Genomic DNA, 112,225 nt, shown 5'->3' with positions numbered 1-112,225 from the left:
CGTCGTCCAACCACGAGAGCAAGTCGTCCAGGACGGAGAGCCGTGCACCGGTTCCGGCGAGGACGAGCGCTTCGGGTTCGAAATCACGTTCGAGGACCAGATGCATCACGACGGCACCGCCGAGCGAGTTACCGACGAAGGTCTTGGCGTCTGTCGCCTCTGCAACCGCCAATACGTCGCCAGCGTATGCGGAGAGAGTACCCCAACCGGGATCGGAATCGACGTCCTCGGAGCCGCCGTGGCCGCTCAAATCGAGCGCGACGACGGGGAACTCGGACGCGAGCCGAGCGAGTTGTGCCTTCCAAATCTCGTGTGTTCCCCCACTGCCGTGAACGAACAGAACCGGATTTCCGTCGCCACCTCGGTCTACGACGCGGTATGCAATCTCCCGACCCTGATGCGTGACTGACTCCATACGATTCGTTCTCGCGCACGAAGTATAAAGTTCGATGTCGAAGTCGCGTGTTCGATGCCAGAGACAGGTCCGATGCCGGAGTTGCGTTCGAGTATGGACGGGTCGGATCGGAAGCAAAATGGGGATAAAAATATGTGGACCACATTTGTACCTCCAAACGAGAATCGCAGTACTGCAAGGCCGTAATCAGCGAAAGTTATTTATATCTGTGTGCCTAACCAAAGGTTAGCCAAAGATGACTCTCGAACACATATCACAGCAGGAAGATAGTATCGCCCGTCGCTACGACTACGACGACGGCGAGCTCATCGCCGCGGATTTCGGCACGGCCGACGTATCTGTGGACGTGCTGGGAGACGTGGCAATCGTCGTCGTGGAGCGCGACGGCGAGAGTTTCCAGACCGAGATAGAGCTGTCGGCCGATGACGCGCAAGCGTTTATCAACAATGGTGTCCTCACTATCGAGGTGGGACAATGAAACTGACAGTCAAGCCGCTCAAGCAAAAGGACGCGGGTCGTGGACTCGCGGCGGTTGACCGACGCTCCATGGACGAGTTGGGCGTCGAGAATGGCGACTACATTGTCATCGAGGGGCGTGGGCAAGGTCGCGCAGTCGCGCGTGTATGGCCCGGCTACCCCGAGGACGAGGGTCGCGGAATCATCCGCATCGACGGGAAACTTCGGCAGGAGGCCGGCGTCGGCATCGACGACAAGGTCAGCATCGAGAAGGCCGACGTAAGCCCCGCGAACCGGGTGACGATCGCGCTCCCGCAGAACCTCCAGATTCGCGGGAACATCGCGCCGCACATCCGTGACAAGTTGAGCGGCCAAGCGATCACGCAGGGCCAAGCGATCCCGTTCGGCTTCGGCCTGATGGGCATGGGCTCCGGTCAATCCATCCCGCTCAAAGTCGCCGAGACCGATCCCGACGGAACGGTCGTCGTCACCGATTCGACGAACATCCAGATCAGCGAACGGCCAGCCGAGGAGATCGCGGCGAGCGGCGGTGCGGACGGTCAAGCCCGACCCGACGTGACCTACGAGGACATCGGCGGTCTGGAGCGCGAACTCGAACAGGTTCGCGAGATGATCGAACTCCCGATGCGCCACCCGGAGCTGTTCAGCCGCCTCGGCATCGACCCGCCGAAGGGCGTTCTGCTCCACGGCCCACCGGGGACCGGGAAGACGCTAATGGCGAAGGCCGTCGCCAACGAGATCGACGCCTACTTCCGCACGATTTCCGGCCCGGAGATCATGTCGAAGTACTACGGCGAATCCGAAGAGCAACTGCGCGAGGTGTTCGAGGAGGCCGAACAGAACGCCCCCGCGATCATCTTCATCGACGAACTCGACTCCATCGCACCCAAGCGCGAGGAGGCGGGCGGAGACGTGGAACGCCGCGTCGTCGCACAACTGCTCTCGCTGATGGATGGGTTGGAGGAACGCGGCGAAGTCACGGTCATCGCGGCGACCAACCGCGTGGACGCCGTCGATCCCGCGCTCCGCCGTGGCGGTCGCTTCGACCGCGAGATCGAGATCGGTGTGCCGGACCGCGACGGACGGCTCGAAATCCTGCAGGTTCACACCCGCGGAATGCCGCTCGCGGACGGCGTGGACTTGGAGGAGTACGCGGACAACACCCACGGGTTCGTCGGTGCCGACCTCGAATCGTTGGCCCGTGAAGCCGCGATGAACGCGCTCCGACGCGTCCGTCCGGAACTCGACCTCGATTCGGACGAGATTCCGGCGGACGTTCTGGAGTCACTGAAGGTGACGGAGGCGGACTTCAAGGAGTCGCTGAAGGGAATCGAACCCTCGGCGCTCCGCGAGGTGTTCGTCGAAGTCCCCGACGTCACGTGGCAGGACGTGGGTGGCTTGGAGAACACCAAGGAACGCCTCCGCGAGACCATCCAGTGGCCACTCGACTACCCCGAGGTGTTCCAGGCGCTCGACATGCAGGCCGCGAAAGGCGTCCTGATGTACGGGCCGCCGGGAACCGGGAAGACCCTGATGGCGAAGGCCGTCGCCAACGAGAGCGACAGCAACTTCATCTCGATCAAGGGTCCCGAACTGCTGTCGAAGTGGGTCGGTGAGTCCGAGAAGGGCGTGCGTGAAGTGTTCAGCAAGGCCCGCGAGAACGCCCCGACCGTGGTGTTCTTCGACGAGATCGACTCCATCGCGACGGAGCGCGGCCGCGACGGCGGCGGCGGTGGCACGCAGGTCAGCGAGCGCGTCGTCTCGCAACTGCTGACCGAACTCGACGGCCTCGAAGAGTTGGAGGACGTCGTCGTCATCGCCACCTCGAACCGCCCCGACCTCATCGACTCGGCACTCCTGCGCCCGGGCCGCTTGGACCGCCACGTCCACGTGCCGGTGCCGGACGAGGAGGCTCGCCACGCCATCTTCGAGGTCCACACGCGGGACAAACCGCTCGCCGACGACGTGGACTTGGAGGAACTCGCCACCCAGACCGAGGGCTACGTCGGTGCCGACATCGAAGCCGTCTGCCGCGAGGCCGCGATGGCCGCGAGCCGCGAGTTCATCGCGACCGTCTCGCCCGAGGACATCGGCGAGAGCGTCGGCAACGTCCGCATCACGGCCGAGCACTTCGAGGACGCGCTGGGTGAAGTGACCCCGAGCGTCACCGAGGAGACCCGTGAACGCTACGAAGAGATCGAAGAGCGCTTCGACACCGCGGAACCCGAAACGGAAGAGCAGTTGGGTCGGACGTTCCAATAGCACCTTTTGCTGCGGGAGCGCGGCGTTGCCGCGCTCCCTGGCAAAATCTGCACCAAAAGCGCTCCTCACCCCCTCCGGAAGACCGGAGGTCTTCCGTGCCCTGCTTCACTTCGTTCAGCAGGACTCCGGGGGTTCGTCGGCCCGGAAAATCTGAGATTTTCCGGCGAGACGCTAGCGACTGGCGGTTGTGTCACCGGCCGATTTTGGAAAATTGTGTCGTTTTTCGTTCTGGCGGTTGTGTCGGTTGCTGATTCCGGCGGTTGTGAAAATGCGAATTTTGGCGGTTGTGTCGATGGCCTATCGCGGTGCTGTCAGTGCAGTGTGTGGACAGCCTCGGCATCGGGGAACTGTTGGTCCAGCGAGAGCTCACGCGCCCGGAACGACGTGCGTCACCCCAACCGTCTCCAACACCATCCAAACGAGAAATAGACAGTAGAACGCGAGCAGTCCCCACGATTCCGTTTTCGAGAGCGTAAGCTCGGTGCGGAGGAAGCCGAAGACGATGACGGTGGCGAACGTGAGAAACCCCATCAGCGGGACGGCGACGGAGAAATCGATATCCGCCGACCCGGCCACGAGCACGCCTGCAGGAACCGCGATGAGCAGGTCGAAGACGTTGCTCCCGAGAACGTTGGCGAGGCTGGTCACGCCGTCGTTCTCCTTCGCGGCGCGGACGCTCACGAGCGTATCTGGGAGGCTCGTCCCGGCGGCGACCACGGTAAGTCCCCAGAGGAAATCCGGCGTGTCGAACAACCCACCGAACCCGAGGGCGGCTTGAACCAACCACTCGACCGCGACGGCGATGAGGACGAGGCTGGCGAGGAGCGACGCCCACTCCCGAAGCGGTGAAATGCCGTCGGTCGATGCCTCCGCATCGTAATCCTGTGTGTCCTGCCACTGCGTGAAGATGTAGACCACATATAGCCCGACGGGGAGGAGCGCGAGCGGTCGCGTGACCGTCCCGCCGAGGCGCATGTCGGCGACGGGGTGATAGATGACCGCCAGCGAGAACGTGATCATCACTACCGAGACGGCGATCATGTAGAACTGTGCTTCCTTGTAGACGACCGAGCGGTCGGCCTCGACGCCGTCCGCGAAGATGCCAGCCAACGCCGGGATGACGAGCAGGTTGAAGATCGCCGATCCGACGATGGCGCTCACGCCCAGATCGAACGCGCCGTGGACGTACGTCGAGACGACCGTACTCGAAAGCTCCGGAAAACTCGACCCGACGGCGACGACGATGGCCCCTTGGACGACCGGTGGGAGGCCGTAGTACGCCGAAAGCCGCTTGCTCGCCCGTTCCAGCATGTCGCTCGCCTTCCAGACGACCGCCGTCCCGACCAGCGCGAGCAGGACGAACCACCCGAATCCGGAGACCATACGCTCCGTTTTGCGTGAGACCTCTTAAAATCGAACAGTCGAAGGAGGAACCGAATTCAGTCGAGTTTTTCGGCCGCGTCGCGCTCGATGAGCGGCCCGGCGTTCTGGGTCGGGAGCGCGACCACGTCCTCGCTCGAAAGGTCGTATTCGCGCTCGTCGACGCCGAGAATCGAGCCGACGTCCTGCGTGATGCGGACCATGGTCCGGTCGTCCGAGAGGTCGGGTTCCGATTCCTCTGCAGGTTCCGGTTCGGATCTCGACTCCGGTTCGGATGCGCTCGTTTCCGGTGCATTCGAGGGATTATCGGGGCGTGCATCCGCGCTATCCGGCGCGACCGTTGCGCTACCGTCGGCTTCCGTCGCCGTCGGTTCGGGTTCCCGAGCGCTCGGTGCGGGCGACGCCGGTTCGGACTCACCCGATTCGTCGTCGCCCGTGATCGCGGCCGCTTCTGCGTTCGGACGGTCGTCGGAAGCCGATTCTGGGTCCGATTCCGACGTCGGTTCGGAGTCCACTGGGGACGCACGTTGATTTTGGGTCTGGGTTCCGGATTCGGTCGTCGACGGTTCGGTAGACGCGGATCCCTCGCCCGACAGGACGTCGAGGACGGTCGTCTTGTTCGACTCGATCCGTCCCACGAGATCCGAAAACAACACCTGCTCCTCGCTGGTCAGTCCTTCCTCGTCGGCCGGAATCCCGGCCGCGGCGAGGCTCGCACGTTTGACGACCTTGCCGACGCGGCGTTCGTACACCGCCTCGACGACCTCCTCGGCGGTCTGTATTTCGTCGGTCAACCGATTGACTTCGTCGGAATCGAACGGGTCACTCGCCCGTTCGGCGGCCCGCTCGCGCTCCTCGCGAAGGCCGCGGATGTACTCGCCGACGTCGCTGTAAAACGACTCGCGCAGATGCTGTAAGCTATCCTTCGAACGCTCCTTACTCTGCACACTGCGGAGTTCGTCGAGATTCATTCTTTCCCCTTTTCTGCCCGGTCACGCACCATAAGAAAGATGGCGACGTATTCGGGAATCGATATATTGCCCGCCGGGAGCCTAAAGCTTTCGCCCCGGAGCGAAAGTTGTGTCTCCGACGGCAGTTCGACCATCACCTCGTCGGCCGTGAACGTCTCCGGAATCGCGTCCCGAAGCGGATCGAAGTCCGTCAGTTCGTCGCGGGGAATTCGTTTGACCGCCAAGCCACTGCCGCCGTGGAGGCTTCCCGGCAGGCGAATGAGTCGGTGGGTGTCGGTCGTGACGGGTTCGTCCACCGCCGCACTTTCGGCCGCGAACACCTCGTCCGCGAGGATTCTCGCCAACTGGTAGAAGGCGGGGTGAACGTCCACGTTGCCGCGCTCGATCTCACGGCGGTTGTTCTTCGCGGCGTTGTACGCGCCCCGTGCCTTTCCGGACCCGATGCCGTCGTACTCCTGTAATCGGTCGAGCGCATCGGCTTCGTCCATCGAGAGGAGTTCGTCGACGAACGTACAGACGTGTTCGTGAACCCGGCCACCCCATCCGCCCTCGGTCGGGAGGGTTCGCTTTTGGGTCGGGTTTTTCAGGCCGAGTCCGGCGACCGTTTCGGTCTGCACCAACGATTCGAACTCGATTTCGTTCGCCATCACGTAATCGACAACCTCGCGCCGTCCCTCGCGATCCAATCCTTTGACGTGCTCGTCCCGGACGTGAACGTGATATCCCCGACCACCGGAGAAGACGACCGTCAGGTCCTCGAAGCCGAAGTCCCCTTCGAGGATGTCGAGCAGGTCGAGCAGTTCGTCCTTACACCGCGCGAGCATCTCGGCGTAGGACGTTTCCTCGGTGACGCCCGGCAGGTGGTCGGCGTCCAAGTCGAAGACGAGGTCCGCACTCCGCCAACGCTTTGCCTCCATCGTCCCCGCGCCGGGGTCGTGATAGCGCCCGGCGGAGAAATAGACGTGGCGCGGACGTTCGCGTTCGAGAAAGCCGCCGAGGGTGCCCAAATCGAGCAGGGAGTTGTGCCGAACCATGGTCGTGCCGGACCCGGCAGTCCATGGAATGTAGCCCCACTCGCGTTCGTCGGCATCCGGCGGGAGTTCCGGCGCTACCGCTCGGTAGTGATCACGGAACCGGCCTCGCAGATACGCTCGCGTCCGCTCTTCCATCGTACGTTCATGAAACACCCACCCGATTAAAGCGTTGTTTCTTTGGATGGAGCAGTTGCTTTTGGATGGTGTTCGACGATCCGTATTCGTTACAACGCGCGGCCGCTAGTTACGCATGAAATCCGAGAGACGCTTGGCGATACTCTCCTCCTCTCCCAAGCGGAGGTAGTAGGCGTCGCCGCCGTCCTCATAATAGTTGTCAATACGGCGCTCGACGGCGAAGCCGAGGTGGCGGTAGAAGTCGAGCGCGTTCTCGTTCGTCGTTCGTGCGTGGCAAGTGACGGACGCGTGGTTGTCCGCGACTTTGGCGACGAGTCGCTGGCCGAATCCCTCGCCCCGGAACTCGGGTTCGACCGCGAGAAAGAGTATGTAGCCGTCGCGTCGCGCCGCCGCAAACCCGACCAACTGGTCGCCCTCGTCGCCCTCGGTGACGTAACAGTAAACGGTCGAGCGTCGATACGCGTCCGTGAAAAACCCACGTCGTTGCTTCAGCACGCCCTCCTCCTGCCGGATTCGTTCCTTCAGCTGCCACGCCTCCCCGACGTAGCGATTGTCGCCCGGCCCGACGACGCGCGTGTCGATATTCACACTCACTCTGTGGCAGTAATAGGCAAACAAATATAATTCCACCGGCATACAAATCCAGCGGGCGTGCGGAGTGACAACGCTGAAACTGACAGCGACCGAAGGGTACACGATGGGCTACGAACTCCGCGATCACACCGCAGATGTCGGCGTCGAAGCGACCGGTGCCACGCTTTCGGCCGCCTTCGCGGCCACCGCGGACGGCATGGCGGCCGCCATGCTGGACGAGGACGAAATTCCAGCGATGGGAGAGCGGTTCGATATCGAGGTACGCGCCGAAAACCGGGAAGCACTCCTCTTCGATTACCTGGACGAACTCATCTACCAGCGCGACGTTCGGGAGGTTCTCCCGGTCGATAACGATGTCACCTTCGGTGGCGACGGAAACGGAAAGTGGGAACTCACCGGCAGCGCACGCGGCGTCCCGCTCGCCGGACTCGGCGCACGGGAGATCAAAGCCGTCACCTACTCCGAAATGGCGATCGAGGAGACCGACGACGGCTGGCACGCCTACGTCGTCTTCGACGTGTAGCGGGGGTCGGTTTCGTGTTCGAACGCGGGATGGTAGGGTTCGGTAATTGCTCTCCCGGAAAACCCGGATATCCCTCTTCGTAACGAGCGGGTGAGATTCTTCCAAACCCCACTCCGGAAGTCACACCCACCGAGACGAACCGGAATGCCAACTCACGATCGATGTCCCCACCACGGTCCCCGAAATAGCTTCGGCGGTCGCTCCCGAACATCCTACGTATGAAAACGTACACCGCGGGGGAAATCACGCTCGAACAGGTGGAAGAGTACGTTTGGGAGATTCCACAGGGGAAAGGGATGGGGACGCCCGCTCGCGTCCTCGCCAGCGAGGAACTGCTCGCCGAGATAGCGGAGGACAAGACGCTCCAGCAGTTGCAGAACGCGACCAGTCTACCGGGAGTGGTGAAGTACGCGGTCTGCATGCCGGACGGACACCAAGGGTACGGCTTTCCGGTGGGTGGTGTCGCCGGAATCGACGCGGAAAACGGCTGTATCTCGCCGGGGGCGGTCGGCTACGACATCAACTGCGGTGTCAGGATGATGCGGACGAACCTGACGGCCGAGGACGTGCGCGGCCACGAGGAGGAACTCGTGGGGGAACTGTTCGACGCGATTCCGTCCGGATTGGGCGGCGGTGGTGTCGTGGAGGCAGGAATCGACACGGTCAACGAGGTGCTGGACCGCGGCCTGGCGTGGGCGCTGGAGGAGGGCTACGCGACGGACGCCGACCTCGCACACTGCGAGGACGAGGGGGTTCGAGAGGAGAGCGACCCGGCAGCCGTCTCTGAGAAGGCGAAAAATCGCGGGAAAAACCAGTTGGGTAGTCTGGGCAGCGGCAACCACTTCCTCGAAGTCCAGCGCGTGGCGGACGTGTTCCGCGACGACGTTGCGGAGGCGTACGGACTGTCCGAAGGGCAAATCGTCGTTCTCATCCACTGCGGCAGTCGGGGGTTGGGTCACCAGGTCTGTACGGATTACCTGCGAAAGATCGAGCGAACGCACTCCGACCTGCTGTCGCGGCTTCCGGACAAGGAACTCGCCGCGGCACCGGCCGGAAGCCGACTCGCCGAGGAGTACTACGCGGCCATGGGTGCGGCCATCAACTTCGCGTGGGTGAACCGCCAACTGGTCATGCATCGGACGCGGGAGGTGTTCGAGGACGTGTTCGACCGCCCGTGGCAAGCGATGGACATGGAATTGCTGTACGACGTGGCCCACAACATCGCCAAGAAGGAGACACACGTCGTGGGGGTTGGGCCGGAGGGCCGACCAGTGGGAGACGACGAAGCCGTCGACCGCGAGGAGCGAGAACTGTTCGTCCACCGGAAGGGCGCGACTCGGGCGTTTCCGGCGGGACATCCCGAGGTACCGGGCGCGTATCTCGATGTCGGCCAACCCGTCATCATCCCCGGCAGCATGGGGACGGGAAGTTACGTGCTTCGCGGCGGCGAAGCGTCGATGGAGCGTAGTTTCGGCTCGACCGCACACGGTGCGGGTCGTGTGATGAGTCGCACACAGGCCAAGCGGGAGTACTGGGGCGAAGACGTTCGGGAGGAATTGGCGGGAGAGCAAATCTTCGTCAAAGCCCAGAGTGGTGCGACGGTCGCCGAGGAAGCACCGGGCGTCTACAAGGACGTGAACGAAGTCGTTCGGGTGTCCGACGCGCTCGGAATCGGCGACAAAGTCGCACGGACCGTGCCAGTCTGCAACATCAAGGGGTGACTCGACCGGTATAATGCCACCCATCGAGTGGTAGGTTCAATACTCCATTCACCAATCAAAAGATATTGATACACAGGAAGACAATAGTGTTGACATATGCGACGACGAGCGTTGCTGAGCACGTTGGGGACGAGTGTGACGGCAGGCTGTTTGGGGAATATTCTCCACGATACACGGGGGGAATCCCGATTTACGATCGACAATGACTCCGTTCCCGAGAACCTCCCTGCCACGCTCTCGGCGGATCTACGCTCCGAATCCACGGCGGAACATCCGGCACGAATCCGAGTTCGGTTCGAATACACGGGCGACGAGCCCCGGTCGTTTCGGTTCAGCTACCCCGCCCCGTTCGCGGACACCCTCGGCATCGCGGCCGACGGCTCGAAACTCGTTCTCAAATACGAGGCCGATCCGGGGGACCATCACGACGGGTGTTGGTGGTCGAAGCTGTCCTACGGTGGGACTGCAACCGAGAATCGCCGGTTCGACCCCGGCGAGGGGGCACACGTCGAGTGGTCGGTGTTGACCCACGAAGCGATGGAGTCCTGTTATCCGTCTGGAAGCTATCGGTTCGAGGACGAGTACACCGTCGCCGGGAGGACGTACGAGTGGGGGTTTCACCTCAACGTGCACGAGTGAGAACGGGATCCGTGTCCACTACGTCCGAAAGTCGAAGTTCGGAGCGTCTTCGGGGCGGAGCGGCACCTGTGGTTCGAGTTCCTCCCCGTTTTCGTATCGGATGAAGTTGAGGTAGTACAGTTCGCCACAGCCATCGTCGTCGGTTTCGCTCGCTCCACAGACGATTTCGACGCCGTCCGCGTCCTCGAAGTCGTCGTAGGCGTTGGCGTACGTCCATCCGTCCAGCGGGTCGGCAGTCACCGATTTGTCGGCCAGATTGGCTCGGCGTTCGAGCGTCGCAATCGCACCGCAGTGGGGGCAGTAGTATCGAACGGGAACGGTCATGGGAATCGGTTAGCGTCCGGCGAATGTAAACCGTTCGCCCAATTTAGTTGTCAACTTCGACCCTGGTGAAATCGAACGTCGTTGTGGGCGGGCGGAACCCCCTCCAAACGTCATCACTGCCGACTCGGGACGATCGTCAAACCGAGGTCGGGAACGACCATCGACCGCAGACCCGGAACGACCGCCAACCGCAGACCCAGAACAATCTTGTAGCCCGACGAACTTCGTTAGGTCATGATAGACGAGACAGTCGAGGAGATACAGGAGATGCAGACACACAGCTCCTCGACCGTCGCGGTCAAGGCAGCGAGGGCGCTCTCGGACCTCAACGACCGCGATTTCGAGACGGTCGAGGAGTTCGAGCGTGCGCTCGACCACAACAGCAGCGTGCTCCGCCGGGCGAACCCCTCCCACGCGTCGCTCGTCACGACCCAACGTGCAATCGTGACGATGGTCACGGAGTCGGACAACGAGTCGGTCGAACAGGCAAAGGAGAACATGCAAGCGGCCATCGACAGCGTCGTCGAACAGGTCATGACCGCCAAGCGCCGTGCCGCCGAGAACGCCGCGCCGCTGTTCAAGGACGGCATGACGCTGCTGACGCACGATTACTCCTCCACCGTGCTGGAAGCCGTCGAAACCGCCGTAGCGAACGGTGCGTACCTCGACGTGTACGTCATGGAAGCCCGTCCACGCTATCTCGGACGGAAGACCGCCCGCGTGCTCGGCGAAGTCGACCAAGTGGACGTGACACTCATCATCGACAGCGCCGCCGGTCACTACCTACCGGAGTGTGACCGCGTGTTCACCGGCATGGACTGCATCGTGGACGAAACCCTTTACAACCGCGTCGGGACCTTCCCGCTCGTCGCCACCGCGAACGAAGTCGGAGTCCCGGTCACTTCCGTCGGGTCCAGCGCGAAAATCGTCGGCGAGGCGTTCCGCTTCGAGAACGACTTTCGCTCCGGCAGCGAGGTCATCCGGGAACCGGCCGAGGGCTTCACGGTCGCCAACCCGGCCTACGACGCTACCCCGACCAACCTCCTTAGCTCCGTCGTCACCGACGAGGGAACGTGGGAGTACTGAACTAGAAAACGAATCCTATTCGACGGCGACCCACTCGCCGCTCTCGTCACTTCGCTCGATAGCGTCCAGCACCTTCTGAATCTCCAGCCCATCGTCGAAGTTCGGACGGTACTCCTCTCCTGATTCCACTGCTGTGAGGAACTCGTAGTCCTCGTGGACGAACGTGTGTTCCCACCCGATGACGTGGCCCGGCGGCCACCAGTGGTCGATATACGGGTCGGACTCGTCGGTCACGAGAACCGTCTCGTAGCCGCGGTCGTCGCCGCGTAGGACCTCCAGTTCGTTGAGCCGTTCGAGCGAGAACTTCAGGCTGCCCTCCGAGCCGTGAATCTCGATGGAGTGGTCGTTCTTGTGCCCGTCGGCGAACCGCGAGGCCTCGAACGTCGCCATGACGTTTCCTTCTAGTTCGGCCTGCGCGGAGTAGGCGTCGTCCACCGTGACGGGTTTGGTCTCGCTTCCGTCTTCGGTGGGACGCTCGTCAACGAACGTCCGGAGGTGGCCGGACACGCGTTCCACGTCGCCGACGAGGAAACGCGCGAGGTCGATGGTATGCGCGCCGAGGTCGCCGAGCGCGCCGCTCCCCGCCAGTTCCTCGTCGTTGCGCCACGACCACGGCGCGTCGGGGTCCACCAGCCAATCCTGTAGGTAGCGGCCGCGGAACTGGTGAATCTCGCCGAGTTCGCCGTCCTCGATGAGGTTCTTTGCGTACTGAATCGCCGGGATGTACCGATAGTTGAACGCCGTCGCGGTCGGCACGCCCGCCGCTTCCGCGGCGTCGGCCATCCGCTCCGCGTTCGCGAGGTCCGCCGCGAGCGGCTTCTCACAGAGGACGGGAACGCCCGCCTCCAGCGCCGCGATGGACGGTTCCGCGTGAACGAAGTTCGGCCCGAGGTTGTAGAACACGTCCACCTCGTCGATTACCTCCTCCCAATCCGTACTGGTGTGTTCGAATCCCAATCGCTCGGCGGCCTCCGCGAGTGCCTCCTCGTTCCGGCCGATGAGCGTGTGGCGTTCGATATCCGGCGCGTCCGGGAAAAACATTGGCAGTCGGGCCATGGCGTTGGCGTGAGCCTTCCCCATGAATCGATACCCCAACACACCGATTTTCAGTGTCATGATCGGGTTTCAATTCTGCGGGAAGGGGCTTAGTGTTTGATGGCTAGGGCAAGGATGGACGGGAATGGGACAAGCGGCAATTCGGGGAGACGAGTTGGACTCGATGAGGGACTGAGAGATACTATTTCGAACTGAATTGTACTGAAAAGAGCTACCGAGGAGAGAGATATATCGGAACCGCTGTTTTGCTTCGTCTGTGAGTGCAGTTCCTGAGAAGCAGACCACCTCGAAAGCCCCCGCCACGCTCGCGGTCGCTCAGCGACATCTCGGTTTCGCTCGTTTCACTCGCTTCACCGAGAGCGGTCACTGAGACGACCACGCGGTGCGCGAACGGGCGGGGGCTTTCTGGATCCTGTTCGTAGTTGCTGCAATCACAAAACCATCAAAAACTCGTTGGAGCGAAATTGACGAGACAGAGCCCTCGGGTTTCGATAGACTCACCATGTAGCCAACACTCGTACCGAATCCCATGCCCGAACGACACATCCGCGTCTCGGCGCGCGGTCTGATTCACCGAAAAAACCGCCACGACGAAAACTCTCACCTCGAAGAACTCCTCGTCGCACGCGACTGCCACCCGAACGGTGATCCGTTTTACTACCCGCTCGGCGGCGGCGTCGAGTTCGGCGAACACAGCGAGGACGCCCTCCACCGCGAGTTCGACGAGGAGTTGGGCGTCTCGCTCTCGAACGTTCGGGAGTTCGGAACGTACGAAGAGGTGTTCACGACCGACGGACAGAAACAGCACGAAGTGTGGCGCGTCTACGAAGCAGAAATCGCGGAGTCGTGGCCGTACGAGGAGGACGAGTTCTCGGGCTACGAAGCAGAATTGGACGAAGAAATCGAGTGCGTCTGGAAACAGCCGACTGCATTTTCCGAGGGAGGGGAGACGCTGTATCCCGAACCGCTCGTCGAGGTGTTGTGAGTTATTCCGCCCAGTAGGCGTCGCCGGGCGTGGTGCGGAAGACGGCACGCTGGAGCAACTCGACGGCCTTCTCCAACCCTTCGCGCGAACTGGTGAGCGAGTCCTCGTGTTCGATGGAGAGCGCGCCGTCGTACTCCACGAGGCGGAGGGCACTCACGATGTCCTTCCAGTGGCCCTCGCCGTGGCCGTAGCCGACCGAGCGGAACAGCCACGAGCGGTCCGCTTCGTCGGTGTACGGTGTGGTGTCGAGGACGCCCTTGTAGCGGGCTTGGGACTCGTACACCTTCGTGTCCTTGGCGTGGAAGTGGTGGATGGCGTCGTGTTCGCCGAGCAGGCGGATGGCCTCGGGAACGTCGATGCCCTGCCAGTAGAGATGGCTAGGGTCGAAGTTCGCGCCGACGCGCTCGCCCGTCGCCTGGCGAAGTTCGAGCATTCCGGCGGGTTCGTGGACGAGCATGTTCGGGTGCATCTCGATTGCGAGGTCGACGTCGTGGTCATCGGCGAACGCCTCCAGTTCCTGCCAGTACGGAATCGCCACGTCCTCCCACTGGTATTCGAGCGCCTCGGCGTGCTCCGGGGGCCACGGCGCAGTGATCCAGTTCGGGTACTCGTCGTTCGGGCCGCCCGCGGGCAGGCCGGAGAAGCAGGTGACGGTGCCGACGTCCAACTGGTCGGCGAGTTCGATGGCCTCGCGGAGTTCCGTGTCCGCCTCCTCGGCCGTCTCGTCGTCCGGGTGTATCGGGTTGTTGTGCGTCGCCAGCGCGCTGATGCGCATGTCGTGCTCGGCGAGCAGGTCGTGGAGTTCCGCCTGTGCGTCCTCGTCGCCCAGATACTCGTCGCGCGGAAGGTGCGTGTCGCCGGGGAAGCCGCCGACGCCGGGTTCGATGGCGTCCACGCCGATGTCGTTCAGATATTCGAGCGCGTCTTCGAGCGATTCGCCGTACAGTGGTGGTGTGTGAACGCCGATGTCCATGTTATGAACGATTACCCCGTTCGAGAATAAAATTTTGGTGGCAACGCTTACACTCCGAGTCTCCAATCGTTTCCCATATGAGTCTCGCCGAGGAGTTCGAGTGGTTCGCGGACTGGTGTGTCGGAACGTCGCCCCTGTACGAGAAACTGGCGCGTGGCGTCGCCGACGACCCGTATCTGCTTTCGCTCGCCGAGGAAATCCCGCCGAAGCGCGGCACGCCGAACATCCTGTTCGCCGCGGTTCACTGGCACCTGCTCGGCGGCGTCTCCCACCCGCTGGCCGACTTCTATCCGAGCGTCACGGACGACCCCAAAACTGCCGACCCGTTCCCCGCGTTCCGAGAGTTTTGCGCCGAACACGAGGACGAACTGCTTCCTCTCTTGCGAAATCGTAGAACGCAGACGAACGCGGTTCGGCGCTGTACCGCACTCTTTCCGGCGTTTTCTCACATCGCGAATCGAGTCGGCGGCGAACCGCTCGCACTGATCGAACTCGGGCCCAGCGGCGGCCTCAACCTCTGTTGGGACCGGTACGTCTACGATTACGGTGACGCCGGGCGGTACGGCACCGGCGAGTGCGTCCTCGACACGGAAATCAGGAGCGAACGGTCCCCACCGCTCCCGGACGAGTTTCCACGAGTCGCCTCCCGCATCGGCATCGACCTGAACCCGCTCGACGTGCGGGACGAAACGGACGCTCGTTGGCTTCGAGCGCTCGTCTGGCCGGAACACGAGGACCGTCATCGACTCCTCCGGGGGGCCACGAACGTCGCGCGTCAGCATCCGCCCGAATTTCGGCAGGGAGACGCGGTCGAGGAACTCCCCGACGTTCTCGCGGGGATTCCGTCGGACGTGCCGGTCTGCGTGTTCGACACGCAGATGCGGTATCAACTCCCGGAAACGGCACAGGACCGACTCCGGGTGCGTATCGAAGCGGCCGCGGAAGGACGACCGCTCCACTGGTTGTCCGGCCACGAATCCGCCGACGAGTGGGAGGGTGCCTTCGCGCTCAACTGGTTCGACGGCGAGGAGTACCGACGGCTACTCGCCTACGAACAACACGGAAAATGGCTTCGATGGGTTCGATAACTCAGTCCAACTGGACTGCTTTCTCGTCCTGTGACGAGCGGTAGACGGCGTCGATGACGCGCTGGACCGTGAGAGCCTGTTCGATGGTGTTCATCTTCGGTGCGACGTTGTCCCGAACCGCTTCGAAGAAGACGCGCTGTTCGGCTTTGTGGGCGTCCTCCTGCCGGGTTTTGACGTTGGTGTCCGAGAAGTGGTCGGACCCGACCATGCTCGTCTCGTAGATGGTGAGCGAGTCGTCGTGCTTGTCGAAGCTCGCGCCCGCGTCGGTGCCGCGGACGAAGTACTCCTCGCTCGACGAGCGGTTCGCGGCCCACGCGACTTCGAGCGAGATGGTCTTGCCGCCCTCACAACGGATGAACGCGGTCACGGAGTCATCGACGGTAAACGCGCCCGAGTCCGTGTCGTCGCCCCACATTTCCAGGTACGTGTAGTCGTCTCGGTCACCGAACTGCGAGCGTACCTCGCCGCTGACTTCCTTCACGTTCGGGAAGTCGTGGAGGTGAAGCGCGAGGTCGATGGCGTGAACGCCGATGTCGATGAGGGCACCGCCGCCTGCGACGTCGCGGTTCGTGAACCACGAACCACGGCCGGGGATGCCACGGCGTCGGATGTAGTTGGCTTCGACGTGGCGCGTCTTCCCGAAGCGACCCTCGTCCTGATAGCCTTTGATGACCTCGACGGGGGTCCGGAAGCGGTTGTGGAAGCCGACCATACAGAACCCCTCAGCGTTGCGGGCCGCCTCCGCGATGCGCTCCGCGCTCTCCAGCGTGTGAGCGAGCGGCTTTTCCAAAAGCACGTCGAGCCCCGAGTCGAGCGCGGAGATGGCGTACTCCTCGTGGAATTTGTTCGGCGTCGTGACGACGACGGCGTCGATGTCCGACTCGTACAGTTCCTCGTAGCTCTCGAACGAGCGGGTGTCGTATTTCTCGGCGAATCGGGCGCGCGCGTCGGGGTTGATATCGACACCACCGACGATTTCGTGGCGTAAGTCAGTGACGCGGTCGGCGTGATAATGTCCAATATTTCCGAGACCGACGAACCCAACTCGAACCGGCTCACTGGCACTCATAGTTACCGCTCACCGGTGAGACGGTGTTATTCTTTTCCTTTCGTCGTGCCACTCCGCCGTGACGGAGAGGTTCTTCGGCAGTTTTTGCCGTGGTCGAGACGAACTCGGGTGGGTAAACGGGCGCACGTCAATACAACTGCTGTTTCTTTTCTTCGCGTTCGCGCTCACGCTCTTCCTCCGCTTTTCTGTCTTTCCGGTCCGCGAGCAGTCCTCGAATACCGGGAATGATCTTGTTCTTCACGTCGAAGACGAACGACGCGATGCCGTACGCCCAGAAGAAGAACAGGAACGTACCCGCGCCCAGGTAGAACCAACCGAGTTCCGTCACCATCTCAGTCGTCCCCCTCCGCTTCCGTGCCGGTGGCCCCCGTTCCGACCGAGGCGAACTCCAGTCCGTGTGCGATGGCGTCGCCGGTCTCCGTATCGAACAGATGGATACGTTCCCGGTCAAGGACGACCTCCACTTCCTGGTCTGTTTCGATGTCCTTGTCGGGGTCTACGCTCATCAGGAGCTGGTGGGAATCGTCCGCTTCGGCGTCCATTCCCTCCGAACTCGCGCCACCCGTCAGCAAGTAGACGAAGATCTCGTCGCCCATCGGTTCGAGCACGTCCGTCCGGGCCGAGATGGTATCCGTGGGGTTCGCCACGTCGTCAGCATCGTCGAGGAGGTGCACGTCTTCGGGACGGACCCCCATCGTCACCTCGTCGTCCGGCGCGACACCGCTGAGTTGGCCGGGGTCGAACTGGACGTGGTAATCCTCCGTCGCCAACCCGTTCGCGTCGATCGTTCCCTCCACGAAGTTCATGCTCGGCGAGCCGATGAACCCAGCGACGAACAGGTTCTTCGGTTCGTTGTAACAGACGAGCGGGGGATCGAACTGCTGGAGTTCCCCCTGATTGATAACCGCGACGCGGTCGGACATCGTCATCGCCTCCGCCTGGTCGTGCGTGACGTAGATGATGGTTGCGTCGAGTTCCTTCTGAAGCCGCTGGAGTTCGGTCCGCATGTGAACGCGCAGTTTGGCGTCGAGGTTCGCCAGCGGCTCGTCCATCAGGAACACTTCCGGATCACGGACGATGGCGCGCGCGATGGCGACACGCTGCCGTTGGCCGCCGGACATCTCGTCCGGCATCCGGTCGAGCATGCCTTCGAGTTGGACGATTTCGGCCGCCCGGTCCACCCGGCGGTCCACCTCGTCCGTATCGTACTTCCGGAGCCGAAGCCCGAAGCTGATGTTGTCGTACACGTCCATGTGCGGGAACAACGCGATGTTCTGGAACACCATGGCGATGCCACGGTCCTTCGGCGGGAGGGTCGTTACCTCCCGTCCGGCGATGGAAATCGTCCCATCCGTCGGAATCGTGAGACCGGCGATGGTCTCTAGGGTCGTGGATTTTCCACAGCCCGACGGGCCGACGAGCGTGATGAACTCGCCGTCCTTGATCTCCAGATTCATGTCGTCGACTGCCGTTACATCATCGTACTGTTTCGAAACGTGTTCTAAGTTAACTTCACCCATTGTGTATCACTCCTTCAGTGCGCCAGAGGTGAGTCCACTGACGATTTTCTCCTGCGCGATGACGACGAGGATTGCGATGGGCAGGATGCCCACGATGCTCGCCGCCGCCATGAGGTTGTAGAACGATGCGTACTGGCCCTGGTAGCCCAGAATGCCCCACAGAAGTGGTGCCCAGTGTTTCGCCTGTCCGTCCGTCATCAGGTACGAGAAGAAGAACTCGTTGTACACGTTGATAAACGTTAGCACGCCCGCCGTGGCGACGCCGGGTGCCGACAGCGGGATGATGACGCGGAACAGCGCGCCCAGTCGCGTGGTGCCCTCGATTCGCGCGGCGTCCTCCAACCCGTCCGGAATTTGGGCGTAGAACGTCGTCAGGATGAATATCGAGAGCGGCATGAACAGGGCGCTGAAGGGGAGCAACAGCGCTCCCGGCGTGTTGTAGAGCATCGGCGGGCTCAGCCCGAGAATGCTCACGTTCCCCGTGAACAGTTGGAACAGCGGGATGAGGAACGCCGCCGGTGGGAAGTACGAGATCGCGAGGATGAGCAACATCAGCGGCCCACGGCCGGGGAAGTCGAGTCGCCCGAACACGTAGCCCGCGAGGCTCGCGAGCACCAACACGATGATCGTCGTCACCAGCGCGAGCACGAAGCTGTTGAACATGAAGACATGGAACGGTAAGCGCTGGAATATCTCCACGAACACGTGCAGATTGAACCCCTTCGGAGCCAATCCCATGTCGGAGATCTGATTGCTCGGCGTCAGCGCGATGACGAGCAACCAGTAGAGCGGGAACAGCGTGGTGAACAGGAAGAACACCATGACGAGGTAGAACAACCCGCGGTAGGTCTTGTCCGGATTCTGCATCGACCCTTGCGCCCACCGGTTGATCAGCCCCGATGGCTGGTCCCCATCGGCCGTCGTTTCATCGGCTTGCGCCATTCTAGATCCCTCCTGCGCTCTCGCGGAATTTCACGATGTACACGGTCACGACGATGCCGATGATGGCCGCCGTGACGAACGCGATCGCGGACGCCGTCCCGTACCGCCGGACGCTGAACGTCGTGACGACGAGACAGGACAGCGAGGGGACGGTCGTACACCCGGACATGGTCTGGATGAGCCCGTAAATCCGCATCGCCGCGATGGTGCGGAACAACATCGCGACCATCACGGTCGGGAAGACGAGCGGCAGGGTGATCATCCGGAACTGCTGCCACCTCGACGCGCCAGCGACCTTCGCCACGTCGTAGAGGCTCCGGTCGATACTCTGGAGTCCGGCGAGGATGAGCAGGGCCATGAACGCCGTCGTCTTCCACACGTCGGCCACGATGATGATCGACAACGCCTCGGGACTGTTGACCAGCGGCGTCGTCGAGTAGCCCAACAAGTTGTGGAGGATGTCCGCCCCGAACCCGATTCCCGGTTGGAAGAGCAGGTAGAAGATCATTCCTTGGATGACGATGGGAACCGCCCACGGGAGGATGATCGCCACCCGAACCCAGCGCCGTCCACGGAAATCCTGGTCCAACACGAGCGCTTGCCCGAAACCGATGATGGTCTCGAAGATGACGCTCACGATGGTGAAGATGAACGTGACGATAAGGGCGCTTTTGAACGGTGAACTGAGGTCGATGAACGGTTGCGGTAAGGCGACCGTATCGAGTTTCCCCGTCAGCAGGTTCACGTAGTTTTCGAATCCGACGAACCCGCCGAGTTGGGACGCACCGCGAATGCTGTCTGCATGCAATGACATCTCGAACGTACGCAGGAGCGGCCAGAACGCGATGACGGCGAGCAACAGCAACGCGGGAATCAAGAGGAGGTAGGCGAACTGCGTCTCGCTCAAGCTCTCTATCCAGCGAACTGCGCTCGCATACGCACCGGATCGTGGCTGCTCCCGCAATCCGTGTTCCGTTGGTTCTTCAGTTGCCATGATTACTTGTTGTAGTTTTCAATTTGGCTCAACTGGCTTTTCAGGGTGGACATCGCGGATTCCGGCGAGGCCTCGTTGGCGTACGCCGCGTGCACCTGCTGAGCGATCTTTCCTGATTCCTGTGGCCAGACCGCCGTGACCGGTCGTGGAACCGCGTTCTGCCCGGCGACACGGAGTTGATTCACGTATCTGCCGATGACCGGAACCTGCTTCGCCTGCTTCGATTTGAGCAGTTGCGGTTCCGGCGGGATCCACCCGAGGATCTGGAACAGCTTCAGTTTGACCGACGGTTGCATCATCGCCCGAATGACCTCGAAGGTCTGCTTTCGCTTCGGGGTGTTCGGATTGACAACCATATGCCATCCACCGAGAGCGGCAGCGGGGCCGCCAGTTCCCTTGTACTTCGCCTCGTTTGGCTTGACGCCGTACGGAATCGGCATAACGCCGAGGTCCTTGCCGAACACGTCGTCTGCCCCGTTGATGACGATGGAGTACGGCCAGTTGCGGTGTGCGACCGCTTGCTTGTTGGTGAACGGCGCACGCGAGGTCTCCTCGGACCACGAAAGCACGGCGGTCGGTGAAATACCGCCTTCGTATCCCTGCAGGGTGCCCGATGCATTCGACCCGTGAATGAACGTCCGAATCATCTTGATGGACTTGATGACGGGGTCTTCGGCGACCGTCACGGGGCGTTTACCGATAGGGCCGAACAGGTTGTCGTGGGGGCCGAAAAACGCGCCGCCCCACGAGGTCATGAACTCGTTGAAGTCACAGCAGGAAAGCCCTTCGTATAGGTCCGCTTGGAAGGTAAATCCGTATTTCAGATCGTTCTGCTCTTTGACCTTCTTGACGACCTTGGAAAACTTCTTCCACGAAACCGAGTTCGTCGCCCACTTCTCCTTGTCGGGGCTGAACCCTGCCTTCTTCACGAGGTCCTTTCGATACTGCATCGTCGGGAAATCGGGGAAGATCGGTATCGCGTACAGGTCGTCGTCGTTGGATTTCGCCGTTTGGACGCTGGCCTGGAAGTAGTCCTTGTTCACCTTCTTGGTCAAGTTCTCCGGAAGGTTTTCCGAGAGGTTCATCACTTGCCTCCGAGCGATAAACGTCAGCGCCCAACCGCTGTCCATCATCAACATGTCCGGTTCGGCCAGATCCGCCGAGAGCCACCGTTGATACTGGGCCTGACGGACGTCGGTATTGCTCGAACCGGGAAGGATCTCGACGTGGATATCCTTCGATAGACCCGCCTTGTGGAGCGCATCGTTTATTGGCTTTTGCTGATCGGCCGCGTCCGAATCGGCGGCCCATTTGACGACGTTGGAGTTGGCCGACTGTCCGCGACTGGTACAGCCAGCGAGACCGGCGGCGGTTCCGGAGACTCCGACGGCCTTTACGAAAGTCCGCCGGGAGACGCCGTCCCGCCGGCGATCTCTATCATGGTCGTTAACACCCACCATACTTTTGTAAGACGGAACTGCCCCATTTATAACTTTGGTGCGATTGACTACAGCCGTTGTTAGATTTTTTATACACGATGTATCACGTTCGTGTTGCTTGTATCTCGAATGACTAAAACCATTTATGGCCGATAATCATCATATATCGGCGAAATCACGTGAAAAAGGGGGACGGTAGGCGGTTCGAATGCCTTCGAAACGTAACACGAGCGGTGGCGCTCCCCCCGCCTTTATATTCCGATCGTGGTGTTCTTTGACCATTTCGTGACGGTCACGACTGACTTTCGACCGGTAAAACGGAATCCCATCGGATTTCGATAGAGGAAGTATCAGATATTGGCGATCTCGCGGGACCACACCGGCGATTTCGGTGATTCGAGTCGCTCCAGTTCCTCGTCCGAGAGCGAAACGTCGAGTGACTCGATGTTCTCGACCAAGTGGTCTTCCGTTCGTGGACCGATGATGGGCGAATCCACGACGGGCTTGTGGAGCAACCACGCGAGACTGACCTGCGCGGCCGAGACGCCTTTTTCCTCGGCGATGGCCCGTACCTCGCCCAACACGGCCCAGTTCTCGTCGGTGAACCGCTCCTCGGTGTACTCGTCGCTCGTCGCTCGTCCTTCGGTAACGTCCTCGTCACGGTGGTACTTCCCGGTCAGGAACCCGCCACCAAGCGGCGACCACGGGATGACGCCGACGCCTTCCGCGTCACACACGGGCAGGAGGTTCTCCTCCTCGTGGCGGTCCACGAGGTTGTACTCCGGTTGCATGCAGGTAAAGCGCTCGTAGTCCTCGATGTCGCTTCGGTACAGGGCTTTCGTGAACTGCCACCCCGCCATCGTGCTCGCACCGATGTAGCGGACTTTCCCCGTCTCGACGAGGTGGTCGAGCGCCGAGAGCGTCTCATCGATCGGCGTGGTCTCGTCCCAGCGGTGGATCTGATACAGGTCGATGTAGTCCGTCCCGAGTCGGTCGAGGCTGGCCTCCGCTTGGTCGAGGATATGCTTCCGAGAGAGTCCCTGCCCGTTCGGGTACTCTCCCATCCCGCCGAACACCTTCGTGGCGATCACGAGTTCGTCGCGGTTGCGCCCCTCGATGGCCTTGCCGACGATCTCCTCGCTTTCGCCGTGGGAATAGACGTTCGCGGTGTCGAGGAAGTTGATGCCCATCTCCAGCGCCCGGTCGATGAGATCGAGGCTGGCCGCCTCGTCGTTCATCATCCACTCGTATTCGCTCCCGAAGTTCATACAGCCCAGACAGAGCCGCGACACTTCGAGACCCGTGCTCCCCAGTTTCGTGTACTGCATCTCGGTCATCGCTAGCTTTCTACTCCGACTTCGGGTAAAGAACTGTGGGCGAAATACGTCGGGGTCGATTCCCGACTCACCTCCCGAACCTTCAAACGCCCCGCGTTCGAATCCCTCGCCAATGTTGGACGAACTTCGAAAGCCGGAGTACACGGGTGAGAATCGGTGTTGGCCGTGTACCGTGCTCAATGCTATCATTCTCCTTTCCGCGTGCGCGGGCGTGATCAAGTTTTATCCCGGAAAGCGAACACGCCGCCTCGGTGTCGCCTCGGCCGTCGGCATCGTCGGCGGAGCGGCGATCGCCCTCCGAGGCTATTTGGTCCCCGGAACGCCACAAATCGCGCCGAAGCTAGCCGCCCGACTCTCGCCGAAGCCACAGCCACCGGCTGAGACGGGGTCGCTGGCCGGTGAAACCGACGAAGACGTCGGCGAACGTGCGCTCTCCGCGCTCCTCGATGCGGGCATCGTTCACGCCGTCGGCGAGAGTCTCCATCTGGACGAAGGGTTCCGCACCGACTGGCGCGACGAGATGACGACCCTCCGGTCCGGAAACCTCGGGACGGCCGTCCGAAACGCGTCGCCGTCGCTCGTCACGACCGAAAGCGTCAACGACGACGAATACATCGTCGTCACGACCGACGGGGACGAGATAGAGAACGAACGGTGGCTCTCCCGTCCGGTCGCGATTGCGGAGGTCGCGGCGACGCGGGCGCTCGACGAGTACGACATCGACCCGGACGTTCGGGTGCAATCGGCCTCGGCACTCCGCGCGTTCCTGAACGACTGTCCGGTGTGTGACGCACCGCTCGAAGTAACGAGCGCAGACAACTGCTGTGGCAGCGGAACTTCGAGCCCCCTCGCCCCGCCGGACGAGGTGTTGGCCTGTCCGGACTGCGACCAGCGCGTGTTTACGTTCTAACGTTCGTACTCCGGCGGTTCGTCCGTCCCGATCCGGATTTCGTGTGCCTCGATGTCCTCGAGCGCGGCGACCTGCCCACCCACGGTGACGACACCGCTCTCCGTCTCGACGGACATCCCGGCGACGCGCTCGCCGCCTTCGAAGGAGAGACCGACAACTTTTCCGCGGACGACACGGTCGTGACCGGATTCGATGTCCCGCCCCTTGATCGTCGCGTAAAAGTCGCCTTCCAATCCCTGAATCTCCTTGACGCACCGACGGATGGACGCATAGCGTCGCGGGAACGTGCGACTCTCGGCGTCCTCCGAGAGGGTCCGTTCGGCCGTCGTCCAGAGGACCGTGCCGAAGAACCCGGACACGAGGAATCCCAGCGCCGAGCGGTTGAAGATGACGCCGTAGCGGTCGCGGTCGTCGCGCAGGGCGTCCTGCGTGGCGTACATCGAGTACTCCCCGTCGGCGACCGCGATGACGGGCGTCGTGATACCGCGACGGGCACGAGCGGTCGTCGCCACGGCACTGTAGTCGTATTCCTCCGGGTCGCGCGCTTCGGACGCGGGCGTGATGAGCAACTCGATGCTCACCCCGTCGTCGATTTCGGCTTTCAGGTCGTCCTCGAACCGGTCGAGGAGGTCGGGCGTCAGCGACAGCGCGAGTTCGTACTCCGCGGATTCGATGACGTCTTCGAGGTAGCGAAGGATGGTCGAACGCGATTTGACCAGCGAGACGGCTTCGGTGTCCCGCGCCGGTGCCGTGTAGCGGTCTTCGAGTTCGGTTATCATGTCGCTGAGCGACGATTGGACGTCGGAGAAGGCTTCCTCGGGGTCGATGGCGATGACCTTCATCGGCCGGGATTCACGAAGTTCGACCAGTCCCCGGTCGCTCAAACTTCGGACGGTGTCGTACACCCGCGGTTGCGGGATGTCGGTGTGTTCCGCGATTTCGCTCGCGGTCAGTCGTCCGTGTTCGAGTACCGTGAGGTACGCATCGATTTCGTACTCCCCCAAGCTGAACCGTTCTCCGACTCGTTCGAGGGTCAGATAGAGGTCGTCGGAGCTCATTATGAAACGAAAAACTACGGAGGATTATAGAACCCACCTTTTCGATTCCACCTTTTGCTGCGGGAGCGCGGCGTTACCGCACTTCCTGGCAAAATCTGGACCAAAAGCGCTCCTCCTTCATGGTTCGAGAGAGCAAAGCTCTCTCGTCATCACGAAAATCTTCGATTTTCGAACGATTTCGTTTCAGTCGTCGGCCCGGAAAATCGGAGATTTTCCGGAACTGATGCTGGTCTCCACGGTTGTGTCACCGGCTGATTTGGGCGATTGTGCCGGTGGTCGCTTGTCCAACTTTCATCGCCAGCGAAGCGATAGGCTGGCCCGTCCATTCCAAGCGCAAGCGTTCTCTCCGCTCGCTCTGCGAGCGGGCCAAGGAACCCCCGACGGAGCGGGGACGGCGAGTTTTACTCGCCATTTCCTGCGACGGAAGCGGGGTGACGCCGTGCTTTTGGTCCAGATTTTTATCGAGGGTCGCTGCGCGACCCTCGCAATAAAAAGGTGGGTCTACATATACATCCGGTCGTCCGGGCGTTCGGCCTCGCCTGCCGACTCGACGCGTTCGGCGAGTTCGGCGTAGTACTCGCCGACTTCGTCCGCGAAGGATTCGAGCGGTTCGGTATCGACCGAGAGGTCGTACACGTCGCTGACGGCGTCGATGAGGCGAAGGGCGGCTTCCACGTCCGGGGTTTGGGCGTGGACGGGCGTCACGAACACGCCGGTCGCGAGCGTCGAATCGAGGCCGCGGGCGACGAGCGTGGCCTTGACGCCGTCGAGGAAGCCACGACCCATGCCGGGGAGCCCCGTGCCTTCGAGGTGTTCGGCGTGGTAATCCGGGGTGGCGATGTAGAAGACGCGGTGCTCGTCGGGACCGTGAGGGACCGGGATGCCGGAGAGGATGCCTATCTCCTCGACGTCGTTTTCCGCGGTCCAGTCGAGGATCGCGCTGGCGAACGGATCGGCGGCCCAGACCGGGACGAACAGTTCGCCGACGAGGATGGTCACGTCGAGGTCGGGACGGGAGAACAGGCGCGTGTGGTGTCGGGGACGGCCGTTCTCGAACGGCGTGATCGCGGGCAACTGTTCGGCGGTGACGTGACCCGTCTCTTCGAGGTCGAGTTGCTCGACGAGATAGTTCGCGGCGGTCAGTCCGGCGAGGCCGAACTCGGAAAAACCGGCGAGGAGCGTGCCGCTCGGTTCTTCGTGGTGGCTTATTTCGAACGAGGCGCGTGGCCGACGTGATTCGGTAGTCATACATCAGAATTGTCGTGGCGTGACTTAGTTTTCGCCGCTATCACTCCCGGTCTCGACACGTGTGACAGGAAAATGAGGGGGTTTTACTTAGTCGGGTGAGACGGGAGCATCATGCCGACGTTCGGAAAGGTGGTGAACGATGTATCCGACTTGCTCGGAAAGGTCGGTGCGCACGAAGTTGCAACGAACGTCTCCGTCAACAACGTCGTTCTCGCCATCCTGTTCCTCCTGCTCGGGTGGTACGTCTCACAGTTGGTCGTCAGCCTCGTCGGCCGACAGGTTGCCCGCCGCTTCCGCAGGCCGAGTATCACGAAGACGGTCCTCCTTGTAATCCGTGGGATCATCCTGTTCCTCGCGGTCGGCACCGCCGCGGCGCAGGTCGGGTTGGGTGCGTCGAACATCCTGCTCTCGGTGACGGTGTTCTCCGCCACAGTGGGTCTCGTCCTCGCGCCGATCATCGGGAGCGTCATCAACGGGTTGTTCCTGCTGGCCGACCAGCCGTACGAAATCGGCGACCTCATCGAACTGGTCGATACCAACACGCCGGAAGGGGGAACCCGTGGCTACGTCGAGGACATCACGCTCCGATACACGAAGATATTCACGCTCGAAAACACGTTCCTCGTCATCCCGAACGCGACGATGCGCGAGCGCGACGTGGTGAACTACTCCGCCGAGGACACCCGCTCCCGGCTATCGCTCCAACTCCAAGTCACCTACGAGGGGGACCTCGACGAGGCGCGGGCCATCATGGAACGGGCGGCCCGCGATACGCCGGAAGTGGTGGCGTCGGGCCCCGACATCCGCATCGGAAGCGCGCGCTATCCGAGCGACCCCGTCGCACAGGTACGGGACTTTGCGAATCACGGCGTCCTGCTCGAACTCCGCTACTGGGTGAAAGACCCGTACAACATGCTCCGGGTTCGGTCACACATCATGGAACGAATCTGGGAGGAACTCAAGGACGCCGACGTGGAAATCGCCTACCCCCACTCGCATCTCGTCTTCGACGACACGAGCGGCGTCGCCCGCGTCTCGATGGAACCCGATCGGGAACGAACCGAAACGCCGTCACCCGTCGAATTCGACGAACGCTGACTTAGCCGACCGTAATCAGTTCGCAATCCACCTTTTCGCGGAGGAAGGTCTCGATGTTCGGATCGTCCACCAGTCGACGGATCGCCCGCCGCCAGCGTCCGACCTGTTTGCGGCCGATGACGACGATGTCAGCACGTGTCGCGGCGATCTCGTCAAGAATCGTCTCCTCCACCAGAAACCCGTCCCGAACGACGTATCTCGCGTTGGTGACGCGACCGAACGCCTTTTCGACGGTTCGTTTCAAATCGGTTCGCGTCACGTCGCTTCCGCGGTGATAGAGGTTGACGTGTAAGACGGTGAGGTCCGCACCGTATTCCTCGGCCACACGAAGCGCCTCCGAGAGCGTTCGACGCGAGTGTTCCGTCAGCGGGTATCGGACTGGAACGAGGACGCGGGTCATGTGGTGTCGAAAGCGACCCACCGGGGAGAAGTTTACTATCCGTTCGTGACGGTCCCTTGGCCGGGGTCTATCGACGCGCGATACGACCCTCGATCTTCGGTTCAATGCCGAACCGGCGGGCGTAGTCGGCCAACACTTCGTACTGTAGCTTTCCGGTTTCGGTGCGGTGTTCCTCCCGAAGCGCCGGAAATTCCCGGTCGCTCTGGAGGAGGTACTCGGTCGTTGCGAGGGTGTAGGTGACATCCTCCAGCAGCGTCTCCCCGCCGATGGTCGCCGATTCGACCGCCCGCTCGGCCTGGTTCCAGACGAGTTCGACCCCGCTGAGATGGCCGTGCCACCAGTCGTGTTCGGCGAAACCGATGGTCGGGTCGTAGGCCTGTCGAAGCACGTCGAGGAGCTCCGCTCCCGTGAGTTCCGCGACAGCCACCCGTTCCTGAAACGGGAGCACGCTCACGAGGTCGCCGACCGTTACCTCACCCGAAAGGGGTTCGCCTTCGCGGATGCCGCCGCTGTTTTGCAGGCCGACCGCCGCGTCGGTCGCCCAGCGGTACGCGTCGGCGACGAAGTTTCCGATCCTGCTCTCGCCCCGGAACGTCGTGGTTTCGGTTCGCTCGATGGGGGTGGAGACGGTGGCGACGACGGAATCGAGTCCGGAGCCCCCCTTCTGTTCTTCCATCATCGTGGCCACGTCCTCGTCTCGGGGGGCGTCCGCAACGCGGTGGCGGTTGACGGACGGTTCGTCGTCCAGTTCGATGGAGAAGAGGACGTGGCCGTTGACACCGGGACGGGTGACGAGCGTTCCGTTCACCTGTTCGATTCGTTCGGAGTGAACGTGCCCCCCGAGAATCACGTCCACGTCGACGGCGGCGGCGAGTTCCTCGTCGTAGCGCCCGAGGTGGGAGAGTGCGACGACGTAATCGACGCCCTCGTCACGGAGATGGGAGACGGTCGCTTCCGCGGCCTCGATCGGGTCGGTGAACTCCAATCCCTCCGTATTCGGATTGATCGAGGGCGTCTCGGGCGTCGTCACGCCAAAGAATCCGACCCGCGTTCCGTCGATTTCCCGAACGGCGTACTGCGCAGTTCCGGCACCGGCGGCGAATCGATTGTCGCCTTCGCGTATGTTGGCGGTGAGCCACGTCTGGGGGGACCGCCAAACGAGTTCACGCGTTCGGTCGATCCCGTAATCGAAGTCGTGGTTGCCGAACGTCTCGAAATCGGGCGAGATAGCGTCGAAGAACGAGAGTGCCTGTTTCCCCTCGGTGACGAGGGAGAGAACGCCAGGTGCGGTGTTGTCTCCGGTCCCGACGACGAGCGTCCGTTGGTCCCGATTCGCGTTGATACACCCCGCGAGTCGACCAGTCCGGTCCGGGTCATCGTAGACGTTCTCGATGTCCGAGTAGTGGAGGATACGGAGAGCCATTGGCGAGGTGTTCCAGGGAGAAGACAAGATTCCTTCGATATGTTCAACACCCCTAAATCGCTGGACCCACAAAGGGTGTATGATGAATACAGCGACGACCAGAGACGACGAAACCGTCTACATCAACGAATCGGATGGGACTCGCGGATCGAAGGGACCCTTCTTCGTCGTCTATCGCTCGCCCGATTTCGACCGCCGATACGGCTACTTCTGTGGGAACTGTGAGACGCTCGACAACGCGATGGATTCGATGGGTCGAATCGAGTGCAATCGGTGTGGCAACCTCCGAAAAGCGACCGAGTGGGACGCGGCGCACGAATAGATCGGCCGGATTCTTTAGGGGCCATGCGGCGTGAGCGTTAGTATGGCTTCGACTGACGAGGAACTGGTCGAGGAGTTGGAAAGCCAGCGCCAAACCATCATGCTGGACGGGGCGTTGCGGTTGGTCGAGGAACATCACTGGGACACCGATGCGGGCGTCGAGCGCGAACTGTTCGAGGAGTATTTGGACACGATGACGTTTCGATACGAGGGCTTTTCCTCCTCGGTGGACGAGGCGCTGGTCAGCGAGGATTCCTGGCACGGGGGCGGCCACATTTACGAACTCCCGGGGAATCGAATCAGCTACTATCCGCCACGATGGCACGACGAACTCAGTGAAAGGTCCGACCTGCGCGAGTACCTCCGAGTGATGGAGACGGACGCGATGGAGACCGAAGGCGGCGACCGCGAAGCCGTCACGGACGACGGCGTGCTGATGGACATGCTGTTGGATGCGGCGGTCGCCATCGGGGGCATGGACCGGGAAGACGCACGCAGCCAAATCGAGACCCTCAAAACCGACGGTGAGGTACGTGTCTATCCCGAACAACACGCAAACCCGTGGGTTCAACGAATCTAGTGGCCATTCGTTTCGATATTTTGAACGAATCCTTACAGTTGTTCGAATCCGCAAGAACATTTATTACGGTCCCTGCGGTAGGTCTATACGGATGGCCCCTGTTAGCACACCACCGACCAAGGAGGCCAGGTCGATTTTCAACCGCCTCGGATACGAGGTTCTGGACGACGGAGACGAATTTCGCGCCAGACGAAAGTGGCGCGAAGTACGCGTTTCCGCCCTCGCAGATTCCGGGGAGATGCCGACATATGGGACGCTTCGATGTTTCGTGACGTGGGCAGAGAACGCGACACGACTGCGCAAACGTATTCGGGATTCGAATCCCGATTACGAGTGGGCAGTCATCGCGGTAGACGAGAGCGGGGACTACGAAGTCGCCCGGGCACCGCCGAGCAAAGCGGTGGTGGCTCAGTAGGGGTATCGGATTGAAACGGCCCGTCGCGGGCACGATTTTGTCTTTTTCGTGGGTCAGTAGCCACAGTAAACACGATGGAGCCCCAACGACGGATCACGGATGGACGAGCACACGCACGACCCGACCGCGGCACCGCCGTTGCCAGGCGAGTCACCGACCGGATGGCTCGCCGAGCGGAACCGGTGGGAGCACGGTACCCTCCGCACGGCGGTGATTCACGGTGTTCGACTGTTCAACACCGGGGAGTTCCACGCGAGCCACGACAGTTTCGAGGACGAGTGGTACAACTACGGCAACGGGTCGGTCGAGAGCGCGTTCCTCCACGGAATGGTGCAGGTCGCGGCGGGCGCGTACAAACACTTCGACTTCGAGAATAACGAGGGCATGCGTTCGCTCTTCGAGACAGCGTTACAGTACCTCCACGGCGTGCCGGATGACTTCTACGGCGTGGACGTGGCCGACGTGCGCGCGACGATGAACGAGGCGCTCTCGGACCCGAGCGTTCTTCACGGGTGGAGAATCAGGTTGGACGGCGAGCGACCGACGGTGGACGAGGATGATCACGGCGAGACGGACCGTTTCGAATGAGCTTCACCCACGGGAAATCTACTCGTACACGGAAATCCAGCCGTCGCTTTTGACCGTGACGCGGTAGTCCCCAAACGTGAACTCGACGGTGCCGAGACCGGCGCGACTCTGCCCCGAGACGTCGGGTCCGAAGAAGGCGTCCTCCAAGGCGGCCACATCGACGCAGTCGTACAGGACAGGGTCATTCAACTCCATCGGCGACACTCCCTTGGCTTCCGCGATGGCACCGACGATGGTCGCCGTGAGGTCGTAACTACCTCCCTGTTCGTATCGTGCCTGCTGAACGAGCGTCCAGTGTCCGTCGTCGTCGCCACCATCGACGTCGGCACGGTCGTCGCTCTCACTCGTTCGTGTCATCCATCTCCCTCCGAGCGTGGGCTTCCTGCCGAGCGTCGAGGCTTGCACCTGCGCCCGCTAGCGCGGCTACCACCTGTTCGGCATTGGGTCCAGGCCGGATGATTTCGTTCGCTTCATCGAACGCGAGCACTCCTTCGTCCACCAGTTTCGGAACGTGTGCGTGATAGAGCGAGGCGTACGTTCGTTCGATGTCCTCCTCCGGCAGGTCCCCTTCCGGAATATCGGTCTCCCACGACGCTACTTTGACCGCTATTTCGGTCAACTCCCATTCGGTTTGGGATTTCAGCGTGTAGACGAGATATCGTCGTCGTGATTCCGCGAGCGCTTGGAACACGTGATCCAACTCCAGAACGTCCTCCGAGAAGTCCTCCGTCGAAACACGCTCTGAAGGGACACCCGAGCGTGTTTCGACGTCGGATGGATTTTCATCGTCCATACTTGGGGGGTTGTGTGCCCAAGGATATCATTGTTTGTGCGTGTCTTGCAATGAATCTGTGGCTAAATCACGGGGTTCATCGTCAAATACTTTGATCGAAATGGAGGATGACAACGGACGCTTCAGCGTCCGCTCTGACATCTTCTTTTGCCGCAAAAATCCGAGTGTAAAGCGCTTTCAAGCTTCGACACTTGACTTCGGTAAATGCGAATCGAGCAGTTAGGTGAAGGGACGCCGGAAGTCGCAATCGTCGCCGGGATTCATGGCGACGAGCCGTGCGGTCCGAGGGCGGTCGAGCGGTTGTTGACTGAGAACCCGGACGTGGAGCGAGCGGTGAAAGTCGTCGTGGCGAACGAGCGCGCGCTCGAACGGGGTGTCCGATACATCAACGAGGATTTGAATCGGGTCTTTCCGGGTGACCCCGACGCGGAGACGTACGAACAGCGGTTGGCCCACGAACTGGTCACGGAGTTGCGGGACTGTACCGTTCTCTCCTTGCACTCGACGCAGTCGTACGCCCAACCGTTCGCGCTCGTGGACCGTGTGAACGCCGTTGCGCGGTCGATCTGTCCGTACCTGCCGGTTTCCGAACTGGTCGAGACGGACGTGTTCACCAAGGGAAAACTCATCTCGCACCCGCACACGCTGGAAGTCGAGTGCGGCCTCCAAGGATCGGACGAAGCGGCCCGGAACGCCTACGACCTCGTGCGGGGATTCCTCGCGGGAACGGGCGCTCTTCCGTTACCCGAGGGGGAGAATCCGGTGAACGCGGGAACCCGCGACGAAGTCGAGGTCTTCCGCATGGATCAGCCGGTGCTGAAAAACGGCGGGTCGGAGTTCGAAGTGTTGGTGGACAACTTCCAACGAGTCGGAGAAGGGGAGGCGTTCGCGACTTCGGACGGGGCGGAACTGGTCGCGGACGAACCGTTCGTCCCCGTGTTGATGTCGGCGTACGGCTACGAGGACATCTTCGGCTACACGGCCGAATACGTCGGCGCGCTCGGAAACTGATTACCGCAGAAGAACGGACTATTTCTCCTTCGAGTCGAACTCGACCAGCGTCAAATCGCGGTCCAACATGCAGTAGTCGTGCGGCGGGTCGCCGACGATTTTCGAGATTCGGTACTCCTCGTCGAACTCGGCACCGGCCGGTTCACAGAACTCGTGACTCGGACAACCGACGTGTGGGCACGGTCCTTCGAGGCTCGCCTTGCTCCCGGCGTAGGCGTTTCGCGCGGAGACGTTGGCGCGGACGGTCGTCGGTTCGACTTCGACGGCGGTCACGCCGTCGTCGTGGACGCCACAGGGGAGCGTCTGTGCGCCTTCCCGAACGTCGGTGATTCGATATTTGATCCCTTCGGAGAGATTGAGACACTGATTTCTGTAGGGACAGCCTTCACAGGCGCTGGCTTCGCCCTGGTAGACGAATTCCTGACCGGCATCCGCGAGACGGGTGCCAACGAGGGTGATAGTGGACATACGCGAGCGTATGTGTGGGCCTCGGTTAAGCCTCTCGCCCCGTCAATTCGTCCAACTTGTCGAGGTATCTCTCGCGGGGGACTTGATAGCACGAACGGTAGTCGACCTCGCCTCGGTCGAACTCCGCGGCGAGCGAGACGGCGGCCGTAATTGCTTCTTCGCGCGCGGGAAACTGCGGTGTCCCCGGAAGCGTGACTTCGGGTTCGAGGAAGAACTCGAAATACCACGAATCGGTCGCCCGCCGTTCCTGGGGTGGTCGATTCGGCGTCCCCTGCGTGACGTACAGCGTCGGCATGCACGCGGAGGGAAACTGCTGGGTGTCGAAAACGTCCGGACGGTAGGCGAGGATACACCGTCCGTTCGGTTCCTCGTGCCAGACGACCCACGACTCGGGAAGGTTCTCGATGGACACAGCGGCGGTTGGTGACGGACGTGGGTAAGGCTTCCCTGTCCACGATATCGACCAGTATATAAATGGAGTTTATACGGTGGTTTTTCACACTATCGAATTTCACCGCTACAAGCCCACTATTTCCTAACTTTGGGCTTTAAAGGTCCTTAATCTATATCAAAAGAGCCTTGTGTATGGACAACAGTTATATATGCCCTCGTCCTATCTATTAAACAGTATCGGGTGGTAGCAGTCCGCACGGTACACGGTCTCGAACCATACGCTTCCGTGACGAACGGATGTCGAAACGAGTTGACTGGTTTCCGAAGCGATGGATGGCACGCATAGCATATGATCCCGCGATTGACGCAGGAGTTACTGCGGGCGCGCACGCCGTCGCCCGACAAGCCCCGCCGGAGAGCGATCGCGGTGGTTCGACCGACACAACTTTGTGATTGCATGCCGACTACGTACTTCCCACCGGTATCGGGCCGCCCGGTCGGTCTCTCTCTCCCTTGGTCCAAACGAAGCTCCAAACAATGCGTGATACAATGAAAGGTGACATCGAAACGCTGGACGACCTCAGCCGCAGTTACCAGGAATCGATGCCGGAAGACCTCCGTGAAACGAAGTCCTTCGACTGGTACCTTCGGGAGGTATACGAAGACCCGAAGGTAGCCCGAAACGCCCACCAGCGAGTCGCGGACATGTTCGACTACTACGGCACGGAGTACGACGAGGACTCCGGCGTCGTCGAGTACCGATTAGCATCCGAAGACCCCCTGTTCGACGGGGAAAACACGTTCTACGGACGCGAGATACACCGCGCGATTCACGAGTTCGTGAACAAGGTAAAAAGCGGTGCGCGTGGGCTCGGTCCCGAAAAACGCATCAAGCTACTACTCGGCCCGGTCGGGTCGGGGAAGTCCGACTTCGACCGACAGGTCCGCAAGTATTTCGAGGACTACACCCTCCAAGACGACGGCCGCCTGTACACGTTCCGGTGGACGAACCTCTGTGACGTGATTCCCGACCAGGACCCGTCCGACGACGTGATTCGGTCCCCAATGAACCAGGATCCGCTCGTCCTGTTGCCGCTCGAACAGCGCCAGCGCGTCATCGACGACATCAACGAAGCGTTGGACGCGCCGTACACCATCAAGAACGAACAGGCGCTCGACCCCGCCAGCGAGTTCTACATGGACTCGCTGCTGGCCTACTACGACGACGACATCAAGCAGGTGCTCGAAAACCACATCGAGATCTTCCGCCTCGTCGCCGACGAGAACAAGCGCCAGTCCGTCGAGACGTTCGAACCGAAGGACAAGAAGAACCAGGACGAGACCGAACTCACGGGCGACGTCAACTACTCGAAGATCGCCATCTACGGCGAATCCGACCCCCGGGCGTTCGACTACTCCGGCGCGTTCTGTAACGCGAACCGGGGTATCTTCAGCGGTGAGGAACTGCTCAAACTCCAGCGGGAGTTCCTCTACGACTTCCTGCACGCCACCCAGGAACAGACCATCAAGCCGAAGAACAACCCGCGGATCGACATCGACCAGGTCATCGTCGGCCGGACGAACATGCCCGAGTACCGGGACAAGAAGGGCGACGAGAAGATGGAGGCGTTCAACGACCGGACGAAGCGCATCGACTTCCCGTACGTCCTCGAGTACGAGTCGGAGGCCGACATCTACCGGAAGATGCTCCGGAACGCCGACGTTCCCGACGTGCACATCGAACCGCACACCCTGGAGATGGCTGGGCTGTTCGGCGTGTTGACCCGGATCGAGGAACCGGACACCGAGATGGTGGACCTTCTCCAGAAGGCCAAATCCTACAACGGTGAAATCGAGGACACCGATGACGTGGACGTGAAGAAGCTCCGCGAGGAGGCCGAGGAGAAGGCCGACATCGGTGAAGGGATGGAAGGCGTCTCGGCGCGGTTCATCGGCGACGAGATCGCGGAAGCCATCATGAACTCCACGCACCGGAGCCGTGGCTTCCTGAGTCCGCTCTCGGTGTTCAACCACTTCGAGGAGAACCTCGAAAATCACGGCTCCATCCCCGAGGAGAACTTCGAGACCTACTACCGCTACCTCGAAACGGTCCGCGGTGAGTACCGCGAACGCGCGATCGAAGACGTGCGCCACGCGCTCGCCTACGACCTCGACGAGATCCAACGGCAGGGCGAGAAGTACATGGACCACGTGATGGCCTACATCGACAACTCGACCGTCGAGGACGAACTGACCGGGCGTGAACAGGAGCCCGACGAGAGCTTCCTGCGCGCCGTCGAGGAGAAACTCGAAGTCCCCCGTGACCGCAAGGACGACTTCCGACAGGAGACCTCGAACTGGGTGTCGCGACGTGCCCGCGAGGGACAAGCGTTCGACCCGCAGGACAACGACCGCCTGCGCCGCGCCCTGGAGCGGAAACTCTGGGAGGACAAGAAACACAACATCAACTTCTCGGCGTTGGTGTCGGCGAACGAAATGGACAACGACGAACAGAACGCGTGGGTGGACGCACTGATAGAACAGGGCTACTCACGCGAGGGTGCCAAGGAGGTGCTCGAATTCGCCGGGGCGGAAGTCGCCCGCGCCGAAATGGAGGAGTAACCAGTGACCGAAGGCAGCGACTACATCGACGACGCGAACCGTGAACTCCGGGAGACCTACGAGGAGCCGATGAGCCTCGCGGAGTACGTAGACGCGGCGTTCGAAAACCCGACCATCGCCTCACACGCGAGCAAGTACCTCCTCGAAGCCATCGAGTCGATGGGGCGGCGAACGGTGGTCGAGGAGGGCGAGGAGAAGGAACGCTACAGTTTCTTCGACGACCCGCACAACGACGGCGAGCACGCCATCCTCGGCAACACCGAGGTGCTGAACGCGTTCGTGGACGACCTGCGTTCCATCGCAGCGCGTCGCGGCAAGGAGGAGAAGATAATCTGGTTCGCCGGACCGACGGCGACCGGAAAGTCCGAACTCAAACGCTGTCTCGTCAACGGGCTACGCGAATATTCGAAAACGCCCGAAGGGCGGCGTTACACCGTCGAGTGGAACATCGCCACCGCGACGGAAGCGCCGGGACTGACCTACGGCGACGACGCCGTCGCGACGAGCGAGGAGAACTGGTACGCCAGTCCCGTTCAGTCACACCCGCTGCTCGTCTTCCCGCCGAAGGTCCGTGAAGGGTTGCTCGACACGCTGAACGCCGAACTCGACGACAACCTCGACGTGCTGGTCGACGGCAAACTCGACCCGTTCAGCCGTGAGGCGTACGACTATCTGGAGGAGCAGTACCGCAGGGAGGGCGAGGAGGAGCTTTTCTCCGCCATCACCGACCCGGCACATCTCCGCGTGAAAAACTACGTCGTGGACATCGGCGACGGCATCGGCGTCCTCCACTCGGAGGACAGCGGCCGCCCGAAACAGCGCCTCGTCGGCAGTTGGATGCAGGGGATGTTGCAGGAACTCGACTCGCGCGGGCGGAAGAATCCGCAGGCGTTCAGCTACGACGGTGTCCTCTCGCAGGGCAACGGTCTGCTGACCATCGTGGAGGACGCGGCCCAACACGCGGACCTCCTGCAAAAGCTGCTCAACGTACCCGACGAGAAGGCGGTCAAGCTGGACAAGGGTATCCAGATGGACATCGACACCCAGCTCGTCATCATCTCGAATCCGGACCTCGAAGCGCAGTTGAACCAGCACGCCGATGCTGGAGGGGCGGACCCACTTCGTGCGCTGAAACGGCGGCTCGACCGCCGCGAGTTCCGCTACCTGACGAACCTCAGTCTGGAAGCCGAACTCATCAGGCGCGAACTCACGAACGAGACGTCGGTGTGGCGGGCCGACGTGTACGACGAACTCGAAGCCCGAATTCGGGAACCCATCGGCGTTCGAGTTCGGGACGGCGACGACATCAACGAGCGTGAAATCGCACCCCACGCCATCGAATCGGCGGCGTTGTACAGCGTCGTCTCCCGACTCGACGGGAGCGACGTGCCCGCCGGACTCGACCTCGTTGACAAAGCCATCCTCTTCGACCGCGGCTACCTGTTGGACGGCGACGAGCGCATCGAGAAGGACGATTTCGACTTCGACGACGACGCGTCGGACGGGGCGGGCGGCATTCCGGTCACGTACACCCGCGATACCATCGCCGGACTGCTCAACGATATCCGTGACCGCCACCACCCCGACTACGCTGTCGAACAGGTCATCATGCCACGCGACGTGCTCAACGCGATGGCCGAGGGAATCGGGGATGCCCCCGTCTTCTCGACGGCCGAACGCACCGAGTACGAGAACCGCCTCGTGCCCGTGAAGAACTACATCTTCCAACAGCAGGAGAGCGACGTGCTCGACGCCATCATGCGCGACCGCCGGGTGGACGAGGAGACCGTCGCCGAATACATCGAACACGTCTACGCGTGGGCGACCGGCGAGGTCGTCGAAAACGACCGCGGCGAAGAGATCGAGCCGGATGCGCTGAAGATGAAGGTGTTCGAAACCGAGCACCTCGGTCGGTTCAGTCCGGACGCCTACGAGGTGAACCACGAACCGAGTCCGGCCGTGGCCGAGTTCCGCCGGAACAAGGTCATCACCGCGCTGAATCGCCACGCGTGGGAGAGCCGAAACGAGGAGTTCGAAGTCGGCGATATCGACCCGAAGGAGGTCCCGATCATCAAAACAGTACTCGCAAACAACGACTGGGACGACGTGCACCGTGTCTACGAGGATTTCAACCCGAGCCAGTGGGAGAACCCGCCACGGAACACCGAGACGGCCGAGGTAAAAGAGAAGACGATACGGAACCTACAGGAACTGTTCGGCTACTCCCCCGCCTCGGCCGAGCTGACGAGCCAACACGTCATGAATCAGGTGAGCTACAAATGGGATTGAGAGACGACCTCGAACGATACCGTGAAGTCGGCGAGGACCGCCGTGAGGACCTCGCCGAGTTCATCCAATACGGTGACCTCGGCCAGAGTCTCCCCGATGAGATTCACATCCCCATCAAAATCGTGGACCTCCCGGAGTTCCGCTACGACCAACGCGACCGGGGTGGTGTCGGCCAAGGACAACCCGACGTGGGCGACCCCGTCGGTCAACCACAGCCACAACCCGGCGACGATGGTGAGGAGGAGGGTGACCCCGGCGACGAGTCGGACGAACACGGCTACTACGAGATGGACCCGGAGGAGTTCGCCGAGGAGTTGGACGACGAACTCGGCCTCGAACTCGAACCGAAAGGGAAGGAGGTCATCGAGGAGACCGAGGGCGATTTCACCGACGTGACGAAGACCGGCCCCGACAGCACGCTCGACTTCGAGCGCATGTTCAAGGAAGGTCTGAAGCGCAAGCTGGCGATGGACTTCGATCCCGACTACATCCGCGAAGCGATGGGCGTCGAAGGCTGGGGTCCGGACGAGGTGTTCCGGTGGGCACGCGGAAACAACCTCACCGTCTCCAAACGCTGGGTCGAGGAGAACTACGAGGCCCTGTCCGCCGACGAGCGCACGAAGTGGTCGAGCATCGAGGAGATGGAGTCGAAGGTCGAACCGACCAGCACGGCCCAGAAAATCCGCGACCACGGCGTCAAGAACATCCCGTTCCGTCGAGAGGACGAACGGTACCGCTACCCGGAGATCATCGAGGAGCGCGAGAAGAACGTCGTCGTCGTCAACATCCGCGACGTGTCCGGGTCGATGCGCGAGAAGAAACGCGAACTCGTGGAGCGGACGTTCACGCCGCTGGACTGGTATCTCACCGGGAAGTACGACACCGCCGAGTTCGTCTACATCGCCCACGACGCGGAGGCGTGGCGGGTCGAACGCGACGAGTTCTTCGGCATCCGGTCGGGCGGCGGGACGAAGATTTCGTCCGCCTACGAACTCGCGGGACGCATCCTCGAAGAGGAGTACCCGTGGGCCGACTGGAACCGCTACGTGTTCGCGGCGGGTGACAGCGAGAACAGCCGGAACGACACCGAGGAGAACGTCATCCCCCGGATGGAGGAGATTCCAGCGAACCTGCACGCCTACGTCGAAACGCAACCCGAAGGCAAAGCCATCAACGCGACCCACGCCGAGGAAGTCGAGCGCCATTTCGGTGACTCGGAAAACGTCGCCGTCAGCTACGTCAACGGTCCGGAGGACGTGACGACCGCGATTTACGAAATCCTGAGCACGGAGGCATCATGAACGAGCGAATCGAAACCCAACGGAAGGCCGAAGAGTTGCAGGAGCCAGTCGTGGAAGCCCGAAACCTCGCGCGGAAACTCGGTCTCGACCCGTATCCGGTCAAGTACTGGATCGTCGACTACGACGAGATGAACGAACTCATCGCCTACGACGGGTTTCAGGAGCGGTACCCGCACTGGCGCTGGGGGATGAAGTACGACCGCCAGCAGAAACAGGGCCAGTACGGCGGCGGCAAGGCGTTCGAGATCGTCATCAACGACGACCCGGCCCACGCCTTCCTCCAACAGTCCAACAGCCTGTCCGACCAGAAGGCAGTCATCACGCACGTCGAGGCCCACTCGGACTTCTTCGCCAACAACCGCTGGTATCGGATGTTCGCGGACGAACTCGACGCGGCGGCGCTCCTCTCGCGCCACGCCGACAGGGTTCGGCGTATCATGGCCGACCCGGAAATCGACCGCGAGGAGGTCGAAAAGTGGATCGACAACGTGCTCTGTCTGCAGGACAACATCGATCAGCATCAGGCGTTCAAGCACCAGCATCGGGTTCAGGAGGACGAGGAGCACGAAACCGACGAGATCTCCGACCAACTCGCCGAGATGAACCTCAGCGACGAGGTTCGTCAGGAAGTGTTCGACGACGAATGGCTCGAAGCCCAGCAGGAAAAACAAGCGGGAGCGCTCGAAGAACCCGAAAAGGACCTGCTCGCGTATCTCCGAGACCACGGAAGTGCTTACGACCCCGAGGAGGGCAAAGCCGTCGAGATGGAGGAGTGGCAACGGGAAATCCTGGAGATGCTCCGCACCGAATCGTACTACTTCGCCGCCCAGAAGACGACGAAGGTGATGAACGAAGGTTGGGCCGCGTACTGGGAGTCGATGATGATGGGCGAGGAGGGCTTTGCGGGGTCCGACGAGTTCATCGAATACGCGGACCATCAAGCGCGCGTTCTCGGGTCGCCGGGATTGAACCCGTACAAGCTCGGAAAACAGCTGTGGGAGTACATCGAGAACACCGAAAACCGTCGCGAAGTCGTGCGTAAACTCCTCCGCGTGAAGGGCATCACGTGGCGGAACTTCCACGACGTAGTTGACTTCGAGCAGGTCAACGAACTGATCGAACCCGACCCGGCGCTGGAAACGGTGACGTCCGAGACGCTGTCGGACCTCGAATCGCTCCCGGCGGAAAAGATCGACACCGAAGCGCTGGAGCAGGCGAAAGCTGGCGATATCGACGTCGATGCCCATCCGTGGAAGGTGCTCTCGTACGAGGGGTTGGCGGAACGCCACTTCTCGCTCTGTAAGCTCCAGAATAGGGGGTTCCTCGAAGCCATTCCACAGGCGGACTTGGAACAGTACGCCCGGTACATGATGGACGACGAGCGGTACGGGAGCACCGAGGAAGCGCTGGCAGACGTGGAGTACACCGTCGGTTGGGACCGGATGTACGAGGTGCGGTCGAGTCACAACGACGTGACGTTCCTGGACGGCTTCCTGACGAAGGAGTTCGTCACCGACAACGAGTACTTCACTTACGAGTTCAGCCGAACAACCGGCGATTACCGGGTGACGAGCACGGAATACGAGGACGTGAAGAAGAAGCTGATGCTCCAGTTCACGAACTTCGGCAAGCCGACGATGGCCGTCTACGACGGTAACTTCGACAACAAGAGCGAACTCCTGCTCGGCCACCACTACAACGGCGTCATGCTCGACCTCGAACAGGCCACGCGGACGCTCGAACGGATCTACGAACTCTGGGGCCACCCGGTGAACCTCAAGACCATCGTGAAGGAGATCGACGAGCGCGACGCCGAAATCGCACGACGGCGTGACCGCGAGCCGGAACCGGAAGAGCAGGGAAAACTCATCCGCTACGACGGAGACGAGTTCGAGATGCGCGACCTGCCGTGGAGTGCGGTCGAGGACATCGCGGCGACTGAGGTCGATTACAACACGAAACCGGACGAGTGGCTAGCGTGAGTCGTACAGTTTGATCTCACCGCTATCGACCACCACCTCGTATCCTTCGTACTGAAACGTCGCGTAGACGGAGATATCCTCGTGCTCGGCGAGCCGTTGGAGCGCATCGATGTCGATGACGTCCGAGAGGATCGGTTGTAATTCCGTCGGTGGGACGTCCCGCACGTTCGCCAACGCTCGAGCGAGCGTCACGACGATAGAATCGGGTGCGGTGCCGTACACCGTCCAGTACGCTTCGTCGGATTCGTCTTCGGGTGGATCGTTCGTTCGGATTCGCTCACTGTCGGAGAGGCTCGGGAACAGTTCAGTGGACGAGTCGTCCGTCGTCAGTTGCACGTATCGTTCGAGCACGTCCCGATCGATGGCCGAGGAGACGACGTTCCCATCGAGTTGGAGAACACCGACCTCGGCTAACTCCGGCAGATGGACGTGCCACAACGTGATGTGGACGCGTTCGTATTCGTTCTCGCTCGGGACCCCAGACCCTTCCCACATCGCTATCTGTCGTGCGATTCCGGAGACGGTCGCCGAGTCGCTGACCTCACAGAGGTATCGGCAGACGTGCCGTCGGCGAGGGGAACCGAGGAGCGCGAGGAGGACGTCGGCCGAGACCGCCGGTTCGGTCTCTTCGTAGCCGTGCACGACATCGAACAGCGAACGGAGCATGGCGACGGTCGAACCGTCATGCGCGTCCGGGACGATATGGAAATGTGCCACGACGTCGAGATGCCGAAGCTGGTCGGTTAAGGTCGCGAGGAACCGAAACGCGGTCGTTCGGTCGACGTGGCGAAGGAGCGTCGAGACGGAGTCAAAACAGAGTACCGTCGGATGGTCGTTCGCCGACCATTCGTCGAGATACAGTCGAATCGTGGTTTCGAGTCGACCGAGACTCGCGGGGTTCGACAGCGAGACGGAGTTCTGATCGCCGTGTGGTTCGAGTCGGTGTGTTCCGGTTCGTGCGTTGCCACCACCGATGGCGATGATTCCGAGTTCCGTCGGTTCGTCGCCGATTCGCGATTGCCACTGCTGTAACACGACTTCCGGTGACCGATTGTAGGTCACGATGAGGACGTTTCGTTCGCGCGCCCCATCGCCGGACAATCGATGCACACAGTCGATATCGCCCTCCCTCCCCATCGCGGCGGTCGAGAGAAGCGTGCTTCCCGCGTCGAATGATGAATCACCTGCTGTGGTCATGTCGATTTATATCTACCACATATTTCAGTCCCCCATACAGAGAACGTATCGTCTGACTGTGTCAACCAAAGGCACCCCACGGTAATAAAGATATCCGCTAGTTCTGTTGAACTATCGAGAGTTGCCATCTCGTTTCCACCCGTCTCTGCACTATTTTCACTCGTTTGAACGGTTAGGCATTATTGATGGATATGTGGTAAATCTCCCTGAAATGTCTGTTTAGTGGGAACGGCCGGAATGGCGGCAGGCTTCGAAATAATTCGGATAGTGTTGAAGATTATGAATATGAATCGATCCACTGAATTTCATTCTCGTGGTAGATACTGCCTGCTCGAATCCCCATCCGATCGAAAACACACCGACGCATCGCTTCTCGGTCTGTTGTTCCTGAGAGATCAATCAGACCATCGCCAATGTTGACAGTACGACAATGACTTCAATGATGAAACTGGACACCTCCGGAAGTCTTGCCCAAACGACAATCTGAACGAAACTACATATGTATGTCCATACTATTAAGACAATCAAGATAGTATTACATTATATGGATCTTACATTATCGGGAGAGGATATACTCGAATCGATCTATGTACTAATCATATTAATTACATGTGTCGCGATCCTCTCACCGACGATCGCAGACATTCAACTGGCAACTCTCACTGCGGTCGGGTTGTTGGTTGCATTTTCACCGGGGGTGCTTGTTGTGGCGGCGATTAGCCGACTGGGATAGGCTATCCGCGTCGATCCACGCCAACCAGAGCCAAACGACAGGTATCGCAAACGAGGCGTTGCCGATTCCATGACCGAACACAGCAGTAACAAGTGCGGCGGCAATTACACGATATTCGAACGTCCAGTTCCACGGAGAAAAATCGTAGTCGTGCATCCGTGCGAGTTGAACATATGCACCACCGAAGACAACCCCGACGATCGCCAATCCAGGGATCCCCAGCTCGGCGACAATTCGTCCCACCAAGGTTTTGAGCGATATCGTGCCACCGGAGTTGTGCGCCAAACTGGCGAGCGATTTCGTCGGTAGGAGTTGAGTCGTATGCGCGGCTGTGCCACCTAGTCCGTACCCGACGAACCCGTGAATTGACGAGAAGGCCGCGAACACCGGTCCAATCGTCGAGAAGAATCGGGTATTAATCGAGTGTCGCCATCCACCCGTGACGAGGAAGGTTAGTTGCTTTGCCATATACGTGTGTGGTAGTAATATCACAAAGACAGCAATACCAAGCATAACGAGCCCGATACCGAGTGCCGCAAACTTCCAGCGCCCCGAGAGAAGTGTGAGCGCTGCGACGAATATGACGAGTAAAAGCATTCCTGTCGTCGAAAGGGTTGTTAAAAGGATGATGAGTAGGCCTCCGCAGACAATGGCAACACGTCGCCAGTCGTCAGCATAGTGTAGAAGCGCCGCCGGAAGAAGAGTTGTGACGATCAGAAACGCGAAGTGAGATGGCTCGCTCGCAAACCCAGTCGTTCGCCATAATCCTTCGAACCCCGTCGGTGCAAAACCACGGACCAAACGGGGAACGATGGCAAGGGCATCAAATCCCGTGACCATCCACGCGATGGAGAAGTACGCAGGGATAACGGACAGCAACCCTCCAAGGAGAAGGTATTGAGTACGTTCGTCAGTTGAGACGTCGCGCAAAGTCACACGGAGGACGAAGAAGACAGCAACGCCTACCGAGAGTGCGACAACTTGTTCGATCCACCATTTTGCTCGCAAAAATCCGGATGAGACAGTCGCATAATCGATAGCGAGGAAGACGAGCGAGTGGATCAGTGCATAGCCAAAGAGAATCCCTACGGCATAGCCGAGCGGTGAGCGGTCATAGTTGCCAAAGTGCCAGTAGACGACTGGGAGAAGTATGAGTGCGCCGAGGCTTGTAGCAGGTGCGATATAGATCGGAATTGGCAGCGGAATTGTCTCAATTGTAATCACAGCCAGTAAAAGAGCACTCACGAGAGTGCCCGCATTCCTATCGGCAGATAATCCAGAATTGAATTGATTTTCCAATGACATTGGATGTGTATCCATTCGTTGTGTTTGGAGTATAAAGTTTCTCGTATTGGTGAAAATCAACCGGTGACAGTGACCCGCGAGAGCCGTCTTTGATCGCGAGTGGCGATTCGGGAAAACCGCACGCATCCATCGAACTCGTCAACGACATCAAAGAAGGTCGTCCTCGTCACGAAATACAATACCAGAGACGAAGGAGTAGTCATTTTGGTTTGACAGATGGATCGAATCGCTACACTACGGCGACTTCCGTAGTTCCGATTTTCTTTATTGGTTTCAGGCATGGACGTACACGTATACCTGAGCAAGTAGAAAACCGAAAGAAGGCGCACCGTTGGAATGCTCGGTCAGGGATTTGAACTCGTCGAGACGGTCCGGGCATGTGGCCCTTCGGGCCATTCCGGGCTGCGACTCGTCTGCTCAAATCCCAGACGCTGCGCTTTTCCTCATTTCATTCGGAAAATGCTCGGTCAGGGATTTGAACCCTGGTCCTCGGCTCGAAAGGCCAAGATGATTGGCCGGACTACACCAACCGAGCGTCCTACGCTTCTGCGCACTCATTGCTTTCTGTTGGACTAGTTTAAACCTTCCGTTATCGACCGACAGCGGGCTGATTCCGCGTCAATTGGTGTCACCCCTTTTGGGAAGGGGTGGCAGTTTACTTGCCTTCGAACTCGGCGTCGCGCTTGCCCATGAACGCGGTGATGCCTTCCATCAGGTCGTCCGTCGCCATCAGGTGTCCGAACGCTTGGGCTTCGATTTCGAGTCCGGCCTCCGTGCTCTCCCATCCCTTGAGCATCGCACGCTTCGTGAACTTCTGTGCGATCGGCGGGCCGCCCGCGAGCTTCGTGGCCAGTTCGAAGGCGCTCTCTTCGAACTCATCGGTCGGGACGACTTCGTTCAGGAAGCCGTAGTCGGCCATCGTCTCGGGGTCGAAGCGGTCCGCGGTGAAGATGATCTCTTTCGCGCGCCCCTCGCCGACGATATGCTGGAGGCGTTGGGTTCCGCCCCACCCCGGCAGGAGGCCGAGGTCGTGTTCGGGCTGACCGAGTTCCGAGCGCTCGCTGGCGATTCGGAGGTCGGCGCACATCGACAGCTCCATCCCGCCGCCGAGACAGTAGCCGTCAATTCCGGCGACGACCGGCATCGAACAGGATTCGAGTTTACCGAACGTCTCCTGGCCTTTGCGCGAGAGTTCGATGGCTCCGATGGGGTCGGCACCGCCCGCGGCCATGCTCTGGACGTCCGCTCCGGCGGAGAACGCCTTGTCGCCCTCGCCCGTGATGAGGACGGCACGGACCTCGTCGTCCTCCTCCAGTTGGTCGATTGCGACCGACAGTTCGTCCAGCAGTTCCCCGCTGATGGTGTTCATGCGGTGTGGGCGGTCGAGGACGATTTGTCCGACCATCTCGCCGGGTTTCTCGATGCGGATGGCCTCAAACTCGATGCCTTCGTCCTCATCCGGGTCGGCGAAGCCGCCGACCTCGGCGCGCTCTTCGAGGTAGTCCGCGGGTTCGTAGCGTTCCGAACCCGTCTCCTCGTGGAGGGATTCGAGCGTTTCCAGCAACGTCGACAGTCCGGCGTCGTCTGCCATCCGGGCCGGTCCTTCGGGGAAGCCAGCGCCGAGCATGACCGCCTCGTCGATTTCCCCGGCGGGCGCGACGTCGTTGCCGACGAGTTTGGCGACCTCGTTCGCCATCACGGCTTGCAGGCGGAGGATGACGTCCTCGTTTCCGGCGTCGGTCGGGATATCGACACCGCCGTCCTCGTAGTCGTAGAATCCCGTTCCGGTTTTCTTGCCGAGGTTCCCCTCCTCGACCTTTTCGGCGAGCAGCGGGCACGGTTCGTAGGCGTCACCGAGCACCTCGTGCATATATTCGAGGACGTGATAGCCGACGTCGATGCCGACCTGGTCCGCGAGTTCGAAACTGCCCATCGGCAGGCCCATGTCGAACTTCGTCGCGCTGTCCACTTCCTCGATGGTGGCGTCGCCGGATTCGACGATCCACGCGGCCTCGTTCATCAGGGGGACGAGCACGCGGTTGACGATGAACCCGGGGCTATCCTTGCGCACGCGAACGGGGGATTTGCCCATCTCCTCGGCCAACTCCTCGGTGACGTCGAGAACGTCCTCGTTCGTGTGGGCACCCGTGATGACTTCGACGAGTTGCATCCGAACCGGCGGGTTGAAAAAGTGCATCCCGCAGAACTGTTCGGGGCGCTCGGTCACCTCGGAGAGTTCGGTGATCGAGAGACTGGACGTGTTGGTGGCAAAAATCGTGTGGTCGGGGGCGTACTCCTCCAGTTCCCCGTACACGTCCTTTTTGATCTCCATCTTCTCGGGGACGGCTTCGATGACGAAGTCGGCGTCCGAGACGGCCTCCTCGAAGTCCACGAGCGGCGTCACGCGGTCCAGCGCGGCGTCGGCGTCCGCCTCGCTGATCTGATCGTTTTCGGCCAGTTTTCCGAGGCTCCACTCGATTCCCTCGTAGCCGTTCTGGACGAACTCCTCTTTGATATCCCGCAGGTTTACGTCGAATCCCGCGAGCGCCGCGACTTCAGCGATTCCGTGGCCCATGTTGCCTGCGCCGAGAACCGCTATGGTGTTGATATCTTCGAGCTCCATGCAAGAACCCTCGTTACGGGGGTGTTTCAACGTTTCTCTATGTGAACTAATAAACGCTCTTCCAGTTTATATCTGGTTACAAAACGATTTATCCGTGGCCCCGTAATCCATCCACATGGACTTCGAACTATCAGAAGAACAGCAAGCTATTCGTGACGAAGTGCGGCGATTCGCGGAGAACGAGGTCGCACCGATCGCGAAGGAGTACGACCAGAAGGAGGAGTACCCGTGGGAAATCATCGACAAAGCGGCCGAGATGGGGTTGACCGGCGCGAACATCCCCATCGAGTACGGTGGGGCGGGCTACTCGCCACTCGAAGTCGCCATCATCGTCGAGGAACTGTTCGCCGTCGATCCGGGCATCGGCCTCTGTATCACGAGCACCGCGTTCGGCGGGGACGCCATCCGTGAGTTCGGGACGGAAGAACAGAAGGAGGAGTACCTCGCCCCCGTCGCGGCGGGCGACGCGGTCATGGGTACCGCCATCAGTGAACCGGACACGGGTTCGGACGTGTCTTCGGTCTCCACGACCGCCGAAAAGGACGGCGACGAGTGGGTCATCAACGGCAACAAGATGTGGATCACCAACGGGTCCATCGGCGACTTCTTCGTCGTCATGACGAAGACCGACCCCGAAGCAGAGGACCGCTATGCCGGGTTCTCCCAGATCATCGTCGAATCCGACCGTGACGGCTTCGAAGCCGACAAGATCACGGGGAAACTCGGTATCCGTGCCTCCGACACCGCCGAACTCATCTTCGACGACGTGCGCGTCCCCGAGGAGAACCTCGTCGGCACGCGCGGTATGGGCTTCCTACAACTCATGCAGTTCTTCGACGAAACCCGTACGGCCGTCGCCGCACAGGGTGTCGGTATCGCCAAGGGTGCGTGCGAACGCGCCCTCGAATACGCCCAAGAGCGTGAACAGTTCGGGCGTTCCATCAGCGACTTCCAAGCAATCCAGCACAAACTCGCCGAGATGCACACGAAGACGGAGGCCGCACGCAACCTCACCTACAAATCCGCGTGGAGCGTCTCCGAGGGCGACGGACAACTGACCCAGTTGGCATCGATGGCGAAGGAGTTCTCCTCGCGTACCGCCGTCGAGTGCGCCGACGAAGCGGTTCAGATTCACGGCGGGTCCGGATACGTCAACGATTTCGACGTTGAACGACTGTACCGTGATGCGAAGATCACCCAGATCTACGAGGGAACGACGGAAATACAGAAGAACATCATCGCCCGGGAACTGCTCGGGAAAGGATTCTGAGCGCTCACTGGGACACCTAAGTGTGTAGGCATCGGCCTTTTGGATTTCTATTTCGATAGTTTGGATAACCATGAGTTCCAATTCGACCGGTGTTGCGGGGACGGACTCGGAGGACCAACACGCCGGAGCGAACGACCTCGACGTAGTGATGGAACTACTGGCGGACCACCGTCGTCGACACGTCCTTTACTGTCTTCGGAGTAGCGACTCGCCCCTCGACTCGGAACGTCTCGCCGAGCGAATCGTGGATCTGGACGACCGCACGACGAGGGATAAACGGGAAATCCTCATCGAACTACGCCACAACCATATCCCGAAGATGGATGCGGCCGGGGTCATCGAATGGGAAAGCGACGGAATCCGATTCGATGGATCGGAGACACTCATCGAATCGTACCTCGATCTCACTGCTGAATTGGAACCCGACGTGAGTTTTCGGTAATCGACGTCCGTTCTTTTTCCCTCGTTCTCCATAGCGCATACGTAATCGCCCGCAACGGGAGATTTTTCCATATTAATTATATTAGAATTTAATTCTTTCCGGAGATCATCTATCTTCGAGTGATTCGTTAGCAGTTGCCGAGACCGATAACATTAAACAGAATAAGTATTGATATCTATTGGAATGTCACAAAAACCAACGAGACGTTCATTTTTGAAAGGTGCAGGGGTGGCACTTGCTGGACTGACGATGACGATGCCGACGGTCTCCGCGAGTCCGTCGGAGGACCGCTATATCGTCGATCTTCGGTCCACATCGGACAGCGACCTGGCAGGGCTCGACATCGTCCATCGTCTCGATCAAATCGACATCGCGGTCGTCAAGGGGACTGACGAAAAGGTGAGTGGAACGCGGTATTCGAAGGACGTCGACATGGCGGTGACGTTCCCGGAGGTGGAGCATCACGGACACCACCACGACCGGCATCATTGGATGCAGGACCCGCTCTACAAGTATCAGTGGGACAAGCAGGCACAACGCATCCCGCAGGTTCACCGGAAGACGCGCGGAGAAGGGACCCGCGTGTCGGTCATCGATTCGGGAGCGTACGAGGACCATCCGGATTTGAAACACGCGCTCAACACCGACCTCTCGAAGAACTTCACCGACGACGGCGGGGACTTCAACCCGGTCGAGAGCGACCACGGAACGCACTGTTCCGGTATCATCGCCGCAGACGACAGGAACGGGAAAGGCGTGACCGGCACCGCGCCCGAAACAGACCTCGTCGCCCTTCGGGTGTTCTCCGGGCCGGAAGCGACGTTCGGCGACGTTATCGCGGCGATGGTGTATAGCGCGGACATCGGATCCGACGTGGCGAACATGAGCCTCGGTGCGTACCCGCTGCCGGACGATTCGGACACCGCCGTTCTCAAGGACTCCGTCGAACGGGCGTCCTCGTACGCGAACGAGAAGGGTACGCTCATGGTCGCGGCGGCGGGCAACGATTCGTCCAACCTCGACGCCGACGGCGACGTCATCAGCCTCCCGAACGAGGCCGACAACGTCATGAGTATCAGCGCCACCGGCCCCATCGGCTACCGTTGGGACGACGAGAATCCGGAGGACGAAAACTACCACGCGGCGCTCCGTCACCTCCGAAAGCCGACGTACGAACCGGCGTTTTACACGAACTACGGCGCGGATGCGGTCGACATCAGCGCACCCGGCGGAAACGCCGACCAGAGCCAGATCGGTACCGACTCGAAGTGGTACTACGACCTCGTTCTGAGCACGATCTTTACCGAAGAGGACGGCGAACGAGTGCCGGACTACGGGTGGATGGCGGGAACGAGCATGGCGTCACCACAAGTGACGGCCGTCGCCGCACTGGTCAAGAGCGTCAACCCGGATGCGACGCCGGGCGAGGTTCGCCAGCACCTCGAAGACACGGCACGTGACCTCGACAACCCGACCTATCACGGGGAGGGCCACCTCGACACCGCACGGGCCGTCTGGAAGGAAATCGGGGACGACCGTTGGGGTCATCACGGTCACGACGACCACGACGACGGCCACGGACACAGTCGCGGATATGATCACGACGACGATCACGGTCACGGTCACGACGACTGAGTTCATCTTCGTCCCGAAAAATATGAACGTATTCTATACTTTCATATTTTTAATCGATAATTGAGTATTAACATTAATATATGTTCGATGGGAAGTGAGAACGAATGTCACGAAAACCGACGCGCCGTTCTTTTTTGAAGGGTGCAGGGGTTGCACTGGGTGGATTGGCACTGACCGTCCCGACCGTTTCCGCGGAATCGACTTCGGACCGATACGTCGTCGATCTGCGTGATGCCTCGGCCGACGTCCTCGACGGCCTCGAAGTCGTCCACGATCTCAGCCAAATCGGCATCGCCGTGGTCAAAGGTGACGAGAGCAAGGTCGTGGGAACGCGGTACTCCAAGGACGTGAAGATGGAGTTCAACCGAGTCGAGGCCGAACACCACGAACGTTCGGACCATCATCCACACGATACGCGCTACGACCTGCAGTGGGACAAACAAGCACAGAACGTGCTCCAAGTCCACCGAAAGACGCGCGGGGAGGGGACCCGCGTGTCGGTCATCGACTCCGGGGCGCTCGAAACCCATCCGGATTTGAAACACGCGCTCAACACCGACCTCTCGAAGAACTTCACCGGGGACGGCGGGGACTTCAACCCCCTCATCAGCGACCACGGAACCCACGTCTCGGGCATCATCGCCGCCGACGGATCGAACGAGGACGGCGTCATCGGAACCGCACCCGACACGGACCTCGTCGCCCTTCGGGTCTTTACCGGACCGTTCGCGACGTTCGGGGACATCGTCGCGGCGATGGTGTACAGCGCGGACATCGAGTCCGACGTGTCGAACATGAGTCTCGGCGCGTACCCGCTGCCGGACGATTCGGATACGGAACTGTTGGAGGAGTCCATCGAGCGGGCGTCCACGTACGCGAACGAGAAGGGCACGCTCCTCGTCGCGGCCGCGGGCAACGACGGCGTGAACCTCGATACCGACGGCGACGTCATCAGCCTCCCGAACGAGGCCGACAACGTCATGAGCATCAGCGCCACCGGCCCCATCGGCTTTCTCTGGGACGACGAGGAAAAAGACGAGGACGAAGACCACCACGGTCATCACTGGCACCACGACCATCATCACTACAAGCGGGCGCTCCACCACTTGCGAAAGCCGACGTGGGAACCGGCCTTCTACACCAACTACGGGGCGGAGGCCATCGACATCAGCGCACCCGGCGGAAACCTCGATCAGGACGCACCGGAGGACGCGAACGCACAGTACGACATGGTGCTGAGCACGGTGTTCGACTGGGGCGACGAGGACGACGAGGCGGACATGGTTCCCGCGTACGGTTGGAAGGCGGGAACGAGCATGGCGACGCCGCAGGTCGTCGGTGCTGCCGCGCTGATCAAGAGCGCCAACCCGGACGCGACGCCCGGTGAGGTCCGTGAACACCTCGAAAACACCGCGCGCGACCTCGACAACCCGACCTACCACGGAGAGGGCCACCTCGACACCCGACGTGCCGTCCGGCGACCGATCTGGAGTCACCATCACGGACACGGTCACGATGACGACCACGGCCATGGCCACGACGGCGACCACGGAAACGGACACGACGACTGAATCCATCGCCCATCCCCCAACTACGGTATCCGCGGAAGGACGACCGTAGACACCCTCCGGCGTCGTTTTCGAACGGTTTTCTCACTCCGATTCGTACTCGGCCCAGATGTATCGCGTCGCGACCGAGCGGTAGGGTCGCCACTGTTCGCCGATTTCACGCATCTCCTCGCGCGTCAGCTCTGCCCCGTTTCCGTACAGTTGCTGGATGCCGCGGCGTACCGCGAGGTCACCGAGCGGGAGGATGTCCTCCCGTTCCAGCACGAACAGCAGATACATTCTGGCGGTCCACTCGCCGACACCCTTTATCTCGGTCAGCGCGTCCACGACTTCCTCGTTCGAATGCTCGGATAGTCCCTCCCTGGTGAGATCGTTCCGCTGGAACGCGCGAGCCGCGTTCTTCAGGTATTCGACTTTCGTGCGCGAGAGACCCGCGTCCCGGAGGTCGTCGTCGTCCGCGGCCAGCACGGTTTTCGGCGTCACGTCCCCGAGCAGGGAGAAGACGCGCTCTTTGACCGCCGCCGCGCTCGCCGTCGAGAGCTGTTGGTTGATTATCGAGATACAGAGCCGTTCATACTCCGACCAGTTCGCTTCGGAGTACGGGTCGTGTCTGTCGAGCAACTCGGCCATCACGGGGTCCTCCCGAAGTGTAGATAGTGCGTCGTCGTTCATCGTCTCACTCGTAGCAGTTGCTCATCGGTAGGAAGCCACGGCAAAAAAGCTGTCCGCCTTACCCTGCTTATTCTTCGGCGTGCTCCTCTTCCTCTTCCATCTCGGCTTCGTCCTCGGCATCGACCCGGCGGCGCACGTCCACCTGGTAATGTTCGAGGATGTCCCGACCGAGGAGGACCGGGTAGTCCATGTGACTTCGGTCCTCGATGCTCGCGGTGACGGTGTGGCGGTTGCCGCCGACGCCGATGACCACGTCCACGACGGGGCGCGATTTGCTCGACTTGCTGCTGCCCGACTTGACGCGGGTCATGCTCTTGATGGGACCGGCACCGATCTGGGCGGCGAGTTTCGTGTCGATACTCGACCGGGTTGCACCCGTGTCGGATTTCGCGACGACGGTTTCCGACCCGCTGGTTCCGCTCACCAGCACTTCCTCTGTGTAGCCGATGACGACGGTTTCGGTCGGTTCCGGACTACTGCTGACGGGCTTGCAGGACGGGACGGAGTCGTCCAACGTCGCGGACAACTCATCCACGCGCTGGTGGTCGACCTCCCCGCCGCCCGCCTCGATCGCCGCCTTCGCGATGTACGGGGCCGCACTTCGGCCGGTCGCCTTGTACAGGCCTTTGAACCCGGCCGTCGGGTTGACTTCCAGGACGTACCAGCCGTCGTTCCCCTCGATGAGGTCCACACCGGCGTAGTCGAGTCCGACGACGTCGGTCGCCCGCCGGGCGATATCGACGACTTCGTCCGGCAGTTCGTCGGTCATGTCCTCGACGTCGCCGCCGAGCGCGACGTTCGTCCGCCAGTCGTTTTCCGGGGCGTAGCGGTTCATCGCGCCGACGATCTGGTCGCCGACGACGTAGACGCGAAGGTCGCGGTGTCGTCCCTCGTCGCGCTCGATGAGGTCCTGTAAGAACGCCTGTCGATCTCCCACGCGCGGATTGACGAGTTCGTCCGGACCGACCTTCCACGTCCCACCGCCGTGAGTTCCGATGGCGGTTTTGTAGACGGCCTCCTCGCCGTAGTTCGCCCGACCGTCGTTGAGGCGGTCGGTGTCGAGCGCGAGAAGCGCATCCGGAACTTGGACTCCGGCGTTCGTGAGACTCGCCGCGGTCGAGAACTTGTGAATGGCCGTCATAACCGCGTGCGGTCGGTTGAGAATCGGAACGAGAGAGTCGTAGATGTTCGCGAGTCCGAGCGCTTCGGACGGTTGTTCAGTATTGGAGAGCAGAAGGCGGTTGGCGACGACGTCGATATCCGGTTCGAGCGTGACTTCCCCATTCTCGATTTCGACCGCGGTGTTTTCGTGGCGAAGCCACTCCGGTTCGTGACCGAGATCCTCGATAGCGTTGCAGATCGCTTTCGTTTCCTTGCTGTTGTGTAGACTGAGTACCCCAACCCGTACAGGTGAGCCGTTAGAATCCATTAACGTACATTTCGTCCGTCCGGTCTTAAATCGTTCCCAGTTGATTTGAAGCGTCAACGTCCCCCACAGAATAGTTTCGGAACGGGACATGTGTAGTAGTATATTTTTATACGGTGCTCCCTGAGTGGTGTACATGACCGGGGACGAGGCGGAGCCGTTCACGTACAATGGCGGTATCGTGGAACCGGGCGAAATCCAAAACATCCGGTACGGAATCAGCGAGACGTATCTCGGTGATCCGGTTCGGATTCCCGTTACCATCGTCAACGGGGAGTATCCCGGCCCGACCGTCTTTCTCTCTGCGGCGGCCCACGGTGACGAACTCAACGGTATCGAAGTCGTCCGTGAAGTCGCCTACGACTGGAATCACGAGGAGTTGCACGGGACCATCGTCTGTCTCCCCGTGATGAACGTCCCCGGGTTCCTCGCCCAACAGCGATACCTCCCCATCTACGACCGCGACCTGAACCGCTCGTTCCCGGGGCGTCAGGGGTCCACGAGCGCGAAGCGGATGGCCGATCAGATCTATCGCAACTTCCTCGAACCGTGCGATTTCGGCATCGACTTCCACACGTCCACACGCGGCCGGACGAACATGCTCCACGTTCGTGCTGATATGGAGAATCCCGAAGTCGTCCGACTCGCCCGCGCGTTCGGTTCGAACGTCATCATCTCCTCGCACGGTTCGTCCGGAACGCTCCGTCGGGAGGCCTCCGATTCGGGAATTCCGACCATCACCATCGAGATGGGCGAAGCACACCGCTTCCAACGACACTTCATCGACCGAGCGCTCGAAGGAGTGATGAGCGCCTTCGCGGAGTACAATCTCCACCCCGACGACCCGGTGAAGTGGCCCGGATGGCGAACCGTCATCGACGACGAGAAGGAAAAGACGTGGCTCCGCGCGGACGTCGGGGGCCTCGTCGAGATGCATTACGACCGTGGCTCGCTGGTGTACGAGGGGACGCCAATCTGTTCCATCACGAACCCGTTCAAGACCGAAAGCGAGTCCGTCAAGGCACCGTTCACCGGCCTGCTCGTCGGTGTGCTGGAGAATCCGGTGGTCTACCCCGGAAACCCGCTCTGTCACATCGTGGAACTGAACGCGGACACCCGCCGCGCGCTGAAACGCGACCGGGCACACGCGGAAACCGAGGGCGACGTGCAACCGCCGGGCTACGTCGGGGCACCCGAACTCGGCGACCAGTAACCCCGATATCCGCGACGGTTGCCGCTTCATCCCGAAAGCGGCAATCTGTGGTTTGAATATTACTGATAGTTAGTTCCTGTAAACACTCAAACGTTCGCCGTATTTGTTGTAGAGATGAGCCGATAGAGACCCGGAGATGCGCGTCCGTTTCGGATTCGGTACTGAGGGGGCGAGTGGTCAATCGAGGTGCACTTTCGGGGCGCATACGCGGACAGGTAGTAACTTCTATTTGCCCCCGGTACCGACCATTCGAGTGGCATGAGTCAATCGTATGATCGAGGCCTCATTGAGGACTTCGGCCGATGGCGTGAGTTTTCGGCCGGCATGTGGGCCTGGATCTTCCACAAATTTACCGGGTGGGTGCTCATCGGCTATTTGTTCACACATATCGCCGTGCTGAGTACCTCTACTGTCGGTAACGGGCACTACTACACCCAAACGATCCAGGGTCTCGAAGGGCTAACCGTCATCCGAATCGCCGAAGTCGGACTGATCGCCGTGGCTGTCTTCCACATTCTCAACGGCGTCAGACTCCTCTTTATCGACCTCGGACTCGGACTGGAATCGCAGGACAAGAGCTTCTACGCGTCGCTGATCGTGACCGCCATCATCGTGTTGGCGAGCATTCCGACGCTACTCTCGGGGGCGTTCTGAAATGGCAGAGCGCTACTCCTCGTTCCGAAGCGGCAGCATGTCGTGGTTCCTCCAGCGCGTTACGGCGGCGTTCCTCATCGTCGTGCTGGCGTTCCACCTCTTCATGCTCCACTTCGTCAACCACGCCGAGGACGTGACCTTCCTCGGAACGCAGGCGCGGATGTCCCAGTGGGGATACTTCGCCACGATGACGTTGTTCCTCCTCACGGCGACGTTCCACGGCGTGAACGGCGTGTACGCGGCCCTGCTGAACCAGGGTCTCACGGGAAGCCGAAAGACGGCGGTGAAATGGGTACTCGTCGTGGCCGGCCTCCTGCTGGCCATTCAGGGTATCTACGTCGCACTCACCATGAACGGGTTGATGTAAATGAGCACGCAACTATCCGAAGACGCGGACCAGGAAAGCGAGACCGAACGCACCGAAACCCCCGGCGACCGCCGACGGGCCGAGAAGGGGGGAAACGAACCATCGAAAGTGCAGGAATCGACCGAGACGGACGGGGAGACGGTTCGCCTCAAGGTGTTCCGCTACGACCCCGAAGTCGAGGGGAAGATGGAACCGCGGTTCGACGAGTTCCACGTTCCGTACGAGAAGGGGATGACCGTCCTCGACGCGCTCATCTACGCGCGTGACCACTTCGACACGACGCTCACCTTCCGTCACTCCTGCCGACAGGCCATCTGCGGCAGCGACGCGCTGTTCATCAACGGCACGCAGCGACTGGGCTGTCAGACCCAGATTTCCGATCTGAAGGGAACGGTTCGCGTCGAACCGCTCCCGCACGCGGAGGTCGTCAAGGACCTCGTCGTGGACATGGAGCACTTCTACGACCAGATGCACTCGGTCGAACCGTACTTCCAGACGAGCGAGAAGCCGAGTGACGAACTCGAAGAACAGCGACAATCCCGCGAGAACCGCGAGAAGATCAAGATGTCCACACGCTGTATCTGGTGTGGGGCATGTATGTCCTCGTGTAACATCGCGGCGGGCGACAACCAGTATCTCGGCCCGGCGGCGCTGAACAAGGCGTTCCGATTCGCCATGGACGACCGCGAGGGCGAGGAGATGCACCAACACCGGTACGACATTCTCGACCAGGAACACGGCGTCTGGCGCTGTCAGACCCAGTTCTCCTGTACGAACGTCTGCCCGAAAGACATCCCGCTGACCGAGCACATCCAGGAACTCAAGCGCTCGGCAGTGAAGAACAACCTCAAGTTCTGGTAAGCCAAATTCAGACACAATGTACGAACACGACGTAATCGTCGTCGGTGCTGGCGGTTCGGGGCTTCGTGCGGCCATCGCGGCCCACGAGCAGGGCGCAGATGTCGCCCTCGTCACGAAGCTTCACCCCGTTCGAAGCCACACCGGCGCAGCGGAAGGCGGTATCAACGCGGCACTCAGAGAGGGCGACGACTGGGAACTCCACGCCTACGACACCATGAAGGGGTCGGACTATCTCGGCGACGCCCCAGCGATCGAAACTCTCTGTCAGGATAGCCCGAAAGAGACCATCCAACTCGAACACTGGGGAATGGCGTTCTCCCGCGAGGACGACGGACGCGTCTCCCAGCGCCCGTTCGGTGGACTGTCGTTCGCCCGGACGACCTACGCCGGGGCGGAGACGGGTCACCACCTGCTCCACACGATGTACGAGCAGGTCGTCAAACGCGGCATTCAGGTGTACGACGAATGGTACGTCACCCAACTCGCCGTCACGGACGAAGACGACCCCTCGGAACGTAGCTGTCACGGTGTCGTCGGCTACGACATCCAGACCGGCAAGATCGAAGGCTTCACCGCCAAAAACGGCGTCATCCTGACGACCGGTGGTCTCGGGCAGGTCTTCGACCACACGACCAACGCGGTTGCCAACACCGGCGACGGTGCCGCGATGGCATACCGTGCGGGTGTCCCGCTGGAGGACATGGAGTTCATCCAATTCCACCCGACAACGCTCCCTTCGACCGGTGTTCTCATCTCCGAAGGTGTGCGTGGCGAAGGTGGTATCCTCTACAACAGCGAGGGAGAACGGTTCATGTTCGAGCACGGCTACGCGAACAACGACGGCGAACTCGCCTCCCGTGACGTGGTCGCCCGTGCCGAACTGACCGAAGTGAACAACGGACGCGGCATCAACGACGAGTACGTCCACCTCGACATGCGCCACCTCGGCGAGGAGCGCATCACGGACCGTCTCGAAAACATCCTCCACCTCGCGCGGGACTTCGAGGGCGTCGACGCGCTCGAAGAACCGATGCCGGTCAAACCCGGCCAGCACTACGCGATGGGTGGCATCGAAACCGACGAGAACGGCGAGACCTGCATCTCCGGACTGTACGCCGCGGGCGAGTGTGCCTGCGTGTCCGTCCACGGGTCGAACCGTCTCGGCGGCAACGCCCTGCCGGAACTCATCGTCTTCGGTGCCCGCGCCGGACGCCACGCCGCGGGCGAGGACCTCGGCGAACCGGAGATTCAGACCGGACAGAGCGGCGACATCGAGATGGGCGACGTCGATACGCCCGTCGAACCCGGTGCGGTCGATTCGGACGACGACAGTGCCGTAGCCGACGGCGGGACCTCGCTCGCCGACCCGTCCCAGACCGTCGAAGACACGTTGGAAGCCGAACGTGCCCGTATCGAGACGCTTCTCGAAAAGGACGACGGCGTCCAGCAGGCCGAACTGCGCGCCAAACTCCAGAAGACGATGACGGACAACGTCAACGTGTTCCGAAACGAGGAGGGTCTCAAGCAGGCGCTCGAAGACATCCACGAGATTCGGAAGTCCTACGGCGACGTGTACGTCAACGACCCGTCCCGTACGTTCAACACCGACCTCATCCACACCATCGAGATGCGCAACCTCCTCGATTTGGGTGAGGCCATCACGCTCGGCGCGCTCGCTCGCGACGAGTTCCGTGGCGCTCACTGGCGCGAGGAGAACCAGAACCGCCGCGACGACGTGTGGCTGAAACACACGATGCTCTCGTGGAACGACGGCACGCCGGAACTCTGGTACAGGCCGACCATCCTCGAAGGCGAGAACAAGAAGTACGAGCCGAAAGTTCGCAGTTACTGACTTCTCCGTTCTCCGCTGTCGTTTTTACTGCTCGAATTCGCTTTTCCGACAGTCGAAACTCTGAAATCCGAGGGGTTCAGGAGGACACGAGGGATACGGGAGAACAGCGGCGGTTACGCGTGTCGGTCGAGAAACGACTCGACGCGCCCCAGTCCGTCCTCCAACTCGTCGGCGGGCAGGCCGAACCCGATTCGGAAGTAGCGGTCGAACCCGAACAGGTTCCCCGGCGCGAGGACGACGCTCTCCTCCTCGACCACACCGCGACAGAACGCCTCGCTGTCCTCGAAGCCGTCCGGAATCCGGACGAAACCGTTCACGCCCACCGGGTCGTACCACTCCAAGCCGTGGTCGTTCACGAACTCCCGCACGCGGGCGCGGTTGCTCGCCGCGAGTTCGCGGTTCTCGGCCAGAATGTCCTCCTCGTGCTCGCCGAGCGCCTGCCGGGCGACGTGCTGGTCGATGATGCCCGGCGAGATTGTCGTGTAATCCTTCCACTCCCACGCGCCGTCCACGACGTCATCCGCGCCGACGAGCCAACCGAACCGAAGACCGGCGAGTCCGTACGCCTTCGTCAAACTCGTCGTGCTGATACCGTACTCGCCCATGCTCGCCACGGGGTCCACCGGATCGTCGGACAGCAGTCGGTACACCTCGTCGCAGAGCAGGTACGCCCCGGCGTCCTCCGCGAGGTCGTAGAGCGCTTCGACCGTCTCTTGCGGGTGATACCGCCCGGTCGGGTTGTTCGGGTTGTTCAGGACGATGACGTTCGTCTCCTCCCGAATCGCGTCGGCGACGGCGTCCACGTCGAGTTCCCATTCGGGCGGTTCGAGCGACACCCTCGTCACCTCGCCCATCGAGGCGGGCACCGTGTGGAGGGCCTGATAGGTCGGGGTGACTACCACGGCATGCCCGTCCTCGTCCAACAGGCTCAGGAAGGCCAGGAAGTTCGCCTCCTGTGTTCCGCAGGTGAACAGCACCTCGTCGGCGCTCCGGCCGTAGCGCTCGCCCACCTCGGCGCGGAACTCGGGGTCGCCGTTCGTCGGGATGACGTAGCCCAACTCGCCGGGGTTCAGGTCGAAGCGGTCGGCGTCGAGGCTCCGGATGCCGCTCTCGGCCAACATGATGTCGGCCTCGTGTTCGTATTCGGCGAACCAGCGTTCCAAGCCGAAGGGTTCGATTTGCATACCGAGTCTTGGCGAGGGGGAGGGGAAAAGCTACGGAATGTGGCAGTCAGGGAGATGGTGTTTTCGGGAACGGTCGGAGCGGAGTCGCGGTGGGCGTGGGCAACTCGTCTTGGTCGTGACGACTCGTCGATTGCATTCGAACACCGATCACCGTCGATTGCTTGTATCTGCAAGCAATAGCTGTATCCACCGTCGCTGGCAATTAAGTTCGTGCCAGACATTGGTAATCCAATCGGATTCGACCTCGCAACCGTTCTCACCGGATCGGGACTTACGCTCCTCCTGTCCGCGGCGATCCTGAAATACGGTAGCCAACTCCAGTACAGTACACCGAAACTATACGGAATCGGAGGCATCGGCCTCGTCGTGGTGGGTGTACTGTTCGGTCTTTTCCTCGTACTGACCGGAAACCGCTGAGTTCCGGTCCCGCCGTTGTGGATTCGATTCGGTAGTCGTTCGGTAAAGCGGACGGTTCGATCTTCGGCACCGCTCGTCCCCATGGGATTGACGCCGTGAGTTCGACTCAGGGGATGCCGAGGTACTGATGGCGGCGATAGAGGTACAACAGGGCGAACGGGATACCGATGCCGAACCACATGGCGACACCGAGGAGGACGTATTCGGAACGGGGTTTCCACTCGGACACCGACGCGACGTACTTTCGGTCGAAGTGGATACCGATGGCGACGGCGGCGGGCGCAGTGAGTAACGCAAGCCCGAGAACGAACGTTATCGGAGCGGGGAGCGTCGAAACCGAGAGCGGCGGTTCGCCGTGGAGCACGAGTCCGGCAACCCCGAGCGCGACGGTGGCGATGAAAGCAGAAATCAAACCCGGCAACAGGAGTATCCACCAGTGGCTCTCGTGGTCGCTGGTACTGGAGGGAGTGACGGTGGTCGTCATTGTTCAATTCAATGACCAGAATTTGGAAAAAGATTGTGGAACGAATCGAACACGAATCGGTTTCCCTACTCCCCGTCCCGTTCCCGCAAGTTCTGTCGGGTGAACTGTGGGGTCGTTCGAATCCCGCGCCGTTTGCGGAACGAACGATAGAGCAGGAACGTGACGAACAGCGAAATCAGTCCGGCGACGGCGGCGGCGGGGAACGCCTCTGCGACGTACAACACCGCCGTCGTCAACCCGCCGAACGCGAGCAGGATGCCGTAGATGAGCCGTTTGGCCAGCAGGTCGAACACGTCGTTGTCGTCCTCGATGCTGACGCGGGCGTACAGGTCGTCGCGGTCGATTCTGTCCAACGCGCGCTCCAGTTTGGGCGGCGTCCGGACGAGCGACTGGGCCGACGCCTGTAGTTGATCGCCCGTCTCCGAGACGTACTGTTTGATCGACTCCTCGCGGTACCCCTCCTCGGTGAGGTACTCCGTCGCCACCGCGATGAAGTCGAAGCCGGGATCGAGGGTGACACAGACGCCCTCCACGACCGTCGCCACCCGCAGGACGAGCGCGAGGTTCGACGGCAGGCGGAGCGGGAACTCGTAGATCGTGTCCTCGACCTGCGAGACGATCTGTTGGACGCGATAGGTCTCGATGTCCTCGCCGCGGGCGTCCTCGATGGCGAGTTCCATCACCTGTCCCATCGTCCTGCGGTCGGCTTCGGGGCTGAGGGTTCCCATCTCGATGAGCGCGTCGAGGATCCCTTCGATGTCCTGGTTCGCCACCGCGATGTAGAACTCGACGATCTTACGCTGGATGAAGTCGTCCACGTGCCCGCTCATGCCGAAGTCGTAGAAGATGATGCTGCCATCGTCCGTGACGGCGAGGTTACCGGGATGCGGGTCCGCGTGGAACACGCCGTCCTGAATTATCATCTGGAGGTAGGCCCGCTGGAGGTTTACGGCGAGTTCGTGGCGGTCGAGTCCCTCCTCGTCAAGTTCGTCTATCCGGTTGATCTTCGTGCCGCCGAGGAACTCCATCGTGAGGACGCGGGAACCGGAGTGGCTCTCGATGACGCGCGGGATGACGATATCGGGGTCGTCCTCGAAGTTCGTCCGAATCTCGTTCAGCATCGACGCCTCGCGGTCGTAATCCATCTCCTCCCGGATCGTCCGACCGAACTCGTCGGCGAGGTTTTCGAGCGAGAAGGCCCGTCCCTGGCCCAAAAATCGCATGAGAACGGGAAGCGACCAGCGAATGACTCGTAGGTCGGCCGCGACCAGGTCCTCGATGCCGGGGCGTCTGACCTTCACCGCGACGCGCTCGCCGTCGATTCGCGCGTCGTACACCTGCCCGAGGCTCGCACCGCTGATCGCGTCAGTGTCGAACTCCTCGAAGTTGTCCTCGATGGGGCCGAGTTCCGCTTCGAGGACGTTTTGAGCGTCCTCCCACGGGGCGGGCGGGACTTCGTCTTGCAGTTTCGAAAGCTCGTCCACGTACTCCGGCGGGAGAACGTCGGGACGGCTCGACAGTAGTTGCCCGAGTTTGATGAACGTCGGACCGAGGGTCAAAAGCGAACTGAGGAGCGTATCCGCCCGCTCCCGTCGCATCTCGCTCGTCACCTGCCGTGACGACCCGAAGAACAGGAACCGATTCCGGTCGCGGGCATAGCTCACCAGCAGCGGCAAGAACTGCCATGCGACGATAACGAACCGACGATATGCGCGGAGAAATACCAGTGTGACCACCCGCGCTTAACGGCTCGTAACCGGCACCGACTCCTCGGGAGCCGACGTCCGTTTCGGGAGCGTGATTTCGAGCACACCACGGGAAACCGTCGCTTCCGCACCTGAGCCGGTCGCATCCGGCGGAAGCGGCAGTTCGGCATCGAGGAAGAGCGGGCGTTCCTCGCTCAGGTAGTCGAACTCGATGGGAACGTCCTTCTCGCGCCGCGCTTCGATCTGGAGGCGGCCATTCGTCACGTCGATGTCGATAGTTTCCTCGGTGACGCCGGGCATGTCGAGGACGAGGAGGTACTCCCCGTCGCTCTCCAGTAGGTCTGCGAACACGGCATCCGGGAGTTCTCGCAACGCATCGCGCAGCGCTGACATAGTTGCGTCTTAGGACGCAGGGCCGAAAAAGGGTGCGGTCTTGGCGGTCGAATTACAGGCCGAGGACGAACGCACCGATGGCGAAAAACAGGACTCCGGCGACCACGTACGGGAGACCCTTCCACGCCGCACGCCGCGCTGCACCGCGTTCGTCCGTATCCGAGATGACGAACTTGGTGTCGCCGCCGGACCCGATGATGGTGTTCACCTCCCCGGCCTCGCTCCCCGCACTGGCGTCGTACCGCGCCTCGCCGAGGATGTGAACCGATTCGCCGACATCGAGGCGTCTCTCGATGTATTTTCGGTCCTTTCCGGTGTTCAACTCGAACAGTTTCAAGTCGAGGCTCTTCTCCTCCGACCCGACGTCCTCGTTTCGCCGGATGAACTCCCGTATCGGTTCGGGCGGTCGTTTCCCGCCGCGAACGTCGATGGAACGTTCGGCACTCAACCGAAAGTCGGCCGAGCGAGGGTCCACGAGCGCGCTGGCCGTCCCGTCCTCGATGCGAAACGCCGTGAAGTTGTAGCCGCTGTCGATGGTCGTCCAACTACGCCCGTTCTTGGAGTTTCGTTCTTCCTTGACTTCGTACTCGTATGCCAGACACTCGTTCCCGGTAAACGGGGACGTGAGGGTTCCGCCCTGGGCTTGCGCGGTACCTTCCACCTCGACAGGCCCGCCGTCACCGAGCGACATCACGTCGCTCGGGTCGTTGGTCAGGATTCGATACGAGAGGAGGAGTTCGCGGCCACCGTACCACAACAGGGCACAGCCGAGAATCGCGGCGACGGCGGCGATCAACAGGGCGAGCGGTTGATCAGGGAGGGCCATGCCGAACCGTGTTGTCTACGAGACGATAAGTGTTCCCCGCTTCCTTTTTGCCCGCCGTCCCGAACGGGTTCATATGAGCGACCACCAACCGGACAGAAAGCAGTCCGGGTTCAAGGAAACGACACGCGTGGCGGCGGCGCGTGAGCAACTACAAGAGGTCGTCGCCGGACACGACCGCACCGAATCCGTCCCGCTGCTCGACGCGGATGATCGGGTGCTCGCCGAGGAAATCGTCGCCCCGCGAAACGTCCCCCACTACTCGCAGGCCGCGATGGATGGCTACGCCGTCAGGGCACGGGACACCTTCGGTGCCAGCGGCCGGTCGCCCGAAGCCCTCCGAAGAGCGGAGGAAATGGGCCCCGGCGCGGCAGTTCGGGTCCACACCGGGAGCGAAGTACCGGCGGGGGCGGACGCGATAGTGATGATAGAGCAAACGGACGAGTTCGGAACCGACATCGAAGTGTTCGATGCCGTCGCGGAGGGCGAAAACGTCGCACCCGTCGGCGAGGATGTCGAGAGGGGACAGTCGCTCTACGAGCAGGGCCATCGTCTGCGGCCGTCCGACCTCGGCATGCTGAAATCCGTCGGCGTGCGCGAAGTGACCGTCTACGAACCGCCGCGGATCGCCGTGATTCCGACCGGTGAGGAACTCGTGCAAACCGACCCTGATCCGGGCGAAGTGGTCGAAACCAACGGCCTCACGGTTTCCCGGTTCGTGGAGCGGTGGGGTGGCGACGCGACGTATCACGACGTGGTGACCGACGACGAGACGGCGCTCCGCGAAGCGATCGAGTCGAACCTCGACCACGACATCGTCGTCACGACGGGTGGCTCGTCCGTGGGGAAGCGGGATCTGCTTCCGGAAGTCGTCGACTCCATCGGCGAAGTGATCGTCCACGGCGTCGCGCTGAAACCGGGCCACCCGGTCGCCCTCGGTATCATCGAACACGACACGATGGCCAGTGAAAATTCTGAGAATTCGGAGGATTCCGACCCGGATGGCGAGGAAACCCCGATCGTGATGTTGCCGGGTTATCCGGTCGCCTGCATCATCAACGCCGTCCAATTCGTCCGGCCCGCGCTGAAGTGGACGGGCAACCTGCCGCTCGATGATTTCCCGACGACGGATGCACTGCTCGAACGCAAGATTCGAAGCGAACCCGGTATCAGATCGTTCGTTCGGGTGACGGTGAATGAGGACGGGGAAGAGCGGTCGGCCACCCCCACGCGAACGAGCGGTTCGGGCATCCTCTCCAGCGTCGCGCTGGCGGATGGATGGGTCGAAGTCCCCGAGGAGCGCGAGGGGATTCCCGCGGGAGAGACCGTCGCGGTCGGAAACTGGGAGTGGTCGGCATGACCGATCGAAAGGAGTTCCGCGACCTCGCGGAACCCGAGGAGGCACACGAAGCGATCGCCTCGTTGGACCTCTCGGCGGACCCCGAGTACGTCTCGCTCACCGAAGCGCGCGGTAGAGTACTGGCCGAGCGACTCGACGCCGACCGCGACGTGCCGGGGTTCGACCGGGCGAGCATGGACGGCTTCGCGGTCCAGGCGAGGGATACCTTCGGCGCGAACGAGGCCGACCCTGCCGTCCTCGACCTCGTGGGAGAGGTGCACGCGGGGACGGAACCCGACGTGGAGGTCGGCGAGGGCGAAGCCGTCGAGATTTCCACCGGGGCCGTGATGCCGCCCGGCGCGGACGCCGTGGTGATGGTCGAACGAACCGACTACGTCGAGCGCGAGGGAACGGACGGCGTGGAAGTCCGTACCGCTCTCACGCCCGGAGAACACACCATGCTCGCCGGGGCGGACATCGCGGCGGGTCAACGTGCGCTCGGACCGGGAACGCGACTCACCGCCCGCGAAATCGGGCTGCTGTCGGCGCTCGGCGTGGACGAAGTACCCGTCCGCGGAACGCCGACCGTCGGCATCATCTCCACCGGCGACGAACTCGTCCGTCCCGGCAACCCGCTGTCGGACGAGTCGGGACAGATCTACGACGTGAACAGTTACACGACGGCGGCCGCCGTGGCGGAAGCGGGCGGAGACCCTGTCCTCTATCCGCACGCTGGCGACGACTACGAGGAGATGGAGCGCCTGCTGTTGGAGGCATCCGAGGAGTGCGACCTGGTCCTGTCGTCCGGATCGACCAGCGCGAGCGCGGTGGACGTGATCTACCGCGTCATCGAATCGCGCGGCGAACTCCTGCTCCACGGCGTCGCCGTCAAACCCGGCAAGCCGATGCTCGTCGGGCGGTTCCCCGATTCGGCGTACGTCGGCCTGCCGGGGTATCCCGTCTCCGCGTTGACCATCTTCCAGACCTTCGTCGCGCCCGCCATCCGCGATGCCGCCGGACTCCCGGAACCAGCCACAGCGACCGTCGAAGCCCGGATGGCCGCCGAGGAACGCTACGACGAGGGTCGGATGCGACTCATGCCGACCGGCTTGGTCGAGGACGAACACGGCCGCACGCTCGCCTATCCGGTCGACAAGGGAAGCGGAGCGACGACCAGCCTCGTGGAAGCCGACGGCGTCGTGACGGTCCCACCGGATACGGCGTATCTCGGGGAGGGCGAGGAAGTCTCCGTGCGACTGTTCTCGCCCGACGTTCGGACCCCCTCGGTCCTCGGCGTCGGCGAGGACGACCCCGCGCTCTCCCGACTGCTCGATTCCCTCGACTCGCCGCGCTATCTCCCGTTCGGTAGCCGGGAAGGTCTGCGCCGCCTCCGGAACGGTGTGCCGGATTTCGCGGTCGTGTCCGGAGACGCCGAACGTGGTTCCGCTGGGACGGCGAACGACTCCGCCTCGGACGCGAGCGGTGGCACCGAACTGGCGTCCTATCACCGCGAGTGGGGGCTGGTCGTCCCGTCCGGAAATCCCGAGGACATCGACGGGTTGGCCGACCTCGTGGACCGAGACCTGCGGTTCATCAATCGTGGGACCGACTCTGGTCTCCGGACGACGCTCGGCAACGCAGTCGCCGACCTCGCCGACGACCGCGATACGACCCGTCACGAACTGGTCGAATCCATCGATGGGTTCGAACTCACCGTGAAGGCCCACGAAAGCCCGGCGAGAAAAGTCGCTGCAGGCGCGGCGGATGTGGGACTCGGCCTGCGCTCGACGGCGGAAAAACTCGGGTTGGGATTCGTCCCGCTCGGCGAGGAACGGGTTCGAATTCTCGTCAATCCCAACCGCGAGGAGAAGGAGGGCGTAGCGGAACTGGCATCGACGGTCGATTCGACGTTAGTCGGTGTTCTCGAACGTCTGCCGGGAGTTCATCCATAGCTCGTCGAAGCTGTTGATTCGGTAATCACCGAGCACGCACTGTTTTCTCCGGGACGGGTCGTGGCGTTCGACGTGGACGGCGTCCAACCCCGCGTTCCACGCCGCACCGATGTCGCTCGATCCGTCGCCAGCGAGGACGCCGCGCTCGTTCGTGCCGACGCCGAGTTGTGTCATGGCGTGTTCGACCGGTTCGGGATTCGGTTTCCAGCCCAACTGTTCGTCACAGCAGACGACGGTGTCGAACCAGTCGCGGATGTCGAGTCCGTCGAGCACCGGGTCGGTCAAAAAGCGCTGACAGTGGGTTACCAATCCGACCGGACAGTCGAGGTCGGCGACGAATTCGGCGTCGTCGTAAAGGAAAGTGTTCTCCGCACGGACCTGCGGGTCCTCGATGGAGTGGAACACCTCCCAGAACTCGACGGGGTCGATACCCCACGCGCTGAGTTGCGCGTCGCGTGACCCGCCGAGACCGTGCCAAATGATTTCGGATTCGTAGTCGGTAAATTCGCGTCCGAGACGGTCGCTCACGCGGTCGAACACCGAGCGAACGTATGCCGGGTCGATGTCGATGAGCGTCCCGTCCAGATCGAGCAGCCAAAAATCGTACTCACGGGCGACCATTGGGGTTCATCTAGTAGTGCTTCTTCGCGTATAACTCTTCGTCCACGGACACGGGTTCGAAGCGTGAAAATAATCGGGGGAGGTTAGTCGGCCGACGATTCGATTCCCGGTTCGGATTCCGACTCCGTCTTCGGCGGTTCCGGTTGGTCGTAGAGGTGGCAGGCCGCCGGATGTTCGCGGTTCTGGAGCACCGGATTCTGACGCTCGCAGACGCTCGCAAAGCGGTCACGCATGACGGCGACGGCACCCTCGCGGTCGCCGGAGACGAACCGCTCGAACGATTCGGCGACCGTTTCGCGGTTGTCGCCGTCGAGTTCGTGGTCGAACAGTTCGTCCCACAACTCGGTGATCAGCGCCTCGTCGCCGATTTCCTCGGGGTTCTCCTCCGTCCCGGCGGCCAACTCCCGAACGCCGTGACGCGTCAGGTCGCCCGATTCGAGGCGTTCGCGGTAGTCCATCACCTCGCGGTACGCCGACTGGGAGATCCGGACGTCCTCGGGCGGAATGACGTTCGGACACCGCGTCCGGAAGTGACATCCCGACGGCGGGTTTCGCGGCGACGGCACGTCGCCCGACAGCGTGTTGATGTCGCGTTCCTGTTCGCTGGTGTCGGCGCGCGGCACGCTCTCCAGTAGCGCCTTCGTGTAGGGGTGCTGTGGATCGTTGAAGATCTCGTCCACCGGCCCGAGTTCCACGATTTCGCCGAGGTACATCACCGCCACGCGATCCGAGATGTGCCGAACGACGGAGAGGTCGTGGGCGATGAACAGATACGTCAGGCCGAGTTCGTTCTGCAGGTCCTGCAGGAGGTTGAGCACCTGCGCCTGCACGGAGACGTCCAGCGCCGAGACGGGTTCGTCCAACACGATGAACTCCGGTTCCAGCGCGAGCGACCGGGCGATGCCGATACGCTGGCGCTGGCCGCCCGAGAACTCGTGTGGATAGCGATCGATCTGTCCCGAGGAGAGACCGACGCGCTCCATGAGTTCCTGGGCGCGCTCGCGTCGTTCCGCCCGCGAATCGACGCCGTGGACGTCCAGCGGTTCGCGGATGATTTCGCCCGCCGTCATCCGTGGGTCCAGACTGGAGAACGGGTCCTGAAAGACGACCTGCGCCCGCTTTCTAAACTCGGTCAGGTCGTCCATGTCGTAGACGTCCCGGCCGTCGAAGACGACGCGACCGTCGGTCGCGTCGCGGAGACCCAGCAGGGTCTCGCCGGTCGTGGATTTGCCACAGCCGGATTCGCCGACCAGTCCGAGCGTCTCGCCCTCCTCGATGGCAAAGGAGATGCCATCGACGGCTTTTACGCTCTTGGGTTCGCGGCCGAGCAGGCGGTCGGTCAGCGTGTCCTGTTCGAAGTAGTACTTCTGCAGTTCCTCGACGCGGACGAGGTGGTCAGTCATCGTTTGCCTCCATGGGTTCGGTTCGTTCGTCGCCCTCGAAGTAGTTCGACGGAAGTGCTCTCGCCTCGTCGTACTCCATCTCGGTGAGCACACAGCGCGCTTCGTGTTCGGGACTGCCACCCGCGTCGTGCATCGACGGATGTGACAGACACTCCTCCATCGCCTTCGGACAGCGGTCGGCGAAGTAACAGCGGTCGTCCATCTCCGAATCGATCAGGTCGGGGACGTTCCCCTCGATGGGTTGCAGCCGCGGTGCAGGGTCCTCCAAGTCGGGAAGCGACCCGAGCAGTCCCTGCGTGTATGGGTGGACCGAGTCGTCGAACACGTCTTCGAGCGTCCCGTGTTCGACCAGTTCTCCGGCGTACATCACGCCGACGCGGTCGCACATCCGGGCGACGACGCCGAGGTTGTGCGTGATGAGCATGATGCTCATGCCCGTGTCGGCCTGCAACTCCCGAAGCAGGTCGAGGATCTGGGCCTGAATGGTCACGTCCAGTGCCGTCGTCGGTTCGTCGGCGATGAGCAGGTCGGGTTCACCGGCGAGCGCTTGGGCGATCATCGCCCGCTGGAGCATCCCGCCCGAGAACTGGTGGGGATACTCGTCGGCACGGTCCGCCGGGTCGGGAATCCCGACCTGTTCGAGCAGTTCGATGGCCTTCGCCCGACTCGGTTCGCTGACGTAGTCCCGGGACGGGAAGATGGTTCCCGCGATGAGGCTTCCGAGACCGTAGCCCTGCGTCCGCGAGCGCGTCGAACGCGGATTCGACTTCGCCCGTCGTTGGACTTCGACCGCCTCGGCGATCTGCTCGCCGACCGTGATCGACGGGTTGAGGCTACTCATCGGATCCTGGAAGATCATGCTGAACGACGGGCCGCGCAGGGCGCGGCGTTCCCGCGTCGTCAACTGCCGGATGTCCACGAACTCGCCATCGACCGCCTCGGGACGATTGTCTCCGACTTCCTCGGCGAGCGTGGCGTTCCGATACCACACCTCGCCCGACGTGATCCTGCCGGGCGACTCCACGAGGTCGATGATGGAGAGCGCGGCGACGCTCTTTCCGGACCCCGATTCGCCGACGACGCCGAACACTTCCTCCTCCCGCACGTCGAAGCTGATGGACTCACAGGCGTTGACCTGCCCGTTTTCCGTGAAGAATCGGGTCGAGAGGTCACGCACGCGAAGCAGGTCGCTCATACGCCACCCCCTTCGCCGTCGATGCCGGGGTCGAGCGCGTCGCGCAACCAGTCACCGACGAGGTTGATGCCGATGACGGTGATGACGATGGCCAATCCCGGAACCGTCGAAATCCACCACGACGTGGCGAGGTAGTCCTTCCCCTGCGAGATGTCGAAGCCCCACGAGAGGTTCACTCCGGAGAAACCGAGGTAGGACAGCGAGCTTTCGAGCAGGATGATGGCCGCAATCTGGATGGTCGCCAGCACGATGATGGGCGTCACGCTGTTCGGCAGGATGTGTTTACGAAGGACGAACGAGTGCTTCGCACCCACCGAGCGGGCCGCCTTGACGTACTCCTCGCCGACGACCGTCAGCGCCTCGCCGCGTGAGACGCGGGCGAACCACACCCAGTTGACGAGCGCGACGACGACGACGACCGTCGCCGAGACCCCGATTTTGGCGGGCATCCCGGAAACGAGGCCGCTGGCCACGAAGGGGTCGGGTACCCTGATGACCTGTTGGTCGAACATGCCGACGAGCGCAATCGCCAACACGAGCGACGGGAACGCCAGCATGATGTCGGCGCTCCGCATCAGTGCGTCGTCTACGAGTTCACCGTAGTATCCCGCGACCAGTCCGACGGTGACGCCGATGAGCATCGCCAACAAGGTCCCGAAGATACCGACGAGGAGCGACGTTCTCGCCCCGTAGATGACCCGTGAGAGGATGTCCCTTCCGAGTTGGTCGGTCCCGAGCGGATGGGATGGCTGTGCTTTCACGTAGGACGTGTTGTTGACGATCTTCACTTGTCCATCGACCATCTTCGAACTCGTCTGCGTCGTCTGCTTGCTGAAGCCGAGCGGCGGCAGTTTCGAGTCGTCCAAATTCTGATTGTACGGGTTGTGCGGGGCGATGAACGGCGCGAACACCGCGACGAGGATGACCGCGATGACGAGCACGAGGCCGATCTTCGCCAGCAGGCTGCTGCGGAACTCACGTTTGAGGTTCCGGAGCGTCCGGGGCGAGATCATTCGTAGACCACCTGCGGGTTGATGTACGCATACAGGAAGTCCACGGCGATATTCACGAGGACGAAGCCCGTCCCGATGATGATGAGCGTCCCCTGAATGAGCGGCCAGTCACGGGTGTTGATCGAGTGGATGATCAGCGTCCCGAGGCCGGGCCACGCGAACACCTGCTCGGTGATGACCGCGCCGCCGATGAGCGTCCCCAGTTGCAGACCGAGAACGGTGATGACGGGAATGAGCGTGTTCCGAAGCGCGTGCTTGTATCGCACGAGCGTCTCCGGAAGTCCCTTCGCCCGCGACGCCCGGATGTAGGTCTTCCCGAGTTCGTCGAGCATGCCGCTCCGGGTCAACCGCGTGATGAGCGCGGTGAAGTACGTTCCCAGCGTGATCGCCGGGAGGAAGATGTGTTTCCCCCACGAGACGAGTCCGCTAATGCTCCCCTGCGTGAGAAGCATCTCCACCGCCGGGAAGAACCCCATGCCGCGATGGCCGGTCGGGAACGACCCGCCGACCGCCAGCAGCAACACCAGCATGATGCCGAGCCAGAAGTTCGGCGTGCTGATGCCCGTCAACGAGAACGTCGTCGCCAGGTAGTCGACCGGGTCGTGGCGTCGCGTCGCGCTGATGACGCCCAACGGGATCGAGAGCACGATGGCGACGATGCTCGACGCGACGGCGAGTTCGATGGTCGCCGGAAGCCGCGCGAAGATGCGCGAACTGGCTTGCGTCCCGGAGACGTACGAGTACCCCATATCCCCGTGCAAGAGGTTCCAGATGTACTCGCCGTACTGGACGTACAACGGTTTGTTCAGGCCGAGTTCCATTGCGATTCTGTGTTTCAACTGTGGCGAGGCGTTCAACGGAGCGATGACCGTGATCGGACTTCCAGGTGTGACGAACCTGAGGAGAAACACCACGGTAACGACCCCCCAGATGACGAAGATTCCCTGTAAGCCCCGTCGGAACAGGAACCGTCCCATCGACATCTATGAACACCCCATCGATAACTGATTCATCTACTTTGAAGAGATGGCGTAGGCGTCGATACGTTCGTCACGGCGAGCCTCCCAGTTGATACGCTGGCTGACGCCGTACACACTGTACTGCCGGTTGAGGAAGATCCACGGCGCTTGGTCGTGGAGCGTTTTGTTGATTTTGTACAGTTTCTGGTTCCGCTTGTCTCCGCCCGGCATGTTCTGTGCTTCCTTCATCATCTTGTCCACGTCCTTGTTGCTGTAGGACGTGAGCGCCCCGTTCGTCGTGAGGAGCGGGATGATGGTCTGGCTCGCGTCGAACGTCGCGTTCCCCCAACCGATGAGGTAGAACTTCGGACCGGTGTCGATCTTGCCGTCGGTCAACTCCCCGGCGAGCGAGTTGAAGTCACGCTGTTTCACCGAACAGTTGACGTTCTTGAGCTGGTCGATCTGTTTTGCCACCGCCTGTGCGATTTCCACGTCCTTCAGATACCGTCCGACGGGCGTGTGAAGCGTGATCTTCGCCCCGGCGTTGCCGCTCTCCTCGACGAGCTGTTCGGCCTTCTTCTTCTTCGCCGAGTACGGTTTGACGTTCGAATTGTAGCCGGTGAACCCTTCCAGCGTCGGTTGGCCGGTCGGGCTAGCGAAACTGGAGAGGATGTTCTCGATGATGCTGTCGAGGTCGATGGCGTAGTTCATCGCCTGTCGGAACTTCGGGCTGTCGAACGGTTTCGCGTCGTAGCGCATCGCGTTGTAGATGATGCGCGTGCTCGGAACGGCCGAGAGGGTGGTTTTCTTCGAATTCTTCACGTTCCCCGCATCCTGCGGCGGGACGTTGACGATGATGTCCGTCTCGCCGTTGAGCAGTTGGTTAACCCGGGTGCTCGATTCCTTCGCCGCGTTGAACGTGAGTTCCGACACCGACGCCGGGTCGCGCCAGTAGTCCTCGTTGCGCTTGAAGACGACTTTCACGTCCTCGGTGTACTTCTTGAGCTCGAACGGGCCGGTTCCGTTCATGTGCTTCGCGATGTAGTTCTTCTCGTGGCTCTGCACCCACTTCTTCTGCATGACGTCGCAGTAGGTTGCAAAGAGGCCGAACACGATGGGGTTCACGCCGTCCGACGTGACCTCGACTTTGCCGTCTTTGACCTCCGCGCCGGTCACGCCCGAGAGTTGGTCGCTCTGTGGGCTTTCGAGGTTCCCGACGCCCGATTTCACGATGCGGTTGACGCTGAACGCGACGTCCTCCGGCGTGAGTTTCTCGCCACTGTGGAATTTCACGTCGTCGTGGATGGTGAACGCAACCGTCTTGTCGCCGGTTCGCTCGTACTTCGTCGCCAACTTTTTCGTGATCTTTCCCTTCTTATCGCGCGAGAGGATGCCCTCGTAGGCTTGGAGAACGACGTTGTCCGTCGTCGTCTCCCGGTGGTTGTGCGGGTCGAGCGTGGACGGCATCTGTCCCTGCGTGATGGTCGCGGGGAGGTCGCCCGATGACGAGTTCCCGTTTCCACCGCTGTCGGTGCTCGATGTGGTACTGTCGGTACCTGAGCCACCATCGTTTTGGTCGTTGTTGTCGCCGCCACCGAGACAGCCAGCCAGGGCCGCCGACGCTGCCGCACCGCCTGCAAATTTCAAATACGTCCGCCGATTGAGTCTCTCGTCGGGCATACCCTGAAATGGCGGGTAACTACATATATATCTGTGGTATGGGACAACATCGCCCGCGTTTTATTGTCTCATGACATTTCCTACTGAACCCAACCGCACATTTATGTAATACTACATCGATACGACAAATATGGCCGTTCACGGCCGTCATCCCTCATTACGTGACCTGTTCGATGAGTCGCCCACCCCGCACATCGCCCACCCGCCTCACACGCACCATCGTGACTTCTACATCACGAGCGATGGGTCGTTCGACCAAGAGACGGGCAGCGGTGGTCTCGGCGTCATCATCGAGACACGCGACGGCAGGCGGGTCGCCCGACTCTCGGTCCCCGACGACGGCGTCCCCGACAACAACGTCGCCGAGTATCGCGCACTTCATCTCGGACTCGACGTGTTGGCCGTCCGCGCACCGAAGCACGCACGAGTCGGCGTGTTGGTAGACCACGATCAACTGGCCGCCAACGTCAACAACGCCGTTCTCGCCCACAACCGGACGGACTGGCGACCGCCGAAACCGTTCTCCGTCCCGCGTGCGGGCAAGTACCATTGGCGGGGTATCCGCGCCAGGATTGCCGGGTTCGGCGAACTTCGGGCCGCCCGGATCCGAAGCGAACAGAATCCCGCCCATCCACTGGCGAACGCACCCGACCAGTACGCCCACGTCAACCGCGAATCCGAGCGGTGTCTGCTTCCCGACGCACCGGGGTCGAGCGAAGCACAGATTCCGCCACCGTCGCGGGCCGACAGACACGCACAAAGCTGAATTCCGGCCCCGCTCGGTACGCGCCGGTAAGATTCGACCCAGAACCGGTTCCCGCCAGCGATCACCGGATGGCCGATGAGCCACGACGCTGGCCATCCCACGTTCGTCGCGTTCTACGTCGCTGCAGTCATCGTTCTCGGCCACTACTTCCTCGTGGTGAAACCGCCATACGAATACATCGCCGACGCGAGTGTTCTCGTGGCGATGGCCGGTGCTGTAGTCGAGGTAACGTTCAGATTCGCGTAATTTCGCGTTCGAGCGGAGGTTCGTCCCCGTGTTCGGGGATTGTCGTCCGTTGACGCATCACGAATCCGGGAGATATGGACAGCGAAACGACTACTATCCCGGTTTGAGTGGTTAATCCAAGGTGGCACGCGAATGGGTACACGGATAACGAATTGGGCCTCGCGGTACTGGAAGCGCAAAACGGATCAACCGGACTACAGGCAGGCGTACGTCAAACTCCCGCTCGACACCGAATTACCGCCGTTGGCGGTCGAGTTCGAACGCGTCTGCGAAGGCCGACTCGACCGCGTCCCGCGCCGGGATTCGTTGGTCATAGATACCGACTTCGTCTCCGAGGAGCGCTTCGACGCCGAGCGCTTCGACGAGTTGGTCGCCGAACTGAAGGCGCGCGCCCCCCGGCGCTACATCCTTCACGATTCGACCAAGTGGCGACGGCACGACGGTGGCATGGCCAAGATGCACACCGTGGTACCGGTGAAACGGCTGTACTCCGTGGAGGAAGGTGACGAGACGGCGGCCCACGAATCCGTCCGAAAACGCCCGCGATAGCGACGGCGACGTGAGTGAGTCGAAGGGTGGTGAGAGGAGGATACTGAAAGCTCTCTCACCCCAGCAGAGCGAACCGCTACCCCGGTTACCCTGTCCCTCGTGAAGCCGCTACAGAATCGCACTGCTCGAACCGCCCTAGCCCATAACGTTAACCCGGAATCCGACCGAACGCCCGGGTATGATAACCGCAGCGCGGATGGCCGCCGTGGACGAGAACGCGGAGTACCTCGGCGTGCCCCGCAAGCAGTTGATGGAATCGAGTGGAAACGCCATCGCCCGCCGCGTCCGGGAGATGGCCTCGCCGGGAGCGAACGTCGCCATCGTGGCGGGGCGGGGGAACAACGGCGGGGACGCCTTCGTCGCCGCGCGGTTTCTCGACGAGTACGACGTGTCCGTCCTGCTGCTCGGCCGCGCCGAAACCATCGGTACCGACATCGCGCGTGAGAACTGGGATGCCCTTCAGCAGGCCGACTACGACACGACCGAGGTGACGGATTCCCGGGCGTTCGAACTCCCCGACTGCGACCTCGTGATCGATGCAATGCTCGGAACCGGCGTGACCGGGGCGCTCCGCGAACCCGCCGCGACGGCGGCCCGGGCCATCAACGACGCCGACGCATCCGTCCTCGCGGTGGACGTCCCCTCGGGTCTGAACGCCGATTCGGGCGAGTCCGAAGGTACTGCGGTCGAGGCCGACGCGGTCGTCACGTTCCACGACATGAAACCCGGACTCGCGGACGTCGCATCCGACGTGACCGTCTCGGACATCGGCATCCCCGCGGCCGCCGAACGAATCGTCGGACCGGGCGACCTCCGGAGCGTGCAGGGGAACGTCGGCGGACGCGTGTTCGTCATCGGCGGCGGGCCGTTCACGGGCGCACCCGCGCTGGCTGGCCAATCCGCGCTACGGGCGGGAGCGGACCTCTCGTTCGTCGCCGCGCCGGATTCCGTGGCGAGCGTGATTCAGGGCTACGCCGAGGACCTCATCGTCCAACCCTACGATGGCGACATCCTCACGCCCGAGCAGGTGGACGACTTGGTCGACACCGCCGAATCGTACGACGACACCGTGGTTATCGGGCCGGGACTCGGGAACGCCGACGAAACCCTCGACGCGGCGACGGACTTCCTCGAATCCTACACCGGACGAGCGGTCGTTGACGCCGACGCGCTCCCGGCGATTCCGGACCTCGACACGAAAGCCACCCTCGTCTGCACGCCGAATCGCAAGGAACTGGCAGAGATGGGCGGGCCGGATACGGACGACCTGACCGAAGTCACCGACGAAATCGAGGACCTCGCGGCCGACATCGGCCACGTCGTGCTGGCGAAGGGGAAGACCGACGTGGTCTCGGACGGCGAGCGAACGCGAGTCGTCCGGACGGGCAACACGGGCATGACGGTCGGCGGCACGGGCGACCTGCTCGCCGGAATCGTCGCTGGACTGTTCGGGACGACGGAAGCGTTCGACGCCGCCTGCGTCGGGTCGTTCGTCAACGGACGTGCAGGCGATCTGTGCTACGACGATGGCCGCTACGAGGGGTTGCTCGCCTCCGACATGCTCGAAACGATTCCGGCGGCGATGTGGGGTGCGGACGATGTCTGAAAACGGAACCGACGACGGCGAACTGACCCACACGGACGAATCGGGCGAGGTGCAGATGGTGAACGTCGGCGACAAACCCGACACCGCTCGTCGGGCGACCGCCGAGGGCGAGATCCACCTTCAGCCCTCGACGGTCGACGCGATTCGGGAGAACGACCTGAAGAAGGGCGACGTGTTGGCGACCGCTCGAATCGGTGCGGTACAGGCCGTCAAACACACGTGGGAGACGATTCCGATGTGTCACCAGATCCCGATCACGAACGTGGACACCGAGTTCGACGTGCGGGACGACCGAGTCGTCCTCTCGGTCGCCGTCGAGACGACCGGGAAGACGGGATGTGAGATGGAAGCACTGGAGGGGGTCACGACGGGGTTGAACGTCGTCTGGGACATGGTAAAGGCCGTCGAGAAGGACGCTGACGGAGGGTATCCGGACACCGCCATCCGGAACGTTCGCGTGGTCGAGAAGGAAAAACGGGAACTGGAACGGTAGCGGGCCCGGATTCACACCATCGCCGAGTCCGGGTCGTCGGCGGGGGCGAGATACTCCGTCCCCCAGTCGCGCATGGAGAGAATGACGGGTTCGAGCGATTCGCCGATGGACGTCAGCGAGTACTCCACCCGCACCGGTTTGTCGCTCACGATTTCGCGGTTGACGAGGCGTTTTTCGCCCAAATCCTCCAAGCTATCCGAAAGCACTTTGCTCGAAATGCCATCGACTTCCTCCTTGAGGGCGTTGAACCCGAGAGGACCGCTCACGAGCAGTCGATGGACGATGACGGGATGCCACTTCTTGCCGACGAGCGTCGCCGTCGCGGTGATCGGACACCAATCCTCGCCCGCACACCACATGGTCAGCCGTTCCGGTTCGTCGCTCATACGCGGAATAGGTCGTCAGCTGATAAAAAGTTACGTCACGAAATCGACTTACCGATAGTAACCGTTTTTCGGCTTTTTACCGGGTTAAATACCGTTAGGTAAGCATCCCGACTAGATTTTGCCACGTAACGGTATTTCAGATAGAATGTCTCCGATAGCGAACAGTTATGATGCTTCGTCGCCTATCGAATACTGAGAAACCATGGTAGTAGGTAACACTTATCACTGAGGGGTTGCTACCGAACAATGGAGACAAACAAACTACCGAATCGCATGACCACGAGCACGCACGAAGCAGACGACTCCCAACCGAACCGGGACAAAGACCGATACGCCGAACTCGAAGTGCAGGACGACGCAGTCCTCATTTACGATCAAAAGAACCACTGCGCTTGGATTCGCTCGAACGGGGCCGTATCGTTATATTCGATGCTTTAAGCCGACGGCACCGCCGTCAGATCACTCGCTTTCGACCGGGATTGTTGAACGATAGAGGGCCGTGCCTCGAACTCGACCACGACTTCGTCGTCGGTGTAGGTCACGTCCTCCACGCGTCCGTGATCGTGAACCCACGACACGACGCTCATCGTTTCATCGGTCATCGGCATGACGAGGCGTTCGAACTCCCAATCGGGTAGTTCGATATCGATACGCCGTTTGAGTTCCGCCACGTTCAGATCATCCTTACCGCTGATAGCGACCGGATTCGGCGCGAGTGCCGACAGCGCCTTTCGCTTTTCTTCGAGTTCCTCGTCGCTCACGGCATCGATCTTGTTCAACACCGTCACGATGGGCGCTTGATTGCGCTCGTACAGCGTGTCGTGGCAGGTGACGAGTTTCTCCCGGATGTCGTCTACGGGTTCGCTCACGTCCACCACGAGCAACACGAGGTCGGCGTAGTACACCGCATCCAAGGTCGATTTGAACGATTCAACCAGCCAGTGCGGAAGGTCGCTGATGAACCCGACTGTGTCCGTCAGCAACACGTCCCGCCGGTCGATGTCCGCCTTTCTGGTCGTGGTTCCGAGCGTCGTGAACAGGCGGTCCTCGGCTTCCGCCGTCGGATCCAAGTCCGGATGCAGATCGTCGTTCTCACCGATTTCGAGATCCTCGGCGAGGCGCTGGAGGAGCGTGGATTTGCCCGCGTTCGTGTACCCCGCGAGCGCCACGAGGTCGAATCCCGATTCGCGGCGCTTCTGTCTGCGGTCCGCCTCCTTGTCCGCGATGGCGTCCAATTCGTCCTTGATGCGGCTTATCTGGTCCTTGATGGCCTGTTCGTGGCTCTCGTCGTACTCACCGAGCCCCATGAACCCCGGCCGCTCGTCACGTTTCGCGAGGCTCGTCTTCGCCTCGACGCGCGGCAGTTCGAAGCGCAGTTCCGCCAACTCGACCTGCAACTGCGCTTTCCGCGTCTGGGCGCGCTGGCCGAAGATTTCGAGGATCAATCGGAAGCGGTCGATGACCTCGGTTCCGTCGGGCAGTCGCTGGCCCAGGTTGTACGTCTGATACGGCCCGAGTTGATTGTCGAAGATGACGATTCCGGCATCGCGTTCGGTGACGGCCGCGGAGAGTTCCGCGACCTTCCCCTCGCCGAACTGGTATGCGGCGTCCTCTTCTCTCGATTGGGTGACTTCCGCGGCGACGTCGTAGCCCGCGGCGCGGGCCAACTCCGACAGTTCTTCGATGGAAGCGGTTCCGTCATCTACCCGTTTTGCAAGTATCGCTTTCATAGGAGTAGTTTGCGGGCGGCGTACGCGGCGTGGTGTGCGGCCTGCACTGTTTCACGTTCAGCTATGCTCTCGACGTACTTAAAATCAGGTTCGAGGTACTGTTCGACCATCCAAATCGGCTCCTCGTAGAATTCTCCCCGTTCGGCGACGATTGGCTCCGCCGTCGGGTCCGGGAGGTCGAAAACGGCGTCAGCGACGACTCTCGTCGTTTCCGAAAGCGTCGGTTCCGCGTGACTGACCGCAAAGCCCATCCCCCGTACACTGTGAAGTCGTGTCGTGCCGACCGTCGCGTGGATGGCGGCGGCGACCATCAGGTATTCGCCCTCCTCCTCGTGGCGACCGCTGATGTCGATGCCGACCACGTCAGCCGTGCCGGTCCTTCACCTTGATTGCCGCGTGTCCGTACACAGTCGCCCGTAGGCCGCCGAGGTTCTTGAATCTCCCGCCGGAACCGTGGAAGCGATGGGAACTCATCCCGGCGAAAGCGTGGCGGTGACGGCAGTTATTTCCCCCCACGACTGCCAGTTCGAGACATGCGAGATGCGTACTTGGTCGGCGCGGCCCAGACGGATTTCGGGTCGTTCCCCGACGAAAGCTACCGGTCGCTGTTCCGCACCGCCTTCGAAGCGGCCTGCGACAGCGTCCCGGCGGGTATCGACCCGAACGACGTGGACGAGGCAGTCGTCGGCATGCTCGGCGTCGGCGGCCGTCAACTGGGTCTCTCCGGCCCGGCGGTGACCGAACACGTCGGCCTCGACGGAATCCCGTGCACCCGCGTCGAGAACGCCTGTGCGGCGAGCGGCTACGCGGTCCGGCAGGCCGTGCAGGCCGTCAAAAGCGGCATGGCGGACGTCGTCCTCGCGGGCGGCGTCGAAGTCATGACCGACACGTCGAGCGACGCGACGAAGTACTGGCTCGGCGTCTCCGGCGAAACCGAGTGGGAACGACTCTCGGGAACCACGTTCGCGGGCGTCTACGCGCAGATGGCCGACGCACACATGGAGAAGTACGGCACGACCGCGGAGCATCTCTCCCACGTCGCGGTGAAGAACCACGCCAACGGCGCGAAGAACCCGCACGCTCAGCTCGGCTTCGAGTGTTCCCTGGAGGACGCGATGAACGCGCAAGTCGTCGCCGACCCCCTCACGCTGTATCACTGCTGTCCGACGAGCGACGGGGCGGCCTGCGCCATCGTCGTGAGCGAGGACGTGGTGGACGAGTACACCGACGACCCCATCCGAATCGCGGGCGTCGGCGCGGCCAGCGACCGCGTCGGGTTGTTCCAGCGCGACACCTACACCTCGGTTCCGGCCTCCCGCGAGGCCGCCCAATCGGCCTACGAGATGGCGGACGTCACGCCCGAAGACATCGACTTCGCGGAGGTTCACGACTGTTTCGCCATCGCGGAACTGCTGGCCTACGAGGACCTCGGCTTCTGCGAACCGGGCGAGGCCGGTGAACTCGTCGCCTCCGGCGCGACGGAACTCGGCGGCGAACGCCCCGTCAACACCTCCGGCGGCCTGAAATCGAAGGGACACCCCATCGGCGCGACCGGGGCCGGACAGATGGTCGAGGCGTACAAACAGCTCTCGGGAAGTGCAGGCGAACGACAGGTCGAAGGCGCGAAGCGCGGCCTGACACACAACGTCGGCGGGAGCGGCGGGGCGGCCGTCGTCCACGTGCTCGAAAAGGAATCGGAGGTGGAAGCATGACCGGAGACGAACGCACACCGAAGGTCGCCGCGGTCGGTGCCTACGCGCCGCGGTTCCGAATTTCCGCCGACGAGTTCCGCGAGGCGTGGGGGCAGTTCCACGCCGCCGGAGTGAACGGGAAAGCGGTGCCGGATGCCGACGAGGACACGCTGACGATGGCCTACGAGGCCGCACGGCGAGCACTCGACGCCGCCGGAACTCCGGAAATTTCGTTCCTCGCCTTCGCCTCCACCACGCCGCCGATGGCCGAGGAGGACGTGACCGCCCGACTCGGCGGCATGCTCGGCGTCCCGGACGACGCGACGCTCCACGTCTTCACCGGAAGTACCCGCGCCGGGACGCGGGCGCTCGTGGCCGGACTCGCCGCAGGCCCGTGGGACGACGGCGTCGGCTTGGTCGTCGCCGCGGACGCTCCCCGCGGCGAACCGGATTCCGCGGAAGACCACGCGGCAGGCGCGGGCGCGGCGGCCTTCGTCCTCGCCGACGACGGTCCCGCCAGCGTCGTCGAACGGGCAGAATACACGACGGAATTCCCCGGAACGCGCTTCCGCGAGACCGGCGAGTCGAGCGTCGAAGGGTTGGGCGTCACCAGCTACGACCGACGAGCGTTCTCGGAGACGCTCGCGGGCGCAGTCGAACAGGTAGATACCGGTGCTGTTGACGCCGCGGCGGTACAGGCACCGGACGGGAAACTTCCCTACCGGGCGGCGGGCGCGCTCGGCGTCGGCATCGACGAGATACGGGCGGGCGCACTCGTCCACGAACTCGGCGACACGGGCGCGGCGAGCGTCCCGCTGAGCCTCGCCAAATCCCTCGCCGACGGCTACGGACGAATCCTCGCTGCCTCGTTCGGCAGCGGCGCGGGGGCGGACGCGTTCGTAGTCGAAGCAAGCGACGACGTTCCCGTCTCGCTGGCGCTCGACGGCGACGACCCCGTTTCCTACGCCGAATATCTCCGACTGCGCGGCGACCTGACCTCCGGCCCGCCGAGCGGTGGCGGAGCGTACGTCAGCGTACCGTCGTGGCGACGCACGCTCGACCAGCGACATCGATTGCTCGCCGGGAAATGCCCCGACTGCGGCGCGCTGAACTTCCCGCCGGAGGGCGCGTGTAACGGTTGTAACTCGCTGGGCGAGTACGACGACGTGCGACTGACCGGCGAGGGAACCGTCGAAGCCTTGACGACCATCTCGCAGGGCGGTGCGCCCCCCGAGTTCGCCGAACAGCAGGCCAAATCGGGCGACTTCGACGTGGCCGTCGTCGCCCTCTCCGGACCGAATGGCGGCGAGGCGAGCGTTCCCGCGCAGGTGACGGGTGCTGCGCCTGGAACCCTCGAAATCGGCGATTCGGTGGAGACGACAATGCGCCGTATCTATACGCAGGAAGGCGTCACGAGGTACGGGTTTAAAGTTCGCCCGACGGGCGAACTTTAAATTACGCCAGCGCTTTGCTCTGGTGATGATTTAAAATCCAGCCATCGGCTGGATTTTGAAGTATACTGGCGCTCCGCTCCGGTCGTCGTTCAATATTCAGCCAGTCGGCTGAATCTTGAGATCGGGTCGGGGTTCCGTACCGGTCGGAGGCTGAACCCCAACACGAGGGCAAGAAAACGGGGGAGCAAACGAATGACCGACCCTCGACAGTTTTCCCATCACGGGGCGGAGATACTAGATACTCGTCAGTCGATTTCGGACGGACGTGACGGACTCCCGTCTCGAACTGATTGCTTCGAAAGAAGTCTTGTCTCGTGTACCCCTACCCGAGACAATTAGTCGATTTTCCGGCGAGGATAAAAGCTTTCTGTAAACGGTTGCGGTGACAATACGTTCGACGTAGTTCTCGGAAATCATATAGACGGGGTCGGTGGATAAACGATATCGGTGACCTGCCGCCGTATCGTGACCGGAGATAAACGTTTTTCGTGCGTCCGAACGCGTTTTCGCACGATGAAGGTAGGCGTACTCGGAGCGGGGACAATGGGTCACGGAATCGCACAGGTGACGGCGATGGCGGGTCACGACGTGACGCTCCGCGACATCGAGGAGGAGTTCGTGGAGAATGGCATCGAGAGCATCGAGGCGAACCTCCAAGGAGGTGTCGAGCGCGACAAGGTCACGGAAGCCGAGAAGGAAGCCGCACTCGACCGGATTTCCGGAACGACGGACCTCGAAGCGGCCGTCACCGACGCGGATATGGTGGTCGAGGCAGTGCCGGAGAAGATGGAAATCAAGCGCGAGACGTTCGCGGACGTGGAGGAGTTCGCGTCCGACGACGCGATAATCGCGTCGAACACCTCGTCGCTCTCGCTGACCGAAATCGCCAGCGCACTGAACGATCCGAGTCGGGCCATCGGGCTACACTTTTTCAACCCGGTGCACATCATGAAACTGGTCGAAGTCGTGATTCCCGAGCAGAGTAGTTTGAAGACGGTCGAATTCGCGTCCGAGTTCGTGGACGGCATCGACAAGGTGGGCGTCGAGGTCAACGACTCGCCGGGATTCGCGTCCTCGCGCCTCGGCGTCGCGCTCGGTGTCGAAGCGATCCGCATGTTACAGGAAGGCGTGGCGAGTCCCGAGGACATCGACACGGCGATGGAACTCGGCTACAACCACCCGATGGGACCGATCGAACTCGGCGACGTGGTCGGGTTGGACGTCCGACTCGGTATCCTCGAACACCTCCGCGAGGAACTCGGCGAGCGGTTCCGCCCGCCGCAGATTCTGCGCCAGAAGGTTCGCGCCGGGAAACTCGGCAAGAAGACCGGCGAGGGGTTCTACGTCTGGGAGGACGGCGAAATCGTGGGAGTGTCGGGACAAATGAATGGCGGTGACGACGAATGACCGACGACGACACCCCCGGCAGTCCCGAGCAGGTCGCAAGCGAGTGTGAGACCGTCGATTTCGACGTCGAGGAGTACGTCGGCACGGTCACACTGAACCGGCCCGATGCGCGCAACGCGCTGAACGCGCAGGTGCGCGCCGAACTGAAGGACGTTTTGGATGCCGTCGAAGCCTCATCTGATGTACGCGTCGTCGTGCTCACCGGCGCGTCGGAGGCGAAGGCGTTCGTCGCGGGGGCCGACGTGAAGGAACTGCGGGAACGGGACGCGCTCTCCCAGCGCGAAGCGAGCAAGCGGCCGCGCGTGTACGAGTACGTGGACGACCTGGAAAAGCCGGTCATCGCGGCCATCAACGGCCACGCACTCGGCGGGGGCTGTGAACTCGCACAGGCCTGCGACGTGCGTATCGCACACGAGCGGGCGAAACTCGGCCAACCCGAAATCAATCTCGGCATCATGCCCGGTGGCGGTGGCACCCAGCGACTGGCGCGACTGGTCGGCGAGGGGCAAGCCATGCGACTCGTCCTCTCCGGGGAGATCATCGACGCCGAGGAAGCCCGGGAGATCGGTCTCGTGGACGAAGTCCGTGAAGACGAGGAGTTCGAGGACCGCGTGTACGAACTCGCGGGTCGGATGGCCGATAAGAGCCCGACGGCGCTCGAACTGGCGAAGAAGGCGGTGAAAGAGAGCAGTCGGATGGACCTCGAATCAGGAATCGAGTACGAAGCGGAACTGTTCGCCCTGCTGTTCGCGTCGGGGGACAAAAACGAGGGTATCGACGCGTTCCTCGAAGACCGCGACCCGGAGTGGGAAGACCGGTAGCTACCTCCCGCCGACGAGGGTCGCCCGCTCGCGGTAGGATTCGAACACGTCTTTTCCCCACTCTACCGAAGCGGGGGTGTCGTTCGCGATGATACCACGGAGTTCTCCCCGCTCGTCGTAGACGACGACACTGACGCCGTCGTGTGCGCCTTCGACGACGATGAGTCCGTACGGGAACGTCGCATCCATCTCCCAGATCGATAGTTGGTCCGAGTCCAGCGCTTCGTTCAACTGCGCACCGTAATCCGTGACGAGGTACTCGACCACGGGGCGTTCGAGTACCAACTCTGCGGTCATATTCCCGTCGATGACACGGTCGTGAAACAGTTCGACGTACTGGGGAAGTGCCACCGGCGAGATACCGCGCACGACGTCCGCGCTGTCGACCATCTCCCTGAACGACCGTATCGGATAGTTGGGGGCGTGTCGCTCGGCGAAAACCGTCCGAGCGTCGTCGAGGAGTGCGGTGGATAGCTCTGCCTCCGATGGAAGGGCGGAGAGCAGTTGGCGGGTTCGACGGACGTCTTCGGCGGTGGCTCGAAAGGAATCGTACTCGCTTGCGAGTATCCGTCCGACGACCGTCAAGGCGAGTCCGTCGTCGGTTCGCTCGACGAGGTCGTATTCGTGGAGTTCCCGCACCGCTTTGTACACCGTCGAACGGGAGACGCCCAGTTCGTCTCCGAGATGGTGTTTCGGGATCGGTCCCGACGAGAGGGCGGCGAGAAATCCGGCACGCTTGACGACTGTCGAAATCAGCGCTTCCGGACCACTCTCGTCGGACATGTGTTACCGATCGTTTCCCACCCGACTGTTATAAATCTGGCTTAAAATACAGTAACAGTTATAAACCTCGTTCGGGATTCGAGACGCGTTTTAGGAGAACATACGATTTTTCGATTTCGAATCCCGTTCGGTGAACTAAAGTAATAACCCCTCGTTTCGATGTTTTTTCCGCCCGGGCGTTCGGTTCGAGCGTCGGTTCCCGCTACGCGACGGCCCGATACCACCACGAACCCACTCGCAAGGAGATACGCATGGTCACAAGTCAGCATTCACTCGGACGTAGTAACGAAACTACCAACCCATCGTCATCCGAACTGTTCGCCATCCTCGAACATCGCCTCCGTCGCATCGTTCTCGGATATCTCTCGGTGCACGAACCACCAGTCTCGTTGGCAGAACTCGTCACGGTCATCGCCGAGGACGAGTCGGTCCTCGCGACAGACCGTCGGCAACTTACCATCGAACTGCACCACAATCATCTCCCGCGACTCTCTGACTGTGGACTTATCAGCTACGATGCCGAGACGAACACGGTCGAACGCGCTTTCGACGACCCCGAGATAGAAACGTCTCTCGACCGCATCGCTGGGTCGTCCATCAGAATGTGAGGTGCGGCGGTAGAGGCCGCACCCGTCAGAGACACATTGCAGTACCGACTGCCTGCCGTGACAGTGAAGACACTATCCGCAGGCGTTAAGTTAGTGTGACTGAGTGGCCATATGTCTTTGGTTAGTGACTTCATGTCGTCGATTCATTCTGTACGTATCTGCACATATATTCGAGATTACCCTGAGTCGAACACAAGATTTAGGCGCGTTTACCGGGCAGTATTCACATGGCAAGTAGCGACTGGGGGGATTGGCTCCCGCGAGAAGTCGAGGAAACGACACCGGATGGAATCGCGCTCTGGTATCTCGGTTGCAACGGGTTCGTCCTGAAGGGGAGCGACGAAACGACGCTGTTCATCGACCCGTACGTCGGCACGGGTGATCCGCCACGAACCGTTCGGATGATTCCCGTCCCGTTCGACCCGGAAGACGTGACGGAAGCCGATGCGGTGCTGGCGACCCACGAACACACCGACCACGTCCACGGGCCGAGCCAAGCACCCATCCTCGCCTCGACCGGCGCGGCGTTCTACGCACCCGACGACAGCCTCGCCGTCGCACGTGAGGACGAGCAGTGGACGGACAACTGGGACGTCTCGGACGACCAGTTCGAGGAAGTTGCGGAGGGAGAGACGTTCGAAGTCGGCGAATTCACGATTCACGTCGAACCGAGCCACGACGCCGACGCGACACATCCCGTCTCCTACGTCATCGAACACGGTGACGTCACCTTCTTCCACGGCGGCGATACCAAACCCGGCGAGGAACTCGAAACCATCGGCGAATCCTACGACATCGACCTCGGCGTGCTCGCCTTCGGCTCCGACGGCTGGATTCCCGACAAGGAAACCCGCGAACCGAAGTACACGAAGTGGTACAGCGACGAAAACGAAATCGCCGACGCGGCGAACGCCCTCCAACTCGATACGCTCCTCCCGACCCACTGGGACATGTGGAAAGGGCTGACGGCGGACCCGACGGCGCTGTACGACCACACGCGGAGCTACGAGTATCCGAACGCACTGGAGATCATCGAGATCGGCGACCGTGTCGAACTGAACTAGAAAAAACGGCGAACGGCAATTTTCGTGCGTTCAGTGCGAGTGGCCGGTCGCCTGCTCGAACGTGATGCCGATACGCTCCTCGAACAGCTCTCGTGCTTTCTCCTCGATGGCGACGACTTCCTCGTCGGGTTGGCCCTGCGTGTGGTGAACCGCCGCGTGGGCCTGCTGGACGAAGGAGACGACGGCCATGTCGCCGATGACGGTCTCCCGCGATTCGTCCTCCTCGCGGAGCAGGTCGATGAGTCCCGGCGGGAGTTCGACTTCGTCGGTGTTTCCGTCCGGTCCTTCGATGGTGTACGTTTCCGTCTCGACGGAATCTGTTTCTACCATACCACCCGTTTTGACGTGAAGCGTTAAGGGTCTGTGGATGGCGACTGCACGGCGACGACCGTTTCAATCATCTGGGTAGATAGGAACTGGTTATTCATAACTTCCTTGATCCTATTCCCCGAAAACCGTACCAAAGACCACTTAACGGAGGATTTTGTAGAGTAGGTCGATGTTTCAGACCGAGACGCATCCCTATGACTGGATAGTGACAGGAACGTGTGCCGTGCGGTCATCTCTTTCGTAATGGCCACAGTACTTCTCGTCGTGGTCGTCGCGTTGGTCGCATCGCTGTTCATGTCGTGGACGGTCGGCGCGAACAGCAACTCCGCACCCGTCGCACCTGCCGTCGGCGCGAACGCGCTGTCGATCCTGCGGGCCGCGCTGTTGGTGGGACTCGTCGCCGGACTCGGAGCGATCGTCCAAGGTGGAAGCATTTCCGAGACCATCGGAAAGGACCTCGTCACCGGTGTGACGATAACGCCGGTCGCGGCCGCTGCGGCCCTCCTGACGGCCGCGACGCTCATCACCATCGGCAACACGCGGGGATACCCGATTCCGTCGGCCTTCGCCGTCACGGGCGCGATGGTAGGTGCCGGTATCTCGCTCGGCGGCGGCTTTGCGACGCACGAGTACGTCAAAATCCTCGCGTTCTGGTTCACGATTCCGGTCACGAACGCCATCATCGCCTACGGCGTCGCCAGAGCGCTGCGAAGCGAATCGGTACCGGAATCGATCGGCGTTCCCGTGCTGGCCGGACTCGTCGGCTACGCAGTAGCCAACATCCAACTGACGGTCACTCCGAAATCGAACGGGACACCCGGTTCGATCGCTCGGACCCTCTCCACGGATTGGGACCTGCTTCCGGGTCACCTCGTCGGAAGCTACACCCTCGGAATGGTCCTCGTCAGCGTCGTCTTCGGCATCCTCGCCGTCCTCGTCACTCGGTTGGCGCTCGTGAACGACGAGCAGAAAGGAATCAATCGATTTCTCGTCGTCCTCGGTCTCATGGTCGTGTTCACGAGCGGCGGGACACAGGTCGGCCTCGCGACCGGTCCGCTGGAAGCCATCTTCGAAACCGACCTGCATATCTCCACAGTGTACCTGCTCGCGCTCGGTGGTCTCGGCATCCTCGTCGGCGCGTGGACGCGGGCACCACGACTCATTCAGGCGGTCGCACAGGAGTACGCCTCGCTCGGCCCGCGACGGTCGATCGCCGCGCTCATTCCGGCGTTCCTCATCGCCCAACTTGCGATCGTTCTCGGCATTCCGATCTCGTTCAACAAGGTGATGATATCGAGCATCGTCGGCGCTGGCTTGGCCGTTCGTTCCTCGAATTCGGGGGGCGGCGTTTCGGCGTCGAAAGCCGGGTACACCGTCGGCGCGTGGGTCGTGTCGATGGTCGGTGCCGGGTTCATCAGCTTCGCGCTGTATCGACTGCTGACGATGGTGCCGGGTTTCACGTAATCAGGAGAGCAACTGGTCGACGATGGCTTCCTCCGCGGCGGCGGTCTTCATCTCCTCCCACGTCGCAAACTCCGTCGTCTCCACGACGTAGCTATCGAGACGTTCGTCCGGGAGTTCGTCCATCCGACCCGGCCCTTCGAGGTTCCACGCGCTCTCGCGGTAGAAGGCGTGAAACGAGTCGAACTGGGTGTATCTTTGCATGAACTCCTCCGAGAAGAACTCGTCCGAGTTCACACGCGTTCCCGCCTGTAACTCGAAAACCCGTTCGAGCGCCTCTTCGAGTCGACCGTGAAGCGGTTCGAGTTCGGAGACGCGGAGGTCGAAGTCCATGCGGTCCACTACCGGAGTGAAGAAACTAAACCCTGTGGCTGCAACTTCGACCCGAAAATACGGTTCTCGGTCTTCGGATCAGTCGTCGGAGGCCGCCGCGCTCTCTTGGGTGGCACTCGCTCCGCCGAGTTCGGCCGTCTCCAGGTAGTCGTCCGCGTCAAGCGCGGCCTTACACCCCATGCCTGCCGCGGTCACCGCCTGTTGGTAGTGGAAGTCCACAACGTCGCCCGCACCGAAGATTCCGGGGACGGCCGTCTTCGTCTGGTTGCCGCCCTCTCCGCCTTCCGTTCGGATGTAGCCCTCCTCGTCCAGTTCGACGCCCGTGTCTTCGAGGTATCCCGTGTTCGGCGTGTGACCGATGGCGAGGAACACCGCGCCCACGTCGAAGTCGAACTCCTCGGTCTCGGGGTCGTCGAGCTTTTGCGATGGTTTCCCTTCGGGGTTCGACACCAAAGTGACGTGGTCCACGCCCTCCTCGGGCGAGCCGTGAATCTCGGTGACTTCGGTGTTCTTCATCACTTCGATCTCGCCAGCATCGACCTTCTCCTGCAGGCGGTCCTGCCAGTAGTTCTCCGCGCGGAACTCCTCGCGGCGGTGGACGAGGTACACCTTCTTCGCGAACTTGGTCAGGAACGTCGCTTCCTCGAAGGCGGCGTCGCCGCCGCCGATGACCACCATCTCCTCGTCGCGGAAGAACGCGCCGTCGCAGGTCGCACAGGTCGAGACGCCGTACCCCATCAGTTCGTCCTCGCCCGGAATCGACAGCGTTCGGGCGCTCGCACCGCTGGCCGCGATGAGCGCGTCCGTCGTGTACACGTCGCCGTTCGTCAACTCGACGCGGAACGGACGCGAGGACTCGTCCACGTCCGCGATGATGCCGGTTTTTACCTCGGCACCGAACCGCTCGGCCTGCTGTTGCATGTTGTTGATCAGTTCCGGCCCGCTGATTCCATCGGGGAATCCGGGGTAGTTCTCCACGTCCGTCGTGAGCGTCAACTGTCCGCCGGGTTCGTCACCCTGCAAGACGAGGGGGTCGTTGTTCGACCGCGCGGAGTAGATGGCCGCGGTCAGTCCCGCGATTCCGCTTCCGGAGACGATGAGTTTGCGGTGTTCGACGTCCTCTTCTCCCCCGTCAGCGATGGCGAGTCCGAGTTTCTCGTCCAGTTTCCCCTCCTGTTCGAGCGCGCAGGTCTCGTCCCACCCTCCGATGAGTTCGTCGTCGACGAACACCTCCGGCGCAGTCTTGCGCCCGTCCGCCCGTTCGACCATCTCCTCGAACAGTTCATCGTCGCCAGTGACGTTGTACGTCTCGTACTCGACTCCCTTCTCGTCGAGGAGGTCCTTGGCCTTCTCGCAATACGAACAGTTCTCCTTGGTGTACATCTCCACCCGAGGCTCTTCGGTCATGGTGCAATATCACTCTTCGTAGTGTATTTACCTTGCGCTGTCTCCCCTGCTTTCCGGTTTCACGGACGGTGTCGCAGACCTTACCTTCGCGCCCCACCACGGTTCGGTCATGCCTGCAGATCTGGTCGAAAAGACGAACCGGTACGAACGCCTGTTGTCGGAAGCGCTCGACGCCGCCGAGGTTTCGGCACCGACTGACACGCCGATGGGTGAGGCGGCGCTCGACTGTCGGGAGATGGCGCAGTCGTATCTGGACGACGGGAGGCACTTCAAGGCGGACGACGACTTCGTCAACGCGTTGGCGTCGTTTTCCTACGGCCACGCGTGGTTGGACGCAGGCGCACGGATCGGAATCTTCGACGTTCCCCGCGAGGGGCACCTGTTCACGATGTGACGATCTCTGATTAGTAGGGCGATGCGCTTACGTGGAAGGGGTGTTTCGGTCCGGTGTAATGGAGGGCGTTCTCTGGTACGTGCTCACCGGAACTCGCGGCGGAGCCAATCGTGTACGATTGGTTCGGGCGCTAGACGAGCGACCACGGAACGCCAACCGATTGGCGGAGGACTTGGACCTCGATTACAAAACCGTTCGTCATCACCTCGACGTGTTGATGGACAACAGCATCGTCGAGAACAGCGGCGACGACTACGGTGCTGTGTACTTGTTGACCGACCAAGCCCGACAGCATTGGGAGACGATCGAGGACATCATGGAGAAGATGGACTGAGTATGGCCGAATCTGGGAAAGCATATATGCGAGAGCGATCACAAAGGAGGTACGACGGATGGGAATCTGGATAGACGTCGCGCGGGTTTCTACGGCCCTCAACGTGGTGTTGCTCCTCGGCTTGAGCTACGTCTGGTTGGACAACTACCGACAGTTCCATTCGAAACACACGCTCGGCCTGTCCGTGTTTGCCATCCTCCTCCTCTGTCAGAACGCGCTAGCGGTGTACATCTACTCGTGGGACAACGTGCTGTCCGTCTGGTTTGCGACGAAAGTACCGGCACCCGCGTGGCGCGCGATGCTGGCACTCCACGTCCTCGAATTCGTCGCACTCGTGTTTCTCACGTGGGTCACGTGGGACTGATGTTTTGACCCTTCCTTGTCGGAATAGATGACAATTTACCCCGGTTTAGCCACTCCATAGCAAGGGGCATGGCGTTCGTCGGTAACGTCCGTGACACACCGAACGCGCAGCATCGGGGATACGTGGAGGCAGGGACGATGAGCCAAAGCGGCAAACTGTGGTACGTCCTCTCCGGGAGTCGCGGCGGTGCTCGTCGGGCGGCCCTGCTGGAGCAACTCGCGGAGGAGCCACGGAACGCGAATCAGTTGGCAACCGACCTCGATATCGACTACAGTACCGTCCGTCACCACCTCGATATCCTCGTCAAACACGAACTCGCCGAGATCCGAACGGAGGAGTACGGTGCGACCTACGCACCGTCGGCGGAAGTCGAGCATAACTGGAAGGAAGTCGAGACCATAATTCGAACCGTCTCGTGACGAGTTTCAGCCCTCGGTTCACGCTACCGTCGGCGAGTAGTTCGATTTTACCCGTCGACGGAATGTATGTTCTACGGTATATTGTCACACGATACCAATAACCGCAATTTTTATGCCCGTCACGGCGGTTTGTCTACGTGCAATGGCGAAAGGTACGGTCACCTTCTTTAACGATACCGGCGGCTACGGGTTCATAGAGACGGACGACGCGGACGACGACGTGTTCTTCCACATGGAGGATGTCGGCGGCCCGGACTTAGAGGAGGGACAGGAAGTCGAATTCGACATCGAACAGGCAGATAAAGGCCCACGAGCGACGAATCTCGAACGGTTGTAATCGGATTTCGTCACGGGAGAGACGAGTAGCGACTGCTCTCTTTCGGGGGAGCGCCAAAAAGATTTTTCTCCTTTCCGACCGATATAGGTCGTATGGTGGAGACCTACGTTCGATTACTCTGTCCAGAATGCGGAAAGCACTGGGAATCGGGACCGGACGAGCTGCCGGAACCGAAACGACAGTTCAACTGCCCTAACTGTCATGCGACCCGAGCGACATCGGAGTTCACGCGAACCGAGCGTGACCTCGAAACGCTCAAACAACTGCAGTAAGCCGACGTTGTAATCGACGAACGAACCCACTTTTCATGGCGATCCCTTTTTCCGGATATAGTTCGCTACTGTCGGTATGCCCGCCTAATGCGGTCCAGACCAATGAGTCGTTTCATCGGATGGGTAATCCTACTACCACCCGTAATCGGACATGTCCGGACGAGCGCATCGCCGTGATACTGCATCAATTTTCGAAACTCTTCTGAAACCCCCCGAGAAGCTGACTATACGGCGTGCTAACGGGACTCAAGATAGTAATATAACCCTGCAACCGTTATCTTCGTGTGCTTATGAAGAAGCAGGAGCTCATCCACCTTCACGGCCTGCTTGCGGAAGTTGGCAATCACTTCGAGAAACGGGACGGAGAACAGATTTCGCTTGACGAGTACGACTCCCTTGGCGTACGACCAACGTCTATTCACAAATCGAAAACCGATCACAAAGCGGCAGTGTTTGCGCTGTCCGAGGCAATCACGTCGGGAATGAGTGAGACCGAACGCAAAGCGGTCGCACCACAAGCAGACTAAGACGCAGCGCGCCGATTCTCTCCAATAGTACCTTCCTCAGTAGCGACGCGTTTCACTACCGAATCCTCAACACGTATTTGTCAAATAGTACTGTTTACCGGGTTCTCATACATGATAATAGTCTGGTGGTTATAATACATCCCCTATCGTATGCATGCAATACTGGACTGACAAAAATCATATAAAAGAATATAAACAAACATGAAAGAGAACAATAACGACGGTTCGATCTCGGACAGAGGTCAGGTCGGCATCGGGACGCTCATCGTGTTCATCGCGATGGTATTGGTCGCCGCGATTGCGGCGGGCGTACTCATCAACACGGCGGGCTTCCTCCAGTCGAAATCCGAGCGAACTGGCACACAGAGTACTGCACAGGTAACGGACCGTGTACACATCGTCAGTGGGTACGGAAACGTCACTACCAACTCGACGACCGGTGTCCACGAAGTTGATTACGTCAACCTCACGGTGATGAAAGGCTCTGGTGCGGGCGATATCAACCTCTCGAAGGCGACTATCGAATGGCTCGGTCCCGACGGTGCTACTATTTTGGTGGAAGGAAACAAGGCGAACAAGAGCCGATTCGCCGTTCGATCGATTCGTGACACGCACAATACGCTCCCAGTTCTCGTGGACAAGCAGGACCGTTTCCGCATCGTCCTCAACACGAAGGAACTCACCGGCGGACTCAAGGAACGTCAATCGTTTACGGCCAAAATCGTCACGAGATCGGGTGCAGTGACCTACCACAAGAGCATGCCTGAAACGCTCTCGGACAATCACGCGATCGCACTATAATCTCCCCTTTCTATCGGTTTTTTTACAGTCGGCTAGCGACGTCTATCGTGCCACGCGGGGAATTCCTCGCGCACTCGTTCGACGTGTGTGGGGTCGATATCCCGAATCACTAGCTCCGGGTCATCACCCGTACTGGCAAGCAGTGTTCCCCACGGGTCATATACCGACGAACGGCCGATTAGCGTCGCATCCTCGTACGAACCTGACCCGTTGATCGCCGCGAGGAAGCACTGGTTTTCGATGGCGCGCGCCTGTGCTAACACGTTCCAATGTTCGACTCTGGGGTAGGGCCACGCGCTGGGCACGAGCAGCAGCGTCGCGCCTTCCTCCGCGAGATCACGATACAGTTCCGGAAATCGAAGGTCGTAACAGGTGGTCATCCCGACGGTCACACCCTCGAACTCGGTGATGCCGAGCGACTCGCCCGGGACGAGCAGTTCGGCTTCTGCCGACTCGTAGCCGAACAGGTGGTGTTTTCGATACACCGCTTTCCGACGGCCGTCACGGTCGAAGAAGACGGACGTGTTCGAAAGCCCCTCCTCGGCGGGAGTCTCGCCGTCCGTCAGCGAAAGGTCCTCCACGATGCTCCCCGCGAGTACCGCGATGTCGTGCTCGTCGGCGAGGTCGCTGATGCGTGTGAGCGTCGACCCGGTGAGCGATTCAGCGTTTCGCTGGTACGTCTCGAAGGCGAAATAGCCGACGTTGAAGATTTCGGGAAGCGCGACGAGGTCGGCACCGCGTGCGGCCGCTGATTCGATGGCGTCCGTTGCTCGGTCGACGTTCGCCGCCACGTCACCCCCTTCGACGGCGATCTGTGCGAGTGCGAGTTTCACGAGACGACACCGACCTCGTTCCGAAGTGTTCGTTCCAAGTTCGTCAACTCGTCGTCGAGGTGTTTCTTGAAATAGCGTTCGATGCCGGGAACCTTGCCCTCGACGACGAACCGATTGTGGAGTTGACTACCGTCCTCCGTTTCCTCGATTTCGTGTTCACCCGTCACGCGCATCGCCGACGACTTGCCGACGAACTTTACGTACCGTGGTTCCTCACGCGTCACGTCCTCGGTCTCGACAGGGACCGTTCGATTCACGAACGGGATCGGGAGTTCGATGTGCCACGTCGCTCGCTTGCCGTCGTCTTTCAGATCGTAGTCCGAAACCACACTGATGGCCTTCGCTCGGTACTCCGGCTCGGCGATGAACCCCCACACATCCTCGGGCGGAACCGGCAGGTCGAAGGTCCGCTCTACCCGGACAGTCATACGACTAGATTAGGCTGTAGCGGTAAAAAGCCAGCCACTTAACTCGGACTTACTTTCCACGTCGTCGAACGTGCACGTCCCCATTTCTCGATGTCCACGTCTTCGGATTTCTCTGCGAGGCGGGGAAGTCGGGAGCCGACTTGCTTGGACGAAAGTCCGAGATGCTTGGCGATGTTCTTTGCGCGGAAGTAGCGTTCACCACCAGCCACGCTTTCGCGCAGGAATTCGAGGATTCGCTGTTCCTCGTTGCTGAACTCAGTCATCCTCGGAACCCTCTACGCGCCTGACAGCCTTAACCATTATCCTCCGCGAAACAAGTGTCGATTTCCTGCCACCGTCAGTAGAGGTGAATCGCGGCGATCGAGAGCACACCCGCGGTCACTGCTGCCCCAAAGCCCCACGCAGCAGTGACGGTCCCAGGGGTAAGGAAGCTTAGCGCTGCACTAGCAACCGCAAGGAAAATGAACACGACGGAGAGGCCGATTCCCATATCAGTCGTAACCGACTGTGATCCTGCCATGCGTTGGTCTCTTTCTGGTGCGGACTTAGTTCATTCTACTCGGAACAACGACGGGAGACCGACGACTTCGATTCGGGAGTTTTTTCCCGTCACTCCGTAGGAACTCTCATATGGTTGGTGAAAGGCTCAAGCGAATCTTACCTCTCGGAAAGCGAGGATTTCTCGGAATCCTACTCGTCGTCGTACTCCTCGGAGCAGGCGTACTGTACGGTGTTCTCGGCGTCCCACACGTCGTCGGCGTGGACAACGAGTTCGGAGAAGTAACAAATCAAACGACTGGTATACAAACCGCTCTCGTCGTCGCAAATCCGAATCCCATCGATATCAAGGCCGGCAACACGTCGGTGAACTACACCGTCGAAATGAACGGTGTGACGATGGCGAACGGCAGTCAGTCGAACCTCCATCTCGAAAAGGGGAACACGACGTTACGATTCTCGACGAAGATGAGAAACGACAAAATCCCCGAGTGGTGGGTGACTCACATCCGAAACGGCGAACACACGACGCTTCGAATCCACTCGAAGGTTCACTCCTCGCTCGTAAAGAAGTCGGTGGACGTCCCGTACAGCAACGATATCAACACGGACATCATCAGTGGGTTCAACTCCACGAAGACGCGTCCGATAAACGCCAGCGTGCCGTTCGTCTCTGACCCCGTCCTCTACGTGAACGAGACGAGCGCGAACTGGGGAGAAGTGACGCGTTCGAAGACGCCGATTCGGATGCGAATGCGGGTGTACAATCCGAAATCCGTGACGTACACGGTAAGCGAAATCGGGTACGAGATGACGATGAACGGAATCGCCGTCGGAAACGGAACGACCGAGCAACCGTACACGATTCCCGGAAAGTCGGAGAAGACGCTCCGCATGCGAACCATCATCCAGAACGACCAGTTGGACGATTGGTGGGTCAGTCACCTCCGTAACGACCAACGGACGGACCTGAAGATCAGGTTTTACGCGAAAATCGAACTGCCGAGCGGCAAGACAGTTCGTGTGCCGCTCCGGCAACTCACCTACGAAAAGCGGATCCAAACCCACATCTTCGAGAACGATTCCGCCGAAGGGACGCTCGCCAGCGCGAACGTGACGGCTGGAAACGGGGGAACGACGACCCACAACACGGTGACGGACGACGGAACGGGGACGACCACGCACTCCACGACGCCTGCCACGGACTCGTCGACGAGCGCGACGACCGGAACGACAACCGCCACAACGACCGGAGCCACCGGAACGACAACCGCCACAACGACCGGAGCCACCGGAACGACGACTACGGCGACTACCACGACGACCACCGACGGTGGCGGGCTTCTCGGCGACCTGCTGGCCGAGATGCACCGGTCGGTGTAGTATTCTCCCCCACCGATAGAGTTTTTATTCCGGCGAGTACAGAGAGATGTATGGCACGGAGTACCCAGTCTCCTGGTCGAGTTCTTCTCCCGTAATGAGAGTTCCGTAACCGCAACGCGCGACGGTGAATCGATTCTGTTGGACATCGACGGCAAAACCTTCGAGTTGTCACGCGAGTCCGCGACGGACCTGCAGGACGCCGTCGGCGATGCCCTGACCGAACGCCGAGAGTTCTTCCGTACCGCGGGGACGTTCCGCGAGGACGGCAGTTACGAGGTTTCCCGACGGAGTGCAGACTCCGCAGGAAACGCCAAAGTGTTCCGGACGTTCGACGCCATGGCTCGCCTGTTCGACCGACTACCCGACGAGTTCACAGCCGAGGACGTGGGACGAACCGGAATCACGGGGTCACGGCGACACCTGTTGATTCGTCACTTCGGGGAGCACCCGGAGTTCCCATGTCGGATTTCCTCCCGGAACCCGTTGATGGCGAAGAAGGAAGGCGAACGGCTCGTCGAGGGAAGCATGGAGGTCGGCTCGGACTAACGCGTTTCGGCGGATAGTCCCGGTCGAACGGTCGAAAAATAGGGTTTCGAATCGCGACTTCGACGACGTTATGGCGTGACGCGGTCGGGGTCGCGTGGGAAGAGGATTCCCTCTTTGATGTTTTCGAGACCGGCCACCTTCTGGACGAGTCGGTCGATACCGAGCCCGTAGCCGCCGTGTGGAGGGATACCGAAGCGGAACGATTCGAGATAGAAGTGGAAGTTCTCGGGGTCGGCACCCTGGTCCTCCATGTACTGGCTCATCGTCTCGATGTCGTGTTCACGCTGGCCGCCCGAGGAGAGTTCCTGGCCCAGATAGATCAGGTCGAACTTTCGGGATGCGATGTCGTCCTCCGGCACGTCCTGTTTGTAGTAGAACTTCTCGTCCGGGTAGCCGACGACGAAGAAGGCGGGATGGCCCTGCTCCGCGAAGTACTCGCCGAGCAGTTTCTCGCCTTTCGTGTCGAGGTCGGTTTCGTCGTCCGGAACGTGGTCGAACTCCGTCGCGAGGATGTCACGCGCTTCCTCGAACGTAACGCGTGGGAACGGGTCGGTCGGAACGTCGAGTTCGACGCCGAGCGTCTCCAGTTCGTCCGCCGCGTTCTCGCTGACCTGTTCGAGCGTGTAGCGAAGCGATTCCTCCTGGACATCCATCACGTCGTGGTGGTCCTCGATGTACGCCAACTCGACGTCGAACATCGAAATTTCCGAGACGTGTCGGGAGGTGGCGAACGCTTCGGCACGGAACGCCGTCCCGGTCTCGTAAATCTTGTCGAACCCGGCCGCCATGAGCATCTGCTTGTACAGTTGCGGGCTCTGGGAGAGGAACACCTCGTCGCCGTAGTAGACGACGGGGAACAGTTCCGCGCCACCCTCCGCACCTTCCTGCGAGAGGAGGGGCGTATCGACGTTACGGAATCCTTCGTCGTCGAACCATTCTTCCATCGCGTTGACTAGCTTCGAGCGGAGCGAGAAGACCGCATAGGTCTCCGGCTTTCGGAGGTCGATGCTCCGGTTGTCGAGTCTGGTCGAGAGGTCCGACTCGATGTCCTTCGCCACTTCCATCGGAAGCGGAGAGTCGGCCTCGCTGATGACCTCCAGTCCGGAGGGCATGAGTTCGACGCCGCCCGGCGCTTGGTCGCTCGCTTTCACCGTTCCGGTGATTCGCACGACGTCTTCCTTGCCGAGGTCGTTCGACGCCTCGAACAGTTCCTCGTCGTTTTGTTCCTTGAACACGACCTGAATCTGCCCTTCCCGGTCGCGTACGATGACGAAGGAGAGTCCACCGAGGTCTCGAATGTCGTGGACGTTTCCTGCTATCGATACCGTTTCGCCGTCCTGTTCCGTCGTGATGTCGTCAGAATACGTTCGCTCTATCATTGGTGTCGACTACGCTCTATCGTGTTCTCATCGTGTCTGCCTCGGGTATTGATTCTTCCGACTACGGGACGAAAAACCCGAGAAATAATCGGGATAATCGATCAGTTGATCGTCGTGTGTCGACTTTCCTCGTTGAGCGCCAGATTCGCCGCGATTTCCGCGTTTCGCATGGCGTACTGGGCGGTGTGCTGGAGGCTGACGAGTACGTCCCGAATCTGTAGGAGGTCGTCGTTCGACATTTCGGGGAGGTCCGAGAGGATGTCCGACTCGCGGTCACCGAGTTCGTGGAACTTGCGTCGAACTTCGAGCGTCTTGTCGTAATCCCGCTCCACGCTCGCTTGCACCGCCAACGCGGTCATCTCGTCCACCTGATCGGTGAACTCCCGGATACGCCGCATGGTGCTGCTATCGACTTCGAGGGAGTGGCCGTTGGCCGCGAGGACGATGTCCGCGATGTCCTCCGCGTTGTCCGCCGTGAGTTCGAGGTTCTTTGCAATCGAGCGGTAGCCGATGAGCGGGAAACCGCTTTCCAACCCGATGGCACGCGCGATGGCGGGGTTTTCGTGTGCGGTGAAGATGAGACGGAGGAGAAGAACGAAGATCTTGTTCGCTTGTCGTTCGCGGTTCAACGCCCGCTGGGCGAGGTCGGCGTTGCCGTGGGCGAGCGCCTTCACGGCCTCGCCGCGCATGGTACTGCCCGTGTTCTCCAGTCGCTCCAGTAGGTTGTCCAGATCGAAATCCTCGGGGTCGACCGAGCATCGAATGGCGATGCTCTCGGGTGTTTCCTCGATGACGCCGAGTCCCATTAGCTGTGTTTCCGCGTTGTAGACCGCGTTGATGTGGCTGCTTTCGAGGGTCTCCTCACTCACGACGTGGATGACGCGCCGACCGAGAACGTACTGGGCGACGATGGCACGTTCGACGGCGTCCGCATCCAACTCTTCGGTGTGAATCGTCGCCTCCGACTCGTCGTCGTGTGCCGATTCGGGAAGGACGGTGAGCGTTCCTTTGCCGCTGATTCGCAACGAAACCTCGTCACCCTTCTCGACCCCGTGCTGCTGTGCCCACTCCGCAGGAAGGGTCATCGCCAACGTCGATGGCCCGAGTCGCTGAACTTTCCGTGTTTCCATGTCCTTTCATTTGTGTACGAAGCCTTAAACTTCACCGTATGCCACTAAATGTCTCACGATAGTTTCAACATACGCCGCTCGAAGCGGCCCACGCGCACTTTGTGCCACCCGCGAAGCGACTCGTCCACATCCTCGTCGCCCGTATCCGCCCGGAGAACGCCGATCCCGTCGAGTTTCGTCTTCGAGGCGACGATTTCGACGGTCGAACGGCGAATCACGGCCGGTGAAAGCTGGTGATTGCCACGGCCGAAGACGAAGCCCTGTCCGCCGATCGGCGAGACGACGATGACGTTTTCGTCCCCGAGGACGGCGAGTATTTCCTCCTCGTTCGCGTCCCGCGCGAGCAGTTCCCCGTCGCGCCACACGTCCACGCCGAGCGGGGACCCCTCGAATCCCAACTCGGCTTTGATGGCTCCGACCGTACTTCCGGGGCCGAGAACGTAGGTGACTCCCTCCTGCACGTCGTCGGCGACGCCCTGCGCGAGGCTTTCGACCGTCCCGCCGCCCAACTGTTTGCTCGACTGGAGCGATTCGGCCACGGGAACGCGGGCGATGGCTTTCAGTTCCGCCCGGACCTCGCCGTCGCGGTACGCCTCCTCGTCGATGTCGTTCACCTCTCGCTCCTCCACACGGTCGAACCCCGCCGCGACCCGTCCCGCCGCCTTCGGCGTCACCGCGAACACCGACGAATAGATTTTCACGCCTGCCGGGACGCCGAGCATGGGGACCTCGCTTCCTTCGGCGGAGAGGGTTTCCGCAACGTCCACTGCGGTTCCGTCACCGCCGACGAACAGGAGCAAGTCGATGCCCTCCGAGATCAAGCGGTGAACCGCCTCGCGGGTGTCCGACGCGCTCGTCTCCTTCGTGTTCGTGTTCTCGCCCTCAGGTTCGCCGACGACTTCGGGGTCGAACCCCGCCTCCCGTGCTTCGTTCGCCCCCATCTCCCCGCCGTAGGTCAGAAGCTTCGTCCCCGGCGCGCGCTCGTACAGCGCCGACAGCGCGTCGATAGCTCTGGCGGGTGCGCGCTGTTCCGCCCCCCGCTCCCGTGCTTCCGTGACCATGCCGTCCGTTCCCTTCAGGCCGACTCGTCCGCCCATCCCCGCGATGGGATTGACGACCACGCCGATTCGCATATCTCGCGGTTGGGGGGCGGCAGGGAAATGCGTGTGGGTACCGACAGCGAGGAGGACTTCTTCGAAAGCCCCCGCCCGTTCAGTCCACCCAAACTACTGCAACCGCAACCGCTCCGCGACAGCCACGCCCTCCCCAGCCGACTTCCTATCTCGTGCGGGCGCATTGGCGTGCGCCGTGGCGGCGTGGGTCGTATTGACCACCCCGTCCAACCGGGTGGCGCGCGCTGCCGAGGTGACGCGGCCGAACCGCTGGCCGCGTCGCCTCGGAAGATTCGTGCGAGGGATGACGGAGGGAGCGTGAGCGACCGGAGGAATCGGCTGGGGAGGGTGTGGCTGTCGCGGGGCGGTCGGGTAGGACTGAAAGGGGCCGCCCGCTCGCGTTTACGTGGGCGTCTGTGCAGACAACTATCTGTGCGAACGGTGCGGAGAGCACAGATATCCTGCACAGCGACCGCGAGCGGGCGGGGGCTTTCGAAGTCGTCTTCGCAGTAACTACAATTACACACCAATCAAAGTCGAGATTCGCTTATCGTGAGCACTGCCGAACGCAATGTCAGAACGCTCTAACGGGCAGTCTGTTTCAGTAGGATTTAGTACAATTCAGTATCCCCCAACTGACTTCAAAATAATCTAACGACCCCACACAGACGCCCCGTCTAGCCCATCTTTTCGACGAAACTCGGATGAGGGACGGGGCGCTCGTCTTCCCACTCCTCCACGTACTTGCGGAGGCGGTCGTGGGCCTGCCGCGCGCGGCGCTGGCGTTCGTCCTCGGAGATTTCCTCACAGCCCTCGGGGACCTCGCGGTCGCGGTTGGTGAAGTAGCCCTCCGGGGCGACCCAATCGTGGTAGAAGTCTGGGTTCGCGTCCTCAATCAGCGTGAGTCCGACCTGCGAACCGTGACCCGACGCGACGATGGCTTGGTGGTACTGCTCGGCGAGTCGTCCGGCGGCGTAGAGTCCTTCGACGTCGGTTCGTCCGGTCTCGTCCACCGAGACGTACTGCTTGCTTCCGGACTGCTCGAAATCGAGGTCGAGTCCTTCGAGGTACGAGGAATTCGACCACGAGGCAGCAACGACGCGGTCGCCCGAGATCGCCTCCCCGTCCTTCGTTTCGACGGTAAACCCGCCGTCGTCCGCGTGACTTACTTCGGCGACCTTCGCGTCGAGTCGGGCACACCCGGCGCGTTCGGCCTGCTCTTCGAGCATCAGGGAGAACAGCCGGGAGTCGACCCCGGCCGGGAAACCGGGGAAGTTCTCCAGAATCGCGTTTCGGTAGAGGATGGAAACTCCGTCGTTCACGACCAGCGTGTCGAGGTCGGCGCGGGCGGTGAAGACGCCCGCGGAGAGTCCCGCGACGCCACCGCCGACGATGACCACGTCGTAGTCCGTCATGGTCGATGGTTGTCGGTGCGGTGGTATAAACGGACTGTTGACGGAGTGGGCGTTCACGTCCCCTCGCCGGAATGTTTACTTTCGATCCCGCAAAATCGAAACGCGTGGATCACCTCGAACTCAGTACCGTCGTCTACGTGCCGCCGGAGGAGGCCTACGAATTCCTGCTCGACTTTCCGGGCTACGCGAACTATTCGGAACACCTGACGAGGGTCACACACGACGGGGACGGCGGTCCGGGGACGGAGTACGACATCCACCTCAAGTGGTGGAAGATTCAGTACGTCGTCCGCTCCGAGGTGACGGAACTCGACCGGCCGAACCGCATCGACTGGAAGATCATCAAGGACATCCACGCCCACGGCAGTTGGCGCGTCGAGGAAGTCCCCGAGGAAGCCCCCGAAAGCAAGGAAACCGCCTCACGGGTGCGGCTCTCGATCCACTTCGACGCCGATTCGGCGAGTTCCGGCATGCTCGATTTACCCATGTTCGTCTCGCTCGGATGGGTCGTGGACAAGGCGAAACCCCTCGTGCTCTCGGAAGCCGAAAAGGTCGTCAAACGCATCGTCACGGATTTGGAGGGCCAACCGCGGGACGTGAACCTCAAGATTCACAGCAAGCCCGATTCGGTCTGATTCTCACTTTCGTTCCGACCGCACGGTATTACCCCAGACGCCAGTACCCCATTGAAAGTGCCCGCTCGGTAGAACGACTTTCTGATCACAGCTGCTACGCCAAAAAAGAACGAAATCGCCGATTCAGACCAGGCTACGGCCTTCGAGTTCGCCGTTCGGGTAGTCGACTTCCATCAGGTCGAGGATGGTTGGCGCGATGTTGAGCAGGTTGGTGTCCTCCGGGATGCTCGCGTCCGGGTCGTCCACGAACAGCGTCGCGTTGTCGAAACTGTGCATGCCGTTACGCGGACCGACGCCGAACACGTCGTCGTGACCCTTGAATCCGGCCTTCAGATCGAAGCCGTGGTTCGGAACCGCGACGAGGTCGGGTGCGATGTCCTCGTGGTCGCCGTCGAAGGCATCTTCCTTCTCGACCACGCGCCAGCAGACCTTCTCGCCGTTCGGCCCTTCGAGGTTTTCGAGCTTCTCCTTGAGTTCAGCGCGTTTCTCCTCGTACTCGTCCTGTGGAACGCTTCCGCGCGGTTCGCGGCCTTCGAGGTTGATGTAGAAGCGGCCCGGGATGAGCGAGTAGGCGACGGTGTCGTCGCCGATGTCGCCGAGTTCCTCGTGGTCGTCGTCCTCGTAGGAGAGCAGGCCCTCCTGTTCGAGCCACGTGTTGAAGTGAACCTCGTGGTTGAGGCTGGTGAACCCGTGGTCGCTGGCGACGACCATCGTCACGTCGTCCGGCAGCGAGTCACGGAGTTTACCGAGGTACTCGTCCAGCGTTCGGTAGAACTCGATGAACTCCTCTTTGTACTCGCCGTCCTCCTCGTAATCCTTGAAGAGGAAGTGGTTCACGCGGTCGGTCGTCATGAACACGCCGAAGAAGAGGTCCCAGTCGTCCTCGTCGATGTAGTGCTGGAACGACTCGTAGCGCGTCTTGAGCGTCTCGTGTGCGTTCTCGATGAACTCGGTCTTGTCCTCTTTGTGCCCCAACTTCGCGTTCGTGTCGATGGCGTAGTCGATGGAACTCAGGTAGTTCCGCATCTCGTCCGGGTACGCACCTTTGTCCACGCCGGGCGAGAGGAAACCGGAGACCATCCGCTGGACGTTACGCTGTGGCGGGAACGTGACGGGCACGTTCATCACCGTCGCCTTTCGACCCGCGTCGGTGACGCGGTCCCAGATGCGCGTCGCCTGTACGTCGCGTCCCATCGGAACGTAGGTATCGTACGAGCCGACCTCGCGGTCCTGGAAGCCGTAGACACCCGTCTGTCCGGGATTGACGCCCGTCGTGAGCGTCGGCCAGCAGGCGGAGGATTCGGGCGGAACGATGCTGTCGATTGCTCCGGCGCTTCCCTCGCTCGCAAGCGATGCGATGTTCGGGAACTCCGAGGCGTTTTCCTTGAGGAAACTGTACGGCACGCCGTCGATGCCGAAGAAGGCAACACGTGGAGCATCGTCCCCACGAAGCCTATCGAATAGACCCATACGCCGCTCTACCACAGGCGGCTACAAGAACCTTCGTTTCCATGCTATCATCTCACAAGTTTCCGTATTACGAACTCTCGAAGGCAGTGAACAGAGCTTTTCGAGTGCTCGCGTCGATGAGCGAATCCAACGTGTCGGTGTGTTCACTGTCGACTTGCGCGAAGATACCAAGCGGAACCCGTGCGGTCGCGGCGTCCGCGTTCCCACCCGTCGTCTCGCGTGCGTCGAACGTACCCGTCAGGATATCGACGGCGCTGGTTCGAACGTCCTCCGCCCGACAGGAGATGACGATCGTCTCCTCGTGGAGTCCGAACACGGCGGCCGTCGAGACGCCCTCCAATCGGAGCAACGAGTCGGCGGCTTCCTCCAACGCGCTTACCGACGGGACGACGCCGACGTTCGCCACGGCGAAACTCGCACGTCGCTCCCGACTGGAAATCGCCTCGCCGAGCACGTCGAACGTGTCGCCGCTGACGCCGGGCGAACGAAGTTCCTCGATCCTCCCGAGGTCGGCGTAGGCGTGCAGGAAACCGGCCGCGTCGTAGTCGTTCACGCCGTTGGCCCGCCGGAACTCGCGGGTCCCTGCACGAATCCCGTACAGCAACGCCGTGGCCACGCGCTGATCCGGGACGAACTCCATCTCCCGGACGAGTTCGGTGACGACGGTCGACGTCGCGCCGTCGTCGGTCCGTGTGATCGTCAGGATGTTCTCCTCGGCGGTGGGACGGTGGCGGATGACACCGACTACCGGCGGGTTGTTCGATAGTCGAGGGACCGCACCGCCACCACCGATGGCGATACCGGCGTCGCAGTCCGGCAACCCTTCACCGTTCTCGTCCAAAATCGTCACGTCGATATCGAAGATATTGCAGAACGCCTTGCTGTCCTCGCCCGTCACGTTTCCTTCAGCGGCGATTCGCCCCGCAACACCCCAGTCCTTGCAGAGCGCTTGGAGTCCGACGGCGGCGGCTAACGAGTCGATACTCGCACCTTCGGGAACGACGAGGGCGACTCGATTTTGCCCCGCAATCGTCTCTCGGAGCGAGTCGGCCGATTCGGGGTCGTCGGTGCTGTGACGTCCCAACGAACGAAATTGAACGGCGTACAGTACGCCGCCACCGGAGAGAAGCAAGAAGAGCGCAGCGACGACCACGGGAGCATTTTCGTTGACAAATCCAGCAAGCATGGTATCGCATAGCTCGGCCAAAACGTATATAATTACGGGTGGATTTATTGGCAGCTTTATGTTCAATATCGGATCGTCGTTTCAGAAACCGACCTGAAAGTCGATGTTTCTGACGAAATCGGCGTCTTTCAAAAGAGGGACAGATGTCCACAAAACTTGACGAGTTTAGACACATAGTTGACTATTCATCATTTTTGACGGTTGGGCGCAATGGTTTCGACTCACGGGACAATCACTGACGAACGAAAGGAGAAAACAAAACGAATCGTCCGAAATCGACCGAAGCGTTAGTTGAAGTTTTCTTCGTACAGTTCTTGGGAGTGCTCGATAGCGTCGTATGCGCCCTGTTTGTCCTCCCAGCCCAACGTCTCGACTTCCTTTCCGGCTTCGAGGTTTTTGTAGGTGGAGAAGAATTCGTCGATTTCGTCCTTCGTCTGCTGTGAGACGTCGTTGATATCCTCGATGTGGTCGAAACGCGGGTCCTCGATGGGGACGGCGATGACTTTGTCGTCCTGCTCGCCGTCGTCGTCCATCTTCATGAGGCCGACCGGACGGACCTCGATGACACAGCCGGGGAACGTCGAATCCTCGACGAGGACGAGCACGTCGAACGGGTCCTCGTCGTCGTAGTACGACTGCGGGATAAACCCGTAGTCACCGGGGTAGTGGACGTTGCTGTGGAGAACCCGGTCCAGCATGACACCGGGAATGTCCTTGTCGTACTCGTACTTGTTCCGGTCGCCTTTGAGACACTCGACGACTGCATAGATCTCCTCGGGGGCGTTCGGTCCCGTTTCGAGGTCTTCCCAGAGATTCGTCATGGGTCGGGTGGAAGTCGAAGGGAAGACCAAAAAGTCCTTTCGACAGAGGTGTAAACGAACGATTTGTATCCGCGAAACCACCCAAAATTGTGACAGTCTTCCGTAGACGACGGGTGGCAGTCAAGTGTTAAAATCGAACAAAATAGACGAGAAACACCAAGAAACTTGAGAAGGGTTAAATATCTCGGTTACATATCTCGTCGTGTCAAAGCCTATGTCAGAGGCACAAACACTCGCCGAAAGCAGTACCGCCCGCGACCTCACCGCATTCCAGCGTAACATCCTCATCGTCCTCACCGAGGAACCGATGTACGGGCTCGCCATCAAGCGTGAACTGGAGAGCTACTACGACGAGGAAGTGAACCACGGCCGCCTGTACCCCAACCTCGACACGCTGGTCGAGCGCGGACTGGTGGAGAAGAGCGAACTCGACAAGCGAACGAACCAGTACGGCCTGACCCAAGAGGGTCTCGAAGTCGTCGAAGACGGCTTTGCGTGGTCGCTCTCGAAGTTCGTCACCGACGACTCGCGCGCGGACAAAGTCCGCGCCCTCATCGAGAAGTACGACTAACGCAGTCGAACACGAGTTCGACCGATTCGTTTACGGTTTTTTTCTGCTCCCCAGTCGGCCAGGCATTGCGTGGGAAGTAATCGTTCAGAAACTCCGCCACTTCGTTCCTCGTCGCCGATTCGACGGGGCGGGCGTAGTGATTTCCCATGAAGTCGGCGAACGCCTCGGCGTTCGCGCCGTGAACGTCGCCGTGTTCGTCCCGAACGCGTTCGACGACGGCACGATTGTGTTCGTCGATTTCGTCCCAGTCGTCCGGGTCGCCAGCACCGGTGAGGGGGATTTCGACCGCACGGTCCGTATCCTCGATTCGCTCGACACGGATCGTTCCGTCCTCAACCCACTCGTCGGGGTGGAGCACCAACACGGTTCTCGCACTCTCCTCCCGAATTCGGGAGACGAATCCGTGTTCCGCGAGCAGTCGCTCCCGCTCCGCTCGATACTCCTCGGCTTCCGTTTCCGCTCCCGTGTCCTCCCGGTCCCGTGCGAGATGGGTCAACCGTTCGGCCTCCGAGACGGCATCGTTCGGGAGTCCGTCGTCCAGTTGTTCGTCTTCCGGCCGTTCGTCGTCCAGTTGTTTATCGTCTGGCAATCCGTCGTTCAGTCGTTCGTCGTCAGGTCGGTCAGCCATCGTCCAACGCCTCGTTCGCTAGCTTGTCCGCGCGTTCGTTTACCTCCCGCGGGACGTGTTTCAGCGACCACTTGTCGAACCCGTCCAGCAGTTCGCGTGCACGAACCCGACGCTCGCGGAGTTCGGGATTGTTCGTCTTCCACGCGCCCGTCACCTGCTTGACGATGAGTTGTGAGTCCCCTTTCACGTCCACGGAATCGAACCCGTAGTCTCGGGCGGTTTCGAGCGCCTCGATGAGCGCTTCGTACTCGGCCTGGTTGTTCGTCGCCCGACCTATCGTCGTTCCCCCCTCCGCCGCGATTCCGTCGCTGGTGACGATGGTCCATCCGGTGGCCGCTGGCCCCGGATTGCCACGACTCGCGCCGTCGAAGTAGAGATAGGCGTGACCGCCCGCATCGCGCAATATCGCCTCGATATCCTGTGGGTTCGCTCCCTGAATCACGAGTTTGTCGTCGTACGCGATGGCGACGGCATCGCCGTGTTTCGCCCGCCACTGTTCGTACTCGGATTTTCCGTCCGAGACGATGATTCCGGCGTCGGCGAGCGTCCGGCGTGCCTCTTCCACGTCACACTCGATGACTGGCATTGCCGACACTCGTCTGTGTGCGAGTAAACAGATTCCGGTCTCGCGAGAATATTCGGGTGATCGTCAGACATATATGGGTTTTGCCCAAGGATTTAAATGTTTAGAGGTTACTACTATAAAAGTGCGATGACACGGTCCACTCGTCAGCGGGAGCGCCAACTCGAAGGGGAGCAAACGGCGAACGAACGAGAGGGAGAGCGTGCTTGTCCTGAATGCGGGTCCGAAACGTTGGTCAAGAGTGCCGACCGCGCCGAACTGGTCTGTGACGACTGCGGGTTGGTCGTCGAGGAGGAACGGATAGACCCCGGACCGGAATGGCGCGCGTTCAATCATCAGGAACGGCAGCAGAAATCGCGCGTCGGCGCGCCGACCACCCAGACGATGCACGACAAGGGGTTGACGACGACCATCGACTGGAAGGACAAGGACGCCTACGGTCGATCCATTTCCTCCAAGAAGCGCAGTCAGATGCACCGCCTACGCAAGTGGCAGGAACGCATTCGAACGAAGGATGCTGGCGAACGAAACCTCCAATTTGCCCTGTCCGAAATCGACCGGATGGCATCCGCACTGGGCGTCCCACGGTCGGTGCGCGAAGTCGCGTCAGTCATCTATCGGCGAGCGTTAAAGGAGGACCTGATCCGTGGTCGCTCCATCGAAGGCGTCGCAACGAGCGCCCTGTACGCCGCCTGTCGTAAGGAAGGGATTCCGCGAAGTCTCGAAGAGATTTCGGAAGTATCCCGGGTTCAACGGAAGGAGATCGGACGAACGTACCGATACATCTCACAGGAACTCGGTCTGGAGATGAAACCCGTCGACCCGAAAAAATACGTCCCACGGTTCTGTTCTGAACTCCATCTCAGCGAAGAAGTGCAGTCGAAAGCGAACAACATCATCGAAACCACCGCTGAAGAGGGACTGCTGTCCGGTAAATCTCCGACAGGCTACGCCGCCGCAGCGATTTACGCCGCTTCGCTTCTCTGCAACGAGAAGAAGACACAGCGCGAGGTCGCCGACGTGGCGCAGGTGACGGAAGTGACCATCCGGAACCGCTATCAAGAACAGATCGAAGCGATGGGAATCCACTAACCACACCGTTCTCCCGTTTTTTTCGCTCCGAGCGACGGCCAATGCTCCCATCGCCGACGCTCGAAATCGACCGAATTGCCGAACGTTCAAGCCCCTCGCTCACCTACGTTTCGTGAATGCGGCTGGACGAATATATCGACGACCTGCGCCCTGACGAGGAAGAGCGCCGCCGCCGTCTCGCCGAAGAGAAATCATACGAAATTCTGGACTACGTGGACGATTTCAAGGACCGATTTTCGGAGGTCGCACAGGGTGACTCACTTTTCGGAAGCACGTCGCCCTCGGTGTTCGTCGGTCGGTCGTCCTACCCAAACGTCTCGACGGGTATCCTCTCACCCGTCGGGGCCGAGGAGAACGCCTCGGAGTTCGCCACCAGCGGCGACTGGTATCAACGCGGACTCGGCATCGACAACGTCCTGCAGTACCGGACGGGACTGCTGAACTCGAATCGCTCCGCGAAGGTGAACGTGGACGACGTGTGGGACGGGTTTGTGGGGGTTCAGCGCGAGATCGCCATCGCCGACCGCCCGGTGGACGTGGAGATCGGCCTGACAGAAAAGCTCGATTTGGACGTGAACGTGGACGACATCGCTACCCCGACCGGGCCGACTGCCCGTGCATCCTCGGCGGACCTGACCGAAAATCCGCACGTCCCCCGCGCCGTCAAGAAGACGCTCGAAGACGACGATTGGCAGGCCCAAGGCGCGATGAACTACCTCTATCGCCGCGGGTTCGACGTGTACGACATCAACACCATCCTCTCGGCGGGCGCGTTGGGGCAGAACCGCAACCGAAAGCTCGTCCCGACGCGCTGGTCGATCACCGCCGTTGACGACACCATCGGCCAGTACCTTCGGGGCCGCATCCGCAACGCGCCCAGCATCGACGAGACGCAGGTCTGGGTGAACGAGTACATGGGCAACCGCTACTGGGTCGTTCTCACCCCCGGCCAGTGGGAGTTCGAACTCGTGGAGATGAAAGCGCCCGGGAGCATCTGGAATCCCTCCCCCACCGGTGACATCTGGATGGGGAGCGCCCACGAGGGCTACGAAGGTCGGACGGCTTACGTCGATGAAACCGC

General features: G+C 61.2%; 116 protein-coding genes and 1 tRNA gene (2 of these 117 only partly in view). 57 read left to right on the top strand and 60 right to left on the bottom strand.

Annotated features, from left to right (window positions below):
- Window positions 1–415, bottom strand: the 5' portion of a protein-coding gene (locus NKF26_RS05955) for an alpha/beta fold hydrolase (protein WP_253227300.1). The gene continues 362 nt to the left of window position 1, outside the view; the window shows 415 of its 777 coding nt (coding positions 1–415); the start codon lies at window positions 413–415; its stop codon lies off the left edge, out of view.
- Window positions 416–650: 235 nt separating this feature from the next.
- On the opposite strand from NKF26_RS05955, the gene NKF26_RS05950 reads away from it, so the two are divergent.
- Both NKF26_RS05950 and NKF26_RS05945 read left to right on the top strand, forming a co-directional pair.
- Entirely contained in the window at window positions 651–893 is a 243-nt protein-coding gene (locus tag NKF26_RS05950) for a hypothetical protein (protein WP_253227299.1), read from the top strand.
- Window positions 890–3,154, top strand: coding sequence for a CDC48 family AAA ATPase (locus NKF26_RS05945; RefSeq protein WP_253227298.1), 2,265 nt, complete (start codon window positions 890–892; stop codon window positions 3,152–3,154). The genes NKF26_RS05950 and NKF26_RS05945 overlap by 4 nt, the downstream gene beginning before the upstream one ends.
- Before the next feature lie 366 nt (window positions 3,155–3,520).
- Here NKF26_RS05945 and NKF26_RS05940 read toward each other — a convergent pair whose 3' ends face one another.
- The 4 genes from NKF26_RS05940 to NKF26_RS05925 all read right to left on the bottom strand — a co-directional run bounded on the left by NKF26_RS05940 (window position 3,521) and on the right by NKF26_RS05925 (window position 7,268).
- A complete protein-coding gene (locus tag NKF26_RS05940; RefSeq protein WP_253227297.1) occupies window positions 3,521–4,537 on the bottom strand; it encodes a sodium:calcium antiporter in 1,017 nt (338 codons plus the stop codon).
- 56 nt (window positions 4,538–4,593) lie between these two features.
- Window positions 4,594–5,505, bottom strand: coding sequence for a hypothetical protein (locus NKF26_RS05935; RefSeq protein ID WP_253234090.1), 912 nt, complete (start codon window positions 5,503–5,505; stop codon window positions 4,594–4,596).
- Window positions 5,502–6,674, bottom strand: a complete 1,173-nt coding sequence (gene priS / locus NKF26_RS05930; RefSeq protein ID WP_253227295.1) for a DNA primase small subunit PriS — start codon at window positions 6,672–6,674, stop codon at window positions 5,502–5,504. The genes NKF26_RS05935 and priS overlap by 4 nt, the downstream gene beginning before the upstream one ends.
- Before the next feature lie 105 nt (window positions 6,675–6,779).
- Window positions 6,780–7,268: a GNAT family N-acetyltransferase gene (locus tag NKF26_RS05925; RefSeq protein WP_253227294.1), complete on the bottom strand. Its 489-nt coding sequence runs from the start codon at window positions 7,266–7,268 to the stop codon at window positions 6,780–6,782.
- A 103-nt stretch (window positions 7,269–7,371) separates the two neighbouring features.
- On the opposite strand from NKF26_RS05925, the gene NKF26_RS05920 reads away from it, so the two are divergent.
- From NKF26_RS05920 to NKF26_RS05910, 3 genes are all read left to right on the top strand, one after another.
- Window positions 7,372–7,791, top strand: a complete 420-nt coding sequence (locus NKF26_RS05920) for an archease (RefSeq protein WP_253227363.1) — start codon at window positions 7,372–7,374, stop codon at window positions 7,789–7,791.
- A 218-nt stretch (window positions 7,792–8,009) separates the two neighbouring features.
- A complete protein-coding gene (locus NKF26_RS05915) occupies window positions 8,010–9,512 on the top strand; it encodes an RtcB family protein (protein WP_253227293.1) in 1,503 nt (500 codons plus the stop codon).
- 96 nt (window positions 9,513–9,608) lie between these two features.
- Window positions 9,609–10,151: a hypothetical protein gene (locus tag NKF26_RS05910; protein WP_253227292.1), complete on the top strand. Its 543-nt coding sequence runs from the start codon at window positions 9,609–9,611 to the stop codon at window positions 10,149–10,151.
- Between the two features lie 18 nt (window positions 10,152–10,169).
- Here NKF26_RS05910 and NKF26_RS05905 read toward each other — a convergent pair whose 3' ends face one another.
- A complete protein-coding gene (locus NKF26_RS05905) occupies window positions 10,170–10,475 on the bottom strand; it encodes a hypothetical protein (RefSeq protein ID WP_253227291.1) in 306 nt (101 codons plus the stop codon).
- A 234-nt stretch (window positions 10,476–10,709) separates the two neighbouring features.
- On the opposite strand from NKF26_RS05905, the gene NKF26_RS05900 reads away from it, so the two are divergent.
- Window positions 10,710–11,561, top strand: coding sequence for a translation initiation factor eIF-2B (locus NKF26_RS05900; RefSeq protein WP_253227290.1), 852 nt, complete (start codon window positions 10,710–10,712; stop codon window positions 11,559–11,561).
- 15 nt (window positions 11,562–11,576) lie between these two features.
- Here NKF26_RS05900 and NKF26_RS05895 read toward each other — a convergent pair whose 3' ends face one another.
- Window positions 11,577–12,677, bottom strand: a complete 1,101-nt coding sequence (locus NKF26_RS05895) for a Gfo/Idh/MocA family protein (RefSeq protein WP_253227289.1) — start codon at window positions 12,675–12,677, stop codon at window positions 11,577–11,579.
- 469 nt (window positions 12,678–13,146) lie between these two features.
- Between NKF26_RS05895 and NKF26_RS05890 the strand changes: the two genes are divergently transcribed.
- Entirely contained in the window at window positions 13,147–13,602 is a 456-nt protein-coding gene (locus NKF26_RS05890) for an NUDIX hydrolase (RefSeq protein ID WP_253227288.1), read from the top strand.
- Window position 13,603: 1 nt separating this feature from the next.
- Here NKF26_RS05890 and NKF26_RS05885 read toward each other — a convergent pair whose 3' ends face one another.
- Window positions 13,604–14,575: a sugar phosphate isomerase/epimerase gene (locus NKF26_RS05885; RefSeq protein WP_253227287.1), complete on the bottom strand. Its 972-nt coding sequence runs from the start codon at window positions 14,573–14,575 to the stop codon at window positions 13,604–13,606.
- A gap of 77 nt (window positions 14,576–14,652) precedes the next feature.
- On the opposite strand from NKF26_RS05885, the gene NKF26_RS05880 reads away from it, so the two are divergent.
- A complete protein-coding gene (locus tag NKF26_RS05880; protein WP_253234089.1) occupies window positions 14,653–15,663 on the top strand; it encodes a DUF2332 domain-containing protein in 1,011 nt (336 codons plus the stop codon).
- Between the two features lies 1 nt (window position 15,664).
- On the opposite strand, the gene NKF26_RS05875 is transcribed toward NKF26_RS05880, so the two are convergent.
- The 7 genes from NKF26_RS05875 to NKF26_RS05845 form a co-directional block, all read right to left on the bottom strand.
- Window positions 15,665–16,732 carry a Gfo/Idh/MocA family protein gene (locus tag NKF26_RS05875; RefSeq protein WP_253227285.1) on the bottom strand — a complete coding sequence of 356 codons (1,068 nt, stop codon included), beginning with the start codon at window positions 16,730–16,732 and terminating at the stop codon, window positions 15,665–15,667.
- A 127-nt stretch (window positions 16,733–16,859) separates the two neighbouring features.
- A complete protein-coding gene (locus NKF26_RS05870) occupies window positions 16,860–17,063 on the bottom strand; it encodes a hypothetical protein (RefSeq protein WP_066145511.1) in 204 nt (67 codons plus the stop codon).
- A 1-nt stretch (window position 17,064) separates the two neighbouring features.
- Window positions 17,065–18,252 carry an ABC transporter ATP-binding protein gene (locus NKF26_RS05865; RefSeq protein ID WP_253234088.1) on the bottom strand — a complete coding sequence of 396 codons (1,188 nt, stop codon included), beginning with the start codon at window positions 18,250–18,252 and terminating at the stop codon, window positions 17,065–17,067.
- 6 nt (window positions 18,253–18,258) lie between these two features.
- Window positions 18,259–19,194: a carbohydrate ABC transporter permease gene (locus tag NKF26_RS05860; RefSeq protein ID WP_253234087.1), complete on the bottom strand. Its 936-nt coding sequence runs from the start codon at window positions 19,192–19,194 to the stop codon at window positions 18,259–18,261.
- Window position 19,195: 1 nt separating this feature from the next.
- Complete coding sequence (locus NKF26_RS05855; RefSeq protein WP_253227282.1) at window positions 19,196–20,188, bottom strand: carbohydrate ABC transporter permease; 993 nt, start codon at window positions 20,186–20,188, stop codon at window positions 19,196–19,198.
- 2 nt (window positions 20,189–20,190) lie between these two features.
- Window positions 20,191–21,648, bottom strand: coding sequence for an extracellular solute-binding protein (locus NKF26_RS05850; protein ID WP_253227281.1), 1,458 nt, complete (start codon window positions 21,646–21,648; stop codon window positions 20,191–20,193).
- Between the two features lie 329 nt (window positions 21,649–21,977).
- Complete coding sequence (locus NKF26_RS05845; protein WP_303647118.1) at window positions 21,978–22,964, bottom strand: aldo/keto reductase; 987 nt, start codon at window positions 22,962–22,964, stop codon at window positions 21,978–21,980.
- Between the two features lie 112 nt (window positions 22,965–23,076).
- On the opposite strand from NKF26_RS05845, the gene NKF26_RS05840 reads away from it, so the two are divergent.
- Window positions 23,077–23,874, top strand: a complete 798-nt coding sequence (locus tag NKF26_RS05840) for a hypothetical protein (RefSeq protein ID WP_253234086.1) — start codon at window positions 23,077–23,079, stop codon at window positions 23,872–23,874.
- On the opposite strand, the gene NKF26_RS05835 is transcribed toward NKF26_RS05840, so the two are convergent.
- Together NKF26_RS05835 and NKF26_RS05830 are read right to left on the bottom strand one after the other, a co-directional pair.
- The gene (locus NKF26_RS05835; protein WP_253227279.1) at window positions 23,871–24,932 is read right to left on the bottom strand and encodes an HTH-type sugar sensing transcriptional regulator TrmB; all 1,062 of its coding nucleotides are present in this window, start codon (window positions 24,930–24,932) and stop codon (window positions 23,871–23,873) included. The two genes, NKF26_RS05840 and NKF26_RS05835, sit on opposite strands and share 4 nt — an antisense overlap.
- 501 nt (window positions 24,933–25,433) lie before the next feature.
- On the bottom strand, window positions 25,434–26,180 hold the full coding sequence (locus NKF26_RS05830; protein ID WP_253227278.1) for a proteasome assembly chaperone family protein: 747 nt from the start codon (window positions 26,178–26,180) through the stop codon (window positions 25,434–25,436).
- Window positions 26,181–26,291: 111 nt separating this feature from the next.
- Here NKF26_RS05830 and NKF26_RS05825 point away from each other — a divergent pair, with 111 nt between their 5' ends.
- On the top strand, window positions 26,292–27,278 hold the full coding sequence (locus NKF26_RS05825) for a mechanosensitive ion channel family protein (RefSeq protein ID WP_253227277.1): 987 nt from the start codon (window positions 26,292–26,294) through the stop codon (window positions 27,276–27,278).
- 1 nt (window position 27,279) lies between these two features.
- Here NKF26_RS05825 and NKF26_RS05820 read toward each other — a convergent pair whose 3' ends face one another.
- Complete coding sequence (locus tag NKF26_RS05820) at window positions 27,280–27,678, bottom strand: universal stress protein (RefSeq protein WP_066145484.1); 399 nt, start codon at window positions 27,676–27,678, stop codon at window positions 27,280–27,282.
- Between the two features lie 67 nt (window positions 27,679–27,745).
- Window positions 27,746–29,101: a bifunctional UDP-sugar hydrolase/5'-nucleotidase gene (locus NKF26_RS05815; RefSeq protein ID WP_253234085.1), complete on the bottom strand. Its 1,356-nt coding sequence runs from the start codon at window positions 29,099–29,101 to the stop codon at window positions 27,746–27,748.
- A gap of 82 nt (window positions 29,102–29,183) precedes the next feature.
- On the opposite strand from NKF26_RS05815, the gene NKF26_RS05810 reads away from it, so the two are divergent.
- From NKF26_RS05810 to NKF26_RS05795, 4 genes are all read left to right on the top strand, one after another.
- Window positions 29,184–29,423 carry a DUF5816 domain-containing protein gene (locus NKF26_RS05810; protein WP_253227275.1) on the top strand — a complete coding sequence of 80 codons (240 nt, stop codon included), beginning with the start codon at window positions 29,184–29,186 and terminating at the stop codon, window positions 29,421–29,423.
- A 42-nt stretch (window positions 29,424–29,465) separates the two neighbouring features.
- Window positions 29,466–30,002, top strand: coding sequence for a hypothetical protein (locus NKF26_RS05805; protein ID WP_253227274.1), 537 nt, complete (start codon window positions 29,466–29,468; stop codon window positions 30,000–30,002).
- A 91-nt stretch (window positions 30,003–30,093) separates the two neighbouring features.
- Complete coding sequence (locus NKF26_RS05800) at window positions 30,094–30,417, top strand: hypothetical protein (protein ID WP_253227273.1); 324 nt, start codon at window positions 30,094–30,096, stop codon at window positions 30,415–30,417.
- A 99-nt stretch (window positions 30,418–30,516) separates the two neighbouring features.
- A complete protein-coding gene (locus NKF26_RS05795) occupies window positions 30,517–31,005 on the top strand; it encodes a DUF309 domain-containing protein (protein ID WP_253234084.1) in 489 nt (162 codons plus the stop codon).
- Window positions 31,006–31,023: 18 nt separating this feature from the next.
- Here NKF26_RS05795 and NKF26_RS05790 read toward each other — a convergent pair whose 3' ends face one another.
- A complete protein-coding gene (locus NKF26_RS05790) occupies window positions 31,024–31,362 on the bottom strand; it encodes a HalOD1 output domain-containing protein (protein WP_253227271.1) in 339 nt (112 codons plus the stop codon).
- Window positions 31,346–31,798 (bottom strand): hypothetical protein, encoded by a 453-nt coding sequence (locus NKF26_RS05785; protein WP_253227270.1) that lies wholly within the window; start codon window positions 31,796–31,798, stop codon window positions 31,346–31,348. The genes NKF26_RS05790 and NKF26_RS05785 overlap by 17 nt, the downstream gene beginning before the upstream one ends.
- Before the next feature lie 204 nt (window positions 31,799–32,002).
- On the opposite strand from NKF26_RS05785, the gene NKF26_RS05780 reads away from it, so the two are divergent.
- Window positions 32,003–32,809, top strand: coding sequence for a succinylglutamate desuccinylase/aspartoacylase family protein (locus tag NKF26_RS05780; RefSeq protein WP_253227269.1), 807 nt, complete (start codon window positions 32,003–32,005; stop codon window positions 32,807–32,809).
- 18 nt (window positions 32,810–32,827) lie between these two features.
- Here NKF26_RS05780 and NKF26_RS05775 read toward each other — a convergent pair whose 3' ends face one another.
- Entirely contained in the window at window positions 32,828–33,277 is a 450-nt protein-coding gene (locus tag NKF26_RS05775) for a UPF0179 family protein (RefSeq protein WP_253227268.1), read from the bottom strand.
- Between the two features lie 25 nt (window positions 33,278–33,302).
- Complete coding sequence (locus NKF26_RS05770) at window positions 33,303–33,689, bottom strand: DUF5820 family protein (RefSeq protein WP_253227267.1); 387 nt, start codon at window positions 33,687–33,689, stop codon at window positions 33,303–33,305.
- 530 nt (window positions 33,690–34,219) lie between these two features.
- Here NKF26_RS05770 and NKF26_RS05765 point away from each other — a divergent pair.
- From NKF26_RS05765 to NKF26_RS05750, 4 genes are read left to right on the top strand one after another with little or no spacing between them, the layout of a single operon-like run.
- Window positions 34,220–36,292, top strand: a complete 2,073-nt coding sequence (locus NKF26_RS05765; protein WP_066145466.1) for a PrkA family serine protein kinase — start codon at window positions 34,220–34,222, stop codon at window positions 36,290–36,292.
- 3 nt (window positions 36,293–36,295) lie between these two features.
- Window positions 36,296–38,581, top strand: coding sequence for a kinase anchor protein (locus NKF26_RS05760; RefSeq protein WP_253227265.1), 2,286 nt, complete (start codon window positions 36,296–36,298; stop codon window positions 38,579–38,581).
- A complete protein-coding gene (locus NKF26_RS05755) occupies window positions 38,572–39,882 on the top strand; it encodes a YeaH/YhbH family protein (RefSeq protein WP_253227264.1) in 1,311 nt (436 codons plus the stop codon). Before NKF26_RS05760 ends, NKF26_RS05755 begins: the two co-directional genes overlap by 10 nt.
- Window positions 39,879–41,864 (top strand): SpoVR family protein, encoded by a 1,986-nt coding sequence (locus tag NKF26_RS05750; RefSeq protein WP_253227263.1) that lies wholly within the window; start codon window positions 39,879–39,881, stop codon window positions 41,862–41,864. Before NKF26_RS05755 ends, NKF26_RS05750 begins: the two co-directional genes overlap by 4 nt.
- Here the strand turns inward: NKF26_RS05750 and NKF26_RS05745 are convergent.
- The 4 genes from NKF26_RS05745 to NKF26_RS05730 all read right to left on the bottom strand — a co-directional run bounded on the left by NKF26_RS05745 (window position 41,856) and on the right by NKF26_RS05730 (window position 47,722).
- Window positions 41,856–43,061, bottom strand: a complete 1,206-nt coding sequence (locus tag NKF26_RS05745) for a HalOD1 output domain-containing protein (RefSeq protein WP_253234083.1) — start codon at window positions 43,059–43,061, stop codon at window positions 41,856–41,858. The two genes, NKF26_RS05750 and NKF26_RS05745, sit on opposite strands and share 9 nt — an antisense overlap.
- 688 nt (window positions 43,062–43,749) lie before the next feature.
- On the bottom strand, window positions 43,750–45,099 hold the full coding sequence (locus NKF26_RS05740) for a hypothetical protein (protein ID WP_253227261.1): 1,350 nt from the start codon (window positions 45,097–45,099) through the stop codon (window positions 43,750–43,752).
- Window positions 45,100–45,559: 460 nt separating this feature from the next.
- Window positions 45,560–45,634 (bottom strand) — tRNA-Glu (locus NKF26_RS05735).
- A 120-nt stretch (window positions 45,635–45,754) separates the two neighbouring features.
- Window positions 45,755–47,722 (bottom strand): 3-hydroxyacyl-CoA dehydrogenase/enoyl-CoA hydratase family protein, encoded by a 1,968-nt coding sequence (locus tag NKF26_RS05730; protein ID WP_253234082.1) that lies wholly within the window; start codon window positions 47,720–47,722, stop codon window positions 45,755–45,757.
- A gap of 115 nt (window positions 47,723–47,837) precedes the next feature.
- Between NKF26_RS05730 and NKF26_RS05725 the strand changes: the two genes are divergently transcribed.
- The 4 genes from NKF26_RS05725 to NKF26_RS05710 all read left to right on the top strand — a co-directional run bounded on the left by NKF26_RS05725 (window position 47,838) and on the right by NKF26_RS05710 (window position 52,640).
- Window positions 47,838–48,992 carry an acyl-CoA dehydrogenase family protein gene (locus NKF26_RS05725; RefSeq protein ID WP_253227259.1) on the top strand — a complete coding sequence of 385 codons (1,155 nt, stop codon included), beginning with the start codon at window positions 47,838–47,840 and terminating at the stop codon, window positions 48,990–48,992.
- A 70-nt stretch (window positions 48,993–49,062) separates the two neighbouring features.
- Entirely contained in the window at window positions 49,063–49,434 is a 372-nt protein-coding gene (locus NKF26_RS05720) for a hypothetical protein (RefSeq protein ID WP_253234081.1), read from the top strand.
- A gap of 228 nt (window positions 49,435–49,662) precedes the next feature.
- Complete coding sequence (locus NKF26_RS05715; RefSeq protein ID WP_253234080.1) at window positions 49,663–51,069, top strand: S8 family serine peptidase; 1,407 nt, start codon at window positions 49,663–49,665, stop codon at window positions 51,067–51,069.
- Between the two features lie 104 nt (window positions 51,070–51,173).
- The gene (locus NKF26_RS05710) at window positions 51,174–52,640 is read left to right on the top strand and encodes a S8 family serine peptidase (RefSeq protein ID WP_253234079.1); all 1,467 of its coding nucleotides are present in this window, start codon (window positions 51,174–51,176) and stop codon (window positions 52,638–52,640) included.
- A gap of 81 nt (window positions 52,641–52,721) precedes the next feature.
- Here NKF26_RS05710 and NKF26_RS05705 read toward each other — a convergent pair whose 3' ends face one another.
- Together NKF26_RS05705 and NKF26_RS05700 are read right to left on the bottom strand one after the other, a co-directional pair.
- Entirely contained in the window at window positions 52,722–53,309 is a 588-nt protein-coding gene (locus tag NKF26_RS05705; protein ID WP_253234078.1) for a DNA-3-methyladenine glycosylase, read from the bottom strand.
- Between the two features lie 67 nt (window positions 53,310–53,376).
- Window positions 53,377–54,738, bottom strand: a complete 1,362-nt coding sequence (locus NKF26_RS05700) for a RimK family alpha-L-glutamate ligase (protein ID WP_253227255.1) — start codon at window positions 54,736–54,738, stop codon at window positions 53,377–53,379.
- 133 nt (window positions 54,739–54,871) lie between these two features.
- Here NKF26_RS05700 and NKF26_RS05695 point away from each other — a divergent pair, with 133 nt between their 5' ends.
- The 5 genes from NKF26_RS05695 to NKF26_RS05675 all read left to right on the top strand — a co-directional run bounded on the left by NKF26_RS05695 (window position 54,872) and on the right by NKF26_RS05675 (window position 59,682).
- Entirely contained in the window at window positions 54,872–55,948 is a 1,077-nt protein-coding gene (locus tag NKF26_RS05695) for a succinylglutamate desuccinylase/aspartoacylase family protein (RefSeq protein ID WP_066146615.1), read from the top strand.
- Between the two features lie 258 nt (window positions 55,949–56,206).
- Window positions 56,207–56,602: a succinate dehydrogenase, cytochrome b556 subunit gene (gene sdhC, locus NKF26_RS05690; RefSeq protein ID WP_253227254.1), complete on the top strand. Its 396-nt coding sequence runs from the start codon at window positions 56,207–56,209 to the stop codon at window positions 56,600–56,602.
- A gap of 1 nt (window position 56,603) precedes the next feature.
- The gene (locus tag NKF26_RS05685; RefSeq protein WP_253227253.1) at window positions 56,604–56,969 is read left to right on the top strand and encodes a succinate dehydrogenase hydrophobic membrane anchor subunit; all 366 of its coding nucleotides are present in this window, start codon (window positions 56,604–56,606) and stop codon (window positions 56,967–56,969) included.
- Window positions 56,970–57,830, top strand: a complete 861-nt coding sequence (locus NKF26_RS05680) for a succinate dehydrogenase/fumarate reductase iron-sulfur subunit (RefSeq protein WP_066145437.1) — start codon at window positions 56,970–56,972, stop codon at window positions 57,828–57,830.
- Between the two features lie 16 nt (window positions 57,831–57,846).
- Window positions 57,847–59,682: an FAD-binding protein gene (locus NKF26_RS05675; protein WP_253227252.1), complete on the top strand. Its 1,836-nt coding sequence runs from the start codon at window positions 57,847–57,849 to the stop codon at window positions 59,680–59,682.
- A 113-nt stretch (window positions 59,683–59,795) separates the two neighbouring features.
- Here NKF26_RS05675 and NKF26_RS05670 read toward each other — a convergent pair whose 3' ends face one another.
- A complete protein-coding gene (locus NKF26_RS05670) occupies window positions 59,796–60,866 on the bottom strand; it encodes an aminotransferase class I/II-fold pyridoxal phosphate-dependent enzyme (protein ID WP_253234077.1) in 1,071 nt (356 codons plus the stop codon).
- Window positions 60,867–61,076: 210 nt separating this feature from the next.
- Between NKF26_RS05670 and NKF26_RS05665 the strand changes: the two genes are divergently transcribed.
- Window positions 61,077–61,283: a hypothetical protein gene (locus NKF26_RS05665; protein ID WP_253227250.1), complete on the top strand. Its 207-nt coding sequence runs from the start codon at window positions 61,077–61,079 to the stop codon at window positions 61,281–61,283.
- Window positions 61,284–61,389: 106 nt separating this feature from the next.
- Here NKF26_RS05665 and NKF26_RS05660 read toward each other — a convergent pair whose 3' ends face one another.
- The 4 genes from NKF26_RS05660 to NKF26_RS05645 form a co-directional block, all read right to left on the bottom strand.
- On the bottom strand, window positions 61,390–61,767 hold the full coding sequence (locus tag NKF26_RS05660) for a hypothetical protein (protein WP_253227249.1): 378 nt from the start codon (window positions 61,765–61,767) through the stop codon (window positions 61,390–61,392).
- 65 nt (window positions 61,768–61,832) lie between these two features.
- Window positions 61,833–63,503 carry an AarF/UbiB family protein gene (locus NKF26_RS05655; protein WP_253227248.1) on the bottom strand — a complete coding sequence of 557 codons (1,671 nt, stop codon included), beginning with the start codon at window positions 63,501–63,503 and terminating at the stop codon, window positions 61,833–61,835.
- A gap of 6 nt (window positions 63,504–63,509) precedes the next feature.
- Entirely contained in the window at window positions 63,510–63,866 is a 357-nt protein-coding gene (locus tag NKF26_RS05650) for an Hsp20/alpha crystallin family protein (RefSeq protein ID WP_066145412.1), read from the bottom strand.
- A 52-nt stretch (window positions 63,867–63,918) separates the two neighbouring features.
- Complete coding sequence (locus NKF26_RS05645) at window positions 63,919–64,692, bottom strand: hypothetical protein (protein WP_253234076.1); 774 nt, start codon at window positions 64,690–64,692, stop codon at window positions 63,919–63,921.
- A gap of 73 nt (window positions 64,693–64,765) precedes the next feature.
- Between NKF26_RS05645 and glp the strand changes: the two genes are divergently transcribed.
- Both glp and NKF26_RS05635 read left to right on the top strand, forming a co-directional pair.
- A complete protein-coding gene (glp, locus tag NKF26_RS05640; RefSeq protein WP_253227246.1) occupies window positions 64,766–66,049 on the top strand; it encodes a gephyrin-like molybdotransferase Glp in 1,284 nt (427 codons plus the stop codon).
- Window positions 66,046–67,980: a molybdopterin biosynthesis protein gene (locus NKF26_RS05635; protein WP_253234075.1), complete on the top strand. Its 1,935-nt coding sequence runs from the start codon at window positions 66,046–66,048 to the stop codon at window positions 67,978–67,980. The genes glp and NKF26_RS05635 overlap by 4 nt, the downstream gene beginning before the upstream one ends.
- Here NKF26_RS05635 and NKF26_RS05630 read toward each other — a convergent pair.
- The 6 genes from NKF26_RS05630 to NKF26_RS05605 all read right to left on the bottom strand — a co-directional run bounded on the left by NKF26_RS05630 (window position 67,939) and on the right by NKF26_RS05605 (window position 74,851).
- Window positions 67,939–68,601: an HAD family hydrolase gene (locus NKF26_RS05630; protein WP_066145406.1), complete on the bottom strand. Its 663-nt coding sequence runs from the start codon at window positions 68,599–68,601 to the stop codon at window positions 67,939–67,941. The two genes, NKF26_RS05635 and NKF26_RS05630, sit on opposite strands and share 42 nt — an antisense overlap.
- An 83-nt stretch (window positions 68,602–68,684) precedes the next feature.
- Window positions 68,685–70,004 carry an ABC transporter ATP-binding protein gene (locus NKF26_RS24275; protein ID WP_303647117.1) on the bottom strand — a complete coding sequence of 440 codons (1,320 nt, stop codon included), beginning with the start codon at window positions 70,002–70,004 and terminating at the stop codon, window positions 68,685–68,687.
- A complete protein-coding gene (locus NKF26_RS05620) occupies window positions 69,997–71,199 on the bottom strand; it encodes an ABC transporter ATP-binding protein (RefSeq protein ID WP_253227244.1) in 1,203 nt (400 codons plus the stop codon). Before NKF26_RS05620 ends, NKF26_RS24275 begins: the two co-directional genes overlap by 8 nt.
- The gene (locus NKF26_RS05615) at window positions 71,196–72,212 is read right to left on the bottom strand and encodes an ABC transporter permease (protein WP_253227243.1); all 1,017 of its coding nucleotides are present in this window, start codon (window positions 72,210–72,212) and stop codon (window positions 71,196–71,198) included. The genes NKF26_RS05620 and NKF26_RS05615 overlap by 4 nt, the downstream gene beginning before the upstream one ends.
- Window positions 72,209–73,195 (bottom strand): ABC transporter permease, encoded by a 987-nt coding sequence (locus NKF26_RS05610; RefSeq protein ID WP_253227242.1) that lies wholly within the window; start codon window positions 73,193–73,195, stop codon window positions 72,209–72,211. The genes NKF26_RS05615 and NKF26_RS05610 overlap by 4 nt, the downstream gene beginning before the upstream one ends.
- A gap of 30 nt (window positions 73,196–73,225) precedes the next feature.
- Window positions 73,226–74,851 (bottom strand): ABC transporter substrate-binding protein, encoded by a 1,626-nt coding sequence (locus tag NKF26_RS05605; protein WP_253227241.1) that lies wholly within the window; start codon window positions 74,849–74,851, stop codon window positions 73,226–73,228.
- A 130-nt stretch (window positions 74,852–74,981) separates the two neighbouring features.
- Between NKF26_RS05605 and NKF26_RS05600 the strand changes: the two genes are divergently transcribed.
- From NKF26_RS05600 to moaC, 5 genes are all read left to right on the top strand, one after another.
- Complete coding sequence (locus NKF26_RS05600) at window positions 74,982–75,617, top strand: reverse transcriptase-like protein (RefSeq protein WP_253227240.1); 636 nt, start codon at window positions 74,982–74,984, stop codon at window positions 75,615–75,617.
- A 75-nt stretch (window positions 75,618–75,692) separates the two neighbouring features.
- Window positions 75,693–75,863, top strand: coding sequence for a hypothetical protein (locus tag NKF26_RS05595; RefSeq protein WP_253227239.1), 171 nt, complete (start codon window positions 75,693–75,695; stop codon window positions 75,861–75,863).
- Window positions 75,864–75,995: 132 nt separating this feature from the next.
- Entirely contained in the window at window positions 75,996–76,412 is a 417-nt protein-coding gene (locus NKF26_RS05590) for a hypothetical protein (protein WP_253227238.1), read from the top strand.
- 178 nt (window positions 76,413–76,590) lie between these two features.
- Entirely contained in the window at window positions 76,591–78,018 is a 1,428-nt protein-coding gene (locus NKF26_RS05585) for an NAD(P)H-hydrate dehydratase (RefSeq protein WP_253234074.1), read from the top strand.
- Entirely contained in the window at window positions 78,011–78,511 is a 501-nt protein-coding gene (moaC, locus tag NKF26_RS05580; protein WP_253234073.1) for a cyclic pyranopterin monophosphate synthase MoaC, read from the top strand. Before NKF26_RS05585 ends, moaC begins: the two co-directional genes overlap by 8 nt.
- Before the next feature lie 11 nt (window positions 78,512–78,522).
- Here moaC and NKF26_RS05575 read toward each other — a convergent pair whose 3' ends face one another.
- From NKF26_RS05575 to NKF26_RS05565, 3 genes are all read right to left on the bottom strand, one after another.
- On the bottom strand, window positions 78,523–78,897 hold the full coding sequence (locus NKF26_RS05575; RefSeq protein ID WP_253227235.1) for a helix-turn-helix domain-containing protein: 375 nt from the start codon (window positions 78,895–78,897) through the stop codon (window positions 78,523–78,525).
- A 434-nt stretch (window positions 78,898–79,331) separates the two neighbouring features.
- Window positions 79,332–80,627, bottom strand: a complete 1,296-nt coding sequence (gene hflX / locus NKF26_RS05570; RefSeq protein WP_253227234.1) for a GTPase HflX — start codon at window positions 80,625–80,627, stop codon at window positions 79,332–79,334.
- Window positions 80,624–80,980: a DUF2209 family protein gene (locus NKF26_RS05565; protein WP_369682125.1), complete on the bottom strand. Its 357-nt coding sequence runs from the start codon at window positions 80,978–80,980 to the stop codon at window positions 80,624–80,626. The genes hflX and NKF26_RS05565 overlap by 4 nt, the downstream gene beginning before the upstream one ends.
- A gap of 180 nt (window positions 80,981–81,160) precedes the next feature.
- Here NKF26_RS05565 and NKF26_RS05560 point away from each other — a divergent pair, with 180 nt between their 5' ends.
- From NKF26_RS05560 to NKF26_RS05545, 4 genes are all read left to right on the top strand, one after another.
- Complete coding sequence (locus NKF26_RS05560) at window positions 81,161–82,339, top strand: thiolase domain-containing protein (RefSeq protein ID WP_253227232.1); 1,179 nt, start codon at window positions 81,161–81,163, stop codon at window positions 82,337–82,339.
- Window positions 82,336–83,772 (top strand): zinc ribbon domain-containing protein, encoded by a 1,437-nt coding sequence (locus NKF26_RS05555; RefSeq protein WP_253234072.1) that lies wholly within the window; start codon window positions 82,336–82,338, stop codon window positions 83,770–83,772. The genes NKF26_RS05560 and NKF26_RS05555 overlap by 4 nt, the downstream gene beginning before the upstream one ends.
- Window positions 83,773–84,285: 513 nt before the next feature.
- Entirely contained in the window at window positions 84,286–85,179 is an 894-nt protein-coding gene (locus tag NKF26_RS05550; protein WP_253234071.1) for a 3-hydroxyacyl-CoA dehydrogenase family protein, read from the top strand.
- Window positions 85,176–86,000 carry an enoyl-CoA hydratase/isomerase family protein gene (locus NKF26_RS05545; protein ID WP_253234070.1) on the top strand — a complete coding sequence of 275 codons (825 nt, stop codon included), beginning with the start codon at window positions 85,176–85,178 and terminating at the stop codon, window positions 85,998–86,000. Before NKF26_RS05550 ends, NKF26_RS05545 begins: the two co-directional genes overlap by 4 nt.
- On the opposite strand, the gene NKF26_RS05540 is transcribed toward NKF26_RS05545, so the two are convergent.
- A complete protein-coding gene (locus NKF26_RS05540; protein ID WP_253234069.1) occupies window positions 86,001–86,783 on the bottom strand; it encodes a winged helix-turn-helix domain-containing protein in 783 nt (260 codons plus the stop codon).
- 251 nt (window positions 86,784–87,034) lie between these two features.
- Here NKF26_RS05540 and NKF26_RS05535 point away from each other — a divergent pair, with 251 nt between their 5' ends.
- Together NKF26_RS05535 and NKF26_RS05530 are read left to right on the top strand one after the other, a co-directional pair.
- Window positions 87,035–87,391 carry a hypothetical protein gene (locus NKF26_RS05535; protein ID WP_253234068.1) on the top strand — a complete coding sequence of 119 codons (357 nt, stop codon included), beginning with the start codon at window positions 87,035–87,037 and terminating at the stop codon, window positions 87,389–87,391.
- Between the two features lie 227 nt (window positions 87,392–87,618).
- Window positions 87,619–88,455: an MBL fold metallo-hydrolase gene (locus NKF26_RS05530; RefSeq protein WP_253234067.1), complete on the top strand. Its 837-nt coding sequence runs from the start codon at window positions 87,619–87,621 to the stop codon at window positions 88,453–88,455.
- Between the two features lie 30 nt (window positions 88,456–88,485).
- Here NKF26_RS05530 and NKF26_RS05525 read toward each other — a convergent pair whose 3' ends face one another.
- Entirely contained in the window at window positions 88,486–88,785 is a 300-nt protein-coding gene (locus NKF26_RS05525) for a hypothetical protein (protein WP_066145362.1), read from the bottom strand.
- A gap of 243 nt (window positions 88,786–89,028) precedes the next feature.
- On the opposite strand from NKF26_RS05525, the gene NKF26_RS05520 reads away from it, so the two are divergent.
- Window positions 89,029–90,249 carry an inorganic phosphate transporter gene (locus NKF26_RS05520; protein ID WP_253227225.1) on the top strand — a complete coding sequence of 407 codons (1,221 nt, stop codon included), beginning with the start codon at window positions 89,029–89,031 and terminating at the stop codon, window positions 90,247–90,249.
- Here NKF26_RS05520 and NKF26_RS05515 read toward each other — a convergent pair whose 3' ends face one another.
- The gene (locus tag NKF26_RS05515) at window positions 90,250–90,579 is read right to left on the bottom strand and encodes a hypothetical protein (protein WP_066145359.1); all 330 of its coding nucleotides are present in this window, start codon (window positions 90,577–90,579) and stop codon (window positions 90,250–90,252) included.
- Window positions 90,580–90,657: 78 nt separating this feature from the next.
- Entirely contained in the window at window positions 90,658–91,986 is a 1,329-nt protein-coding gene (gene trxB, locus NKF26_RS05510; RefSeq protein ID WP_253234066.1) for a thioredoxin-disulfide reductase, read from the bottom strand.
- 109 nt (window positions 91,987–92,095) lie between these two features.
- Between trxB and NKF26_RS05505 the strand changes: the two genes are divergently transcribed.
- The 8 genes from NKF26_RS05505 (at window position 92,096) to NKF26_RS05470 (ending at window position 95,434) form a co-directional block, all read left to right on the top strand.
- The gene (locus NKF26_RS05505) at window positions 92,096–92,380 is read left to right on the top strand and encodes a DUF357 domain-containing protein (protein WP_253227223.1); all 285 of its coding nucleotides are present in this window, start codon (window positions 92,096–92,098) and stop codon (window positions 92,378–92,380) included.
- Between the two features lie 58 nt (window positions 92,381–92,438).
- Window positions 92,439–92,714 (top strand): winged helix-turn-helix domain-containing protein, encoded by a 276-nt coding sequence (locus NKF26_RS05500; RefSeq protein WP_066145352.1) that lies wholly within the window; start codon window positions 92,439–92,441, stop codon window positions 92,712–92,714.
- A 58-nt stretch (window positions 92,715–92,772) separates the two neighbouring features.
- Complete coding sequence (locus NKF26_RS05495; protein ID WP_253227222.1) at window positions 92,773–93,078, top strand: hypothetical protein; 306 nt, start codon at window positions 92,773–92,775, stop codon at window positions 93,076–93,078.
- A gap of 137 nt (window positions 93,079–93,215) precedes the next feature.
- Entirely contained in the window at window positions 93,216–93,497 is a 282-nt protein-coding gene (locus NKF26_RS05490; RefSeq protein WP_253227361.1) for a winged helix-turn-helix domain-containing protein, read from the top strand.
- Window positions 93,498–93,639: 142 nt separating this feature from the next.
- Window positions 93,640–93,834 (top strand): cold-shock protein, encoded by a 195-nt coding sequence (locus NKF26_RS05485; RefSeq protein WP_066145339.1) that lies wholly within the window; start codon window positions 93,640–93,642, stop codon window positions 93,832–93,834.
- Between the two features lie 92 nt (window positions 93,835–93,926).
- Window positions 93,927–94,106 (top strand): hypothetical protein, encoded by a 180-nt coding sequence (locus tag NKF26_RS05480; protein WP_066145336.1) that lies wholly within the window; start codon window positions 93,927–93,929, stop codon window positions 94,104–94,106.
- Between the two features lie 290 nt (window positions 94,107–94,396).
- Window positions 94,397–94,633, top strand: a complete 237-nt coding sequence (locus NKF26_RS05475; RefSeq protein WP_253227221.1) for a UPF0058 family protein — start codon at window positions 94,397–94,399, stop codon at window positions 94,631–94,633.
- Between the two features lie 201 nt (window positions 94,634–94,834).
- Window positions 94,835–95,434, top strand: a complete 600-nt coding sequence (locus tag NKF26_RS05470) for an archaellin/type IV pilin N-terminal domain-containing protein (protein ID WP_253227220.1) — start codon at window positions 94,835–94,837, stop codon at window positions 95,432–95,434.
- 32 nt (window positions 95,435–95,466) lie between these two features.
- On the opposite strand, the gene NKF26_RS05465 is transcribed toward NKF26_RS05470, so the two are convergent.
- From NKF26_RS05465 to NKF26_RS05450, 4 genes are all read right to left on the bottom strand, one after another.
- A complete protein-coding gene (locus NKF26_RS05465; protein ID WP_253227219.1) occupies window positions 95,467–96,267 on the bottom strand; it encodes a carbon-nitrogen family hydrolase in 801 nt (266 codons plus the stop codon).
- Window positions 96,264–96,695 carry an SRPBCC family protein gene (locus tag NKF26_RS05460; protein ID WP_253227218.1) on the bottom strand — a complete coding sequence of 144 codons (432 nt, stop codon included), beginning with the start codon at window positions 96,693–96,695 and terminating at the stop codon, window positions 96,264–96,266. The genes NKF26_RS05465 and NKF26_RS05460 overlap by 4 nt, the downstream gene beginning before the upstream one ends.
- Before the next feature lie 38 nt (window positions 96,696–96,733).
- On the bottom strand, window positions 96,734–96,958 hold the full coding sequence (locus tag NKF26_RS05455; protein ID WP_007977383.1) for a hypothetical protein: 225 nt from the start codon (window positions 96,956–96,958) through the stop codon (window positions 96,734–96,736).
- Window positions 96,959–97,032: 74 nt separating this feature from the next.
- Window positions 97,033–97,215 (bottom strand): hypothetical protein, encoded by a 183-nt coding sequence (locus NKF26_RS05450; protein ID WP_253227217.1) that lies wholly within the window; start codon window positions 97,213–97,215, stop codon window positions 97,033–97,035.
- Window positions 97,216–97,325: 110 nt separating this feature from the next.
- Between NKF26_RS05450 and NKF26_RS05445 the strand changes: the two genes are divergently transcribed.
- Window positions 97,326–98,576, top strand: coding sequence for an LEA type 2 family protein (locus NKF26_RS05445; protein ID WP_253234065.1), 1,251 nt, complete (start codon window positions 97,326–97,328; stop codon window positions 98,574–98,576).
- Between the two features lie 138 nt (window positions 98,577–98,714).
- Window positions 98,715–99,122: a hypothetical protein gene (locus tag NKF26_RS05440; RefSeq protein ID WP_253227215.1), complete on the top strand. Its 408-nt coding sequence runs from the start codon at window positions 98,715–98,717 to the stop codon at window positions 99,120–99,122.
- A 68-nt stretch (window positions 99,123–99,190) separates the two neighbouring features.
- On the opposite strand, the gene aspS is transcribed toward NKF26_RS05440, so the two are convergent.
- From aspS to NKF26_RS05420, 4 genes are all read right to left on the bottom strand, one after another.
- Entirely contained in the window at window positions 99,191–100,501 is a 1,311-nt protein-coding gene (gene aspS, locus NKF26_RS05435; RefSeq protein WP_253227214.1) for an aspartate--tRNA(Asn) ligase, read from the bottom strand.
- Window positions 100,502–100,602: 101 nt separating this feature from the next.
- Window positions 100,603–101,631 carry a phosphate uptake regulator PhoU gene (locus tag NKF26_RS05430; RefSeq protein WP_253227213.1) on the bottom strand — a complete coding sequence of 343 codons (1,029 nt, stop codon included), beginning with the start codon at window positions 101,629–101,631 and terminating at the stop codon, window positions 100,603–100,605.
- A 53-nt stretch (window positions 101,632–101,684) separates the two neighbouring features.
- Window positions 101,685–102,764 (bottom strand): ATP-NAD kinase family protein, encoded by a 1,080-nt coding sequence (locus NKF26_RS05425; RefSeq protein ID WP_253234064.1) that lies wholly within the window; start codon window positions 102,762–102,764, stop codon window positions 101,685–101,687.
- Between the two features lie 656 nt (window positions 102,765–103,420).
- A complete protein-coding gene (locus tag NKF26_RS05420; RefSeq protein WP_253227211.1) occupies window positions 103,421–104,158 on the bottom strand; it encodes an FAD-dependent oxidoreductase in 738 nt (245 codons plus the stop codon).
- 104 nt (window positions 104,159–104,262) lie between these two features.
- On the opposite strand from NKF26_RS05420, the gene NKF26_RS05415 reads away from it, so the two are divergent.
- Window positions 104,263–104,793: an SRPBCC family protein gene (locus NKF26_RS05415; protein WP_253227210.1), complete on the top strand. Its 531-nt coding sequence runs from the start codon at window positions 104,263–104,265 to the stop codon at window positions 104,791–104,793.
- 123 nt (window positions 104,794–104,916) lie between these two features.
- Here NKF26_RS05415 and NKF26_RS05410 read toward each other — a convergent pair whose 3' ends face one another.
- From NKF26_RS05410 to NKF26_RS05400, 3 genes are all read right to left on the bottom strand, one after another.
- Window positions 104,917–106,263: an alkaline phosphatase family protein gene (locus NKF26_RS05410; protein WP_253227209.1), complete on the bottom strand. Its 1,347-nt coding sequence runs from the start codon at window positions 106,261–106,263 to the stop codon at window positions 104,917–104,919.
- A gap of 67 nt (window positions 106,264–106,330) precedes the next feature.
- Window positions 106,331–107,449, bottom strand: coding sequence for a bifunctional oligoribonuclease/PAP phosphatase NrnA (locus tag NKF26_RS05405; RefSeq protein WP_253227208.1), 1,119 nt, complete (start codon window positions 107,447–107,449; stop codon window positions 106,331–106,333).
- A gap of 287 nt (window positions 107,450–107,736) precedes the next feature.
- Window positions 107,737–108,270, bottom strand: coding sequence for an inorganic diphosphatase (locus NKF26_RS05400; protein ID WP_253227207.1), 534 nt, complete (start codon window positions 108,268–108,270; stop codon window positions 107,737–107,739).
- A gap of 214 nt (window positions 108,271–108,484) precedes the next feature.
- On the opposite strand from NKF26_RS05400, the gene NKF26_RS05395 reads away from it, so the two are divergent.
- Entirely contained in the window at window positions 108,485–108,841 is a 357-nt protein-coding gene (locus NKF26_RS05395; protein ID WP_253227206.1) for a PadR family transcriptional regulator, read from the top strand.
- Here NKF26_RS05395 and NKF26_RS05390 read toward each other — a convergent pair.
- Window positions 108,822–109,469: a rnhA operon protein gene (locus NKF26_RS05390; RefSeq protein WP_253227205.1), complete on the bottom strand. Its 648-nt coding sequence runs from the start codon at window positions 109,467–109,469 to the stop codon at window positions 108,822–108,824. The two genes, NKF26_RS05395 and NKF26_RS05390, sit on opposite strands and share 20 nt — an antisense overlap.
- Window positions 109,462–110,055 carry a ribonuclease HI gene (gene rnhA / locus NKF26_RS05385; RefSeq protein ID WP_253227204.1) on the bottom strand — a complete coding sequence of 198 codons (594 nt, stop codon included), beginning with the start codon at window positions 110,053–110,055 and terminating at the stop codon, window positions 109,462–109,464. The genes NKF26_RS05390 and rnhA overlap by 8 nt, the downstream gene beginning before the upstream one ends.
- Window positions 110,056–110,181: 126 nt before the next feature.
- On the opposite strand from rnhA, the gene NKF26_RS05380 reads away from it, so the two are divergent.
- Both NKF26_RS05380 and nreA read left to right on the top strand, forming a co-directional pair.
- Window positions 110,182–111,144 carry a transcription initiation factor IIB family protein gene (locus NKF26_RS05380; protein WP_253227203.1) on the top strand — a complete coding sequence of 321 codons (963 nt, stop codon included), beginning with the start codon at window positions 110,182–110,184 and terminating at the stop codon, window positions 111,142–111,144.
- Between the two features lie 116 nt (window positions 111,145–111,260).
- Window positions 111,261–112,225 carry the 5' portion of a DNA repair protein NreA gene (gene nreA, locus NKF26_RS05375; RefSeq protein WP_253227202.1) on the top strand. The gene runs 295 nt beyond the window's last position, so 965 of the gene's 1,260 nt are visible here — the first part of the coding sequence; the start codon lies at window positions 111,261–111,263; its stop codon lies off the right edge, out of view.

The sequence above is a fragment of the Haladaptatus sp. AB618 genome, assembly GCF_024136965.1.
Taxonomy (GTDB): Archaea; Halobacteriota; Halobacteria; order Halobacteriales; family Haladaptataceae; genus Haladaptatus.
This window is presented reverse-complemented; position numbering and strand designations above follow the sequence as displayed.

Bases quoted from the DNA above. Each gene is read 5' to 3' on its own strand.
- NKF26_RS05950 (WP_253227299.1), top strand. From the start codon at position 651: ATGACTCTCGAACACATATCACAGCAGGAAGATAGTATCGCCCGTCGC.
- NKF26_RS05945 (WP_253227298.1), top strand. From the start codon at position 890: ATGAAACTGACAGTCAAGCCGCTCAAGCAAAAGGACGCGGGTCGTGGA.
- NKF26_RS05940 (WP_253227297.1), bottom strand. From the start codon at position 4,537: ATGGTCTCCGGATTCGGGTGGTTCGTCCTGCTCGCGCTGGTCGGGACG.
- NKF26_RS05935 (WP_253234090.1), bottom strand. From the start codon at position 5,505: ATGAATCTCGACGAACTCCGCAGTGTGCAGAGTAAGGAGCGTTCGAAG.
- priS (WP_253227295.1), bottom strand. From the start codon at position 6,674: ATGGAAGAGCGGACGCGAGCGTATCTGCGAGGCCGGTTCCGTGATCAC.
- NKF26_RS05920 (WP_253227363.1), top strand. From the start codon at position 7,372: ATGGGCTACGAACTCCGCGATCACACCGCAGATGTCGGCGTCGAAGCG.
- NKF26_RS05915 (WP_253227293.1), top strand. From the start codon at position 8,010: ATGAAAACGTACACCGCGGGGGAAATCACGCTCGAACAGGTGGAAGAG.
- NKF26_RS05910 (WP_253227292.1), top strand. From the start codon at position 9,609: ATGCGACGACGAGCGTTGCTGAGCACGTTGGGGACGAGTGTGACGGCA.
- NKF26_RS05905 (WP_253227291.1), bottom strand. From the start codon at position 10,475: ATGACCGTTCCCGTTCGATACTACTGCCCCCACTGCGGTGCGATTGCG.
- NKF26_RS05900 (WP_253227290.1), top strand. From the start codon at position 10,710: ATGATAGACGAGACAGTCGAGGAGATACAGGAGATGCAGACACACAGC.
- NKF26_RS05895 (WP_253227289.1), bottom strand. From the start codon at position 12,677: ATGACACTGAAAATCGGTGTGTTGGGGTATCGATTCATGGGGAAGGCT.
- NKF26_RS05890 (WP_253227288.1), top strand. From the start codon at position 13,147: ATGCCCGAACGACACATCCGCGTCTCGGCGCGCGGTCTGATTCACCGA.
- NKF26_RS05885 (WP_253227287.1), bottom strand. From the start codon at position 14,575: ATGGACATCGGCGTTCACACACCACCACTGTACGGCGAATCGCTCGAA.
- NKF26_RS05880 (WP_253234089.1), top strand. From the start codon at position 14,653: ATGAGTCTCGCCGAGGAGTTCGAGTGGTTCGCGGACTGGTGTGTCGGA.
- NKF26_RS05875 (WP_253227285.1), bottom strand. From the start codon at position 16,732: ATGAGTGCCAGTGAGCCGGTTCGAGTTGGGTTCGTCGGTCTCGGAAAT.
- NKF26_RS05870 (WP_066145511.1), bottom strand. From the start codon at position 17,063: ATGGTGACGGAACTCGGTTGGTTCTACCTGGGCGCGGGTACGTTCCTG.
- NKF26_RS05865 (WP_253234088.1), bottom strand. From the start codon at position 18,252: ATGGGTGAAGTTAACTTAGAACACGTTTCGAAACAGTACGATGATGTA.
- NKF26_RS05860 (WP_253234087.1), bottom strand. From the start codon at position 19,194: ATGGCGCAAGCCGATGAAACGACGGCCGATGGGGACCAGCCATCGGGG.
- NKF26_RS05855 (WP_253227282.1), bottom strand. From the start codon at position 20,188: ATGGCAACTGAAGAACCAACGGAACACGGATTGCGGGAGCAGCCACGA.
- NKF26_RS05850 (WP_253227281.1), bottom strand. From the start codon at position 21,648: ATGGTGGGTGTTAACGACCATGATAGAGATCGCCGGCGGGACGGCGTC.
- NKF26_RS05845 (WP_303647118.1), bottom strand. From the start codon at position 22,964: ATGACCGAGATGCAGTACACGAAACTGGGGAGCACGGGTCTCGAAGTG.
- NKF26_RS05840 (WP_253234086.1), top strand. From the start codon at position 23,077: ATGTTGGACGAACTTCGAAAGCCGGAGTACACGGGTGAGAATCGGTGT.
- NKF26_RS05835 (WP_253227279.1), bottom strand. From the start codon at position 24,932: ATGAGCTCCGACGACCTCTATCTGACCCTCGAACGAGTCGGAGAACGG.
- NKF26_RS05830 (WP_253227278.1), bottom strand. From the start codon at position 26,180: ATGACTACCGAATCACGTCGGCCACGCGCCTCGTTCGAAATAAGCCAC.
- NKF26_RS05825 (WP_253227277.1), top strand. From the start codon at position 26,292: ATGCCGACGTTCGGAAAGGTGGTGAACGATGTATCCGACTTGCTCGGA.
- NKF26_RS05820 (WP_066145484.1), bottom strand. From the start codon at position 27,678: ATGACCCGCGTCCTCGTTCCAGTCCGATACCCGCTGACGGAACACTCG.
- NKF26_RS05815 (WP_253234085.1), bottom strand. From the start codon at position 29,101: ATGGCTCTCCGTATCCTCCACTACTCGGACATCGAGAACGTCTACGAT.
- NKF26_RS05810 (WP_253227275.1), top strand. From the start codon at position 29,184: ATGAATACAGCGACGACCAGAGACGACGAAACCGTCTACATCAACGAA.
- NKF26_RS05805 (WP_253227274.1), top strand. From the start codon at position 29,466: ATGGCTTCGACTGACGAGGAACTGGTCGAGGAGTTGGAAAGCCAGCGC.
- NKF26_RS05800 (WP_253227273.1), top strand. From the start codon at position 30,094: ATGGCCCCTGTTAGCACACCACCGACCAAGGAGGCCAGGTCGATTTTC.
- NKF26_RS05795 (WP_253234084.1), top strand. From the start codon at position 30,517: ATGGACGAGCACACGCACGACCCGACCGCGGCACCGCCGTTGCCAGGC.
- NKF26_RS05790 (WP_253227271.1), bottom strand. From the start codon at position 31,362: ATGACACGAACGAGTGAGAGCGACGACCGTGCCGACGTCGATGGTGGC.
- NKF26_RS05785 (WP_253227270.1), bottom strand. From the start codon at position 31,798: ATGGACGATGAAAATCCATCCGACGTCGAAACACGCTCGGGTGTCCCT.
- NKF26_RS05780 (WP_253227269.1), top strand. From the start codon at position 32,003: ATGCGAATCGAGCAGTTAGGTGAAGGGACGCCGGAAGTCGCAATCGTC.
- NKF26_RS05775 (WP_253227268.1), bottom strand. From the start codon at position 33,277: ATGTCCACTATCACCCTCGTTGGCACCCGTCTCGCGGATGCCGGTCAG.
- NKF26_RS05765 (WP_066145466.1), top strand. From the start codon at position 34,220: ATGAAAGGTGACATCGAAACGCTGGACGACCTCAGCCGCAGTTACCAG.
- NKF26_RS05755 (WP_253227264.1), top strand. From the start codon at position 38,572: ATGGGATTGAGAGACGACCTCGAACGATACCGTGAAGTCGGCGAGGAC.
- NKF26_RS05750 (WP_253227263.1), top strand. From the start codon at position 39,879: ATGAACGAGCGAATCGAAACCCAACGGAAGGCCGAAGAGTTGCAGGAG.
- NKF26_RS05745 (WP_253234083.1), bottom strand. From the start codon at position 43,061: ATGACCACAGCAGGTGATTCATCATTCGACGCGGGAAGCACGCTTCTC.
- NKF26_RS05740 (WP_253227261.1), bottom strand. From the start codon at position 45,099: ATGTCATTGGAAAATCAATTCAATTCTGGATTATCTGCCGATAGGAAT.
- NKF26_RS05730 (WP_253234082.1), bottom strand. From the start codon at position 47,722: ATGGAGCTCGAAGATATCAACACCATAGCGGTTCTCGGCGCAGGCAAC.
- NKF26_RS05725 (WP_253227259.1), top strand. From the start codon at position 47,838: ATGGACTTCGAACTATCAGAAGAACAGCAAGCTATTCGTGACGAAGTG.
- NKF26_RS05720 (WP_253234081.1), top strand. From the start codon at position 49,063: ATGAGTTCCAATTCGACCGGTGTTGCGGGGACGGACTCGGAGGACCAA.
- NKF26_RS05710 (WP_253234079.1), top strand. From the start codon at position 51,174: ATGTCACGAAAACCGACGCGCCGTTCTTTTTTGAAGGGTGCAGGGGTT.
- NKF26_RS05705 (WP_253234078.1), bottom strand. From the start codon at position 53,309: ATGAACGACGACGCACTATCTACACTTCGGGAGGACCCCGTGATGGCC.
- NKF26_RS05700 (WP_253227255.1), bottom strand. From the start codon at position 54,738: ATGGATTCTAACGGCTCACCTGTACGGGTTGGGGTACTCAGTCTACAC.
- NKF26_RS05695 (WP_066146615.1), top strand. From the start codon at position 54,872: ATGACCGGGGACGAGGCGGAGCCGTTCACGTACAATGGCGGTATCGTG.
- sdhC (WP_253227254.1), top strand. From the start codon at position 56,207: ATGAGTCAATCGTATGATCGAGGCCTCATTGAGGACTTCGGCCGATGG.
- NKF26_RS05685 (WP_253227253.1), top strand. From the start codon at position 56,604: ATGGCAGAGCGCTACTCCTCGTTCCGAAGCGGCAGCATGTCGTGGTTC.
- NKF26_RS05680 (WP_066145437.1), top strand. From the start codon at position 56,970: ATGAGCACGCAACTATCCGAAGACGCGGACCAGGAAAGCGAGACCGAA.
- NKF26_RS05675 (WP_253227252.1), top strand. From the start codon at position 57,847: ATGTACGAACACGACGTAATCGTCGTCGGTGCTGGCGGTTCGGGGCTT.
- NKF26_RS05670 (WP_253234077.1), bottom strand. From the start codon at position 60,866: ATGCAAATCGAACCCTTCGGCTTGGAACGCTGGTTCGCCGAATACGAA.
- NKF26_RS05660 (WP_253227249.1), bottom strand. From the start codon at position 61,767: ATGACGACCACCGTCACTCCCTCCAGTACCAGCGACCACGAGAGCCAC.
- NKF26_RS05650 (WP_066145412.1), bottom strand. From the start codon at position 63,866: ATGTCAGCGCTGCGCGATGCGTTGCGAGAACTCCCGGATGCCGTGTTC.
- NKF26_RS05645 (WP_253234076.1), bottom strand. From the start codon at position 64,692: ATGGCCCTCCCTGATCAACCGCTCGCCCTGTTGATCGCCGCCGTCGCC.
- glp (WP_253227246.1), top strand. From the start codon at position 64,766: ATGAGCGACCACCAACCGGACAGAAAGCAGTCCGGGTTCAAGGAAACG.
- NKF26_RS05635 (WP_253234075.1), top strand. From the start codon at position 66,046: ATGACCGATCGAAAGGAGTTCCGCGACCTCGCGGAACCCGAGGAGGCA.
- NKF26_RS05630 (WP_066145406.1), bottom strand. From the start codon at position 68,601: ATGGTCGCCCGTGAGTACGATTTTTGGCTGCTCGATCTGGACGGGACG.
- NKF26_RS24275 (WP_303647117.1), bottom strand. From the start codon at position 70,004: ATGACTGACCACCTCGTCCGCGTCGAGGAACTGCAGAAGTACTACTTC.
- NKF26_RS05620 (WP_253227244.1), bottom strand. From the start codon at position 71,199: ATGAGCGACCTGCTTCGCGTGCGTGACCTCTCGACCCGATTCTTCACG.
- NKF26_RS05615 (WP_253227243.1), bottom strand. From the start codon at position 72,212: ATGATCTCGCCCCGGACGCTCCGGAACCTCAAACGTGAGTTCCGCAGC.
- NKF26_RS05610 (WP_253227242.1), bottom strand. From the start codon at position 73,195: ATGTCGATGGGACGGTTCCTGTTCCGACGGGGCTTACAGGGAATCTTC.
- NKF26_RS05605 (WP_253227241.1), bottom strand. From the start codon at position 74,851: ATGCCCGACGAGAGACTCAATCGGCGGACGTATTTGAAATTTGCAGGC.
- NKF26_RS05600 (WP_253227240.1), top strand. From the start codon at position 74,982: ATGGCCGTTCACGGCCGTCATCCCTCATTACGTGACCTGTTCGATGAG.
- NKF26_RS05595 (WP_253227239.1), top strand. From the start codon at position 75,693: ATGAGCCACGACGCTGGCCATCCCACGTTCGTCGCGTTCTACGTCGCT.
- NKF26_RS05590 (WP_253227238.1), top strand. From the start codon at position 75,996: ATGGGTACACGGATAACGAATTGGGCCTCGCGGTACTGGAAGCGCAAA.
- NKF26_RS05585 (WP_253234074.1), top strand. From the start codon at position 76,591: ATGATAACCGCAGCGCGGATGGCCGCCGTGGACGAGAACGCGGAGTAC.
- moaC (WP_253234073.1), top strand. From the start codon at position 78,011: ATGTCTGAAAACGGAACCGACGACGGCGAACTGACCCACACGGACGAA.
- NKF26_RS05575 (WP_253227235.1), bottom strand. From the start codon at position 78,897: ATGAGCGACGAACCGGAACGGCTGACCATGTGGTGTGCGGGCGAGGAT.
- hflX (WP_253227234.1), bottom strand. From the start codon at position 80,627: ATGAAAGCGATACTTGCAAAACGGGTAGATGACGGAACCGCTTCCATC.
- NKF26_RS05560 (WP_253227232.1), top strand. From the start codon at position 81,161: ATGCGAGATGCGTACTTGGTCGGCGCGGCCCAGACGGATTTCGGGTCG.
- NKF26_RS05555 (WP_253234072.1), top strand. From the start codon at position 82,336: ATGACCGGAGACGAACGCACACCGAAGGTCGCCGCGGTCGGTGCCTAC.
- NKF26_RS05550 (WP_253234071.1), top strand. From the start codon at position 84,286: ATGAAGGTAGGCGTACTCGGAGCGGGGACAATGGGTCACGGAATCGCA.
- NKF26_RS05545 (WP_253234070.1), top strand. From the start codon at position 85,176: ATGACCGACGACGACACCCCCGGCAGTCCCGAGCAGGTCGCAAGCGAG.
- NKF26_RS05540 (WP_253234069.1), bottom strand. From the start codon at position 86,783: ATGTCCGACGAGAGTGGTCCGGAAGCGCTGATTTCGACAGTCGTCAAG.
- NKF26_RS05535 (WP_253234068.1), top strand. From the start codon at position 87,035: ATGGTCACAAGTCAGCATTCACTCGGACGTAGTAACGAAACTACCAAC.
- NKF26_RS05530 (WP_253234067.1), top strand. From the start codon at position 87,619: ATGGCAAGTAGCGACTGGGGGGATTGGCTCCCGCGAGAAGTCGAGGAA.
- NKF26_RS05525 (WP_066145362.1), bottom strand. From the start codon at position 88,785: ATGGTAGAAACAGATTCCGTCGAGACGGAAACGTACACCATCGAAGGA.
- NKF26_RS05520 (WP_253227225.1), top strand. From the start codon at position 89,029: ATGGCCACAGTACTTCTCGTCGTGGTCGTCGCGTTGGTCGCATCGCTG.
- NKF26_RS05515 (WP_066145359.1), bottom strand. From the start codon at position 90,579: ATGGACTTCGACCTCCGCGTCTCCGAACTCGAACCGCTTCACGGTCGA.
- trxB (WP_253234066.1), bottom strand. From the start codon at position 91,986: ATGACCGAAGAGCCTCGGGTGGAGATGTACACCAAGGAGAACTGTTCG.
- NKF26_RS05505 (WP_253227223.1), top strand. From the start codon at position 92,096: ATGCCTGCAGATCTGGTCGAAAAGACGAACCGGTACGAACGCCTGTTG.
- NKF26_RS05500 (WP_066145352.1), top strand. From the start codon at position 92,439: ATGGAGGGCGTTCTCTGGTACGTGCTCACCGGAACTCGCGGCGGAGCC.
- NKF26_RS05495 (WP_253227222.1), top strand. From the start codon at position 92,773: ATGGGAATCTGGATAGACGTCGCGCGGGTTTCTACGGCCCTCAACGTG.
- NKF26_RS05490 (WP_253227361.1), top strand. From the start codon at position 93,216: ATGAGCCAAAGCGGCAAACTGTGGTACGTCCTCTCCGGGAGTCGCGGC.
- NKF26_RS05485 (WP_066145339.1), top strand. From the start codon at position 93,640: ATGGCGAAAGGTACGGTCACCTTCTTTAACGATACCGGCGGCTACGGG.
- NKF26_RS05480 (WP_066145336.1), top strand. From the start codon at position 93,927: ATGGTGGAGACCTACGTTCGATTACTCTGTCCAGAATGCGGAAAGCAC.
- NKF26_RS05475 (WP_253227221.1), top strand. From the start codon at position 94,397: ATGAAGAAGCAGGAGCTCATCCACCTTCACGGCCTGCTTGCGGAAGTT.
- NKF26_RS05470 (WP_253227220.1), top strand. From the start codon at position 94,835: ATGAAAGAGAACAATAACGACGGTTCGATCTCGGACAGAGGTCAGGTC.
- NKF26_RS05460 (WP_253227218.1), bottom strand. From the start codon at position 96,695: ATGACTGTCCGGGTAGAGCGGACCTTCGACCTGCCGGTTCCGCCCGAG.
- NKF26_RS05455 (WP_007977383.1), bottom strand. From the start codon at position 96,958: ATGACTGAGTTCAGCAACGAGGAACAGCGAATCCTCGAATTCCTGCGC.
- NKF26_RS05450 (WP_253227217.1), bottom strand. From the start codon at position 97,215: ATGGCAGGATCACAGTCGGTTACGACTGATATGGGAATCGGCCTCTCC.
- NKF26_RS05445 (WP_253234065.1), top strand. From the start codon at position 97,326: ATGGTTGGTGAAAGGCTCAAGCGAATCTTACCTCTCGGAAAGCGAGGA.
- aspS (WP_253227214.1), bottom strand. From the start codon at position 100,501: ATGATAGAGCGAACGTATTCTGACGACATCACGACGGAACAGGACGGC.
- NKF26_RS05430 (WP_253227213.1), bottom strand. From the start codon at position 101,631: ATGGAAACACGGAAAGTTCAGCGACTCGGGCCATCGACGTTGGCGATG.
- NKF26_RS05425 (WP_253234064.1), bottom strand. From the start codon at position 102,764: ATGCGAATCGGCGTGGTCGTCAATCCCATCGCGGGGATGGGCGGACGA.
- NKF26_RS05420 (WP_253227211.1), bottom strand. From the start codon at position 104,158: ATGACGGACTACGACGTGGTCATCGTCGGCGGTGGCGTCGCGGGACTC.
- NKF26_RS05410 (WP_253227209.1), bottom strand. From the start codon at position 106,263: ATGGGTCTATTCGATAGGCTTCGTGGGGACGATGCTCCACGTGTTGCC.
- NKF26_RS05405 (WP_253227208.1), bottom strand. From the start codon at position 107,449: ATGCTTGCTGGATTTGTCAACGAAAATGCTCCCGTGGTCGTCGCTGCG.
- NKF26_RS05400 (WP_253227207.1), bottom strand. From the start codon at position 108,270: ATGACGAATCTCTGGGAAGACCTCGAAACGGGACCGAACGCCCCCGAG.
- NKF26_RS05395 (WP_253227206.1), top strand. From the start codon at position 108,485: ATGTCAGAGGCACAAACACTCGCCGAAAGCAGTACCGCCCGCGACCTC.
- NKF26_RS05390 (WP_253227205.1), bottom strand. From the start codon at position 109,469: ATGGCTGACCGACCTGACGACGAACGACTGAACGACGGATTGCCAGAC.
- rnhA (WP_253227204.1), bottom strand. From the start codon at position 110,055: ATGCCAGTCATCGAGTGTGACGTGGAAGAGGCACGCCGGACGCTCGCC.
- NKF26_RS05380 (WP_253227203.1), top strand. From the start codon at position 110,182: ATGACACGGTCCACTCGTCAGCGGGAGCGCCAACTCGAAGGGGAGCAA.